At 68.3% G+C, this 94,523-nt stretch carries 91 protein-coding genes and 4 tRNA genes; 62 read left to right on the top strand and 33 right to left on the bottom strand.

The window, feature by feature from the left end; translation table 11 throughout:
• The 3 genes from CUR96_RS05420 to CUR96_RS05410 all read right to left on the bottom strand — a co-directional run.
• Positions 1-697, bottom strand: a 697-nt coding sequence (locus tag CUR96_RS05420) for a biotin/lipoyl-containing protein (protein WP_348639564.1), incomplete at its 3' end; no start/stop codon positions are given.
• Between the two features lie 68 nt (positions 698-765).
• Positions 766-2,139: a dihydrolipoyl dehydrogenase gene (gene lpdA / locus CUR96_RS05415; RefSeq protein WP_102192234.1), complete on the bottom strand. Its 1,374-nt coding sequence runs from the start codon at positions 2,137-2,139 to the stop codon at positions 766-768.
• A gap of 2 nt (positions 2,140-2,141) precedes the next feature.
• Positions 2,142-3,617: a leucyl aminopeptidase gene (locus CUR96_RS05410; RefSeq protein ID WP_102192233.1), complete on the bottom strand. Its 1,476-nt coding sequence runs from the start codon at positions 3,615-3,617 to the stop codon at positions 2,142-2,144.
• Positions 3,618-3,731: 114 nt separating this feature from the next.
• On the opposite strand from CUR96_RS05410, the gene CUR96_RS05405 reads away from it, so the two are divergent.
• The 6 genes from CUR96_RS05405 (at position 3,732) to CUR96_RS05380 (ending at position 9,905) form a co-directional block, all read left to right on the top strand.
• Complete coding sequence (locus CUR96_RS05405) at positions 3,732-4,673, top strand: PAC2 family protein (RefSeq protein ID WP_102192232.1); 942 nt, start codon at positions 3,732-3,734, stop codon at positions 4,671-4,673.
• 167 nt (positions 4,674-4,840) lie between these two features.
• Positions 4,841-6,097: an RNA polymerase sigma factor gene (locus tag CUR96_RS05400; RefSeq protein WP_102192231.1), complete on the top strand. Its 1,257-nt coding sequence runs from the start codon at positions 4,841-4,843 to the stop codon at positions 6,095-6,097.
• Positions 6,097-7,413, top strand: a complete 1,317-nt coding sequence (locus tag CUR96_RS05395; protein ID WP_180968942.1) for a MurT ligase domain-containing protein — start codon at positions 6,097-6,099, stop codon at positions 7,411-7,413. Before CUR96_RS05400 ends, CUR96_RS05395 begins: the two co-directional genes overlap by 1 nt.
• Positions 7,410-8,168 carry a glutamine amidotransferase gene (locus CUR96_RS05390; protein WP_102192229.1) on the top strand — a complete coding sequence of 253 codons (759 nt, stop codon included), beginning with the start codon at positions 7,410-7,412 and terminating at the stop codon, positions 8,166-8,168. Before CUR96_RS05395 ends, CUR96_RS05390 begins: the two co-directional genes overlap by 4 nt.
• A 1-nt stretch (position 8,169) precedes the next feature.
• Positions 8,170-8,868: an alanine racemase gene (locus CUR96_RS05385; protein ID WP_245861086.1), complete on the top strand. Its 699-nt coding sequence runs from the start codon at positions 8,170-8,172 to the stop codon at positions 8,866-8,868.
• Positions 8,865-9,905: an alanine racemase gene (locus tag CUR96_RS05380; protein WP_102192228.1), complete on the top strand. Its 1,041-nt coding sequence runs from the start codon at positions 8,865-8,867 to the stop codon at positions 9,903-9,905. Before CUR96_RS05385 ends, CUR96_RS05380 begins: the two co-directional genes overlap by 4 nt.
• A gap of 4 nt (positions 9,906-9,909) precedes the next feature.
• On the opposite strand, the gene CUR96_RS05375 is transcribed toward CUR96_RS05380, so the two are convergent.
• Positions 9,910-10,128 carry a DUF7455 domain-containing protein gene (locus CUR96_RS05375; protein ID WP_102192227.1) on the bottom strand — a complete coding sequence of 73 codons (219 nt, stop codon included), beginning with the start codon at positions 10,126-10,128 and terminating at the stop codon, positions 9,910-9,912.
• A 183-nt stretch (positions 10,129-10,311) separates the two neighbouring features.
• Here CUR96_RS05375 and CUR96_RS05370 point away from each other — a divergent pair, with 183 nt between their 5' ends.
• Complete coding sequence (locus CUR96_RS05370) at positions 10,312-12,390, top strand: DNA topoisomerase IV subunit B (RefSeq protein ID WP_102192226.1); 2,079 nt, start codon at positions 10,312-10,314, stop codon at positions 12,388-12,390.
• Between the two features lie 12 nt (positions 12,391-12,402).
• On the opposite strand, the gene CUR96_RS05365 is transcribed toward CUR96_RS05370, so the two are convergent.
• The 3 genes from CUR96_RS05365 to CUR96_RS05355 form a co-directional block, all read right to left on the bottom strand.
• Complete coding sequence (locus CUR96_RS05365; RefSeq protein WP_102192225.1) at positions 12,403-13,227, bottom strand: TrmH family RNA methyltransferase; 825 nt, start codon at positions 13,225-13,227, stop codon at positions 12,403-12,405.
• A 66-nt stretch (positions 13,228-13,293) separates the two neighbouring features.
• Entirely contained in the window at positions 13,294-14,127 is an 834-nt protein-coding gene (locus tag CUR96_RS05360; protein WP_102192285.1) for a MerR family transcriptional regulator, read from the bottom strand.
• 84 nt (positions 14,128-14,211) lie between these two features.
• Positions 14,212-15,423 (bottom strand): glycosyltransferase, encoded by a 1,212-nt coding sequence (locus CUR96_RS05355; protein WP_102192224.1) that lies wholly within the window; start codon positions 15,421-15,423, stop codon positions 14,212-14,214.
• A 102-nt stretch (positions 15,424-15,525) separates the two neighbouring features.
• Between CUR96_RS05355 and CUR96_RS05350 the strand changes: the two genes are divergently transcribed.
• Genes CUR96_RS05350 through CUR96_RS05330 form a run of 5 tightly spaced genes read left to right on the top strand, consistent with a single transcriptional unit; the run spans position 15,526 to position 20,481 of the window.
• Entirely contained in the window at positions 15,526-16,521 is a 996-nt protein-coding gene (locus CUR96_RS05350; protein WP_102192223.1) for an NAD-dependent epimerase/dehydratase family protein, read from the top strand.
• Positions 16,518-17,312 carry an MBL fold metallo-hydrolase gene (locus CUR96_RS05345; protein WP_146008123.1) on the top strand — a complete coding sequence of 265 codons (795 nt, stop codon included), beginning with the start codon at positions 16,518-16,520 and terminating at the stop codon, positions 17,310-17,312. Before CUR96_RS05350 ends, CUR96_RS05345 begins: the two co-directional genes overlap by 4 nt.
• Positions 17,312-18,619 (top strand): F390 synthetase-related protein, encoded by a 1,308-nt coding sequence (locus tag CUR96_RS05340; RefSeq protein ID WP_102192221.1) that lies wholly within the window; start codon positions 17,312-17,314, stop codon positions 18,617-18,619. The genes CUR96_RS05345 and CUR96_RS05340 overlap by 1 nt, the downstream gene beginning before the upstream one ends.
• Complete coding sequence (locus CUR96_RS05335; RefSeq protein ID WP_102192220.1) at positions 18,603-19,538, top strand: 3-oxoacyl-ACP synthase III family protein; 936 nt, start codon at positions 18,603-18,605, stop codon at positions 19,536-19,538. Before CUR96_RS05340 ends, CUR96_RS05335 begins: the two co-directional genes overlap by 17 nt.
• 25 nt (positions 19,539-19,563) lie before the next feature.
• Positions 19,564-20,481 carry an arginase family protein gene (locus CUR96_RS05330; protein ID WP_102192219.1) on the top strand — a complete coding sequence of 306 codons (918 nt, stop codon included), beginning with the start codon at positions 19,564-19,566 and terminating at the stop codon, positions 20,479-20,481.
• Here CUR96_RS05330 and CUR96_RS05325 read toward each other — a convergent pair.
• Together CUR96_RS05325 and CUR96_RS05320 are read right to left on the bottom strand one after the other, a co-directional pair.
• Positions 20,478-21,020 carry an AAA family ATPase gene (locus CUR96_RS05325; RefSeq protein WP_102192218.1) on the bottom strand — a complete coding sequence of 181 codons (543 nt, stop codon included), beginning with the start codon at positions 21,018-21,020 and terminating at the stop codon, positions 20,478-20,480. The genes CUR96_RS05330 and CUR96_RS05325 overlap by 4 nt on opposite strands.
• Positions 21,020-23,461, bottom strand: a complete 2,442-nt coding sequence (locus CUR96_RS05320; RefSeq protein ID WP_102192217.1) for a DNA gyrase/topoisomerase IV subunit A — start codon at positions 23,459-23,461, stop codon at positions 21,020-21,022. The genes CUR96_RS05325 and CUR96_RS05320 overlap by 1 nt, the downstream gene beginning before the upstream one ends.
• 45 nt (positions 23,462-23,506) lie before the next feature.
• Here CUR96_RS05320 and CUR96_RS05315 point away from each other — a divergent pair, with 45 nt between their 5' ends.
• A complete protein-coding gene (locus tag CUR96_RS05315; protein ID WP_102192216.1) occupies positions 23,507-24,634 on the top strand; it encodes an alkaline phosphatase family protein in 1,128 nt (375 codons plus the stop codon).
• A gap of 27 nt (positions 24,635-24,661) precedes the next feature.
• Here CUR96_RS05315 and sepH read toward each other — a convergent pair whose 3' ends face one another.
• Positions 24,662-25,723, bottom strand: a complete 1,062-nt coding sequence (gene sepH, locus CUR96_RS05310) for a septation protein SepH (protein ID WP_102192215.1) — start codon at positions 25,721-25,723, stop codon at positions 24,662-24,664.
• A gap of 196 nt (positions 25,724-25,919) precedes the next feature.
• Between sepH and CUR96_RS05305 the strand changes: the two genes are divergently transcribed.
• Complete coding sequence (locus CUR96_RS05305; RefSeq protein ID WP_102192284.1) at positions 25,920-26,213, top strand: DUF4193 domain-containing protein; 294 nt, start codon at positions 25,920-25,922, stop codon at positions 26,211-26,213.
• A gap of 112 nt (positions 26,214-26,325) precedes the next feature.
• Here the strand turns inward: CUR96_RS05305 and CUR96_RS05300 are convergent, their stop codons facing one another.
• Positions 26,326-26,790, bottom strand: coding sequence for a DUF3093 domain-containing protein (locus CUR96_RS05300; protein WP_102192214.1), 465 nt, complete (start codon positions 26,788-26,790; stop codon positions 26,326-26,328).
• 12 nt (positions 26,791-26,802) lie between these two features.
• Between CUR96_RS05300 and dut the strand changes: the two genes are divergently transcribed.
• The 4 genes from dut (at position 26,803) to CUR96_RS05280 (ending at position 31,593) form a co-directional block, all read left to right on the top strand.
• Positions 26,803-27,294 carry a dUTP diphosphatase gene (gene dut / locus CUR96_RS05295; RefSeq protein ID WP_102192213.1) on the top strand — a complete coding sequence of 164 codons (492 nt, stop codon included), beginning with the start codon at positions 26,803-26,805 and terminating at the stop codon, positions 27,292-27,294.
• Positions 27,287-27,874, top strand: coding sequence for a DUF3710 domain-containing protein (locus CUR96_RS05290; RefSeq protein ID WP_102192212.1), 588 nt, complete (start codon positions 27,287-27,289; stop codon positions 27,872-27,874). Before dut ends, CUR96_RS05290 begins: the two co-directional genes overlap by 8 nt.
• Positions 27,871-28,605 (top strand): DUF3159 domain-containing protein, encoded by a 735-nt coding sequence (locus CUR96_RS05285; protein ID WP_102192211.1) that lies wholly within the window; start codon positions 27,871-27,873, stop codon positions 28,603-28,605. The genes CUR96_RS05290 and CUR96_RS05285 overlap by 4 nt, the downstream gene beginning before the upstream one ends.
• Before the next feature lie 153 nt (positions 28,606-28,758).
• Positions 28,759-31,593 carry an aconitate hydratase gene (locus tag CUR96_RS05280; RefSeq protein ID WP_102192210.1) on the top strand — a complete coding sequence of 945 codons (2,835 nt, stop codon included), beginning with the start codon at positions 28,759-28,761 and terminating at the stop codon, positions 31,591-31,593.
• A gap of 75 nt (positions 31,594-31,668) precedes the next feature.
• Here the strand turns inward: CUR96_RS05280 and CUR96_RS05275 are convergent, their stop codons facing one another.
• On the bottom strand, positions 31,669-32,391 hold the full coding sequence (locus tag CUR96_RS05275; protein WP_102192209.1) for a hypothetical protein: 723 nt from the start codon (positions 32,389-32,391) through the stop codon (positions 31,669-31,671).
• A gap of 145 nt (positions 32,392-32,536) precedes the next feature.
• On the opposite strand from CUR96_RS05275, the gene dxs reads away from it, so the two are divergent.
• Positions 32,537-34,477 (top strand): 1-deoxy-D-xylulose-5-phosphate synthase, encoded by a 1,941-nt coding sequence (dxs, locus tag CUR96_RS05270; RefSeq protein WP_102192208.1) that lies wholly within the window; start codon positions 32,537-32,539, stop codon positions 34,475-34,477.
• 6 nt (positions 34,478-34,483) lie between these two features.
• On the opposite strand, the gene CUR96_RS05265 is transcribed toward dxs, so the two are convergent.
• From CUR96_RS05265 to CUR96_RS05230, 8 genes are all read right to left on the bottom strand, one after another.
• Positions 34,484-34,987 (bottom strand): hypothetical protein, encoded by a 504-nt coding sequence (locus tag CUR96_RS05265; RefSeq protein WP_102192207.1) that lies wholly within the window; start codon positions 34,985-34,987, stop codon positions 34,484-34,486.
• The gene (locus CUR96_RS05260) at positions 34,977-35,519 is read right to left on the bottom strand and encodes a hypothetical protein (protein ID WP_102192206.1); all 543 of its coding nucleotides are present in this window, start codon (positions 35,517-35,519) and stop codon (positions 34,977-34,979) included. Before CUR96_RS05260 ends, CUR96_RS05265 begins: the two co-directional genes overlap by 11 nt.
• A gap of 44 nt (positions 35,520-35,563) precedes the next feature.
• Positions 35,564-36,238 (bottom strand): TetR family transcriptional regulator, encoded by a 675-nt coding sequence (locus CUR96_RS05255; RefSeq protein WP_102192205.1) that lies wholly within the window; start codon positions 36,236-36,238, stop codon positions 35,564-35,566.
• 45 nt (positions 36,239-36,283) lie between these two features.
• Positions 36,284-36,979, bottom strand: coding sequence for an SPFH domain-containing protein (locus CUR96_RS05250; protein WP_102192204.1), 696 nt, complete (start codon positions 36,977-36,979; stop codon positions 36,284-36,286).
• A gap of 211 nt (positions 36,980-37,190) precedes the next feature.
• On the bottom strand, positions 37,191-39,335 hold the full coding sequence (locus tag CUR96_RS05245; protein WP_102192283.1) for a 3-hydroxyacyl-CoA dehydrogenase NAD-binding domain-containing protein: 2,145 nt from the start codon (positions 39,333-39,335) through the stop codon (positions 37,191-37,193).
• A gap of 5 nt (positions 39,336-39,340) precedes the next feature.
• Positions 39,341-40,546, bottom strand: a complete 1,206-nt coding sequence (locus CUR96_RS05240) for a thiolase family protein (protein WP_102192203.1) — start codon at positions 40,544-40,546, stop codon at positions 39,341-39,343.
• A gap of 73 nt (positions 40,547-40,619) precedes the next feature.
• The gene (locus tag CUR96_RS05235; protein ID WP_102192202.1) at positions 40,620-41,813 is read right to left on the bottom strand and encodes a ribonuclease D; all 1,194 of its coding nucleotides are present in this window, start codon (positions 41,811-41,813) and stop codon (positions 40,620-40,622) included.
• The gene (locus CUR96_RS05230) at positions 41,806-42,387 is read right to left on the bottom strand and encodes a DUF3000 domain-containing protein (protein ID WP_102192201.1); all 582 of its coding nucleotides are present in this window, start codon (positions 42,385-42,387) and stop codon (positions 41,806-41,808) included. Before CUR96_RS05230 ends, CUR96_RS05235 begins: the two co-directional genes overlap by 8 nt.
• A gap of 25 nt (positions 42,388-42,412) precedes the next feature.
• Here CUR96_RS05230 and CUR96_RS05225 point away from each other — a divergent pair, with 25 nt between their 5' ends.
• On the top strand, positions 42,413-43,567 hold the full coding sequence (locus tag CUR96_RS05225; RefSeq protein ID WP_102192200.1) for an alpha/beta hydrolase: 1,155 nt from the start codon (positions 42,413-42,415) through the stop codon (positions 43,565-43,567).
• Here the strand turns inward: CUR96_RS05225 and CUR96_RS05220 are convergent.
• Together CUR96_RS05220 and CUR96_RS05215 are read right to left on the bottom strand one after the other, a co-directional pair.
• Positions 43,551-43,982, bottom strand: a complete 432-nt coding sequence (locus CUR96_RS05220; protein WP_102192199.1) for a SufE family protein — start codon at positions 43,980-43,982, stop codon at positions 43,551-43,553. The genes CUR96_RS05225 and CUR96_RS05220 overlap by 17 nt on opposite strands.
• A gap of 35 nt (positions 43,983-44,017) precedes the next feature.
• Complete coding sequence (locus tag CUR96_RS05215) at positions 44,018-44,911, bottom strand: sulfurtransferase (RefSeq protein ID WP_102192198.1); 894 nt, start codon at positions 44,909-44,911, stop codon at positions 44,018-44,020.
• A 128-nt stretch (positions 44,912-45,039) separates the two neighbouring features.
• On the opposite strand from CUR96_RS05215, the gene zapE reads away from it, so the two are divergent.
• The 3 genes from zapE (at position 45,040) to CUR96_RS05200 (ending at position 48,038) form a co-directional block, all read left to right on the top strand.
• Positions 45,040-46,095, top strand: coding sequence for a cell division protein ZapE (gene zapE, locus CUR96_RS05210; protein WP_102192197.1), 1,056 nt, complete (start codon positions 45,040-45,042; stop codon positions 46,093-46,095).
• A 114-nt stretch (positions 46,096-46,209) separates the two neighbouring features.
• Complete coding sequence (locus CUR96_RS05205; protein ID WP_102192196.1) at positions 46,210-47,445, top strand: ammonium transporter; 1,236 nt, start codon at positions 46,210-46,212, stop codon at positions 47,443-47,445.
• A 23-nt stretch (positions 47,446-47,468) separates the two neighbouring features.
• On the top strand, positions 47,469-48,038 hold the full coding sequence (locus tag CUR96_RS05200; RefSeq protein WP_102192195.1) for a type II toxin-antitoxin system PemK/MazF family toxin: 570 nt from the start codon (positions 47,469-47,471) through the stop codon (positions 48,036-48,038).
• A 13-nt stretch (positions 48,039-48,051) separates the two neighbouring features.
• Here CUR96_RS05200 and CUR96_RS05195 read toward each other — a convergent pair whose 3' ends face one another.
• Positions 48,052-49,212, bottom strand: coding sequence for a DUF1611 domain-containing protein (locus tag CUR96_RS05195; protein ID WP_102192194.1), 1,161 nt, complete (start codon positions 49,210-49,212; stop codon positions 48,052-48,054).
• Between the two features lie 229 nt (positions 49,213-49,441).
• Between CUR96_RS05195 and CUR96_RS05190 the strand changes: the two genes are divergently transcribed.
• The 4 genes from CUR96_RS05190 (at position 49,442) to CUR96_RS05175 (ending at position 52,804) form a co-directional block, all read left to right on the top strand.
• Positions 49,442-50,497, top strand: a complete 1,056-nt coding sequence (locus CUR96_RS05190; RefSeq protein WP_102192193.1) for an ABC transporter substrate-binding protein — start codon at positions 49,442-49,444, stop codon at positions 50,495-50,497.
• Positions 50,498-50,580: 83 nt separating this feature from the next.
• Positions 50,581-51,567: a FecCD family ABC transporter permease gene (locus tag CUR96_RS05185; RefSeq protein WP_245861090.1), complete on the top strand. Its 987-nt coding sequence runs from the start codon at positions 50,581-50,583 to the stop codon at positions 51,565-51,567.
• Positions 51,564-52,325, top strand: a complete 762-nt coding sequence (locus tag CUR96_RS05180) for an ABC transporter ATP-binding protein (protein ID WP_102192192.1) — start codon at positions 51,564-51,566, stop codon at positions 52,323-52,325. Before CUR96_RS05185 ends, CUR96_RS05180 begins: the two co-directional genes overlap by 4 nt.
• A gap of 92 nt (positions 52,326-52,417) precedes the next feature.
• Complete coding sequence (locus tag CUR96_RS05175) at positions 52,418-52,804, top strand: SPW repeat domain-containing protein (RefSeq protein WP_102192191.1); 387 nt, start codon at positions 52,418-52,420, stop codon at positions 52,802-52,804.
• Between the two features lie 69 nt (positions 52,805-52,873).
• Here the strand turns inward: CUR96_RS05175 and CUR96_RS05170 are convergent, their stop codons facing one another.
• From CUR96_RS05170 to CUR96_RS05160, 3 genes are all read right to left on the bottom strand, one after another.
• Entirely contained in the window at positions 52,874-53,743 is an 870-nt protein-coding gene (locus tag CUR96_RS05170; RefSeq protein ID WP_102192190.1) for an alpha/beta fold hydrolase, read from the bottom strand.
• Positions 53,744-53,782: 39 nt separating this feature from the next.
• Complete coding sequence (locus CUR96_RS05165; RefSeq protein ID WP_245861085.1) at positions 53,783-54,097, bottom strand: GIY-YIG nuclease family protein; 315 nt, start codon at positions 54,095-54,097, stop codon at positions 53,783-53,785.
• A gap of 195 nt (positions 54,098-54,292) precedes the next feature.
• Positions 54,293-54,365 (bottom strand) — tRNA-Val (locus CUR96_RS05160).
• Positions 54,366-54,515: 150 nt separating this feature from the next.
• Between CUR96_RS05160 and CUR96_RS05155 the strand changes: the two genes are divergently transcribed.
• The 10 genes from CUR96_RS05155 to CUR96_RS05115 all read left to right on the top strand — a co-directional run bounded on the left by CUR96_RS05155 (position 54,516) and on the right by CUR96_RS05115 (position 60,154).
• A tRNA-Gly gene (locus CUR96_RS05155) sits at positions 54,516-54,587 on the top strand.
• A 55-nt stretch (positions 54,588-54,642) separates the two neighbouring features.
• Positions 54,643-54,713, top strand: a tRNA-Cys gene (locus CUR96_RS05150).
• 22 nt (positions 54,714-54,735) lie between these two features.
• Positions 54,736-54,810: transfer RNA gene (locus tag CUR96_RS05145), tRNA-Val, on the top strand.
• 145 nt (positions 54,811-54,955) lie between these two features.
• Positions 54,956-55,117, top strand: coding sequence for a hypothetical protein (locus CUR96_RS18560; protein ID WP_180968940.1), 162 nt, complete (start codon positions 54,956-54,958; stop codon positions 55,115-55,117).
• Between the two features lie 34 nt (positions 55,118-55,151).
• Positions 55,152-55,331, top strand: a complete 180-nt coding sequence (locus CUR96_RS05140; RefSeq protein ID WP_102192188.1) for a hypothetical protein — start codon at positions 55,152-55,154, stop codon at positions 55,329-55,331.
• Positions 55,331-55,594 (top strand): hypothetical protein, encoded by a 264-nt coding sequence (locus CUR96_RS05135; protein WP_102192187.1) that lies wholly within the window; start codon positions 55,331-55,333, stop codon positions 55,592-55,594. Before CUR96_RS05140 ends, CUR96_RS05135 begins: the two co-directional genes overlap by 1 nt.
• Complete coding sequence (locus CUR96_RS05130) at positions 55,566-56,645, top strand: FUSC family protein (RefSeq protein ID WP_102192186.1); 1,080 nt, start codon at positions 55,566-55,568, stop codon at positions 56,643-56,645. The genes CUR96_RS05135 and CUR96_RS05130 overlap by 29 nt, the downstream gene beginning before the upstream one ends.
• Positions 56,646-56,742: 97 nt before the next feature.
• Positions 56,743-57,510: a GIN domain-containing protein gene (locus CUR96_RS05125; protein ID WP_102192185.1), complete on the top strand. Its 768-nt coding sequence runs from the start codon at positions 56,743-56,745 to the stop codon at positions 57,508-57,510.
• A 155-nt stretch (positions 57,511-57,665) separates the two neighbouring features.
• Positions 57,666-59,591: a threonine--tRNA ligase gene (gene thrS, locus CUR96_RS05120; protein WP_219721961.1), complete on the top strand. Its 1,926-nt coding sequence runs from the start codon at positions 57,666-57,668 to the stop codon at positions 59,589-59,591.
• Positions 59,588-60,154: an HIT family protein gene (locus tag CUR96_RS05115; RefSeq protein WP_102192183.1), complete on the top strand. Its 567-nt coding sequence runs from the start codon at positions 59,588-59,590 to the stop codon at positions 60,152-60,154. Before thrS ends, CUR96_RS05115 begins: the two co-directional genes overlap by 4 nt.
• Here CUR96_RS05115 and pdxY read toward each other — a convergent pair.
• Together pdxY and CUR96_RS05105 are read right to left on the bottom strand one after the other, a co-directional pair.
• A complete protein-coding gene (gene pdxY, locus CUR96_RS05110; RefSeq protein WP_102192182.1) occupies positions 60,142-60,993 on the bottom strand; it encodes a pyridoxal kinase PdxY in 852 nt (283 codons plus the stop codon). The two genes, CUR96_RS05115 and pdxY, sit on opposite strands and share 13 nt — an antisense overlap.
• Before the next feature lie 35 nt (positions 60,994-61,028).
• A complete protein-coding gene (locus CUR96_RS05105; protein ID WP_102192181.1) occupies positions 61,029-62,336 on the bottom strand; it encodes an aminotransferase class I/II-fold pyridoxal phosphate-dependent enzyme in 1,308 nt (435 codons plus the stop codon).
• A gap of 95 nt (positions 62,337-62,431) precedes the next feature.
• Between CUR96_RS05105 and pdxS the strand changes: the two genes are divergently transcribed.
• Positions 62,432-63,328 carry a pyridoxal 5'-phosphate synthase lyase subunit PdxS gene (pdxS, locus tag CUR96_RS05100; RefSeq protein ID WP_102192180.1) on the top strand — a complete coding sequence of 299 codons (897 nt, stop codon included), beginning with the start codon at positions 62,432-62,434 and terminating at the stop codon, positions 63,326-63,328.
• Positions 63,318-63,923 carry a pyridoxal 5'-phosphate synthase glutaminase subunit PdxT gene (pdxT, locus tag CUR96_RS05095; protein ID WP_102192179.1) on the top strand — a complete coding sequence of 202 codons (606 nt, stop codon included), beginning with the start codon at positions 63,318-63,320 and terminating at the stop codon, positions 63,921-63,923. Before pdxS ends, pdxT begins: the two co-directional genes overlap by 11 nt.
• A 14-nt stretch (positions 63,924-63,937) precedes the next feature.
• On the opposite strand, the gene CUR96_RS05090 is transcribed toward pdxT, so the two are convergent.
• On the bottom strand, positions 63,938-65,302 hold the full coding sequence (locus CUR96_RS05090; RefSeq protein ID WP_102192178.1) for a pyridoxal phosphate-dependent decarboxylase family protein: 1,365 nt from the start codon (positions 65,300-65,302) through the stop codon (positions 63,938-63,940).
• Positions 65,303-65,421: 119 nt separating this feature from the next.
• Here CUR96_RS05090 and CUR96_RS05085 point away from each other — a divergent pair, with 119 nt between their 5' ends.
• The 8 genes from CUR96_RS05085 (at position 65,422) to CUR96_RS05050 (ending at position 74,067) form a co-directional block, all read left to right on the top strand.
• Positions 65,422-66,180, top strand: coding sequence for a YebC/PmpR family DNA-binding transcriptional regulator (locus CUR96_RS05085; protein WP_102192177.1), 759 nt, complete (start codon positions 65,422-65,424; stop codon positions 66,178-66,180).
• Between the two features lie 67 nt (positions 66,181-66,247).
• Positions 66,248-66,832, top strand: a complete 585-nt coding sequence (gene ruvC, locus CUR96_RS05080) for a crossover junction endodeoxyribonuclease RuvC (RefSeq protein ID WP_102192176.1) — start codon at positions 66,248-66,250, stop codon at positions 66,830-66,832.
• Positions 66,833-66,841: 9 nt separating this feature from the next.
• Complete coding sequence (gene ruvA, locus CUR96_RS05075) at positions 66,842-67,462, top strand: Holliday junction branch migration protein RuvA (protein ID WP_102192175.1); 621 nt, start codon at positions 66,842-66,844, stop codon at positions 67,460-67,462.
• The gene (gene ruvB / locus CUR96_RS05070) at positions 67,455-68,483 is read left to right on the top strand and encodes a Holliday junction branch migration DNA helicase RuvB (protein ID WP_102192174.1); all 1,029 of its coding nucleotides are present in this window, start codon (positions 67,455-67,457) and stop codon (positions 68,481-68,483) included. The genes ruvA and ruvB overlap by 8 nt, the downstream gene beginning before the upstream one ends.
• Before the next feature lie 74 nt (positions 68,484-68,557).
• Entirely contained in the window at positions 68,558-68,965 is a 408-nt protein-coding gene (locus CUR96_RS05065; RefSeq protein ID WP_348639563.1) for a preprotein translocase subunit YajC, read from the top strand.
• Between the two features lie 64 nt (positions 68,966-69,029).
• A complete protein-coding gene (gene secD / locus CUR96_RS05060; protein WP_102192172.1) occupies positions 69,030-70,760 on the top strand; it encodes a protein translocase subunit SecD in 1,731 nt (576 codons plus the stop codon).
• Complete coding sequence (secF, locus tag CUR96_RS05055; RefSeq protein WP_102192171.1) at positions 70,760-71,749, top strand: protein translocase subunit SecF; 990 nt, start codon at positions 70,760-70,762, stop codon at positions 71,747-71,749. The genes secD and secF overlap by 1 nt, the downstream gene beginning before the upstream one ends.
• 68 nt (positions 71,750-71,817) lie before the next feature.
• Positions 71,818-74,067, top strand: a complete 2,250-nt coding sequence (locus CUR96_RS05050; RefSeq protein ID WP_102192170.1) for a RelA/SpoT family protein — start codon at positions 71,818-71,820, stop codon at positions 74,065-74,067.
• Here CUR96_RS05050 and CUR96_RS05045 read toward each other — a convergent pair.
• Together CUR96_RS05045 and CUR96_RS05040 are read right to left on the bottom strand one after the other, a co-directional pair.
• Positions 74,054-74,611: a type IV toxin-antitoxin system AbiEi family antitoxin gene (locus CUR96_RS05045; protein ID WP_146008122.1), complete on the bottom strand. Its 558-nt coding sequence runs from the start codon at positions 74,609-74,611 to the stop codon at positions 74,054-74,056. The two genes, CUR96_RS05050 and CUR96_RS05045, sit on opposite strands and share 14 nt — an antisense overlap.
• A gap of 63 nt (positions 74,612-74,674) precedes the next feature.
• A complete protein-coding gene (locus CUR96_RS05040) occupies positions 74,675-76,027 on the bottom strand; it encodes a DUF349 domain-containing protein (protein ID WP_102192168.1) in 1,353 nt (450 codons plus the stop codon).
• A 216-nt stretch (positions 76,028-76,243) separates the two neighbouring features.
• Between CUR96_RS05040 and nirB the strand changes: the two genes are divergently transcribed.
• Genes nirB through CUR96_RS05020 form a run of 4 tightly spaced genes read left to right on the top strand, consistent with a single transcriptional unit; the run spans position 76,244 to position 81,553 of the window.
• The gene (gene nirB, locus CUR96_RS05035) at positions 76,244-78,826 is read left to right on the top strand and encodes a nitrite reductase large subunit NirB (RefSeq protein ID WP_180968939.1); all 2,583 of its coding nucleotides are present in this window, start codon (positions 76,244-76,246) and stop codon (positions 78,824-78,826) included.
• Positions 78,823-79,182 (top strand): nitrite reductase small subunit NirD, encoded by a 360-nt coding sequence (gene nirD, locus CUR96_RS05030; protein WP_102192167.1) that lies wholly within the window; start codon positions 78,823-78,825, stop codon positions 79,180-79,182. The genes nirB and nirD overlap by 4 nt, the downstream gene beginning before the upstream one ends.
• On the top strand, positions 79,179-80,414 hold the full coding sequence (gene cobA / locus CUR96_RS05025; protein ID WP_102192166.1) for a uroporphyrinogen-III C-methyltransferase: 1,236 nt from the start codon (positions 79,179-79,181) through the stop codon (positions 80,412-80,414). Before nirD ends, cobA begins: the two co-directional genes overlap by 4 nt.
• A gap of 26 nt (positions 80,415-80,440) precedes the next feature.
• A complete protein-coding gene (locus CUR96_RS05020) occupies positions 80,441-81,553 on the top strand; it encodes a uroporphyrinogen-III synthase (RefSeq protein ID WP_102192165.1) in 1,113 nt (370 codons plus the stop codon).
• Between the two features lie 75 nt (positions 81,554-81,628).
• Here the strand turns inward: CUR96_RS05020 and CUR96_RS05015 are convergent, their stop codons facing one another.
• Both CUR96_RS05015 and CUR96_RS05010 read right to left on the bottom strand, forming a co-directional pair.
• Entirely contained in the window at positions 81,629-82,558 is a 930-nt protein-coding gene (locus CUR96_RS05015; RefSeq protein ID WP_102192164.1) for a formate/nitrite transporter family protein, read from the bottom strand.
• A gap of 139 nt (positions 82,559-82,697) precedes the next feature.
• Positions 82,698-83,003 carry a hypothetical protein gene (locus CUR96_RS05010; RefSeq protein WP_102192163.1) on the bottom strand — a complete coding sequence of 102 codons (306 nt, stop codon included), beginning with the start codon at positions 83,001-83,003 and terminating at the stop codon, positions 82,698-82,700.
• An 87-nt stretch (positions 83,004-83,090) separates the two neighbouring features.
• Between CUR96_RS05010 and CUR96_RS05005 the strand changes: the two genes are divergently transcribed.
• From CUR96_RS05005 to CUR96_RS04955, 11 genes are all read left to right on the top strand, one after another.
• Complete coding sequence (locus CUR96_RS05005; protein WP_102192162.1) at positions 83,091-84,437, top strand: replication-associated recombination protein A; 1,347 nt, start codon at positions 83,091-83,093, stop codon at positions 84,435-84,437.
• 182 nt (positions 84,438-84,619) lie between these two features.
• Complete coding sequence (gene rpsD, locus CUR96_RS05000) at positions 84,620-85,249, top strand: 30S ribosomal protein S4 (RefSeq protein WP_102192161.1); 630 nt, start codon at positions 84,620-84,622, stop codon at positions 85,247-85,249.
• Between the two features lie 143 nt (positions 85,250-85,392).
• A complete protein-coding gene (locus tag CUR96_RS04995; protein ID WP_102192160.1) occupies positions 85,393-85,581 on the top strand; it encodes a hypothetical protein in 189 nt (62 codons plus the stop codon).
• Positions 85,582-85,638: 57 nt separating this feature from the next.
• On the top strand, positions 85,639-88,299 hold the full coding sequence (gene alaS, locus CUR96_RS04990; protein ID WP_102192159.1) for an alanine--tRNA ligase: 2,661 nt from the start codon (positions 85,639-85,641) through the stop codon (positions 88,297-88,299).
• On the top strand, positions 88,296-88,769 hold the full coding sequence (gene ruvX, locus CUR96_RS04985) for a Holliday junction resolvase RuvX (RefSeq protein WP_102192158.1): 474 nt from the start codon (positions 88,296-88,298) through the stop codon (positions 88,767-88,769). Before alaS ends, ruvX begins: the two co-directional genes overlap by 4 nt.
• A 2-nt stretch (positions 88,770-88,771) precedes the next feature.
• Positions 88,772-90,205, top strand: coding sequence for an endolytic transglycosylase MltG (mltG, locus tag CUR96_RS04980; RefSeq protein ID WP_102192157.1), 1,434 nt, complete (start codon positions 88,772-88,774; stop codon positions 90,203-90,205).
• Positions 90,206-90,209: 4 nt separating this feature from the next.
• The gene (locus tag CUR96_RS04975; RefSeq protein WP_102192156.1) at positions 90,210-91,037 is read left to right on the top strand and encodes a shikimate dehydrogenase; all 828 of its coding nucleotides are present in this window, start codon (positions 90,210-90,212) and stop codon (positions 91,035-91,037) included.
• Positions 91,038-91,084: 47 nt separating this feature from the next.
• The gene (gene aroC, locus CUR96_RS04970; RefSeq protein ID WP_102192155.1) at positions 91,085-92,314 is read left to right on the top strand and encodes a chorismate synthase; all 1,230 of its coding nucleotides are present in this window, start codon (positions 91,085-91,087) and stop codon (positions 92,312-92,314) included.
• On the top strand, positions 92,298-92,816 hold the full coding sequence (locus tag CUR96_RS04965) for a shikimate kinase (protein WP_180968938.1): 519 nt from the start codon (positions 92,298-92,300) through the stop codon (positions 92,814-92,816). The genes aroC and CUR96_RS04965 overlap by 17 nt, the downstream gene beginning before the upstream one ends.
• A complete protein-coding gene (aroB, locus tag CUR96_RS04960) occupies positions 92,813-93,901 on the top strand; it encodes a 3-dehydroquinate synthase (RefSeq protein WP_102192153.1) in 1,089 nt (362 codons plus the stop codon). The genes CUR96_RS04965 and aroB overlap by 4 nt, the downstream gene beginning before the upstream one ends.
• Positions 93,898-94,428 (top strand): GNAT family N-acetyltransferase, encoded by a 531-nt coding sequence (locus CUR96_RS04955; RefSeq protein ID WP_102192152.1) that lies wholly within the window; start codon positions 93,898-93,900, stop codon positions 94,426-94,428. Before aroB ends, CUR96_RS04955 begins: the two co-directional genes overlap by 4 nt.
• Positions 94,429-94,523 lie beyond the last annotated feature (95 nt).

Below are 94,523 nucleotides of genomic sequence, written 5' to 3'. Positions count from 1 at the left end.
CCTCGGCGGCGGGTGCCTCGGGAGCGGCTGCCGGGGCGGCACCCGACCCGACGCGGGCGAGGACGGCGCCGACGGCGACGGTCTCGTCTTCGCCGGCGACGATCTCCTGCAGGACGCCGGCGACCGGCGACGGGATCTCGGTGTCGACCTTGTCGGTCGAGATCTCGAGAAGCGCCTCATCAACGGCGACGGTGTCACCGATCTGCTTGAGCCAGCGAGTGACGGTGCCCTCGGTGACGCTCTCGCCAAGTTCGGGGAGCACGATGTCGGTCGCATCGCCGGCCGGTGCGGCCGGAGCGGCCTCGGCCGGAGCCTCGGCGGCGGGTGCCTCGGCGGCGGGTGCCGGTGCTGCCTCGGCTGCCGGTGCTGCTTCTGCCTCCGGTGCTGCTTCTGCCTCCGGTGCTGCCTCGGCCTGCGGAGCGGCGGCTTCCGGAGCATCCGCTGCCGGTGCTGCACTCGATCCGTCGCCGATACGGGCGAGCAGTGCGCCCACCTCGACGGTCTCGTCCTCGGCGACGAGGATCTCCTCGATCACACCGCTGACGGGCGAGGGGATCTCGGTGTCGACCTTGTCGGTCGAGATCTCGAGCAGGCCTTCGTCCGCCTGCACGGTGTCTCCCACCTGCTTGAGCCAGCGGGTGACCGTACCCTCTGTGACGCTCTCACCGAGAGCGGGGAGGACCACGGATGTGCTCATGACGGAGTCTCCTTCAGGAAGTTGTATGACGCTTGTCTAGCTTAGTGACCTGGTTGGCCTGTTGGTGTTCAGAGGGCGTGCAGCGGTTTGCCCGCCAGGGCGAGGAAGGCCTCGCCCAGTGCCTCGCTCTGCGTGGGGTGCGCGTGGATCAGAGGAGCGATGTCCTCCGGGTGCGCCTCCCAGGCGACGGCGAGCTGGCCCTCGGTGATGAGTTCGCCGACGCGATCGCCGAGCAGGTGAACCCCGAGGATGGGGCCGTCCTTGAGGCGGACGACCTTGACCAGTCCGCCGGTGCCGATGATCTCGCTCTTGCCGTTGCCCGCGAGGTTGTACTCGTACGCGACGACGTTGTCCGCCCCGTGCTCGGCGACCGCGGCCTCCTCGGTGACGCCGACGGAGGCGACCTCCGGGCTCGAGTACGTGACCTTGGGGATCTGCACGTCGGGGATGTTCGCGGGCGAGAGACCGGCGATCCGCTCGGCGACGGCGATGCCCTGCTGGAAGCCGCGGTGGGCGAGCTGCAGGCCGGGAACGATGTCGCCGACGGCCCAGACACCCGGAACGGCGGTGCGGAGATCCTGATCGACGGTGACGAAGCCACGGTCCAGGGTCACGCCGGCCTCTTCGAAGCCGAGGTCGGCCGTCACCGGACCGCGCCCGACGGCGACGAGAAGGTAGTCGGCGGTGAACTCCTTGCCGTCTTCGAGCGCGACGGTGACGGACGACTCGTCCTGCGTGGCGGTCTGGAACCGCTTGCCGAGGGAATACTGGATGCCGCGGCGGCGGAAGGCGCGCTCGAGGCCCTTGCTGAGGGCGATGTCCTCGTTCGGCACCAGGTGCGGCAGCGCCTCGATGATCGTGACCTCGGCTCCGAACGAACGCCACACGCTGGCGAACTCGACGCCGATGACGCCGCCGCCGAGGATGAGGACGCGGTCCGGGATGACATCGAGTGCGAGCGCGTGCTCACTCGTGAGGATGCGGCCGCCGATTTCGAGGCCGGGCAGTGTGCGGCTGTACGAGCCGGTGGCGAGGATCACATCGGTGCCGACGTACACGTCGTCGCCGACGGCGACGCTGCGGTCCGCCTGCAGACGGCCGAGTCCGGGAACGGTGGTGATGCCGCGCGCTTTGACCAGGCCCTCGAGGCCCTTGAACTTCTTCGCGACGATTCCCTCGCGGTAGGCCCGGACGCCCGCCGGGTCGATGCCCTCGAGTGTGGCGGTGATGCCGACGTGCGCGGCATCCCGGATGTGCTCGGCGACCTCTGCCGCGTGCAGGAGCGCCTTGGTGGGGATGCAGCCGCGGTGCAGGCACGTGCCGCCGACCTTGTCCTTCTCGATGAGGGCGACGGTCTTGCCGAGCTCGCTGGCTCGGAGGGCGGCGGCGTAGCCGCCGCTGCCTCCGCCGAGGACGACGATGTCGAAGGTGTGCGTGGTCATGGTCATGCCTCCGTGTGGGATGCTGCTTCGGCGAAGGCGATGATCGATCGGACCATAGCCCCCGTGGGGCCCTTCTCGGTGAAGCCGTACGGTGCTCCGCTGTGTTCGCTGGAGCCCGCGATGTCGAGGTGCACCCACGGGATGCGTGGGGCGTCGTCGTCGGTGGATGTGCGTCCGACGAAGCGGCGCAGGAACAGGCCCGCGTACAGGGCCCCGCCCATGCGGTCGCTCATGTTCACGTTCTGCAGATCGGCGATGGGGGAGTCCATCGCCTCCTCCATGTGTGCGGGCAGCGGCATGTGCCAGGCCGGTTCGTCAGCGGCGTCGGCGGCCGCGAGGAATCGGGCGACGGTCTCGTCGTCGCCGAAGACTCCGGTGAGGCGGTGCCCCAGGGCGGCCACGATGGCTCCGGTGAGCGTCGCGACGTCGATGATGACGTCCGGGTTCTCGCGGCTGGCGGCGACGAGCCCGTCCGCCAGGACCAGCCGGCCCTCGGCATCGGTGTTCAGCACCTCGACGGTCGTGCCGTCGAGGATCCGCACCACGTCACCGGGACGGATGGCCCCGCCCGAGGGCATGTTGTCGGTGATGCCCAGCCATGCGGTCACGCGCACCGGAAGCCCCAGCGCGGCGATCGCGCGCAGCGCGGCGAGACTGGTGGCGGCACCCGCCATGTCGAACTTCATGCCGACCATCGAGGCCGCCGGCTTCAGGGACAGGCCGCCGGTGTCGAACGTGATGCCCTTGCCGACCAGCGCGATGTGCTGGACGGCGTCGGCGGGGGAGTACTCGAGCCGGACCAGGCGAGGCGGGCGCTCCGACCCCTGGGCGACGCTGAGGATGCCGCCGAAGCCCTGGTCCGCGAGCGCCTTCTCGTCGAGGATCTCGACGGTCACGTCGAGGTCTGCCACGCTGTCGGCCGCGCTCTGCGCGAGCTGTGCGGGACTCTGCCATTCGGCGGGGACGAAGACCAGATCCTTCACCAGCGAGACGGCGTCGCCCACCGCATTGGCACGAGCGACGGCCGATTCATCGAGATCGGCGTGCAGGATGACCGCTGCAGCGCGCGGCTTGCCCTTCTCCGCCTTGTAGTTTTCGAAGCGGTAGCCGCCGAGGACGGCGCCTTCAGCCGCAGCATCCGCGAACTCCTCCAGCCCGGGAGCAAGAGCCAGCGAGACGGTCTCGAACCCGGTCAACGAGCGGAATGCCGTTCCGACGGCGTTCCGCACCGCGGCGGCGTTCGGCGTCTTGCCCGCGCCGACGACCGCGAACGGAAGGGTGGTCACGTCCGGCGCGTGCACGCGCACGAACGAAGAGGCGGAACCGGTGAAGCCGATGGCCTCGAGCGGCTCGGCGAGACCGCTGAAGGCGGCGATGGCCTCGGCCGATTCGGAGAGATCGGCGACGACCAGCACTGCGGCATCTGCGGTGCTTCCGGGGAACAAGTCGGGCGTGTGCGAGAGCACGGGAAGCGTCATATCTCCATCCTAGGGATTGCGCACGCCTGGGAGCGCGAGAGGTGGCGGCCGCGTGTTCGCTCTCAGCATGACCGGTCGAGGCCCCGGACGGACGGCGCCTCGTAGCATGGTCCTATGCCCCTTTCCGGAGACCTCTACGAACGTGTCGCGAACGCACCGACTGTGCCGCGCGGACTCCCGCTGGTGATGCTCCTGACCGGGTTCACGGATGCCGGGAGCGCCGTCTCCGGCCTCATCGACCACCTCCGCGAAACGACCTCGCCGCAGCCGATCGTCGTGTTCGACAACGACGTGCTGCTCGACTACCGCGCTCGGCGCCCGGTGATCGTCTTCGAGCAGGACCACCTCACGGAGTTCCGTCCCGCGCGTCTCGAGCTCTCCCTCGCCACCGACGCGCTCGGCCAGCCGTTCCTGCTGCTGGCCGGATACGAGCCGGACTTCGCCTGGAACGCATTCGCGAAGACGATCCTCGATCTGGCCGCCGATCTCGAGGTGTCCGGGCTCAACTGGGTGCACTCCATCGCGATGCCGGTGCCGCACACCCGCCCGATCGGCACGACCGTCAGCGGCAACCGGCGTGAGCTCACGGTCGCGCACTCCGTCTGGCGTCCGCGCACCCAGGTGCCGGCGACCGCGGGCCACCTGCTCGAGTTCCGTTTCGCCGAGCGCGGCGACCGGGCAGTCGGCTTCGTGCTGCTGGTGCCGCACTACCTGGCCGAGACCGAGAATCCGGATGCGGTGATCACCGCCGCCGAGCGCCTGATGGCGGCGACCGGACTCGTGCTGGTCATGGACGACGTGCAGGAGCGCCGCGAGGATTACCTGGCACGCGTCGACGAGCAGGTCCTCGGCAACGACGAGCTGCAGCAGATGGTGCACACCCTAGAGCGGCGCTACGACGCGTACATGGCCGGTCGCAACCCCGATGACGACTCCTACGACGACGGCGGGTTCAGTGAGCGCGATCTGCCGAGTGCGGACGAACTGGCCGCGGAACTCGAGCGGTACCTCGCGACCCGGCCGTTCGGCGACGAGGACAAGCCCGGCCGGAGCTGACCCGATTCCGACGAACTTCGCCGGAATGCGCTCGCTCCGTCTCACGTGTGCGATACTAGGACTCTGACCCGTTGTCAATCGTTCTTTCCGGAGAACGGACTTGACAAGGGTCTTACTAGTGTCCGAAATGTCCCGGGGCGGATCCGCAGCCCCGTGAAAGGCGAAACGTGACTCCTGCCACGACCAACAAATCCCGGACGAAGAAGACCGCTGACGAGCCCGAGCTCGACGCCGCAGCGGAGAAGGCGCCCGAGACGAAGGCCGCCGCCGACAAGCCGGTGGCCCAGACTGCGGCGAAGCGCGCGGCGGCGAAGCGCGCTCCCGTCAAGAAGAAGAAGGCCGACGACATCGTCGAGGACGATGAGGTTCCCGCCGCTGCAGCCAACGACGTCGATGACGACGACGAGGACAGCAAGCCGAAGTTCACCGAGCCGCTGCCCACGGGCGCGATCGTCATCTCGTCGAACGACGATGAAGACGTCCCGGTCTACTCCACCCAGATCACCGGCGCCACCGCCGACCCGGTCAAGGACTACCTGAAGCAGATCGGCAAGGTCGCGCTGCTGAACGCGGCCGAAGAGGTCGAGCTCGCGATGCGCATCGAGGCGGGCCTGTTCGCCGAGGAGAAGCTGTCGACGATGTCGAACGCCGAGCGGACGAGTCAACTCGGACTCGACCTGCAGTGGGTCGCCCGTGACGGCCAGCGCGCCAAGAGCCACCTGCTGGGCGCCAACCTGCGCCTCGTCGTCTCGCTCGCCAAGCGCTACACCGGTCGTGGGATGCAGTTCCTCGACCTCATCCAGGAGGGAAACTTGGGCCTGATCCGTGCGGTCGAGAAGTTCGACTACACCAAGGGCTTCAAGTTCTCCACCTACGCCACCTGGTGGATCCGTCAGGCGATCACCCGCGCCATGGCCGACCAGGCGCGCACCATCCGCATCCCGGTGCACATGGTCGAGGTCATCAACAAGCTCGCACGCGTGCAGCGCCAGATGCTGCAGGACCTCGGTCGCGAACCCACCCCGGAAGAGCTCAGCCGCGAGCTGGACATGACTCCGGAGAAGGTCGTGGAGGTGCAGAAGTACGGCCGCGAGCCGATCTCGCTGCACACCCCGCTCGGCGAAGACGGCGACAGCGAGTTCGGCGACCTCATCGAGGACACCGAGGCCGTGGTTCCCGCAGACGCCGTGGGCTTCACCATGCTGCAGCGTCAGCTCGAGCAGCTGCTCGACTCGCTCTCCGAGCGCGAGGCCGGCGTGATCCGCATGCGCTTCGGCCTGGGCGACGGCCAGCCCAAGACGCTCGACCAGATCGGCGACACGTTCGGGGTCACGCGCGAGCGGATCCGTCAGATCGAGTCGAAGACCATGGCGAAGCTGCGTCACCCGAGCCGCTCGCAGTCGCTTCGGGACTACCTCGAATGATGACGGGCGCACCTCAGGCGCGCTCCGCAGGCATCCGCTACGTCTTCCCGGTTCTGGCCGGGAAGCTGGCTCGATTCGCGACGCGTCTGCGGGGCGGCGGTTCGGCGTTTCCCGGGTATCTGACGAACAAGCTCTCTCCGTCGCTGCTGCCCACCCTGGCTGATCAGTTCCGGTACGGGGTGGTGTTCGTGCTGGGCTCGAACGGCAAGACGACCACCACGCACATGATCAGCGAGGTGCTCCGCGCACACGGCCTGACGGTGTTCACGAACCCGACAGGGGCGAATCTGCCGCAGGGGGTCACGAGCGCGCTGCTGGCCGACGCGACCCTCACCGGCCGCATCCGTGCGGATGTCGCCGTGCTCGAGGTCGACGAGGGCTACGCCGCCGATCTGGCGGATCAGCTGTCACCGGCGGTCATCCTGTCGCTGAACGTGCAGGTGGACCAGCTGTACCGCTTCTACGAGACCGAGCGTGTCGCCGACATGATGCTGGACGCCTCCACGCGGGCATCGGGTCATGTCGTCGTCAATCGCGACGACCCGTATCTCAGCAAGATCGACACGACGTCGATGCGCGGAGAGGTCTCCTTCTTCGGTGTCTCGCCGGAGCTGGTCGCCGCCTCCGCGCACGGTCTCGCCAATGCGGCGGACACCCGCAGCGGCAACACGGGCACGCTGGCGCGTGACGCGTTCGCCGAGGTGCTCAGTGCGCAGGGACGCTCGGTCGCGGTCCGCGTCGGCGATGCGGAAGCGGAGATCACGCTTCCGGCACGCGGACTGCACTACGCGGCGGATGCGGCTGCCGCACTCACCGTCGCGGCACGGGTGCTCGGCTCAGACTTCTCCGCCTCGAAGGCGGCGACCGGGTTCGCCCGGATGGCACCGGCCTATGGGCGCGGCGAGGTCATCCCGCTGCGGCGGGATCCGGCCGGCGAGCAGGTCGAGTTCGTGATGTTCAAGAACGCGCCGAGCCTGCAGATGAACCTCGACGCACTGGACGGATCCCCAGAGCGAGCCCTCATGGCCATCGACGAGGGAACCCCCGACGTCTCCTGGTTGTACGACGTGGACTTCGACGCGCTCCGTCGAGTGGATGTCGTCACCGGTGAGAAGGCCAGCCAGCTCGCGCTGAGTCTCGAGCACGCCGGCGTCGAGATCGGAGTCGTCGAACCCGACATGGAGAAGGCGGTCGCGTTGATGCGCGCGCTGGATCCGGCGCCGTCCGGACGTCAGACGTGGTTCGTCAACTACGAGCTGATGATGATCGGCCGGAAGCTGCTCGGTCACGGAGACCAGGAGGTTGCACGCCGATGAGCGAATCTGTGCGTATCGTCCAGCTCTATCCCGTCGAGCTCGGCATCACCGGTGATCGCGGGAACGTCCGCGCACTGCAGGTGCGTCTGGAACGCGGCGGGGTCGCTGTCGAGGTGCAGCGCGTGGGCACTGGCGACGCGATTCCCGCCGACACGGACATCCTGATCTTCGGCAACGGGCCGCTGTCGGCGATGCGCGGCGTGATCGACGACCTGCGTGATCGTGCCGCCCAGCTGGAGAGCTTCGTCGACGAAGGCGGTTCGCTGCTCGCCGTCGGCGGTTCCGCCGAGCTGCTCAGCGAACGAGTGGAGCCGCTCGAGGGCGATCCCGTCGCCGGCCTCGGGATCTTCCCGTTCACGGTTCAGCGCACGCGCGAGCGCAAGGTGGGATACGTCATCGTCGACACACCGGACGGGCGGGTCATCGGCTTCGAGGATCACGCTTCGCGGTGGTCGCTCGGAAACGGTGCACTGCCGTATGGAACGGTCTCCGCCGGCCGCGGCAGCTTCGAGCATGCCGGCTCGCGCGGTGAGATCGTCCGCCGGGGCCAGGCCTTCGCCACCAACGTGCAGGGGCCGGTGCTGCCGCTGAACCCGCGCTGGACCGATGCCATTCTCACCTCGGTGACGACCCGCCGCGGCATCGAGTGGGCGCCCGGCGCGGCCCATGCGCCGCTGGACGAGCACGCAGACGGCGCGCGCGCCGCGATCGAGCGGCTCGTGCACGGCAAGGACATCAGCTCGATCGGGCTCTGAGGTGACGGGCAGCAGTGCGATTCCGCGGGCGGTGATCTCGCGCTCCGCTCTCACCGCAGCCGCCGCGGCGGCCATGGCGGACGGCGGCAGTGTCGCCGATCTGCGTCGTGACGCCTGGGGGCACGGCATCCTGTCGGTGGCCCATGCCGCCCTCTCAGCCGGCGCGTCGGCCGTCCTCGTCGACTCCGAGGACGAGGCGGATGCGCTCGGAGCGGAGGGCATCAGGGCGACCGTCGATGGCGAGGCCGACATCGACTCCCGCATCCTCTACGGGCTGCCGGATGCGGAGGGGCAGCTGATCACCCGACCGGTGCTGCGGCTTGCCGGACGGGTGCTCTCCACGAAGCGTCTCCTGGCAGGTGAGGCCGTCTCCTACGGCTACACCCACCGCGCCACAGAGGACACGACGGTGGCGCTGGTCTCAGGCGGATACGCGCAGGGGATCGTGCGCGCATTGGGCAACCAGGTGCACGTCGCCGTCGACGGCGAGCAGCGCCCTATCGTCGGGCGGGTCGCGATGGACGTGTGCGTCGTCGATCTCGGTGGTCGCGATGTCGCGGTAGGCACCGAGGCGACCTTCTTCGGAGGACCGGGGTCCGCCGCGCCGGCGCTCGCGCGGTGGGCGGCCGTCACCGGTTTCACCATCGCGGAACTCGTGACCGTGACCGGAACACACGCCGAGCGGGAATGGGAAGCATGAATCGGCCGAGCCTGCAGATCTCCCGTGCGCAGTTCCGCACGAACATCGACGCGGTGGAGCGGCGGATCGCGCCGTCGACGCTGATGCTCGTGATGAAGGACGACGCGTACGGCCACGGCCTGACCTGGGCGGTGGAGGATGCCGCCGATGCCGGCGTCACCTGGTTCGGCGGCTACGACATCGGCACGGCCCTGCGCATCCGCCGTGCTCTCGCCGGCCCGCAGCGGATTCTCGCGTGGGCGACCTCGACCGATGATGAAGTCTCCGAGGCGCTGCTGCACGATATTGATCTGGGCATCGGCACGCATGGGTACCTGCGACGGGTGATCGCTGTCGCAGGATCGCTCGGACAGCGGGCGCGCGCGCACCTGAAGATCGACACGGGGTTGCGTCGCAACGGTGTCCTCCCGGCGGAGTGGAGTGCTTTCGTCGCCGAAGCCCGCGCGGCGGAGGACGCGGGGTCGCTGGAACTAGTCGGCGTGTGGAGCCACCTCGCGGAGGCCAGCGACGCGGAGGACGACGACGCTCAGCAGGTCTTCCTCGCCGGAGTCGAGGCGGTTCGCCGCGCCGGCGGAGCACCGGAACTCCTGCACCTGACCGCATCCGCCGCCTCGTGGTGGCGCCCTGAGCTGCGTGGCTCTCTGTCGCGGATCGGGGCGTTCTGCTACGGCATCCGCTCGGCGGACGGGCCCGAACTCGAGGGGATCCGCCCGATCGCGACCCTGACCGCCTCAGTGATACGAACTGATGACGACGGCGATGCCGTTCTCTCGATCGGCAGTTTCGACGGCGTGCCGTCGACCCTCGCGGGGATCGAGGTCGGCACTCCTGCCGGCCCGCGCGTGCTGCGGCGCATCGATGCGACGACCTCGGTCGTCGCGGGGTGGGCGGGCGCGCAGCCGGGGGACCGGGTCAGCGTGTTCGGTCCTGGAGATCAGGGAGAGCAGAGCGCGACGACGCTCGCAGAGCGGATCGGCACCGTCGGCGAGGAGATCCTCACCCGGCTGACGCCGCGGGTGCGGCGCACGGTCATCTGACGGATCAGACCGCGTCGATCAGGCGAGCGGTCTCGTCGTGCCAGCTCGTGGCGATGCTGCGAAGCTTCTCTTCGTACTTGCGGCCGTGGTGGGCGCAGAAGAGCAGTTCGGAGCCGTTGACCTCGGCTGCGATGTACGCCTGAGCGCCGCATGAATCGCAGCGATCCATCGCGGTCAGGCGGAACTCGATGACGGAGGCCTCACGTTCGGTCGTAGCGTTCATCTCGGTGCCTCCTCGGGTATGGGTATTCATTGCTTGAATGTGCTCAATACAACCACGCCACGGCTGTACACATGCCCGGATCACGGCGTGTTTCGCTCAGCGCGTACGGCATCCGGCACGGCTGCATCACGGTGGGGAGTGTCTGCAGGGCTGGAGGGCGCGTCGAGAATAGAATCGTTGATTGTGACCGCCGAGTATTCCGCCCATCATCTCCAGGTGCTCGAAGGGCTCGAAGCGGTCCGCAAGCGTCCCGGTATGTATATCGGCTCGAACGGCTCGCCCGGGCTCATGCACTGCCTGTGGGAGATCATCGACAACGCCGTGGACGAGGCCGTCGACGGCAACGGCGACCGCATTGTGATCATCCTGCATGCCGACGGCAGCGTCGAGGTGCACGACCGCGGCCGCGGCATCCCCGTCGACGTCGAACCCCGAACCGGTCTCAGCGGCGTCGAGGTGGTCTTCACCAAGCTGCATGCCGGCGGCAAGTTCGGAGGCGGCTCCTATGCCGCATCCGGTGGATTGCACGGTGTCGGCGCCTCCGTCGTGAACGCGCTCTCGGAGCGACTCGACGTCGAGGTCGACCGTGGCGGCAAGACCTACGCGATGTCGTTCCACCGCGGTGAGCCCGGCAACTTCAAGGATTCGGGCGAGAAGCGCCCGGATGCACCGTTCTCGCCGTTCGAGGACAAGAGCGAACTGCGGATCGCCGGCAAGGCGGCCAGGGGAGTCACCGGAACGCGCGTGCGCTACTGGGCCGACCGGCAGATCTTCACGAAGGATGCGGCATTCCAGCTCACCGATCTCGAGACGCGCGCCCGTCAGACCGCGTTCCTCGTGCCAGGACTCGAGATCGTCATCAAGGATGAGCGCGGTGAGGAGCCGAACGAGAAGTCGTACCGCTACGACGGCGGCATCGCGGAATTCGTCGAGTACCTGGCCACGGACGCACCGGTCACCGACACCTGGCGCATCCAGGGCGAAGGCTCCTTCAAGGAGACCGTTCCGGTCCTGCAGGCCGACGGGCACATGATCGCCACCGAGGTCGAGCGTGTATGCGCGGTCGACATCGCCCTGCGCTGGGGGACGGGCTACGACACCACGTTCCGATCCTTCGTCAACATCATCGCCACGCCCAAGGGCGGCACGCACCAGCAGGGCTTCGAGCAGGAGCTTCTGAAGGTGCTGCGGACGCAGGTCGAGCAGAACGCGCGCCGGCTCAAGGTCGGCAACGACAAGCTCGAGAAGGATGACATCCTCGCCGGCCTCACCGCCGTGCTCACCGTGAATGTTCCCGAACCTCAGTTCGAGGGCCAGACCAAGGAGATCCTCGGTACTCCGGCTGTCCGTCAGATCGTCGCGCAGGTCGTCCGCAAGGAGCTGGGCGAGCGGTTCAGCTCGACGAAGCGCGACGACAAGAGCCAGGCGACGCAGCTGCTCGACAAGATCGTCGCCGAGATGAAAGCCCGCGTCTCGGCCCGCGCGCACAAGGAGACGCAGCGCCGCAAGAACGCGCTCGAGTCGTCAACACTGCCCACGAAGCTCGTCGATTGCCGCACGAACGAGGTCGACCGCAGCGAGCTCTTCATCGTCGAGGGCGACTCGGCACTGGGAACGGCCAAGAACGCCCGCAACAGCGAGTTCCAGGCGCTGCTGCCGATCCGAGGCAAGATCCTCAACGTGCAGAAGGCCTCGGTCGGAGACATGCTCAACAACACCGAGTGCGCCTCGATCATCCAGGTGATCGGCGCGGGCTCGGGGCGCAGCTTCGACATCAGCGCCGCGCGCTATGGCAAGGTCATCCTGATGAGCGACGCCGACGTCGACGGCGCGCACATCCGCACGCTGCTGCTCACGCTGTTCTTCCGCTACATGCGGCCGCTCATCGAGGACGGGCGCGTGTACGCGGCTGTCCCGCCGCTGCACCGCGTGATCGTGATAAATCCCGGATCCAAGCCGAACGAGACGATCTACACGTACAGCGAGCAGGAGATGCACGCGCTGCTGGCGAAGCTGCGCAAGTCGGGCAAGCGCTGGCATGAGCCGATCCAGCGCTACAAGGGCCTCGGCGAAATGGACGCGGAGCAGTTGGCGAACACGACGATGGACCGCGGCGGCCGTCTGCTGCGCCGGGTGCGCATGGAGGATGCCGAGGCCGCAGGGCGCGTGTTCGAGTTGCTCATGGGCAACGAAGTCGCCCCACGGCGCGAATTCATCATCGACTCGTCCGACCGACTCTCCCGCGAGGCCATCGACGCCTGATCTGGGCGGCAGTCAGCGACTCCGGTGCTCGTACAGGGCGATTGCCGCTGCCACCGAGACATTCAGAGACTCGGCGTCCTCGGTCATCGGGATGGCGTATCGCTTCGTTGTGACCGTGTCGAACTCGGCAGAGACGCCTGCACGTTCGCTCCCGAGGACGATGGCGACGCGGCCCGGGAGGGTGCGGACCCGGCTCAGCGGTTCCGTGGCGTCTGCCGAGAGCGTCACCACGGCGATGCCCTCCTGCTTGAGGAAGGCCTCGCATTGCGCGTGGCTCGCGATGACGACCGGAGTGGCGAACACCAGACCCCGGCTGGCCCGAACGAGGCGGCGATCCAGCGTCGAGAGCAGGCCGCTGCCGATCAGTACGACTCCGGCCGCGCCGAGTGCACAGGCCGTGCGCGTGATGGCGCCGATGTTCCCGACGAGCTGTACGCCGTCGAGCACGATGACATCGCCCTCGGCGCCGCTCAGGTCGCGGAGAACTGGTGGCTTCGGTGCATGCGCGAGGGCGAAGAACCTCGTGCGCCTCTCCTTTCCGAACAGCGCGCGGGCAGCGGCGTCGGTGACGATGTACACGGGCACGTCACCGAGGTGCGCGAGCGAAGGGAAACCCTCGCCGATCGTCGACTCCGTGACGTACAGGCTCTCCAGCTCGATCCCGCATCTGATCGCCTGCGCGATGTTCTCCTCGTCATCGATGACGAACATCGTCGGCCGTCGAGACCGGCTGCGCAACACGTCCGCGATCCGTCTGAGGCGCGGATGACCGGCCCTGTCCAGGGTCTCCACTTCTGCCGATCCGCGTCGGTCTCTCGTGATCGTCGTCTCTGCCATGACCGTCAGCCTGCGCCCTGACGCGACGTGAGGGTCAAGCCCGCGCGTCGAGGAGCGCGCAGCAGATCATTCCCAGACGGCGTTCTCCGGGTCGACGCCATGACGGCTGGCGTTGGCGTCGATCACGGCCTTGAGCCAGGCGGCGAATCCGGGACTGACGGCGTCGAAGCGGGTCAGGAACCGGGGATCCTGCACGTAGTGCTGAGCGATGCACACATGCATGGAATGACTGCAGGAGAACAGCCGACCGATCATCGCGCGGTGCTGTTCGGCGAGGGCGTTCGCGGTGTCGCTGCCAGGTGCCAGCCCCGAGTCCTTCGCCTCAGCGAGCGCCGCGTAAAGCGCCAGGCCCTCGTCATGGATGCGCCCGCGCTCGATGTCGGAGAGCATCGCGGCGTTCTCTGCGAACTCGCTCCACTGCTCGGAGTCGCCCCAGCGTTCGTGCGCTTCATCGGCCCAGTCCGCACGCCATCCGCGGCCGAAGATCTCCGCCTGCTGACGGGCCGAGAGTCCGGACCCCGACTCACGAGAGGCCAGAATCCGGCTCACACTGTCCGCCATTCGTCGCAGGCCGGCGATGCGTTCCTCGAGGAGTTCTCTCTGCCGGGCGAGCTGTGCGGTCTCGTCGACGGTGGGGTCATCGAGAAGCGCGGCGATCCGGGTCAGGCTGAAGCCGAGCTCACGGTAGATGAGCACCCGGTGGATGCGCGCGACGTCGGCCTCGGAGTAGGTGCGGTAGCCGGCGATGGTCCGATCGTGGGGGCTGACGAGCCCGATCGAGTCCCAATGGTGCAGCGTCCGGACGCTCACCCCGACGAGCGCGGCGACCTCGCCGACGCCGAACTGCTCCGAGGGCGCCGGAGGCTCAGCCGTCGCGGAGGATCGAAGCCATGGGGTCATCGACTCGGGTGCGTTCACATTCGATCGGGAATCCACATTCCTCTCCGTACTCTTCACCGTCGACTCGTCCAACCATTCTCCCAGTCAGCGACCGACGGCTGCTTCGTAGACCGCGAGCAGCGCGCCGAGATGTGCGTTCTGGGCGACCGCCGGCCGATGTGCGATCGCGGCGCCGCTCATCTCGCGGATGAGCCCGGGGGACTCGCGCAGCCGCGACAGCGCGGAGACGAGACCCGCGGCATCCGGGGTGTCGCAGACGAGGTGTCCGCGCTCCGGGAGCATCTCGGCCAGGTCGGGATCGGCCACGACCACCGGAAGCCCGGAGGCGATCGCCTCGAGCAGAACCATCGGCTGATTGTCGAAATCGAGTGAGCTCGACACCAGCACGTGGGCGTCGCGCATCGCCTGGATCACCTGGGCCTGCGGGACAGCGCCATGCACGGTGAGACGGCCGGAGGGCAAGGCTTCCACCCGCTCCGTAACCGCAGCACGTGCGATCCCGTCGCCGAAGATGCTCGCGGTGATGCCGCGCACCTGCGCGACCGCGTCGACGAACACCTCCGGTCGCTTCTCCGGTGACACCCGCCCGCACCACATCACCCGCAGCGCCTCGCCGGGCTCGACGGAGCGGGGCACCGGATCGCCGACCGCCGCCAGCACGGAGTCCTCCAGCCCGTTGGAGATCACGGTCACCGGAGTCGACACGCCCTGCTCGAGCAGCTTCTGGGCGAAGTGCCCCGACGGCACGATCACCTGGTGCGCATGGTTGGCCTGGCTCACCATCAGTCGCCACATCCGCCGGGCCGTCCTGGTGCGCGCGTACGGGGCGTCCGGCTTGATCTGCACGTTGCGGTGGCTGAGCAGCCGTCGGTGCATGCCGGCCAACAGCACCGTCGTGATCGCCGGAGCGGGGAGCACGGAACGGGTGTACACGTCGATGCGGCCGTGCATGGTCTGCACGATCGGGATGCCGAGATCTTTCGCGGCGCGGAACCCGGCGAGCGCCGCGAACATCTCGGAGTGCACGTGCACCACCTCGATGCGGCGCGTCCGCAGCTCTTGACGAATGAGATGTGAGGCCGCAGATGGGGTCCATGTGAACGGATATCCGTCAGGCGCGAACCCGCGGGCCGTCGGCAGGCCCACAACGGAAGGGTCGGAACTCGGCGATGTGAGCGGCGAGAACACGGTCACCTCGTGGCCGTCCTGCTCCAGCGCCTCCTTGTGCGCCTTGATCACCGTCTGCACACCACCCAGAGTCGGAAGGTAGTAGTCGGTGATCATGGCGATGCGCACCAGATCACCCTACGGGTCACCACGTCGTCTGCACCCCACGCCGGGGGCGGGGCGCGCGCAGGCATGCGCGGCCGCGTGTGAACCGTGCCCTAGCATCGGAGCATGTCGGCGCCCGCATCCCGTGTGCTCGTGACGGGGGCCAGCGGTTTCCTCGGCGGGTACGTCGTGCGCGATCTGCGCGCCCATGGGCACGAAGTCCTCGCCGCCGGGCGCAATGCGGACGCCCTTGCCGCCGTCGCCGCACCAGAGCATCGGATCGTCGGAGACCTCGCATCGCTCACGCGAGTACGACGAGAGGTGGACGCGGTCATCCACTGCGCGGCTCTCTCCGCGCCGTGGGGACGGTGGCGGGCCTTCCAGGAGGCGAACGTCGACGGCACCGCGCACGTCGTGGAGTTCGCGCGACGCAACGGCGTTCGCCGGATCGTGCACGTGTCGTCACCGAGCGTGTACTCCGCGGCCAGGGACCGGCTGAACATCCGCGAAGACGATGTCGACACCGGAAACCGCCTCAACGGCTACATCCGCTCCAAGATAGCCGCCGAAGCACTGCTGCAACGTGCGCTCCATGACGGCGATGTCGCGGAGCTGATCATCATCCGACCCCGCGGTCTGATCGGCGTCGGCGACCCGAGTCTTCTGCCACGGCTGCTGGATGTGCACCGCCGCGTCGGCGTGCCGCTGTTCGACGGCGGCGACAATCTCATCGACGTCACCGCCGTCGAGAACGTCGCGATGGCGCTGCGGCTCGCCCTGACGGCGGGGGATGCCGCCGGCGGCGTGTACAACATCAGCAACGACGAGCCCCGCCCGTTCCGCGACCTGCTCGGGGCGCTGCTGCACCTGCTCGGGGAGACCCCGAGGATGCGGCCGATGAACCGCCGTGCGGCGTGGCTTCTGGCGACGACGCTCGAGGGCGTGTGCAGGGCGATCCCCGGTCAGCCGGAGCCGCCTCTCACCCGGTACACCCTGAGCACCATCGCCTTTTCGCAGACGCTCGACCTGACGCGCGCGAAGACGGAGCTCGGCTACCGGCCGGAGGTCGCGCTGGACGATGCGCTCCGTCGCGTCGCCGCACATCTGCGGGTGGCGGCGTGAGCGGCCGGCTTCGTCACTACGCGTGCGGCAGCACCACGCACGATGCCGCTCGGATGTTCCGCGGCGCTCCGCCCGGCATCCGCACCTTCCCCTCCGGAGCGTTCCTCTACGACGGCGACGATGGCCGTCGTGTGCTCTTCGACACCGGTTACGCGACCGGTCGCTGGGACACCGGCTGGCGTGGTGTCGCTTACCGACGGCTGCTCCCGCCGCGGGTGACCGACGACGACGACATCGCGGAGCGCCTCCGTGCGGACGACGTGGATCCGGCATCCGTCACCCATGTCGTGCTCTCGCACCTGCACCCCGATCACGTCGGCGGTGTCCATCGGTTCCCGCAGGCGAACCTCGTCCTCACGGCGGGGCACCTGCGCACCCTCGCCTCGCCGCGCCTTCGTGCCGGCGTCCTGCCCGGGCTGCTGCCCGAGGGGTTCCCCGGGGACGCGCGCATCCTCGGCGACGACGAGTTCGTTCCTCGCACCACGGCAGGTGTCGATCTGCGCGCAGTCGACCTGTTCGGCGACGGGTCGTACCTGGTGGTCGACCTGCCAGGTCATGCCGACGGTCATGTCGGCGCCCTCGTCGAGGGGAAGGTGCTGCTCGCGGGCGACGGGGCGTGGGGGAGAGACCTCCTCGATGCGGCACCGCGGATGAAGGCTCTGCCCCGCGCGGTGCAGCACGATTACGAGACCTATCGGCGAACGGGAGAGGTCCTCACACGGCTTGCCGCCGCGGGGATCCGTGTCGTCTGCAGCCACGATGCAGTGGATGACCGTGAGCTGCTGAGCTGATGTCGAACCTCCGGATCGTCGCCGAGTTCGCCGCCGTGCGGTGGTTCCGGCCGTTGCGCACCCGCGGCGCCGTCGAGCGACGACAACGCCGGCTGCTCCGGCGGCACCTGCGCTTCCTCCGGCGGCACTCCGCCTATTTCCGTGATCTCATCCCCGTGCGTGGAGGCGTCCTCGCCGACCTGCCGTACATGGACAAGAGCGTGATGATGGGGCGCTTCGACGCGATCAACACCGTGGGGGCGCACCGCGATGAGGCTCTGGAACTCGCGATCGCCAACGAGCGCTCCCGGGATTTCGACGCGGACCTCGGAACGAACTCGGTCGGACTCTCCAGCGGCACCAGTGGTCACCGTGGACTGTTCGTCGTGAGCAGCGCCGAGCGGGACGCCTGGGTCGGCACGGTCCTCGCGCGCACGCTGCCGCGCGGGCGACTTCTCGGCCACCGCATCGCGCTGTTCCTGCGCGCGGACAACACGCTGTACGAATCGGTCGGTTCGAGGGCGGTGTCGTTCTCCTACTTCGACGTGCATGCCGACATGACGGCGAACATCGCGCGTCTGCAGGAGTACCGCCCGACCATCCTGGTCGCCCCGCCCTCCGTGCTGCGCCTCATCGCCCGCGCCGCCGACGTAGGACGCCTCGACGCGCGGCCGGAGAAGGTCTACGGGGTCGCCGAGGTGCTCGAGATCGCGGACTCCCATCGCATCCAGTCGTCGCTGGGACAGCCGATGCTGCATCAGCTGTATCAGTGCACGGAAGGGTTCCTCGCGCACACGTGCGAAGAAGGCGTCCTGCACCTGAACGAGGACAACATCATCGTGGAGCGCGAGTCGCTCGGCGAAGGGCGTTTCACGCCGATCGTCACCGACCTCCGGCGCCGTGCGCAGCCGATCGTGCGATACCGGCTCGGCGACGTCCTCAAGGAACGCGCCGAGGCGTGCGCGTGCGGGAGCGCGCTGACTCCGATCGAACGGATCGAGGGCCGCCAGGACGACACGCTCGCGTTCCGCACCGCAGCAGGTCTGACGGTGCCGGTCTTCGCGGACGTCGTCACCCGTGCGCTGCTGTACGCGGAAGGTTTCGACGAGTACCGCGTCGCGCAGACGGGCGACATGCGCCTCGAAGTGTCGCTCGATGTCCTCGACGACCATGCGCGGCAGAGCGTGACCGACGAACTGCATGCGCTGGCCGACCGACTGGGATGCGTTCGACCGGAGGTCGTCTTCACGGCGTACCGGCACGACCCATCGGTGAAGCTGCGCCGAGTGACGCGGACCTGGAGGAGAACCGATGACGAGAAGCTGTGAGATCGCGGGCTGGGGCACGGTGCTCCCGGAGCGAGTCGTGCGGTTCGGAGATCAGGTGCGCTACCGGATCGAGGACGGCGTCTCACATCTGGACATGCTCGCCAGGGCGTGCGAACGGGCGCTGGAGAGCGCCGGCATCAGTGCGGACGACGTCGATCTGGTCCTCGGCGCCTCGGCTGCCGGCATCCAGCCGATTCCCTGCACGGCGGCGCTCGTGCTCGAGCGGCTGACCCTGACCGGATACGCGGCGGCCTTCGACGTGAACTCCACCTGCACGAGTTTCATCACCGCGCTCGATGTCGCCTCCCGCTATCTCGACGCCGGCGACTACGAGACGATCCTCGTGGTCTCCGGCGACGTCGGAACCCGGTTCCTGAACCCGGAGCAACCCGAGAGCTTCGAACTGTTCAGCGACGCCGCGGCGGCCGTGGTGCTCCGTCGCTCCGACGACCCCGGCCGGGGCGTCATCGGCAGCCTGCAGCAGACCTGGCCTGCGTATGCGCACGACACCGAGATCCGCGGCGGGCTGTCGCGTTCCCCGGCACAGGCGTTCGCAGTCGCCGATCCGGCCGACTATCTCTTCGACATGAACGGCCGGCGCGCCCTCCTGGGCATGATGCGGGTGCTTCCCGCGTTCTTCGAGCGCTTCCATCAGCGGATCGGCCTGTCCCACGACGACGTAGCGCTGTGGATCCCGCACCAGGCGTCCGCCGCTCTCGGTCCCATGCTCGATCGTCTCGGGATCCCCGCAGACCGCCGCGTCGACGAGGTGATGACTTACGGGAACATGGTGTCGGCGTCGGTGCCGTTCATGCTCGCGAGGGCGCTGGATGCCGGCAGGGTGAGCCGGGGCGACACCGTCGTGCTGTGCGGCACGGCCGCCGGGCTCACCGCCAACGTGCTCGCGCTGCGTCTCTGAGCGCCCAGGCTGCGATGATGGTGCGATGATCGCGCTCGTCTCCGCACCGTCGAACCTCGGGTTGCAACCGCCGGTCGTGGGAGCGGTCCCCGGCGCGGCGAAGGCGCCGGAGGCCCTCCGCGAAGCCGGTCTGCACGAGGTCTTCCACGCTCGGGGCGCCGTCGACGGCGGCGTCATCCTCCCCGGACGATATGTCGACGATGCCCGCCGACGCGAGGGGACGGTGCGCAACCAGGATGCGTTCGTCGATCACGCCCGGCGCCTCGCGCACCGACTGGTCAGGCTGCGCAACGCCGGAGATTCTCCCCTCGTGCTCGGCGGCGATTGCAGCATCGTGCTCGCGGCCGGACTCGCCTCCCGGGTCACCGGCGGTGGTGGCCTCGTGCACGTCGACGGCCACACCGACTTCCGGCACCCCGGCAACAGCGCGGCCATCGGTGCGCTGGCCGGCGAGGACCTCGCGGCAGCCATCGGTCGGCACATCCCCGAGGTCGCCGATATCGACGGCCTGGGGCCGTACTTTTCCGCTGCGGCGACGGCGCACGTCGGATGCCGCTACGACGACCCGCACCTGGCCGAGGTCAGCGAGAGCATCGGACTCACCATCCCCGCCGATCAGATCATCCTGCACGGGTCGTCGCGGGCAGCTGCACGGATCCTGGCGACAGACGGGCTCGATCGCGGCTTCTGGCTGCAGGTGGATGTCGATGTGTTGGATCCGATCCACATGCCGGCCGTCGACAGCCCGCATTCCGGCGGCGTGTCTCCGGAGGAACTCACCGCGTTCCTCGAGCTCGTCGCTCCGCGCGCCTGGGGCGCCTCCATCACCGTCTTCGATCCCGACCTCGACCCGGACGGCACTCACGCCCGTACGGTCGCCGGGATCGTCGCGCAGGGTCTGGCGCATCTCGGCGAGGATTCCGCCGCGCCGGATGCTGTCTAAGCGGGCCTTCGAGCGGCCGGATGCAGAGCATCCGACCACCCCTGCCGGATGGCCGTCACCGTCTCATCGAGCGACCAGTCGCTGGTATCGAGGCGCAGGCCGGGAGAGTCCCACGCGTCCTGATCGGCGCGCAGATGCGACCAGAGGTCCGCGACGTGCTTGTGTCGACCTGCATCTCGGGCGGAGATCACCTCCGGTGAGGCAGTCAGCAGGAAGAAACGCAGCTCGGTTGCCAGGTCCGCGAGATACGCGTCCAGAAGGCCGGGCCAGAGCACGACGTCGGAGATGACGACGTCGAAATCCGCCGCGGCGAAGTTCCGGGCGAGGGCCATGATGTTGTGACGCCGCAACGCGAGCTGCCGCTCGGACTCATCGCCCGGATCATCACCGGGCAGAACGAGCCCCGAGACGATGAAGCTCTCCCCGATGTCATCCGTGTCGAGGTGGACACCACGCTGGAACGTCGAAGCCAGCGTTCGTGCCACGGTCGTCTTCCCGACGCCGGGAAGACCCGAGACGAGCGTGACGGAGCCGGTCATCAGATCAGGGTGCGGCCGATGGAGCCGATGACCGCATCGACCGGCTGGCCCGACGCATCGCGACGTGCACCGGACTCCGGCAGCTTGCGCACGGCTCCGGTCGGGTCGACGGCCTGCGCCGGAGCGGGACCGACCCACGCGACGCTCAGGCGATCCTCGCCCTTCAGGAAGGAGTGCGCACGCACTCCGCCGGTCGCCCGTCCCTTGGCGGGGTACTCGGTGAAGGGCGTGACCTTCGCACGTCCCGCATCAGTGCCGGGGAGGATGCTCTCGGCACCGGAGACGGTGGCGACGACGGCGTCGGTGTCGGCCGGCACGGCGCTGAAGAACAGCACGGATGCTCCGGCGCCGAGCTTGATCCCCGCCATACCGCCCGCCGCCGCACCCTGCGGACGCACGGCCGAGGCCGAGAAACGCAGCAGCTGGGCATCGGTCGTCACGAAGACGAGTTCGGAGTCGTCGGGCGCTTCGGCCGCGCCGACGACCGCGTCGCCCGGCTTCATGCCGATGACCTCGAGGTCGGGGCGGACCGGGAGGGTCGTCGGGACGATGCGCTTCACCGTGCCCTGCGCGGTGCCCAGTGCGATCGGGACGTCGCTGTCGAAACGGACGAAGGCGAGGATGCGCTCCGCGCGATTCGTGATGCCGAGGTAGTCGCGCAGCGGTGTGCCCGCGGCGAGCTGCACCGAGCTCGCCGGAACCGACGGCAGGTCGACGGGGGAGAAGCGCACGATGCGACCGGTGCTGGTGAGAGCTCCGATCTCGGCGCGCACCGTCGCCTCGATGGTCGTCAGGATCGCATCGTGCTTGCTGCGCCGGGCCGGAACAGTCAGTTCCTGCCCTTCGGCGAGGTCCACGCGCACGGCTCGGCCCGTCGTCGAGAGCACGAGCACGGTCGGTGCGTCGGCGATCTGCAGGTCGACGGCGCCCTTGGTCGCGCGCGGCTTCGGAGGAGCCGCGTTCATCAGCAGCGTGCGCCGCGGCGTCCCGTAGGCGTCGGCCGCGGCATCCAGTTCCTTCGCGACGACGGCCCGCAGCAGCACCGGGCTGGCGAGCAGCTCCTGAAGGGTCGCGATCTCGGCCTTGAGCGCGTCGCGCTCGGCCTCCAGCTCGATGCGGGAGAACCTCGTCAGCCGTCGCAGGCGCAGTTCGAGGATGTACTCGGCCTGAAGCTCGCTGAGGTCGAACACCTCGCGCAGGCGCATGCGCGCCTGCTCCGAGTCGTCGGAGGAGCGGATGACCTGGATGACCTCGTCGATGTCGAGGATCGCGATGAGCAGTCCCTCGACCAGGTGCAGTCGCTCCTCACGGCGTGCCAGACGGTAGCGGCTGCGGCGCGTGATGACCTCGAGGCGGTGCGCGACGTAGACGCGCAGCATCTCCTTGAGGCCGAGGGTGCGGGGCTGCCCGTCGACGAGGGCGACGTTGTTGATGCTGAAGGAATCCTCCAGCGGAGTCAGCCGGTACAGCTGCTCCAGCACCGCGTTCGGATCGAAACCGGTCTTGATCCCGATCGCGACGCGCAGGCCGTGATTGCGATCGGTGAGGTCGGTGACGTCGCTGATGCCTTGCAGCTTCTTCGCCTGCACGGCATCGCGGATCTTCTCGATCAGCCGCTCGGGCCCGACCATGTACGGGAGCTCGGAGACGATGATGCCGGTGCGGCGAGGCCCGAGAGGCTCGACCGAGACCTTGCCGCGCACCTTGAAGGCGCCGCGCCCGGTCGTATATGCGTCTTTGACGCCGTCCAGTCCCATGACCACGGCGCCCGAGGGGAAGTCCGGGCCGGGGACGAACTCCATGAGTTCTTCGGTGGTGGCATCCGGGTTCTCGAGCAGGTGCGTCGCGGCCGCGACGACCTCTATGAGATTGTGCGGGGCCATGTTCGTCGCCATGCCGACGGCGATGCCGCTGGCACCGTTCACCAGAAGGTTCGGGAATGCGGCCGGCAGTACCGCCGGCTGCTGGAACTGGCCGTCGTAGTTCGGGACGAAGTCCACGACGTCCTCGTCGAGGTTCTCGGTCAGCGCGAGCGCGGCGGGAGCGAGACGCACCTCGGTGTAGCGCGCGGCCGCCGGGCCGTCGTCGAGGGAGCCGAAGTTGCCATGTCCGTCGATCAGCGGAACGCGCAGCGCGAAGTCCTGCGAGAGGCGTACCAGCGCGTCGTAGATCGCGGTGTCGCCGTGCGGGTGCAGCTTTCCCATCACCTCGCCGACGACGCGGGCGCTCTTCACGTGTCCGCGATCGGGACGCAGGCCCATCTCGGCCATCTGATACAGGATGCGGCGCTGCACCGGCTTGAGCCCGTCGCGCGCGTCAGGGAGCGCACGCGAGTAGATGACCGAATACGCGTACTCGAGGAACGAGCCCTGCATCTCGCTGGACAGTTCGATGTCCTGGATGCGTTCTTCTACGGGCTCGGGCGGCGGGGTCTTCGGCATGTACTTCCTGAGGGCGTGCGGATGGCCTGTGTCAGACTGGCTCGGATGTCCCTCATGCTACCGCCCGGCCCGTCGTCAGCCCGGAGCGTCGTCGGGGTGGCGGATGACCTGTTCGCCTCGCTCCGCGGCGAGTCCCTCACACTGCCGAGCACGACCTCCGTCGTGCTCGTGCTCGTCGACGGTCTGGGCACGATCAACCTGCGCGCTCATGCGGGGCACGCCCGCACCCTCACCGCAAGCATGGCGAAGAAGGATGTCGCGCGCTCGGTATTCCCGACGACGACGGCAGCGGCTCTGACCAGCATCCTCACCGGCGTGTGGCCGGGGCAGCACGGCCTCGTCGGGTACCGCGTGCTCGACCCCGCGCGCGATGTGCTGGTGAACCAGCTGACCGGGTGGGAGTCCGAGGGCATCGACCCCGAGATCTGGCAGGCCGCCCCGACCATCTTCGAGCAGGCGCTGATCGCGGGCCGCGAGAGCTTCGCGGTCGGCGTCGCCGCCTACGCGAACAGCGGGTTCACCCGGGCGACGCTGCGCGGGGCGCAGTTCGTCGCCGCCGCCACGCCTGCCGACCGCGTCGCCACAGCCTACGATCTCGCCGAACGGCATCCGGGGTCGCTCGTCTACTGCTACCTCCCGGAGGTCGACAAGGCCGGCCACAAGCACGGCGTCGCTTCCGGCGAGTGGGTGTCCGCAATCGAGGACATCGACTCCGCGTTGTCGACACGGGTGCCGTCCGGCGTCGGGGTGCTCGTCACCTCGGACCACGGCATGGTCGATGTCCCCGCGCACCGTCAGGTGGTGCTGGACGAGACCGGAGGTCGCCTCGACGGCGTGCGTCATATCGGCGGGGAGCCTCGGATGCTGCACGTCTACCTCGAGCCGGATGCCGACGCGGCAGGCATCCTCGCTCGTTGGCGCGGCGACCTGGAGGGCATGGCGGACGTGCTGTCAGGCGCAGAGGCGATCGCGGCGGGCCTGTTCGGGCCGGTGGTGACGGACGCCGCGACCGCGCGCATCGGCGACATGCTGGTGGTGGCGCGTGCCGCGTGGGCGGTGTACGACGGCACGGCCGCCGATCAGCGCGGCCGTGCAATGATCGGTCAGCACGGGGCACTCACTCCGGAGGAGCAGAGCGTGCCGCTGATCCGCTTGGGAGCCCTCGCGCGGTGACGAGCACGGAGTTGCGTTCGTCGGCGCTCACTCGTCGGTGCGCGCTCCGAACACGATCTCATCCCAGGAGGGCATCGCGTTGCGTCGTCGTCGGCGGCTGGCATTGTCGGCGGGCGGCTCGGCCGCCGGAGTGGTGTCGGGGCCCTGGTCGCGCGTTTCTGGGTCCTGTTCGAACGCGTCGAACAGCGCGATCGGACTGGAGCCGCGCTCCGGTGCGTCGTGCTCGCCGTCATCGGCATCGACCAGGGGAGCGGTCTCGCGCTGACCGCGCCGGCGGCGCAGCGCCTCGAGCAGGTCGGCCGTCTCCGGGTTGGTCGTCTGCGTCTCAGGTGCGCGGTTGATGGCGGCCGCCTGGGCTGCGGCATTCGAACGCTGCGGCGGTGCGACGTCGTCGGCTTCGATGTCAGCGGTCGGTGCAGGGAGCAGCCGGGGTCCGAAGGCACCGGAATCGAAGCGGCTGTCGTCCTTGTAGGGCGACGCGGGGCGATCGGCCTCCACCGCACGCAGGCGGGGGATCAGGCCCTCTGGGAGCGACCCCTGGCGTGAGAGCTGCGTGGCGTCGGCGTTGAGCGGCGCCAGCGCGCTGCGGCGCGGGTCGAAGCTCCAGCGAGCATCATGCTCGACGTCACTCGCGGAGAACTCCAGCTTCACGATCCAGCCGGATTCGTCCTTCCAGCTGGCCCAGCGCTCCGAGGTGGCGGAGACTTCGGCCAGCTTCGCGCGGATGGCGACGCCGAAGGTCGGCTGCGCGTCCGGTTCGACCTCGCTGCCGATGAGCACCGGCACTGCGAGGGCCTGGTCGATGATGTGCTCGCGCTCTGCGAGTACCGGGCTCTCGAAGCGTGCGACGTCCTCGAGGCTGATACCGAGGAGCTCGGAGACCTCTGCGGCGGTGAGACCGGCGCGGATCTGCGCCTGGATGTCGCGGGGGCTGGCCGCGAGGCGCTGAGCTGCGGGTTCGGTCTGCCGGGTGGCACGACGGATCTCCCGGTGCAGAACGTCGTCGATGGAGAGCGCGAAGCGCTCGCCCGACTCGGTCGCGAGCACGAGGACTCCTGCTTCGGTGCCGACGATGGTGACGTTTTCCATGCGAATGCCCCTCTGATGGGTGTGGATTCATGGTGTCACGCGTCACCCCCTTGAGCCGGGAATACCCTGGGCGTGCCGTGAGTTTGGTCTGTCGCACGCCACGGCATTTGCTTATTGCTCCTGGGTCGTGCAAACTATGGCCGCCGATCCCTGCGGCACACCACCCACTCGCACCATGAAAGTGGAGATCTACAGCATGGCCACCGATTACGACGCTCCGCGCAAGAGTGAAGACGACTCCGAGTCGATCGAAGCCCTCAAGGAGCGTGTGCCGGACAAGCTCTCCGGCTCCACCGGCGACGAAGACGCCGACAACCCGTCGAGCTTCGACCTTCCCGGCGCCGACCTTTCCGACCTCGACCTCGACGTCGTCGTGCTGCCAGCGCAGCAGGACGAGTTCACCTGCATGAGCTGTTTCCTGGTGAAGCACCGCTCGCAGCTGGACCACGAGGACGCTTCTGGACCGATCTGCAAGGAGTGCGCTGCCTGAGCGCTGCTCCGCGATATCACGCGCCTCTGACCGCAAGGTCGGGGGCGCGTTTGTCGTTCCCCCTCGGCGGAGTGCCGGAGCCTGCCGAAGGGCGGGACGCCGGGCTCGGCCGTCAGGCGCGGGCAGCGCGGATGGCGGCGGCCAGGCGATCCGGTGTCCGTGTCGAGATCGTCCAGGCGGCGACCGGGTCATCCGGGTCGGTGTTCGGGACCACCACGATGCCGTCGATCCCTCCGCGGATGAGATGCCAGCCGTTCGCCGGAAGCCCTGGTCCGCGCGCGTGCCGTGCCTCTTCGCCCGTCAGGGCGACCGGTTCGCCCAGGTGCCGTGAGTCGATGTGCGCACGGCCGGCGCGGAGTGTGGTCCCCTCCACGCGGATGACGGGTGTCATCGCGATGAAGGCCACGACGAGGATGGCGGAGACGACGCAGCCGATCACCAGTGCGAACGTGGATCCGACCGGCACGAAGATCAGCGAGACCATGGGGCCGGCGAGGGCGACGGTGGCGAGCAGACGCAGGCTCGGTGCCAGCCGCTCCCGGTATTCCGGACGTGCGTCTGTGCGGGGGTTCTGCATTAGCCTCATGGGGTGACCGATTCCGTTGATCTCCCCATTATCGCCCCTGTCCTGGGGGGCGAAGTCGTGATGCCCGGATACGCGCACCCCGGTGACGCCGGCGCTGACCTGGTGGCGGCCGAGGCCGTCCACCTCGCCCCGGGCGAGCGGGCGCTGGTCCCGACCGGGCTGCGAATCGCGCTGCCCGAGGGATACGCGGCATTCGTGGTCCCGCGCAGCGGACTCGCCGCGAAGCACGGGATCTCCATCGTGAACTCGCCGGGCACCGTCGATGCGGGCTACCGCGGCGAGATCAAAGTGAGCCTGATCAACACCGACATCCGAAGCGCGTACGATGTGGCGGTCGGCGACCGAATCGCACAGCTGATCGTGATGCCGGTGGCGCGCGCCGTGTTCCTCCCGGTCGACGAGCTTCCGGACAGCGTTCGCGGCCATGGCGGCTTCGGATCCACCGGTTACCAGGCAGGACACAACCACACCCCAGCAGGGCAGGGCAATGACTGACAACACCCCCCACACTCAGAAGTCGGCACCGGTCAACCGGGCCACCGACGGGCCGTTCGATGACTCGGAGGCCAACCCGGTCCGCCCGTACATCGATCTCGGCGGCATCAAGATCCTCCCGCGGGAGGGACTGAACCTGCGCCTCGAGGTCGAGGAGCAGACCAAGCGCATCGTGGCGGTCGGACTCGACTACGCCGACTCGTCGCTCCAGGTGCAGCCTTTCGCCGCACCGCGCTCGGGCGGCCTCTGGGATGAGACCCGCGTGCAGCTGCGTGACCAGGTCCGCACGCAGGGCGGCCGAGTTGAGGAGCGCGACGGTCCGCTCGGCAAGGAGCTTCTCGCCGAGGTCCCCGCGCCGGCGAGCGAGGGATCCGGACTCCGGCTCGCCCGGTTCATCGGCATCGACGGTCCGCGATGGTTCCTCCGGGGCGTCATCGGCGGAGCTGCGGCATCCGATCCCGAAGCCGCCGAGAAGGTCGAGGATCTGTTCCGCTCGATCGTCGTCGTGCGCGGCGGCTCGCCGATGCCTCCGCGCGACCTCATTCCGCTGAAGATGCCGGCGACGCCAGGTTCCGCGTGAGCACACCCGAGCCGGGAGCCGAGCGGGAGCCGAGCGTCTCGGAGGCCTTCGGAGCTGCTCTCGGCGGCGCGGCACGGCGTGCAGGACTCGACCCCGCCGACAGCTCGTCCACGCACAAGGTCGTCTGGTCGGCGATGGGCGGCTGGCGGGGCATTCTCGAATCCGTGCTGCCCAGCCTCGCATTCGTCGTTCTCTTCACCGTCAAGCCGGAACCGCTGATCCTGGCGCTCGGCGTATCGGTCGGCATCGCCGCACTGTTCACCGTCGTGAGGCTGCTGCAGAAGTCGCCGCCTTCGGCCGCGATCGGCGGACTCGTCGCCGCGGGTGCTGCTGCGGGCCTTGCGCTGTGGACGGGACGCGGGGAGGACAACTTCGTCCCCGGGTTCATCACCAACTCGGTGTACGGCTCCATCCTGCTCGTCTCTGCGCTGATCGGCTGGTCGCTGATCGGTCTCGCCGTCGGGTTCCTCATGGGGGAGGGTACGGCGTGGCGGGGCGATCGTCGAAAGCGCCGGGCGTTCTTCTGGCTCGGCATCGCCTGGGCGGCTCTGTTCTTCGCACGCCTCGGCGTGCAGCTGCCGCTCTACTTCGCCGGTGACGTCACGGCCCTCGGCACGCTGAAGCTCATCATGGGGCTACCGCTCTTCGCGCCGATGATCGCCGTCACCTGGCTCGTGGTGCGGGCGCTCTACCCGCGCACGCCGTCGGAGGACAGCACCGCTGGAGCGTGATAGATTTATCTTGACGTCAAGATAAATTTCGAGCTTCTGCCGAGAGGCGGCAAGGCGCAGACTGGTTAGGTCCGCCTTGCTAGCCCCCGGACCACAGAGGCGAGCAAGATGGAGTCGCCTGCCGCTCCCATCCGATCAGAAGGAGACGCACTCGTGTCGACGGTGAACAGCTTCGGTGCCAAGAGCACCCTGACGGTCGGCAGCACCGACTACGAGATCTTCCGCATCGACACGGTGCCCGGTTTCGACAAGCTCCCCTTCAGCCTCAAGGTCCTCCTCGAGAACCTGCTTCGCACCGAAGACGGTGCGAACGTGACCAAGGCGCAGATCGAGGCCCTGGGTGCGTGGGATGCCGCTGCCGAGCCGAGCACCGAGATCCAGTTCACGCCGGCCCGCGTGGTCATGCAGGACTTCACCGGTGTGCCCTGCATCGTCGACCTCGCCACCATGCGCGAGGCCGTCACCGCCCTCGGCGGTGACGCGAACAGGATCAACCCGCTCTCGCCCGCCGAGATGGTCATCGACCACTCCGTGATCGCCGACCTCTTCGGCAGCGAGAACGCCCTGGAACGCAACGTCGAGATCGAGTACGAGCGCAACGGCGAGCGCTACCAGTTCCTGCGCTGGGGCCAGACGGCGTTCAGCGACTTCAAGGTGGTCCCGCCCGGCACCGGCATCGTCCACCAGGTGAACATCGAGCACCTGGCCAAGGTCATCTACGACCGCGACGTCAACGGCGTCCTGCGTGCCTACCCCGACACCTGCGTCGGCACGGACTCGCACACGACGATGGTCAACGGCCTCGGTGTGCTGGGCTGGGGCGTCGGCGGCATCGAGGCCGAGGCCGCGATGCTGGGCCAGCCCGTGTCGATGCTCATCCCGCGGGTCGTGGGCTTCAAGCTCTCGGGCGAGATCCCGGCCGGCGTCACCGCGACCGACGTCGTCCTCACCATCACCGACCTGCTGCGCAAGCACGGTGTCGTCGGCAAGTTCGTCGAGTTCTACGGCGAGGGCGTGGCATCGGTCCCGCTCGCGAACCGCGCCACGATCGGCAACATGAGCCCCGAGTTCGGCTCCACGGCTGCGATCTTCCCGATCGATGACGTCACGCTCGACTACCTGCGCCTCACGGGCCGCAGTGATGAGGCCGTCGCGCTCGTCGAGGCGTACGCCAAGGAGCAGAAGCTCTGGCACGACGCCGCGCACGAGCCGACGTTCAGCGAGTACCTCGAGCTCGACCTCGGCACCGTCGTGCCGTCGATCGCCGGCCCGAAGCGCCCGCAGGACCGCATCCTCCTCTCCGACGCGAAGGCGCAGTTCGAGAAGGACATCCTCGGATACGCGACGCCCTCGACCTCGGACGACATGGTCGATCTCGAGTCGAAGCACTCCTTCCCTGCATCCGACCCCGGCAATGCGCCCGGCGACGAGCACGAGCACACGCGTCCGGTGCACATCAACAGCGGCGCTCCTGCGGCGTCGTCGAACCCGGTCCCGGTGACCACGCCTTCGGGTGAGAAGTACATCCTCGACAACGGCGCCGTCACGCTCGCCGCGATCACCTCGTGCACGAACACCTCGAACCCGTCGGTGATGATCGCCGCCGGACTCGTCGCGCGGAAGGCTCTCGAAAAGGGCCTGAAGCAGAAGCCGTGGGTGAAGACCACGCTCGGCCCCGGGTCGAAGGTCGTCACGGACTACTACGAGAAGTCCGGTCTCGACAAGGACCTCGAGGGTCTCGGCTTCTACACCGTCGGCTACGGCTGCACGATCTGCATCGGAAACTCCGGTCCGCTGATCGAGGAGGTGTCCGAGGCGATCAACTCCCACGACCTCGCCGTCACCGCCGTGCTCTCCGGCAACCGCAACTTCGAAGGTCGCATCAGCCCCGACGTGAAGATGAACTACCTGGCCAGCCCGCCACTGGTCATCGCGTACGCGCTGGCCGGTTCCATGCACTTCGACTTCGAGAACGACGCGCTCGGCAAGGGCACCGACGGGGAGGACGTGTTCCTGCGGGACATCTGGCCGACCCCGGACGAGGTGCAGAGCCTCGTCGACTCGTCGATCTCCCGTGAGCAGTTCATCAAGCAGTACTCCACCGTGTTCGAGGGTGACGAGCGCTGGAAGAGCCTGCCGACGCCGGATGACGCGATCTTCCAGTGGGATGAGAACTCCACCTACGTGCGCAAGGCGCCGTACTTCGATGGCATGACGATGGAACTCACCCCGGTGCGCGACATCCAGGGCGCACGTGTGATGGCGACGCTCGGCGACTCGGTCACCACCGACCACATCTCGCCCGCCGGCAACATCAAGGCCGGAACCCCGGCAGCGGAGTACCTCACCGCCCACGGCGTCGACCGCAAGGACTTTAACTCCTTCGGCTCGCGCCGTGGCAACCACGAGGTGATGATCCGCGGGACGTTCGCGAACATCCGCCTGAAGAACCTCATGGTCTCGGCGGTCAACGACGGCCAGGTCGTCGAAGGCGGCTTCACGCGCGACTTCACGAAGCCGGGCGGACCGCAGTCGTACATCTACGACGCCTGCATGAACTACGCCGAGCAGGGCACCCCGCTCGTCGTCTTCGGCGGCAAGGAGTACGGTTCCGGGTCGTCGCGCGACTGGGCGGCCAAGGGCACCAGCCTGCTGGGCGTCAAGGCGGTCATCACCGAGAGCTTCGAGCGCATCCACCGGTCCAACCTCATCGGCATGGGCGTGGTCCCGCTGCAGTTCCCGGCTGGAGAGAGCTGGGAGTCGCTCGGCCTCGACGGCACCGAGATCGTCTCGATCGCAGGTCTCGAGGAGCTCAACTCCGGTGTGACTCCGAAGACCGTGCGTGTCACGGCCACCCCGAGCGAGAACTCGCCCGAGGGCAAGCAGACGATCGAGTTCGATGCGGTCGTCCGCATCGACACCCCCGGCGAGGCGGACTACTACCGCAACGGCGGCATCCTGCAGTACGTGCTGCGTTCGCTGGTGTAGTTCTCCACTCAGCGAAGGCGCCCCGTCCGGCTTCGGCCTGACGGGGCGCCTTCTTTTCTGGGCGCGCCTGTGGTGCTACGAGAACATCTGCTGGAGCACGTCGATGTCGCCGGTGTCGAGTGCCTGTGCGATGACGTCGATGAGCGCCTGATCGGTGAACATGCCGGACAACTCATCCGCCCAGATCGCGCGCATGGCGTCGACATCTCCCGCGTCAGCTGCCCAAGCCATCTCCTCGATCGCGTACTGGTAGGGGATCTGACGGAACCCGGCGGGTGCGTCGACAGGGTTGTAGTACGGTACCCACAGAACGTCGGGGTCGCGGTCGAACCGCAGCAGCTGATCGGGATGGATCGTTCGCGTGTGGTTCAGTGTCGCGATCGACCCCGCGTCCTCGATGCAGAGCCGCTCGGCAATCGCGTACGGTGCGTCGCCCGGCGCGACGGTGTAGGACACGACGTTGCCTTCGTCGTCGAGGCCCACGACGCCCGCGGCGAGGTCGCGTGCACCCCGATCCACCAGCGTCCCGGTCACTTTCGCGCTCATGCCGCCAACGTGGATCCGGGCCGAGTTGGAGCAGGCGTCGTCGGGCGCGGTCGCGGGCATATCGACTGCCGCGGCGGTAGGGACCGGTCTGGATTCGGCCGTGTGATTCTGCGTGTCCGGCGACCGAACAGGTGACGGCGCCCATGAGGTCAGTTCGGTGGCCACCGATGCGACGGTCGGCGCCGCGAGCGCGACAAGGCCCGCGACGACGAGGCCGGAGACGGCGACGCTGATCTTCTGGGTGCGGTTCATCGCCACGAGCTTGGCATAGGTCGCCCGGAATACACCAGGGATGCGCCGACCTCCTCTCCGGGGATTCTCGGGGAGCCGCGATAGGATCGAAGGGCTCCCATCCGCCGGATCCGGCGGTTGGCACGACGCCTGTGAGGAGGTGCAGATGCCCATTCTTCCGAGCATCTCAGGACCGCGGGATCTGGACGCGCTCTCCGCTGAGGAACTGGTGGAGCTGGCGGCCGAGATCCGCGCTTTTCTCGTCGAGAACGTGTCGCGGACGGGCGGACACCTCGGCCCGAACCTCGGTGTCGTCGAGCTGACCATCGCCCTGCACCGGGTGTTCTCCTCGCCGGACGACCCCTTCGTGTTCGACACGGGGCATCAGTCGTACGTGCACAAGCTGCTCACCGGGCGTCAGGATTTCTCCGACCTGCGTGTGCGCGGTGGCCTCGCCGGTTACCCGCAGCGCAGCGAGAGCCCCCACGACGTGGTCGAGTCCTCGCACGCCTCGAGTTCGCTCAGCTGGGCCGACGGCATCTCGCGCGCTCTGACCGCCACCGGTCGCTCAGACCGGCATGTCGTCGCGATGGTCGGCGATGGTGCCCTTACCGGTGGGATGACCTGGGAGGCGCTGAACAACATCTCCGATGACAACGACCGCAATCTCGTCATCGTGGTGAACGACAACGGCCGCTCGTACGCGCCGACGATCGGCGGCATGTCGCGGTACCTGAACCGGGTGCGCACGGCGGCCGCGTACAAGGATCTTCATCGCAAGTCGGATCGTCTGTTCCGTGCCTTCGGCCCGGTCGGACGCGCGATGTTCCGGGGTCTCCGCGGTGGAACGCACGGTTTCCTCTCCCGCTTCACGAACAACGAGGCGCTGTATTCCAATCTCGACATCAAGTATCTCGGGCCGGTGGATGGGCACGACATGAGCGCGCTGCTGGAGACGCTCGAACTGGCGAAGTCCTACGGCGCTCCCGTGATCGTGCACGCGATCACCGAGAAGGGCCGCGGGTACCAGCCTGCGCGCGACGACGAGGCAGACCAGTTCCATGCCGTCGGGCGCATAGACCCCACCACGGGCGAGACGCTGTCCACCGGCGGCCAGGGCTGGACGGATGTCTTCTCCGACGCCCTCGTCGATGCGGGTCAGCGCGACCCGAAGATCATCGCGATGACGGCTGCGATGCTGCGGCCGACCGGGCTGGCTCCCTTCGCCGAGCGCTTCCCCGATCGGGTGTACGACGTGGGCATCGCCGAACAGCACGCCGTGGCATCCGCTGCCGGACTCGCCTACGGCGGCCTCCATCCCGTCGTCGCGGTCTACGCGACGTTCATGGGCCGGGCGTTCGATCAGGTGCTGATGGACGTCGCGCTGCACCGCGCGGGCGTCACCTTCGTGCTCGATCGTGCCGGCGTCACGGGTCCGGATGGTCCGAGCCACCACGGCATGTGGGACCTCGCGATGCTGCAGATCGTCCCGAACATCCGCATCGCCGCCCCGCGTGACGGAGCGCGTCTGCGCGAGGCGCTGGACGAGGCCGTCACCATCGACGATGGGCCGACGGTCATCCGCTTCCCGAAGGGCGAGGTCGCGGCGGAGCTTCCCGCGATCGAGCGTCTCGATGACGGCGTCGATGTGCTCGCCCGTGGTGAGTCCGAGGACGTCCTGCTGGTCGGCATAGGTCCCTTCGCCGCGCTGGCGATGGACGTCGCCGCGCGGCTGCGTGCACAGGGCATCGGTGCGACCGTCATCGATCCGCGCTGGGCGATCCCCGTGCAGCAATCCGTGGTGACGCTGGCAGAACGGCATCGTCTGGTGATCACGCTCGAGGACGGCATCCGCGTCGGAGGCATCGGCACGCGCGTGCGGCAGGTGCTCCGTGAATCGGGCATCGACACCGCCGTCGACGAGCTGGGTCTTCCGGACCAGTTCCTCGATCACGCGACGCGGGAACAGATTCTCGCGGATGCCGGACTCACGGCCTCGAAGATCGCACAGGACGTCGTCTCCCAGGTGCTCGGCACCCGGATTCCCGTCGCGCGCAACGCCGGCGAGACCGGGGCCATCGACCTCCCGCTGCACGAACGGCGCTGAGCGAGCTCAGCGCGCAGGGAACATTTCCTTCCCGGCCTGCCAGACGGTCCAGGCCCAACCGCCGCCGACCGACACTGCGCACGCCCCCATGACGGCGACGGCGAAGGGTTGGCCGAGCACGTCGATCCCGTAGCCCGCGCTGGGCAGAGTGACGAGCGCCATCACCGCGATTCCGGTGAAGGCGCCGAGCGCTGAGAACGCAACGATGTGGATCAGTATCCGGTCGATTGCAGAGAGCATGCGGCCGAGCGCCCACGCCACGGGAGCTCCCGCGAGCACGGCTAGACCGGCGATGATGCCGCCCACGGGGATACCGAAGAGCAGATAGAGCGTGATCATGGACAGCGGCGGCCCCCACGGGTAGCCGGACTCAGCGACGGCGGTGAGCACGAGGGCGATGACGAGGATGCCCATGAAGATCACCCAGGCCGCCCTGGCCCCTCGCCAGAATTCACGTCGGGTGAACTCGAAGCGCCGGTTCGGGCGATGCTGCAGAGGGTCAGAGTTCATCGGTTCGAGAGACGGCGGCATCCTCGAACTCCGCATCCCGGTCTGCCGCTGAGCGTCTGCGCCTCGCCCATCCGCGATCCTCGCGAAGCGCGCTGCGGGCGGTGAGCCACCAGCCCGCCGGCACGGCGACGAAGGCGGAACCGGCTACGATCCAGCCGACCGAGTTCTCGATCACGCCGCCGGGGAAGAGCAGGGATACGGCCCACATGGCGGCGGCACCGATGACGATCCCGAACGCCGAATACACGAGAAGGTGGATACCGAGTGCGGCCACCCTGCGCAGTGCACGTCCCAGCAACCAGGCCACCGGCATACCGAGCGCCATCGCCAGCAACGAGATGACGCCGCCGATGATCCCGGCGAACAAGCCGATCCCCAGCGCGGTTCCGATGAGGGAGCCCCAGCCCGATGTTGGAGCACTCTGAAATCCACTCCCGATGAACATGATGATCAGGCCACCCAGCATGAGCCCCATGAAGATTCCCCAGGCGGAGAACGCGCCGCGCGCCAGCTCGTCGCGAGTGAATGCCATCGGCTCCTCCGCGGTGCGGGGTGAGGGGAGCGGCCGGTCCTCGCTCATGAGCGCACCTCTGCGACCAGGGTGAGAAGCTCGCGAGCTGTCTGGTGCAGCCCTGGCATCCGCAGGAACGGCAGTGAGACCGCAAGAAGACGAAGGCCGGCATCGAGCATCCGCGTCGTCTTCTCGTGTCCGGTCGAACCGTCGTAGGTCCAGCGCAGCACCAGACCGAGGTACGCGACGAACAGCGCCTCCGGCAGTAGGTCTGCGACATCGGCGGGAATGCGGTGCTGTGCCCCGCTGACGGCTTCGCGTAAGAGCGACACCGTCATCTCGCGGGCCGGGCCCGAGTCCGCCGAGAGCGGATTGATGGGGGAGTCCGGCGCGATCATGGCGCTCAGGAATCCGGGGGCGCTGCTCTGATACGGAGCCAGCGTCTCAAGACCCGTCTCGAAGACGATGCGCAGCCGGTCCACCAGCCCGCGCTCATCGGCGAGCAGGGGGACTGCAACGGCCGCGTGTTGGCGCTGCACCCGCTCGTAGAGGTCCTGCACGAGATGGTTCTTCGACGGGAAGTAGTAGTAGGCGTTCCCGACGGAGACGCCGGCCCGCTCAGCGATCAACCTCATCGTGGTGTCGGCGTAGCCGCGCTCGACGAAGGAGGCGATCGCGGCCTCGCTGATGCGGGCTCTCGTCCTGGCGCTCTTGGTGTCCGAGATCTCAGTTTCGAACATGTTCAAAACTGTACACCCACGAGAGGGCGAGCAAGAAGTGCCGGGTCAGTTCAGGGCATGCAGTGACGCGATCGCCTGGGCTCCGCGGTCGCTGTCGCGCATGGCGGTCGACAGCAGGTATCCGTCGGTCAGCGCGTCGCCGGTGACCATGACTCGGACCAGCTCGACTCCGCACGCACGTCGCACCTCCTCGGCGCTGGCAGCGATGACCCGGGTGTTGATCTCGTCGTTGTGGGGGAGATCCACCTCATCGAGCGTTCTTATGACGTCTCTGAGAGCGGCGCCGACGATGTTCGATGCGCGCTCCTTCACGTTGACGACGTCGAGCTCGAAGACGCGCAGATCGCGTCCGGTGGGGATCGGCCGCCATTCGAACGACGCATGAACCCGGAACTGCCGTCCGGTCGCGCCGCTCATCTCGCGTGCCGGGAGGTCGGTCGCCCGGCACCGCACGTCGATGAGGCGGTACCAGTAGAAGAGCGGGAACGCCCCGTGCGAGCCCGGGTCGAGAACAACGACCTCGCCGACGGCACCGCCGCGGTTCGTAGGGCGACGCTGCGGCCGGTTGCGGATGATGGGCTTGCCGTTGCGAGTGCGGATCGCCGCCCACCCCTCGTCGACGGTCACGATGAAGATCTTCAGGAGCGCCGGAACGACCAGCAGAATCGTGAGGATCGCGGTGCCGGTCTTGAAGAGCCCCGACATTCCCTTGCCACCCAGCATCGAGAGGAGCATGTCCATGACACCACTGTGCCCCGTCTTCGGGTGCCGAAGCGGCATCTGAGTGCGCCACGCAGCGGAGTTCACACGCTGTTCGTTCGGCGTTCCCCGGTGCGCCGCACGGTGGAAACACCCCGGCGCGGAACCACGGGGATGCAGGCGCGGCCGGCGGTCCCGGATGCGGAAGCGGGGCCGCTCCCGAAGGAACGGCCCCGCCGAGTGCATCCGATGGTCAGCGGCGATCGATACCACGGATCTGCGGCGTGTGGAACGAGTCGCCGAAGGCCCGCTCCGACGCGCCTTCGCGGTCGAGGTACGGCGATGCGCCGCCGTCGATGAACGGCCAGCCGGCTCCGAGGATCAGGCACAGGTCGATGTCCTCGACCTCGGGCACGACGCCCTCGTCGAGCATGAGCTTGATCTCGGTCGCCAGGCCATCCTGCACGCGCTGCAGGATCGTCGCTGCCGACGCGGGGGACTTGCCCACGGCCGGCTTGATGACCTTCTCCGCCTGCTTCGTCCAGCCCGTCACGCGACCGCCCCTGTCCTTCTCGACGACCGCATCGAGTTCGGCGAGAGCGTGGAAGTTCTCGTTCGCGTAGAAGCGATCCGGGAACGCCTGCACCATGGTGTCCTGCACGTGGGCCGCGACCTTCCAGCCGACGAGGTCGATGAGCTGGAACGGGCCCATCGGCAGGCCAAGGGGCGCGAACGCCTTCTCGACATCGGCGACCGGCGTGCCCTCGTAGACGGCGCGCGCGGCTTCGCCCATGACCTTGGCGAGCAGACGGTTCACCACGAAGCCGGGAGCATCCGCAGTGAGCACGGCGTTCTTGCCGAGGTTCTTCGCCACGACGAAGGCAGTCGCGAGCGCTGCCTCCGACGTCGTCGGCGTCTTCACGACCTCGATCAGGGGCATCACCGCGACCGGGTTGAAGAAGTGGAAGCCGACCAGGCGCTCCGGGTGGGCGAGCTTCGAGCCGATCTCCTCGACCGACAGCGACGAGGTGTTCGTCGCGAGGATGGCGTCTTCGGCGACGATCTTCTCGATCTCACCGAACACCTGCTGCTTGACGCCGACCTCCTCGAACACCGCCTCGATGACGAAATCACAGTCTGCGTACAGGCTCTTGTCGGTCGTGCCGGTGACCAGAGCGCGCAGCTTGTTGGCCGAGTCGGCATCCAGACGCCTCTTGGCCTCGAGCTTGCCGATCTCCTCGTGGATGTACGCCACGCCCTTGTCGACGCGGGCCTGGTCGAGGTCGGTGATCAGGACGGGCACCTGCAGCTTGCGGACGAACAGCAGCGCGAACTGGCTCGCCATGAGGCCTGCTCCGATGATGCCGACCTTGGTGACCTTCTTCGCGAGCTCCTTCGGCGGGGCACCCACGGGCCGCTTCGCGCGCTTCTGCACGAGGTCGAAGGCGTACATGGATGCCGCGAACTGATCGCCGGCGACGAGATCGGCGAGCGCCTCGTCTTCCCGGGCGAACCCGTCCGCCTTGGTGCCGCTCCTCGCCTTGTCGAGCAGGTCGAGCGCGACGTACGGAGACTTCGGAACCGTGCCGATCTTCGACTCCAGCATGCCGCGGGCCATCTTGATCGCGATCGGCCACTTGGTCAGACGCTCGATCTTGCCCGGCTCGTTCCTGCGCTCGACCTTCTTGCCTGCGAGGACGGTGTCCGCCCAGGAGAGCGAGTTCTCGAGATAGTTCGCGGCGGGGAAGATCGCATCGACGACCCCGAGATCGAACGCCTGCTGCGGCTTGAGCATCCGGTTCTGCTTGAGCGGGTTCGAGATGACGACCTCGAGGGCGTTCTCGATGCCGATCAGGTTCGGCAGCAGGTACGCGCCTCCCCAGCCGGGGATGATTCCGAGGAAGACCTCGGGCAGCGCGATCGCCGCAGCGGATGCATCCACCGTGCGATATGTCGAGTTGAGCGCGATCTCCAGGCCGCCGCCGAGCGCCAGCCCGTTCACGAAGGCGAACGAAGGGACACCCAGCTCCGAGAGCTTGCCCAGCACCTTATGACCCAGCTGCGCGATCAGGCGCGCGTTGTCGCGCGAGCCGACCTTGCTGATGTCGGACAGGTCGGCGCCGGCGGCGAGGATGTACTGCTTGCCCGTGATGCCGACCGCCTGGATCTCACCGGCGGCCGCGCGTGCCTTGAGCGCGTCGAGCGTCGCTCCCAGCTCGGTGAGCGTCGCAGGACCCAGCGTGTTCGGGCGGGTGTGGTCGCGACCGTTGTCGAGGGTGATCAGGGCGAGCACCTTGCCCGATGCGAGACGGACGTCGCGCACGGGCGAGTGCGTGATGACCTCTCCCTCGGTGAGGGCGTTGATGGGGGAGAAGTCGATCTCTTCGTAGTTCGTCATCACGACTACTTCCTCTTCTTGCCGTCGTAGTGCGGGTTCTCCCAGATGACGCTGCCGCCCTGGCCGAGTCCGACGCACATCGCGGTCAGGCCGTAGCGCACGTCCGGGCGCTCGGCGAACTGCGCGGCGAGCTGGATCATCAGACGGACGCCGGATGCCGCGAGCGGGTGCCCGAGCGCGATCGCTCCGCCCCACTGGTTGACCCGGGGGTCGTCATCGGCGATGCCGAAGTGGTCGAGCAGCGAGATCACCTGGATCGCGAACGCCTCGTTGAGCTCGAAGAGACCGATGTCCGAGATCTCGAGTCCGGCCTTCTTCAGAGCCTTCTCTGTGGAGGGGATCGGGCCGATGCCCATGATCTCCGGCTGGACGCCCGCGAAGGCGAACGAGACCATGCGCATCTTCGGCGCGAGACCGAACTCCTTCACGGCGCCACCGCCGGCGAGCAGCGACATGGTCGCCCCGTCGGTGAGAGGCGACGAAGTGCCCGCGGTGACGCGACCGTGCGGACGGAACGGCGTCTTCAGTGCGGCGAGGTCGTCCATCGTCGTCTGCGGACGGCGCCCCTCGTCCTCGGTGGCGAGGCCCCAGGCGCCGTCGGCGCCCTTCGTCGCGATGGAGACGAGGTCCGGCTGGATCTTCCCGGCATCGTATGCCGCCTGCACCTTGTGCTGGCTGAGCATTCCGAAGCGGTCCGAACGCTCCTTCGTGAGGTGGGGGAAGCGGTCGAAGATGCGCTCAGCGGTGACGCCCATGTTGAGCGCACCGGGATCGACCATCTTCTCCGCGACGAAACGCGGGTTCGGGTCGGCGTTGCCGCCGATGGGGTGGTGGCCCATGTGCTCGACACCGCCGGCGAGGGCGAAGTCGTACATGCCGACACCGATCGATGCGCCCATGGTGGTGACGCTCGTCATGGCGCCGGCGCACATCCGCTCGATGGCGAGCCCGGGGACGGTCTGCGGGAGCCCGGCGAGAAGGGCCACCGAGCGTCCGAGCGTGAGGCCCTGGTCTCCGGTCTGCGAGGTCGCAGCGATCGCCACATCATCGATGCGGTCGGCCGGAACGGCCTTGTTCCGCTCCAACAGGCCGATGGTCGCCTTGACGGCGAGGTCATCTGCGCGGGTGTTCCAGTACATGCCTTTTTCGCCGGCGCGCCCGAAGGGCGTGCGCATTCCATCGACGAAGAAGACGTCCGAGATCTCGGCCACTCTGCCTCCAAGTTTGTGCGGAAGCCTCAGTCTATGGAGGCCGCAAAACCGGGAGGAATCGCTTGGGTCGAACCTACGAAGCGGGTGTGTCGGCGTCCTCGGCGGGTTGCGCAGCATCTACAAAGGCAGCCGCGATCTTCTGTGCAGTCTGTTCAACCTGCCAGGGGCGGGCGCCGAGCGCCGTGAGCGCTTCGCCGATCTCTTCGGCTTCTGTTCCCGGCGGTTCCCAGGCCACCCTGCGGAGGAATTCCGGAGTGAGGAGATTCTCGGTGGGCATCCCGAGTTCCTCCGCGACCGCCTCGACGACGGGCCGCGCGGCCTTCAGCCGAGCGTCGGCCTCCGGATTGCGATCCGCCCAGGCGCGTGGTGGCGGCAGAGCATCGCTGGGCACCCGTTCGCGAGGGAGTTCGGTCGTCTCCCGGCCGGTCTGGATGGCCTGCCACCAGCGGTCGAGCTGCGATCGGCTGGCTCGCCCCTGGAAATCCTTGAGGGCGGCGAGGGCCTGCTTGCTCTGCGGGTTCGCCATCACGGCCGCGACGAGAGAACGATCGGGTACGAGGCGCCCGGGGGAGACATCCTGATCCTGCGCGAACGTCTCGCGGGCGGTCCAGAGCTCCCGGGCGACGGCGAGGTTGCGTGCTCCACGCACCTGATGCAGGCCACTGAGGCGCCGCCAGGGGTCCTCCCGTGGCGGCTTCGGCAGTCGCGTGAGCGTCGCCGCGAACTCCTCGGCGGCGAACGCCGTCTTGCTCTGCTCCTCGAGTTCCGCTGCGAGGGCGTCGCGGACATCGATCAGATGCAGCACGTCGAGTGCGGCGTACTCGAGCCAGGCGGCGGGCAGCGGCCTCGTCGACCAGTCCGCGGCCGAATGCTCCTTCTTCAGCGTGATTCCGAGGGTGGTCTCGACGACGGCGGCGAGACCGACGCGCTCGTGGCCGAGCAGCCGGGCCGCGAGCTCGGTGTCGAAGATGGATGCGGGGGACAGCTCGAGTTCCCGCAGCGAGGGGAGGTCCTGGCTGGCAGCATGGAAGACCCATTCCTCGTCGCCGATCGCCTCCTGCAACGGGGCGAAGTCGCCGAGCGGCGGCGGATCGAACAGGAAGACGCCCGCGTCACGGCGGAAGACCTGCACCAGATATGCGCGCTGCGAGTATCGGAAACCCGAGGCGCGCTCCACGTCGACGGCGACCGGACCGGTGCCGGCGGCGAGCACCGCGCAGGCCGCGCGGAACTCTCCGGCATCCGTGATCACGGAGTAGTCAGTCACGTGCAGCCTTTCGCGCGCCGATCACGGCGATGTCCTCGGAACCGGGCGGAAGCCCCGCCAGCATCCCGACAAGCTCAGCCCATGCTTCGACGTGCGGTCGGAACGGGCCATCCGGTGTCCAGGACGCCCTCAATTCTATCTGTGCGCCGTCGCCTTCGACCGCGAGCCCGCCGAAACCCTTGGAGAGGGTCTTGGTGGAGGTTCCGGATGCCGAGTGGTAGACCGCATCCCTCGATTCGAGCGCATCGACCAGCCATGACCAGGTGACATCGGCAAGCAGCGGGTCGGTGCCGATCTCGGTCTCCAGCGGAGCCTGCGCGAACGTGACGATGCGCCAGGCGCCGCCCCATGCCCCCGGCTCGTCCGGATCGTGCAGCAGGACGAAGCGTCCGGTGCCGTACACCGATTCACCGTCACCGCCCGGCCGCACGTCGGCGGCGAGCGCGATCGCGAACGGCGCGAGCCCTTGAGGGGTGGCGATCTCACGCACCGTGATGTCCGCACGGAAGGCGGTCTCACGCAGTTCGGTCGTCGCCGCTTCGAAAAGGGCCCCGGCATCGGGATGTGCGGTCACAGCGACAGGCTAGAGTCAGGAAGCGATGAAGAGTCTCAGGCACGCCGTTGCGCTCCTTGTCCCCGCACTGCTCGCGCTCGGGACGGCGCTGGCGTTCATCGTGTTCGGCGTCGCGCGGCGCGTGGTCACTCCATCCCGCCGCGCACCCGACACCGCGATCCTCGCCGTCGACACCGGCGCGCAGACGATCGAGCTCGCCCGCACCCCCGACACCGAACTTCCCGGCCGCTACGGTCTCTTCACGACAGGGACGTACGGGTATGTGAAGCTCGGTGCCGTCCTCAGCACCGATGAGACCACCGTGCGTCGCAAGCTGCTCACCCAGATCGAGTCCGGCGCCCGCGTCGACCGCGAAGCGGGATTCAGCGGGTGGTACTACGCGTCGCCGAGCGAGTTGCACCTGCGCTGGGAGAGCGTCCTCATCGGTTCACTGGCCGGTCCTTGTCCGGCCTGGTTCTTCCCGGCGACCTCATCGACGTGGGTGATCCAGGTGCACGGACGGGGTGTCACCCGCGCCGAATGCCTGCGTGCCGTTCCGGTGCTGCACGCCCTCGGCTTGCCGAATCTCGTGGTCTCGTACCGGAACGACGGCGAGGCCCCGCGCAGTCGAGGTGGCTCCTATGCTCTCGGCGCCGCCGAATGGCGCGACGTGGATGCGGCGATCGCCTACGCGCTGCGACATGGCGCCGAGCGCGTGCTGCTGATGGGCTGGTCGATGGGCGGCGCCGTGTCGCTGCAGGCGGCGGTCAACTCCGGCAATCGTGATCGCATCGCCGGTCTCATCCTGGACTCACCCGTGATCGACTGGCGGACCGTGCTGCGGTTCCAGGCGAGGGAGGCGGGGATGCGCGCGCCCCTGCCCGACCTCGCGATGAGTGCGCTCTCGGTTCCGCTGACCGCGCGGTTGAGCGGTGCGGAGGAGGCGATCCCGTTCGACCGCCTCGACATGGTCGCCCGCGCCGAGGAACTCACCATGCCGATCCTGATCCTGCACAGCGATGACGACGGCTTCGTGCCGTCCGATGCCTCGCACGCGCTCCAGGAGGCGCGGCCGGACCTCGTCACGATGCCGCACTTCTCGGTCGCCCGGCACACGAAGCTGTGGAACTACGACCAGGTGAGCTGGACGAAGGCGATCACGGACTGGGTCACCGCTCAGGGATTCAGCGCTTCTGCCTGACCTGATTCTTCGCGCGCAGGAGCATCCCGGTCATGCCGCCGATCCGCAGCGGTGAGACGGCCTTCGTGAGCCCGATCGACTGCGGGTAGTCGTCAGGGATCGCGAGCACCTCGTCGGCCGTGAGACCGGTGAGTCCCTGTACCAGGATGCTGGCGAAGCCGCGCGTCGTGGGCGCCTCGGGCGGTGCCGTCGCATGCATGGTCACGACGTCGTCGGCGACTTCCACGTAGATGTACACGGGGGACTGGCACTCCGCGACGCGCTCATACATCTCCGGATGCTGCGCGACCTCGTCCGAGACGGGAGGGAGCTCGTCGGAGAACTCGAGCAGCAGCAGCAGCCGATCAGCCTCCGGGGTCTCCAGGAAGGCGTCGCGGATCTCGGCGAGGGAGTCAGGAACGGCGGTGGTGCTCATCCCTGACATTCTCCCACGTGCGGCGCGTCAGATGCTCAGACCGAGCCGGGCTCGGTTCCGGTGACGATCGGCACGCGCACCGCGCTGCCCCACTCGGTCCACGAGCCGTCGTAGTTGCGGACGTTCTCGAAACCGAGGAGGTGCTTGAGCACGAACCAGGTGTGGCTCGAGCGCTCACCGATGCGGCAGTATGCCACCACGTCGTCGCCGTCCTGCAGTCCGGCGCGGTCGCGGTAGATGGCGTCGAGCTCGGACCGGTTCTTGAATCCGCCATCCTCGGCCACGGCCTTCGCCCACGGCACGCTCTGCGCGGTGGGGATGTGGCCGGCGCGCAGCGCGCCCTCGTCGGGGTAGGCCGGGGCGGTCGTGCGCTCACCGCTGTACTCCTCGGGGGAGCGCACGTCGATCAGCGGATTGCCGATGTGCGCGAGGACGTCATCCTTGTAGGCGCGGATGACCGAATCGTCGCGCTCGACGACGGGGTAGTCGGTCGCTGCCGGTGCGGGCGTCTCCCTCGTGAGGTCGCGTCCCTCGGCGATCCAGCGGTCGCGTCCGCCGTCGAGCAGCCGCACATCCTGGTGGCCGAAGAGCGAGAACACCCAGAGCGCGTACGCGGCCCACCAGTTGTTCTTGTCGCCGTAGATGACCACGGTGTCGTCGCGCGAGATGCCCTTGCGGCTGAGGAGCGCCGCGAAACCTGCGCCGTCGACGTAGTCACGCACGACAGGATCGTTGAGTTCGGTGTGCCAGTCGACTTTGACCGCACCGGGGATGTGCCCGGTCTCGTAGAGGAGTACGTCCTCGTCGGACTCCACCACCACGAGCCCCGGGGTTCCGAGCCGCTCCGCGAGCCATTCCGTGGTCACCAGGCGGCCCGGTTCCGCGTACTCGGCGAACTTGTCTGACGTCGTATCGAACTCGATGGCCACGGGGTCTCCTCAGGGTGGGCGAGAGATGGTGCGGATTGCGACGGCGTAAGGTTGGAGCCGCCCCTCCGACGATAGATCCCCGCGGTGCGCCCTGCGCCCGATTCGTAAGACTTCGACACAGGAAACGAATGACCGAGACGACGAGCCGCCCAGGCACCGTGCACCTGATCGAGCGCCAGCCGACCGTCACCGGTCCCGAGATGCTGGCGAGCCTGGTGCCGCCACCGCAGTTCGACACCGCGACGTTCGACAGCTACCGCGCCGACCCCGCGTACCCCTCGCAGGAGGAGGCGAAGGAGACGCTCTCACGCTTCGCCGGCCGCGGCGCCCCCGCCAAGCGAGGCGGGTTCTTCAGCCGGGCCAAGAAGGAGCCGGAGGTGAAGCCGGGCGTCTATCTCGACGGCGGTTTCGGCGTCGGCAAGACACATCTTCTCGCATCGATCTATCACGCGATGCCGGCCCGCCGGAAGTACTTCGGCTCGTTCATCGAGTACACGGCGCTGGTGGGGGCTCTCGGCTACAAGAACACGGTCGATCTGCTCAAGGGCGCCGACTTGATCTGCATCGACGAGTTCGAGCTCGACGACCCGGGCGACACGATGGTGATGACGCGGCTGCTGGGCGAGCTCGTTCCCACCGGCACGCGGCTGGCTGCAACCTCGAACACCCCGCCCAACGCGCTCGGTGAGGGGCGCTTCGCCGCGCAGGACTTCCTCCGCGAGATCCACGCCATGTCCGACAGCTTCCAGACGCTGCGTATCGACGGTGTGGACTTCCGCCAGCGCGCGCTCGACGGGCACGCGGTGGTCAGCGACGAGGAGCGGTACACCCGTGCGGTGGAGGATGCCGCGGCATCCGGAACCGCATCCGACGACGTCTTCGGCGACGTCATCCGCCACCTGGCCCGCGTGCATCCTTCCCGCTACCTGCGCGTGATCGACGGGCTCGACCTCGTCGGCCTGCGCGACGTGCATGTGCTCACCGACCAGTCCGAGGCACTGCGCTTCGTGGCGTTCGTGGATCGCGTGTACGACGCGCAGATCCCCATCGTCGCGACCGGCGTCAGCCTGGACCAGGTGTTCGCAGAGGAGATGCTCGGAGGTGGATACCGCAAGAAGTACCTGCGCGCCATCTCCCGCCTCAACGCACTGACGCATTCTGCGCAGGAAGCCAGCACCGCGTAACACGAAGTTCACACGACAGGCTCGGGCGTAACGCCCCCGAAACATGTCTCGTCCATTCCGGTAATCGAGCGTCGCCACACTGAAGCTCTCAGTTACCCGAATGTGAGGTTTGACATGGATGCACCCGGCAACATCTCCTGGGCGATCACCGCGACCGCCCTTGTCCTGCTGATGACGCCCGGCGTGGCCTTCTTCTACGGCGGCCTGGTCAAGGCCAAGAGCGTCGTCAGCATGATGATGATGAGCTTCGGTTCGATCGGACTCGTGGCGGTGCTCTGGGTGCTCTTCGGCTTCTCGATGAGCGCGGTCGAGAGCCCCGGCCAGTTCGCGGGCAACCCCTTCGCCGACTTCGGATTGAACGGCCTCGCCACCGGAGACGGATCCAACGTCGCCCTCATCGGCGTCGCCTACGGCGCCACCTTCGCGATCATCACGGTCGCCCTGATCTCGGGCGCCATCGCGGACCGCGCGCGCTTCGGCCCCTGGCTGATCTACGCCGGCGTGTTCGCCACCCTCGGCTACTTCCCGGTCGCCGCATGGGTCTGGGGCGGCGGCTGGATCATGAACCTCGGCAACACACTGTTCGGTGAGGACAGCGGCATCGCCGTGATCGACTACGCCGGTGGAACCGCCGTCCACATCAACGCCGGCGCTGCCGCACTGGCGTTGGCGCTCGTCCTCGGCAAGCGGATCGGTTTCCAGAAGGGCATCCTCAAGCCGCACAACGTTCCGCTGACGCTGCTGGGCGCAGCTCTGCTCTGGTTCGGCTGGTTCGGATTCAACGCCGGTGCGGAATGGCTCTCCGAGGACATGGGCAAGGTCGGCCTGATCGGCATCAACACGCTGGGCGCCACAGCGGCTGCGATTCTCGGCTGGATCCTGATCGAGCGCATCAAGGACGGCAAGGCCACCTCGGTCGGCGCCGCATCCGGTGCGGTCGCCGGTCTCGTCGCGATCACCCCCGCCTGCGCCAACCTCAGCCCCGGCTGGGCGCTGCTGCTCGGCGCCCTCTCCGGCATCGCCTGCGCCCTGGCCGTCGAGCTGAAGTTCCGCCTCGGCTTCGACGACTCGCTCGACGTCGTCGGCATCCACCTCGTCGGTGGCCTTCTCGGCACGCTGTACCTGGGCTTCTTCGCCACCGGGCAGGGACTGTTCACCGGCGGCGACCTGCGACTGCTCGCGGTGCAGGCCATCGCGGCCGGCGGAGTGCTTCTGTACTCGTTCGTCGTCTCCTTCATCATCGGCTTCGCGATCGAGAAGACGATCGGCTTCCGCGTCACGAACGAGGACGAGATCGCCGGCGTCGACCTGGTCGTGCACGGCGAAGAGGGCTACGCCCTCGCGGAGTAGTGAGCTGCGGCTAGGGTGGCCGGGTGACTTCCTCGAAGAGCATCCTGGCCACCCTCGCCGAGATCCTGCTCAAGGCCCTGCGGTCGGACCGGCCGTCTCAGACCCCCGTGCGTCCGAGACGGCCGGACGCGCGTCTGCGGCCTCCTGGCGAGGAGGAGGCGGATCACGGGCGCGACGCTGGCATCGCGACGACGCGGGTGGACCCGGATGTCGTCCGCGATCTTCGGATCGGCTATTCGCCCGACCAGGACGGCGCGCCGGACGCCGGTGAGATCGTCTGGACCTGGGTGCCCTACGAGGAGAACGACGGCCGTGGCAAGGATCGTCCGGTGCTGATCATCGGCCGCGCCTCGGCCGACCGGGTGTACGCCGTCCGTATGACGAGCCGGTCGCATGACGGCGACCGCGACTACCTGCCGATCGGTTCCGGCTCCTGGGACTCGCAGGGCCGGGAATCGTGGATCGACATCGAGCAGCTGTACCTCGTCCACGAAGACGGCCTGCGCCGTGAGGCCGCCGTGCTCGACCAGCGCCGCTACGGGCGTGTGGCCACCGCGCTCAGCGATCGTTACGGGTGGCGCGCGGAGCAGTAGCGGCGCCGCGCTCTCAGCTGCGTGTGGCCAGCGGCCTGTTCGCGAGCTGCGGGAACGCCAGCAGGACCATCTCGACGAGGTCGTCCAGTGGCCGGGTCAGCGGGTCGGTGGCGGGAAGGCCCAGTTCGAGCTCGATGTCGTCGATGGCTCCGCCGATCTCGTCGGTGGTCATGCCCTCGTGGTTGACGGTGATGCCGATGACCTTCGTGTCGGCGAATGCCTCGATCAGGGCGACCTCGCTGGCGACGGTGGGCATCTTCACCATCGGGAAGTCGCCGAGCATGCGGCGCTTCGGCGCGTGCTGGACGATGACGCCGGCAGGCTGGCTTCCGCGCAGGATATGGGCAGAGGTGATGTAGGCGGGATGACTGAGCGCGCCCTGGCCCTCGACGATGATGATGTCGGGGTCTTCACCCTCGAATGCGGCGACGACCTGGTTCTCGACTTCGCCCGAGCAGTACTGCGGGACGAGGGCATCGAGGGCGACGCCGTACTTGCCGCCCTGGATGATGGTCGTCTGACCTGTCCCGACCATCACGGCATGGATGCCGCGTGCGCTCAGCGCCTGCACCAGCAGGGTGGATGTGGTGCGCTTGCCGATCGCGCCGTCGGTGCCGAGCACCGCGATGCGCGGGCACGTGACGTCGAAGATCCGGCCGGAGAACAGGTGAAGCTCGCTCATGCTGCGCGGCCGGCGGACGTCGGTGATCGTGACGCCGGCCAGCAGCGCCGCCGCGGCGAACTCGGCGTCGTCGTTCAGGAACTCATGCAGCCCGTTGATGATGTGCATTCCTCGGGCGATCCCGTCGAGAAGGACGACACGCTGCGCGGCCGAGAGGAGGCCGTCGGCCGGCGCGACGCCGCAGATCAGGTAGTCGGGTACGCGGTCGGCGTGCACCACGGACTGCGCGAGATTCGCGAGGACCGGGATGCCGTTGGGGGTGCCGTCGAGGAACATGCCCGCGTCGGCGCCCGCGTGGGTGCTGTCGATCACGCTGAGGATGTCGTACTTCTCGGAGTGGCGGACGAGGCCGTTCGCGGTCTTGCCGTCCTGCTCGCCGAACTGGCCTTCGCAGTACACGACCGCGGTGGAACCGACGGGGAGGACGGCTTCGGCGGCGTGAAGGCCGGCGATCAGGAGGTCGCTGGAACGGTCGGGGGTTTGGACGGTCATCGGGTTCCTCAACGGTCGCACAGAGGAGGCGACAAGAAACGGAGGGCCGTTGAAAGCTGTCGGTCGACGAGAAGTCTTCCCTGATGATCGGCAAAATGCCGATGACTGCACCGTAGCAGTCGCATATCCGCGGGGGCTGTGAAGACCGGCCCCGATTTGAGACGGGAAGTAGATAAGGCTAACCTAAGTCGACCAGATTTCGCCCCGAGAATCCGAGGAAGTCCGCCTGATGCGTACGATCCAGACGCGCCTGGCGCTTCTTTCCCTTGCCACTGTCTCCGCTCTCGCCCTGAGCGGGTGCGGAGCATCCGAGGTCATCGAGGTGGCGGCGCCTGACGCCGAGAGCGCCGGTGGTACGGCGTACCCGCTGACCGTCGACAACTGCGGTCGAGAGGTCATCATCGAGAGCGCTCCGCAGCGCGTCGCGTCGCTCGATCAGAACTCCACCGAGATCCTGCTGTCCCTCGGTCTCGAGGACCGGATCGTCGGCACGGCCTCTTGGACGGACCCGGTGCTGCCGAGCCTGGCTGCCGTGAACGAGCAGGTGCCCCGCCTGGCTGACAACGCTCCCACGTATGAGGTTCTGCTGGGTGCCGATCCCGACTTCGTGACAGCATCGTTCGGCCGTCACTACAAGGACGAGGGCGGGGTCGTCTCCCGGGATCGCCTCGCCGAGACCGGGATCGCCTCGTACCTGTCGCCGACCGATTGCGAGGGCGGGGTGAGCATCAACGGCGGCGGGTCCCGCACGGAGCAACTGAGCGTCGACGCTCTCTACCAGGAGATCCGCGATCTGGCGACGATCTTCGACGTGCAGGACCGTGGTGAAGAGCTCGTCGCCGACCTCGAGGAGCGCACCGAGACCGCGCTGGAGGGGGTCGACCTCGACGGCGCCACCGTGGCGTTCTGGTTCGCCGACACGAAGACGCCCTACATGGCCGGCGGGTTCGGATCCGCCTCGATGCTCGCCTCGATGACGGGGATGGAGAACGCCTTCGCCGACGAGGACGACGACTGGGTCGCCTCGGGCTGGGAGTCCGTCGTCGACCGTTCACCGCAGATCCTCGTCCTGGGGGATCTGCAGCGCGACCGCTTCCCGGGCGATCGCCTTGACGACAAGATCGACTTCCTGAAGAGCGACGCCCTCACGAGCACCATGAGGGCGGTGCAGGACGAGTGCTTCATCGCTCTGCACGGCGCCGAGATGAACCCCTCGATCCGATACGTCGACGGCCTGGAGAAGATCCAGCAGTGGGTGCAGAGCGCGGGCGACTGCGTCCGGTGAACCGCCGCTTCCCGACGCCCATGACCGACAGCCGGGCCGAACCGACACGCCGATCCGGCGGCATCGTCACGCTGTTGATCGTGATGTCCGGCATCGCGATCTTCGTGGTGTCCCTCGGCGTCGCCGTCACGCTCGGGTCGGCTGACGTGTCGCTCGTGAACGTCCGCGACATCGTCTCGAATCATCTCGGCCTCACTGACATCCCGGTGCGCGCCTCCGAGGACGCGATCGTCTGGCAGGAGCGCCTCCCACGGGCCTTGGTCGCCGCGGCATGCGGGATCGGGCTCGGTGTCTGCGGCGTGATCCTCCAGTCGCTCCTGCGCAACCCGCTCGCGGACCCGTTCATCCTCGGCGTCTCGTCCGGAGCGTCGACCGGCGCCGTCGTCGTGGGCGTGCTCGGTCTGGGCGGGAGTGCGCTCGGCCTCCCCGGCGGCGCGTTCGTGGGCGCACTGGTCGCATTCGGCTTCGTGCTCCTGCTCGGCCGGTTCTCGAGCGGAGGAGACACCGCCATCGTGCTCGCGGGCGTCGCCGGCACGCAGCTCTTCTCGGCCCTCACCTCTCTGGTCATCTTCGCCGTGGCGGATTCCGACGAGACGAGGGGCATCATGTTCTGGCTGCTCGGTTCGCTGGAGGGGATGCGGTGGGATGACGTTCTCCTGACCGCATCCGTGTCCCTCATCGGGGCCGTCGTGGCGCTCGGGTACACCCGCTCGCTGGATGCCTTCGCGTTCGGCGAGGATGTCGCGGCCTCGCTGGGGATCCACGTCACTCGCACCCGCGTCGTCCTGCTCGTGCTGACCGCGCTGCTGACGGCCGCCCTGGTCAGCGTCGCCGGCGCCATCGGCTTCGTCGGCCTCGTGCTGCCCCATGCGGCGCGGTTGCTCTTCGGGCAGCGTCACTCCCGGATCATCCCGGCGACGGCGGTGCTCGGCGCGATCTTCATGGTCTGGGTGGATGCCGGCTCGCGCGTCGTCTTCGCACCATCGCCGCTCCCGGTCGGCGTCGGAACGGCGATCGTCGGGGTGCCGATCTTCGTGCTGCTTCTCGTGCGGAAGCGGGCGCGCTCATGACCCTGCACGCGACGGATGTCTCGTGGAAGCGCGGCGATGCGCTGGTCGTCGACGGCGTCACCCTGCACCCCGTGCAGGGGCAGACCGTCGGACTGCTCGGACCCAACGGCTCGGGGAAGTCCTCGCTGCTGCGGCTGCTCCACGGGTTCGCCCGCCCCGACCGGGGACTCATCACGCTCGACGGCCACGACCTCAAGACGGTCCGTCGCCGGGACATCGCGACGAAAGTCGCTGCCGTGACCCAGCACGCGGACACCGATGCCGACATCACCGTCTACGACGTGGTCCGGCTCGGACGCACGCCCTACCGCGGCGCGTTCGGTGCCGGTTCCCCGCGCGACGACGAGGTGATCCGGCAGGCCCTGCATCAGGTCGGCCTGCAGGGCCGGGAGGAACGTCTGTGGCACTCCTTGTCCGGGGGAGAGCGGCAACGGGCGCACATCGCCAGGGCGCTCGCCCAGGAGCCGCACGAGCTCCTGCTCGATGAGCCGACGAACCACCTCGACATCCGCCACCAGCTCGAACTGCTCAGGCTGGTGACGAGCCTTCCCGTGACGACGGTGATCGCCATGCACGATCTGAACCTGGCGGCGATGTTCTGCGATGCGCTGCTCGTGCTCGACGGAGGCAGGATCGTGGCGGCCGGAGCGCCCGCCGACGTCCTCACCGTCGAACTGATCCACGACGTCTACGGAGTGGACGCGAGGGTCGCCGTCGACCCGACGTCGGGCATCCCGCACATCGCTTTCATCGCCTGAGCTTGCGTCGACCCGGGTGATCCAATCCGATTCGCTCTGTGCGACGAACCTTCTGTGAGCCGCTTTCCGCGGCCGCATCCGAAGGAGGAGTCATGCGTTTCATCCCGACCAAGGTCCACGGCATTCTCGATTACATCGTCGGCGTCGCCCTCATCGCGGCTCCCTGGGTGTTCGGCTTCGCGTCCGTCGGCGGAGCGGCCGTCGTCATCCCGATCGTCCTGGGCGTCGGACTCATCGTCTACAGCCTGTTCACTAAGTACGAGTGGGGACCGTTCGGCTTCATCCCGATGCCGGTGCACCTCGTCTTCGACGTCGCCGCGAGCCTGTTCCTCGCGCTGTCTCCGTGGCTGTTCGGCTTCTCCACCGAGGCGCCGAACGTCTGGCTGCCGCACGTCGTCGTCGGCGCGGCCGTCATCGTCGTCGTACTGTTCTCACAGCCTCAGCCGGCGGGTTCACGCGTTCGGGTCGCGACGGCCTGACGATCGACCTCCCCGGGACCCCTGGGTCCCGGGGAGTTCCATCTGTCGGCGGTCGGGACGCGGGCTCTCCTACGCGGAGATGAAGTCCATGAGAGCTCGAGCGAGTTCGACGGGTGCTTCCTCGGCGATGTGATGTCCGCTGTCGATGCTGAAGCCGGAGACGCGGTCTGCCCAGCCCCGCCAGATCTTCAGCGGATCACCATGCAACTGCTCGAGGTCATCGCGCGCCGACCAGAGGATCAGCGTGGGCATGTGCAGCCTGCGGCCCGCCGCACGATCCGCTTCCTCGTGCGCGAGGTCGATCGTGAGCCCTGCTCGATAGTCCTCGAGCATCGCGCGGACCACGGCGGGATCCTCGATCGCGCGCGTGAGCTCGGCGTGATTCTCTTCCCCCATCGTCCGGGGGTCAGCCTTCGGGAGATACCAGGCGGCAGGATCTGCATTGATCACTCGTTCGGGGATGTCCGGTTGGGCGAAGAAGAACCAATGCCACCACGCGGTCGCGAACCGAGCGTCCGTGCGGTGGACGTGTTCACTGAGCGGCAGACAGTCCATGAGGATGAGCCGCTCCGCGGCCTCAGGGTGATCGAGCGCGAGACGGAGAGCGACATAGCTTCCGCGATCATGGCCTGCGACGTGAAGCCGGACGTATCCGAGGTGGCGTGCGACGGCGAGCATGTCGGAAGCGACGGCACGCTTGGAATGGGCCGAATGATCGGGCGACGGAAGCGGTCCGGTCGAGCGACCGTACCCGCGGAGATCGGGACAGATCACGGCGTATCCCTTGTCTCTCAGCATCGGCGCCACCCGATGCCAGGTCGCCGAGGTGCGCGGATGACCGTGCAGCAGCATGATCGGGGGCCCGTTCCCGGCGCAATGGCGGACGACGATCCGTGCGTCTCCGGTATCGACCTCGCTCGTCTCGAACCCCTCGAACATGTCTCGACTATGTCAGCCGGGGGAGTACGTGGGAATGGATCATGACCGGAGTGTCTCGCTGAACCAGCGCGCGTAGAGCGACCAGGGGTCGCCGCTCGCGCGAAGTGTGGCGATGTGTGCGCGCAGCTCCTCGGTGAGCGTGAACCACTCGCCTCCCTCTCGAATGCCGGCGAACTCCCGATGTCGCTGCTGTTCGACACGGCGTCCGCCGCGTTCGAAGGCGAGCAGCTCCTCGTGCCGGATGCTCGCCAGGCGCTGACGCGGACGCCGGCTCGTTCCGATCTTCACCCTGCGGTCGTACCGGATGTAGTACACGACCTCGATGACCGGGAGGGGGAGGTCGTAGTCGGGCACGTCGCCGTATCGCCAGCCGCATGTCGCACACACCCAGACGTCGCCGATGCGTGCCCCGGTCTGGTTGGAACAAACGAAGCAGGGTCCGGGAAGTCGGCCATCGGTCACCACCAGGCAGATGGTACGCCGGGGTGGTGACACCTCGCGCAGCAATGGAAAGAACCCCCGATTTCGATGATCTCGGGGGTTCTGCGGTGGGCGATACCGGACTCGAACCGATGACCTCTTCCGTGTGAAGGAAGCGCGCTACCAACTGCGCCAATCGCCCAGACCTGCGGGGTACGAGAACCGATATTACCCGACTCGAAGTCGTGCCGCTGACCACTCTGGGAGACACGCGCGAGATCCGCGTTCGGTTTGGCCTTGTGGCGATCTTCGGCTAATGTTTCATGAGTGCCCGGGTCGACCGGGAACAAATGCGGATGTAGCGCAGTGGTAGCGCATCACCTTGCCAAGGTGAGGGTCGCGAGTTCGAATCTCGTCATCCGCTCGAGTGCAGTGAGTTTCTCTTGGAAGCTCGAAGCACGTGGGGTCAATCCACACACGGTGGCGTGGCCGAGCGGCTAGGCACCGGCCTGCAAAGCCGTTTACACGGGTTCGAATCCCGTCGCCACCTCACAAATGAATAGCCCGAACGGGCGCGATTGGCGCAGCGGTAGCGCGCTTCCCTGACACGGAAGAGGTCACTGGTTCGATCCCAGTATCGCGCACCACCTCGAAACCCCCGGCTCCGGTCGGGGGTTTTTCGTTGCGCCCTCGGGCCGCGGGTTCGCGTATCTCGGCCCCGATGTCAAGGGGCCCGCGCTTTCTCGTCTCCTGGTGGAGAGTGCTCCCAGAGCATCGTGAGAGAGGACGAACATGTCGGACCCGCACGCGACCCCAGAGGATCAGCGCCCCATCATCCCGCGGGACACCGTTCCGCGGCAGGAGAGCGACGACCCGATCCACGAGGATCCGTCCGAGCCCGCCGCTGATGGCCGTGATGAGGACGAATCCATCGATGTCGAGGACCTGCCGTGAGCCCTCGACGCTCTGACGACCTGAGGAGGAGATCATGATCTTCAACTACATACTTTTCCTGGTGCTGTTCATCGGAGGCATGGTGCTTCTGGGCATCGCTCACGAGCTGCCGACCATGCAGGCGCCGGTCTTCGTCGCCGGGATCCTGGCGATCAGCCTGGCGATGGCGTCCGCGATGCACGCGCCGTCCACGTCGACCCGCCGGAATCCGTGATGAACAAGGACGGGAACAGGATGTCGCATCCGCCGACGACGTCGGATGCGGCGCAGCCGTTGCTGCCCGAGGAAGAGGACGTCGTCGAGGGCGAGTCGCCGACCGAAGCCGTGCCCGCCGGCGGTGCCGGGGCGGACTCGGGTGCTGCCGACGTCGTGCGCGTCGACCCGGACGACGAAGCGTCGATCCCAGACATTTCGACGCACAACAAGGAACCCGGCGTCGGAACACGCGATGCGCGCCATCACGGCCGGGACGCCTGAGGCGGTCCGAGGCGAGCGGTTGATCCTCGCGGCGAAGGCTGCGATCGCTGCATCCATCGCCTGGTTGCTTGCACCGTACGTGCCATTCGCCGCCAGCGAGTACTCCTACTACGCGCCGCTCGGTGTGCTCATCAGCATGCACCCGACGGTGGTCGGCTCTGCCCGCGCCGGCGCGCAATCCCTCGCCGGTCTCGGAATCGGCATCCTGTTGGGACTGGGGGCACTGTCACTGGTCCGCGTGGGAGTGCCGGCGGTCGTGGGGATCGCGGCGGTCATCGCCATCGGCATCGTCCTCGGGGGAATCCGCCGGCTGGGAGCAGGGCGCGATTGGGTCGCGATCGCGGGCCTGTTCGTGCTCCTTCTCGGCGGCCGGGATGCGGATGAATTCTCGCTGTCGTATCTGATGACGACGGCGTTCGGCGTGGTCATCGGCATTCTGATGAACCTCATCGTCATCCCGCCACTGTTCCTCGGCAGAGCGTCAGATCAACTCACTGCCCTGAGGAACGCCGTATCCGACGTGCTGCGCGACGTCGCCGGGGCGCTCGAGAACGGCGAGATCGACGGCGAGGCATTCCGCGACTCTGCAGATCGGTTGGCCTCGCTGCTGGCGCAGACGAAGGACGAGGTACGCGTCGCCGAGGAGAGCAGTAGGGCGAACCCGAGAAGCCGCGGGCGAAGCGCCGACAGACAGCTGAACGCGCGCCGGCTTCTCGCGCTGGAACGCACGACGCGAGCGACGATCGACCTTGCCGACATGCTCGTTCGTGCGCGGGATGAAGGCCCGGCAGCGGACCGCGCGATCGCGCACTCCCTTGCCGAGGCGGCGCGAGCGAGCGCAGACGTGGTCGCCGCCCCCGCCGGAGACGAGGCGGTCGGTGAACGGCTCGCCGCCGCCGGAGATGCGCTCGACCGCTCCGTTCAGGAGCTAGATCGGCTCGCGGCTCCAGCCGGTGCTCCCGCCTATTCGCGTGCCTACGCCTACGCGGCGGCGGTCAGCGTGCGGCGGATCGTGGATGCCTCGCACGAGTTCGTGTACTCCTCAGAATGACGCCCACCCGGCCGCGGGGGAGCTCATACCCGGGTACGGGTGCACATCACCACCGCGGTAGCTGTCGTGGGCCCTGCCTCGAAAATAGGCTGAAGCCATGCGACCACGACTTCTCGCCCTGTCCGCAGTCTTCCTCCTCGCCGGTGCGGCGCTGAGCGGTTGCGCCTCGCTCGACGCGGGACCGAAGACCACCCAGCAGCGCACGATCACGGACGTCGACTCCGTTGAGCTCGAAACGGGCGGCAGCCTGCGAGTCACGCTCGGCGAAGCTCCCTCTCTGACGATCACGGCGGGGGAGAAAGTCATCGATCTTCTGACTGCGGATGTCGACGCCGGGGTTCTCCGGCTCGCGACCGAGCGCGAGCCGCTCTCGTACGCCGGCGAGATCCGCTACGACCTCACGGTGACGTCGCTCACCTCGCTGACGGTACTCGGCTCCGGTGATGCGGAGGCCGACTTCACGGGAGCCGTCGATCCCACCATCGTCGTGAAGGGATCGGGGAGCATCGATGCGTCGGGGATCGACGCCCAGACCCTTGATCTCACCGTCGACGGATCCGGCTCGATCACGGTCGCCGATGCCGTCACCGCTGATCTGACCATGCGTCTGGACGGTTCCGGCGGCGTCAGCATCGACGGGAGCGCGTCGGACCAGGACATCGAGCTGCGTGGTTCCGGTGACTACGACGCTCCCGACCTCGAGAGCGCCGATGCCAAGATCGTCCTTCAAGGTTCGGCCATGGCCGACATGCAGGTCTCCGGCACTCTGGATGCCGTGATCGACGGCAGCGGCGAGATCGCGTACAGCGGCGACCCACATGTCACGAAGAAGATCTCGGGTTCGGGGGATCTGATTCAGCGCTGACCTCTCCCGCATGCCTCGGAAGCGCATGCGCGACGGTCTGGACGGCGTGGTCATGCGAGTAACCTGGGTAGCGACCCAGATGGAGAGTTTCTGTGCCTGAAAACGCCCGGCCGAATGACGGCTTCGCCCTGTTCACTGACCGAAACGTCGTCGCGATGCGCGTCAACGGCGATCTCAAGGATCTCGCCACGACCGTGACCGACACCGACGAGGTCGAGCCGGTCACGATCGACAGCCCCGACGGCCTGAACATCCTCCGCCACTCAGCGGCGCATGTGCTCGCGCAGGCGGTGCAGCGGATCCACCCGCAGGCGAACCTCGGCATCGGCCCGCCGATCACCGACGGCTTCTACTACGACTTCGGCGTCGAGCAGCCGTTCACGCCCGAAGACCTCAAGGCCATCACCAAGGAGATGCAGCGCATCGTCCGTGAGGGCCAGCGCTTCGTCCGTCGTGTCGTCACCGACGACGAGGCGCGTGCCGAACTCGCCGACGAGCCGTTCAAGCTCGAGCTGATCGGGCTCAAGGGCGGCAAGGAAGCGGCGGAGGGTGCATCCGTCGAGGTCGGCGCGGGCGAACTCACCATCTACGACAACACGACGCGCGACGGCGAGGTGGTCTGGAAGGACCTCTGCCGCGGTCCGCACCTGCCCAGCACCCGCATGATCGGCAACGGCTGGGACCTCACCCGCATCGCCGCCGCCTACTGGCGCGGCAGCGAGAAGAACCCGCAGCTGCAGCGCATCTACGGCACCGCGTGGCCGTCGAAGGACGAACTGCGCGAGTACCAGCACCGCCTGGAGGAAGCCGCGAAGCGCGACCACCGACGCCTGGGCAAAGAGCTCGACCTGTTCTCCTTCCCGGAGGAGATCGGCTCGGGCCTCAGCGTCTGGCACCCGCGCGGCGGCATGATCCGCGGCGAGATGGAGCAGCACGCCCGCAAGCGCCACATCGAGGGCGGCTACACCTACGTGTACACGCCGCACATCTCGAAGGAAGACCTCTTCCTCACCTCGAACCACCTCATCACCTACAAGGAGGGCATGTTCCCCCCGATCGTCATGGACGAGGAGCGCGACGAGAACGGCGAGATCACCAAGCAGGGCCAGGACTACTACCTGAAGCCCATGAACTGCCCGATGCACATCCTGATCTACAAGGAGCGTGCGCGCAGCTACCGCGACCTGCCCCTGCGCTTCGCGGAGAACGGCACTGTCTACCGCAACGAGCTCTCCGGCGCCCTGCACGGCCTCACCCGCGTGCGCGGCTTCACTCAGGACGACTCGCACCTCTTCGTCACCCCGGATCAGCTGGAGGGCGAGGTCGCCAAGGTCCTCGAGTTCATCCTGTCGATGCTCCGCGACTTCGGCCTGACCGACTTCGAGCTGGAGCTCTCGATGAAGGACGACGAGAAGTCGAAGTGGATCGGCTCGGACGAGTTCTGGGAGTCGTCGACGGATGCTCTGCGACGCGTCGCCGTGGCATCCGGTCTGAAACTCACCGAGGTCCCCGGCGAGGCCGCCTTCTACGGCCCCAAGATCGATCTCAAGACGCGCGACGCCATCGGCCGCGTGTGGCAGCTCTCGACGGTTCAGGTCGATCCGAACCTGCCGGAGCGCTTCGACCTCGAGTTCATGGACAAGGACGGTCACAAGAAGCGTCCGATCATGATCCACCGTGCGCTGTTCGGATCGATCGAGCGTTTCTTCGCCATCCTGCTCGAGCACTATGCCGGCGACTTCCCGGTGTGGCTCTCACCCCTGCAGGTGGTCGGCATCCCGATCGCCGACGACTACGCCGACTACCTCGGTGACGTCATCACCACCCTGCGATCCCACGGCGTTCGCGCGGAGCTCGACGTCTCCGACGACCGGATGCAGAAGAAGATCCGCACGCACACCACGGGCAAGGTCCCGCTGCTGCTGATCGCGGGGGAGCAGGACCGGAATGCCGGCACCGTCTCGTTCCGCTACCGCGACGGCACCCAGGAGAACGGCGTGCCGATCGCGGATGCCGTGAACCGCATCCGTGCCGCCATCGATGCGCACACGCTCGTGCAGACAGCAGGAGATCTGGCGTGACCGACGCACCGGAGCAGCAGTCGCTGGAGGATTCCGCACACCTCGCGGGTGTGCCGGATGAGTTCCAGCGGCTGTGGACCCCGCACCGGATGGCGTACATCCAGGCGGGTCCGGAGCCGCTGCGCGAGGAGTGCCCGTTCTGCGAGGCGCCGAAGCACGACGACATCGACCGTCTCATCGTCGCCCGCGGCCAGACGGCCTACGTGCTGCTGAACCTGTTCCCGTACAACTCGGGTCATCTGCTCGTCTGCCCGTACCGGCATGTCGCGACGTACGACCAGGCGACGCCGGAAGAGGTCGCCGAGATCGGCGCGCTGACGCAGACCGCGATGCGGGTGCTCGCCCAGGTGTCGCGCTGCGACGGATTCAACCTCGGCATGAACCAGGGTGCGGTCGCCGGAGCCGGTGTCGACGCGCACCTGCACCAGCACGTGGTGCCGCGATGGACGTCGGACGCGAACTTCTTCCCGATCATCGCGAAGACCAAGGCACTGCCCCAGCTGCTCGGCGACGTGCGGCACGCGGTGGCCGCGGCCTGGCCGAAGCAACGTCAGCGCACCTGACGGGCGGTGAACTGGAGGCGCGGGTTCGCGTAGAACTCCTGCGCCTCGACGAGCTGCAGCTCCCGCTCGCCCGACTCGAGCGTCGCCTTCAGCAGGTCGTAGACGCTGGATGCCGTGCGCTCGAGCGCCGTCTGCGCGCTGCCGGTCTGCACGTAGTGCGCCGTGAACAGCGCTGCTGTGACGTCGCCTGACCCGTTCGCCTTCATCGGCAGATGCGGCGTCTGCACGATCCACGCGCCGTGATCGTCGACGGCGAGCATCTCGATCGTGCCCTCTTCGCGATCGGGGCGCTCGACGCTCGTGACGAGGACCGTGCGCGGCCCCATCGCCCGCGCGAGGTCGGCGGAGGCGAGGGTGGATTCGAGCGTGTCCGGGTCGGTCTCGGTGAGGAAGCCGAGCTCGAACTGGTTCGGCGTGATGATGTCGGCGACGGGAACGACCCGCTCCCGCAGCAGCACAGGGATGGCCGGGGCGACGAAGCATCCGGACTTCGCATTGCCCATCACCGGATCGCACGCGTACACGGCATCCGGGTTCGCGGCCTTGACGCGCGCGACGGCGTCGATGATCACGTCGCCGATGCCCTCGCCGCCCTGGTACCCGGAGAGCACGGCATCGATCTGTCCGAAGACCCCGCGCTCCTCGATGCCGGTGATGACCTCGCGGACGTCGTCCGGTGCGATCAGCGGGCCGCGCCAGGCGCCGTAGCCGGTGTGGTTCGAGAAGTTCACCGTGTATACGGGCAGTACTTCCACGCCGATGCGCTGCAGCGGGAACACAGCGGCCGAATTGCCGACGTGGCCGTAGGCGACGGCCGACTGGATGGAGAGGATCTTCATCCCTCGATCCTGCCACCAGATGGCGTCTGCTCCGGTCAGCGGATCGCCGCCGCCAGGTCGGCCACGAGCGTCTCCGCGTCGTCGTCGGACAGGTCATGCACGGTCAGCCGGATGTGGCGTGACGGTTCTGCGCGGTCGTCGAGGGCGAAGTCGTCGCCGGTGCGCACCAGCCAGCCGCGGCGCATGAGGCGCTCCGACACGAGCCTCGCCGGCTGCGGAAGCTCGACCCAGAGGCTCAGGCCGTCCATGGAAGGGACGCGGAGGCCGAGCGCACGCAACCGTTCGGCGAAGGCCTCGTTGCGTTCGGCGTAGTGGCGGCCGGCGGTGGCGATGCGCGCGGTGACGTCGGCATCCGTGACCTGTGCCAGGGTGAGCCGCTGCAGCAGGTGACTCACCCAGGTCGTGCCCGGGCTCAGTCGCATCGCCAGCCGCTCGGCCGTCTCGGGGTCTGTCCCGGCGACCGCGAGGCACATGTCGGGGCCGAGGAATTTCGACACCGACCGCACGAGTGCGTACCGGCGATGACCTGGGCCGATCAGGGACTCGTAGGGGCGCTGGGACAGCATCGAGAAGTGGTCGTCCTCGATGATGAGCACGTAGGGGTGATCCGCGAGCACTGCCCGCAGGTCGGCGGCGCGCTGTGCGGACAGGCTGGCGCCCGTCGGGTTCTGGGCTCGCGGGGTGCAGATCACCGCACGGATGCCGGCATCCAGCGCGTTCCGCAGTCCGTCGACGGTCATCCCCTCGTCATCCACGGGGACCGCGACCGCGCGGTAGCCGCCGAGGCGCACGGTGTGGATGCTCGCGAGGAAGCAGGGATCCTCGAGCGCCACGGCGTCGTCGCGCATCAGCGCCTGGGCGAGAAGGCGTTCGACCGCATCCACCGCACCACTGGTGATGGTGATCCGGAAGTCGGCCTCGCCGAGGTCGGACGCCACCCAGTTCCGTGCCCAGGTCTCGAGCGCACTGTCGATGACGGGCTCGCCGTAGAGCACGGGGCGTCCGGCGACCGTTGCCAGGGCGGGGGAGGGATCGGGGATGAGCCGGGCATCCGGGTTGCCGGTGCCGACATCGCGCAGCACGGTGTCGGCGGCGTAGCCCTCCTGGGCGACGGTATCGACGCCGGCGATCACCGTGCCGGCGCGCCCGCGGGAGATCACGAGCCCCGCCTGGGCCAGCTGCCGGTATGCGGCGACGGCGGTGTTGCGGTTCACTCCGAGTGTCGCCGCGAGCTCGCGGACCGGCGGCAGCGGACTGCCCGGACGCAGCGCACCGCGTTCCCTCAGTCCGCGCACGCTGGCGGCGATGTCGGCCGCGGTCGAGCCCGTGATCTCGTGGTCCATGTCACCCCTCGTCATCCCGAGTCTAGATTGTCCGAAGCGGTGCTATCTTTTGACATAGATCAAACCACTTCATTGGTTCACCCGAGAGGACCGCAATGACTGACACTGCTCCGACCACCGGATCCGCACGCGTGAAGCGCGGCCTCGCCGAGATGCTCAAGGGCGGCGTCATCATGGACGTCGTCACCGCCGATCAGGCCAAGATCGCCGAGGATGCCGGCGCCGTCGCCGTCATGGCTCTCGAGCGTGTGCCCGCCGACATCCGTGCCCAGGGCGGCGTCTCCCGCATGAGCGACCCCGACATGATCGACAGCATCATCGATGCCGTCTCGATCCCGGTGATGGCCAAGGCCCGCATCGGCCACTTCGTCGAGGCGCAGGTGCTGCAGGAGCTCGGCGTCGACTACATCGACGAGTCCGAGGTGCTGTCGCCCGCCGACTACGTCAACCACATCGACAAGTTCGGCTTCACCGTGCCGTTCGTCTGCGGCGCCACCAACCTCGGCGAGGCCCTGCGCCGCATCAACGAGGGCGCGGCGATGATCCGCTCCAAGGGCGAGGCCGGCACCGGCGACGTCTCCGAGGCCACCAAGCACATCCGCAAGATCAAGAGCGAGATCAACGTGCTCCGCTCGATGACCAAGGACGAGCTGTTCGTCGCAGCGAAGGAGCTGCAGGCGCCGTACGACCTCGTCGCCGAGATCGCCGAGACCGGACAGCTTCCCGTCGTGCTCTTCGTCGCGGGCGGCGTCGCCACCCCGGCGGACGCGGCGATGATGATGCAGCTGGGAGCCGACGGCGTGTTCGTCGGCTCGGGCATCTTCAAGTCGGGCAACCCGGCCGAGCGTGCGAAGGCGATCGTCAAGGCGACCACGTTCTTCGACGACGCCAAGATCGTCGCCGAGGTCTCCCGCGGACTCGGCGAGGCGATGGTCGGCATCAACGTGACCGACCTTCCGGCACCGCACCGCCTGTCCGAGCGTGGCTGGTAACCCGAAAGCCCCTCTGGTCGGAGTTCTGGCGCTGCAGGGCGACGTGCGCGAGCACGCCGCCCTGCTCACCGGACTCGGCGCCGAGGTGCGCCTCGTCCGCCGGCCCGAGGAGCTAGCGGCCGTCGACGGGCTGGTCATCCCCGGCGGGGAGTCGAGCGTCATCGACAAGCTCTCCCGGATGTTCGGAATGCAGGAGCCGATCCGAGCCGCGATCGCTGCGGGGATGCCGATGCTGGGCACCTGCGCCGGGCTCATCATGCTCGCGGACCGGCTCGTGGACGCGATCGACGGTCAGGAATCCTTCGGGGGGCTCGACGTCACCGTGCGCCGGAACGCGTTCGGGCGACAGGTCGAGTCGTTCGAGGCGGATCTCGATGTGCCGGCGATCGGTGCCGCTCCGGTGAAGGTCGCCTTCATCCGCGGTCCCGTCGTCGAGGCGGTGGGCCCCGGAGCCGAGGTGCTCGCTGCGCTGCCGGACGGACGTGTCGTCGCCGTGGAGCAAGGAAACCTGCTCGGACTCAGCTTCCATCCCGAGATCACTGGGGAGTCGCGTTTCCACGAGCGCTTCCTGGATCGGGTCGCATCCCGCAGCTGATCCGTCTGGTCGTCTCAGCCTTCGACGAGTTTCCGGAATGCCGCGATCGTGCGGTCGATGTCGTCGTCCGTCGTCGCCCAGGACGACATGGAGCAGCGGAGCGTCGCCCGCCCGCGCCACTCGGCGCCGGTCACCGCCGCCGTCCCCTCGGCGAGGATGGCGTCCCCCAGAGCCCGGGTGGCGGCATCGGAGGCCAGGCAGAACATCACCTGGGTGTAGTCGACGTCGTTGATGATCTCGATGCCGTCGACGGACGCGAGACCCGCAGCCATCCGGACGGCGTTCGAGTGCAGTCGGTCGATGAGCCGGGCGACTCCGACGCGTCCGAGGGAGCGCAATGCCGCCCAGGCCGGCACTCCTCGTGCGCGACGTGACAGCTCCGGTGTGACGTCCCAGGGGTCGAGACCCGAGTAGATGAGGTAATCGCCGCCGGTGCGGAAGGCCGCGATCGAATCGGCCGGGTCGCGGACGATCGCCATGCCGCAGTCGTAGGGGACGTTGAGTGTCTTGTGGGCATCCGTGGCCCAGGAATCCGCCTCCTCCATCCCGCGTGTCAGGCGGCGAAGCGAGTCGGACGCCGCAGCCCACAGTCCGAAGGCGCCGTCCACGTGCACCCAGGCTCCGTGGCGCCGCGCGAGCGGTATGAGGGCGCGGAAGTCGTCGAATGCGCCGGTGTGCACTTCTCCGGCCTGGAGGCAGACGATCAGAGGGCCATCGACTCCTGCGAGCGCTGCCTCCAGCGCATCCGCCCGCATTCTTCCCTGCTCATCGGAGTCGACGATCGTGGTCTCGGAGCGTCCGATCCCGAGGAATCGGGCGGCGCGATCGATCGAGCCGTGCCGATCCGCCCCGACGACGAACGTCACCGGGGGCGCGTTTCGCAGCCCGCGTTCGGCGAGATCCCATCCCGCACGCCTCAGCACGGCATTGCGGGCGGTGGCGAGGCAGGTGAAGTTCGCGAGCTGCCCGCCGGTGACGAAGCCGACGCTCGCTGATGCGGGGAGCCCGAGCAGGTCGAGCATCCACTGCCCGGCGACCCGCTCCATCGCGACCGTCGTCGGGGTCAGCGTCGACGAACCGGAGTTCTGGTCCCAGGCGGACACGAGCCAGTCCGCGGCGAGGGCGGCCGGCTGGGTGGCGCCGATCACGAACCCGAAGAACCGCCCGCCGGGGATGGCCACGAGTCCCGGGTCCGCTCCGCGTGCCATCTCGTCGATGACGGATGCAGGATCGGCGCCCTCGTCGGCGAGATCACCGCCGAACGTCGCCATCATGTCGTCCAGGCTCGCGCGCGGCCACACCGGCCGGTCATCCAGAGTCCGAAGGAACTCCGCTGCATGCCGGTGAGCGGCGTCGAGAGCACGCTCCCGATCGTCCATGCGCGAAGTCTTCCACTCCGCCCCTCGCCGGACAAGGACTTCCGGTGCGAGAGGCGGCCGTTCTATAGAATGGTCGACGCCCTGCGTTACAGGCGGGGCGGGACGACGAGCGGAGAACTATGTCCGGGCATTCCAAGTGGGCGACGACCAAGCACAAGAAGGCGATCATCGACTCGCGCCGTGCGAAGTCGTGGGCGAAGCTCATCAAGAACATCGAGGTCGCGGCGAAGCTCGGCGGAGCCGACCTTCAGGGCAACCCGACGCTGTTCGACGCCATCCTCAAGGCGAAGAAGACCTCCGTCCCGAAGGACAACATCGACCGCGCGGTCAAGCGCGGCGCCGGCATCGGCGGCGAGTCCGTCGAGTACCTGTCGATCATGTACGAAGGCTACGGACCCAACGGCGTCGCCCTCATGATCGAGTGTCTGACCGACAACAAGAACCGTGCAGCAGCCGAGGTGCGCACCGCACTCAGCCGCAACGGCGGCAACCTCGCCGACCCGGGCAGCGTGGCGTACAACTTCACGCGCAAGGGCGTCATCGTGGTCGGCTCGGAGAACACCACCGAGGATGACCTGATGATGGCGGTCCTCGAGGCGGGCGCCGAAGAGGTCGAGCCGCACGGCGACGGCTTCGCGGTCATCACCGAGGCGTCCGACCTGGTCGCCGTCCGCACCGCGCTGCAGGAAGCGGGCATCGAGTACGAGTCGGCCGACGTCGAGTTCGTGCCGAACCTCAAGGTCGAGGTCGACGCCGACACCGCGCGCAAGATCTTCCGGCTGATCGACGCGCTCGAAGACAGCGACGACGTGCAGAACGTGTTCAGCAACTTCGATCTGACCGCCGAGGTGCAGGCCGAGCTCGAGAACGACGAGTAGCCTTCGACGGGTTCAGGGACCCAGCGTGGCTGCGCTCGATCTCCTTCACCGCGCATAGCCTGGGGGAGTGACCTCCTCCTCGCTGCGCGTGCTCGGCATCGACCCCGGCCTCACCCGGTGCGGTGTCGGCGTCGTCGACGTCGACCGGACACGGCGGGGCACGCTGGTGCATGTCGGCGTGATCCGATCATCACCGGACGCGCCGATCGGTGAGCGTCTCGCGATCATCGCAGCGGGGATCCGCGAGGTCATCGCGGCGCATGAGCCGGATGCGGTGGCCGTGGAACGTGTCTTCGCCCAGCAGAACACCCACACGGTGATGGGCACAGCCCAGGCGAGCGGAGTGGCGCTCCTCCTGGCCGCCGAGGCGGGGCTTCCCGCGGCGACGCACACGCCCAGCGAGGTCAAGGCTGCTGTGACCGGCTACGGTTCCGCCGACAAGCGCCAGGTGCAGGCGATGATCGCCCGCATCCTGCGCCTCGACGCCCCGCCGCAGCCGCCTGACGCCGCGGACGCCCTCGCGATCGCCCTGTGCCATGCGTGGCGGCGGGGGAGCAGCGCGGGTTCGGAGCAGGGCGTGCTCACTCCCGCCCAGCGCGCCTGGGCCGACGCGGAGCGTGTCGCTCGAACATATCTACGATCCACGCCATAGGCTGAAGCAATGATCTCCTCGCTGCACGGTGTCGTCCTGCACACGACACCCGATCAGGTCGTCCTCGATGTCGGCGGCGTCGGATTCGCCGTGGCGGTGCCCGGCGATGTCGCGCACACCGCGAACATCGGGGAGCGCCTGCTCCTGCACACGAGCCTCATCGTCCGCGAGGACGCCCTGTCGCTCTTCGGGTTCGCCGATCGGAGCGAACTGGAGGTCTTCGGACTGCTCATCGGCGTCACCGGCGTCGGGCCGAAGTCCGCGCTCGGTGTGCTCTCGCATCTGACGGTCGATCAGATCGCCGAGGCGGTCACCGCCGAAGACGACGCGCCATTCCGCCGCGTCTCCGGCATCGGGCCGAAGACGGCCAAGCTCATCGTCCTGCAGCTCGCGGGCAAGGTGCGGTCGATCGGCACCGCCTCGAAGCCGGTCGCGGTGGGTCCGGCCGACGTCGCCACCCAGGTGGCGGCAGCGCTCGTCGGACTCGGCTGGTCGGAGAAGGTCGCGACGGAAGCGGCGACGCAGACGGTCGCGGATGCGACGGAGGCTGAACGCGGCTCCGTCGCCGCGCTGCTCCGGCGCACGCTCGCCCTGCTCGGGCCTGCACAGGGGGGTCAGAAGCGTGGCTGACGCCCGCGAAGCAGCGGAGCCGGTCGACGAGGTCGAACTGGCGATCGAAGGCGCCCTGCGTCCGACCAGTCTCGGCGAGTTCGTCGGCCAGCAGAAGGTGCGCGGTCAGCTGGAACTGCTGCTCGAGGCGGCGCGCATGCAGAGCCGCACCGCCGATCACATCCTGCTCGCCGGGCCTCCAGGTCTCGGCAAGACCACGCTCGCGATGATCATCGCGCACGAGAGCCAGCGTCCGCTGCGACTCTCCAGCGGACCGGCGATCCAGCACGCCGGAGACCTCGCGGCGCTGCTGTCGAGCCTCGTCCCCGGCGAGGTGCTCTTCATCGACGAGATCCACCGGATGGCGCGTTCCGCCGAGGAGATGCTCTATCTCGCGATGGAGGACTTCCGCATCGACATCATGGTCGGCAAGGGCGCGGGTGCGACCAGCATCCCGCTCGAACTGTCGCCGTTCACCCTGGTCGGCGCGACCACCCGATCCGGTCTGCTGCCGAACCCGCTGCGTGACCGCTTCGGGTTCACCGGCCATCTCGAGTTCTACGACGAGCCGGAGCTCGAACGGGTGATCGCCCGTTCGTCGGCGGTGCTCGGCGTGGAACTGCCCTCGGATTCGCTGTCAGAGATCGCCCGCCGCTCGCGCGGCACGCCCCGTATCGCCAATCGGCTGCTGCGCCGGGTGCGCGACTACGCCCTCGTGCACGGCAAGGGCGCGGAGGCCTCGCTCGGCGACGTACGGGCCGCTCTCGAGCTCTACGACGTCGACTCGATCGGCCTCGACCGCCTCGACCGGGCGGTTCTGGAAGCTCTGGTGCGCCGCTTCCGCGGTGGACCGGTGGGACTCAGCACGCTCGCGGTCGCGGTCGGCGAGGAGGGCGAGACGGTCGAGAGCGTCGTCGAGCCGTATCTCGTCCGGATCGGATTCCTCGGACGCACGCCGCGGGGACGGATCGCCATGCCGGAGGCGTACGCGCACCTCGGCGTGCCCCATCCGGACGGGGCGCTGCGCCTCGATGACCTATAATCGCTGAAGACTTCCCCCCGATACCCCTTGTGCGCCCAAAGGCTGGCGCGTGCACCTGAGAAAGGCGCTTCTCCATGCCCATGGAATTCCTCCTCTTCGGCCTTCTTGCCGTCCTCCTCGTCTTCATGATCTTCAACACGCGCAAGCGCACGAAGCAGATGAAGGCCGAGCAGGAGGAGAAGGCCACCAAGACCGTTCCCGGCGTGAAGGTGCTCCTTCAGGGCGGCATCTTCGGCACGATCGTCGCGTACGACCCCGAGGACCTCGACACTCCCGCACTGGTGGAGATCGCTCCCGGCACTGTCATCGAGGTGCACAGCCAGGCCATCCTCCGGATCGTCGAGCCCAAGGACGCCCTCGTCGAGGATGCAGAAGCAGACGTCGACGGCGATGACGTCGTCGAGGACGCGACGGCGTCGGATGCCGAGACGGTCGAAGAGACCCGCGCCCGCCTGGACAACGACTCCGACGACAAGAAGTAGTCCCGGCGCCGCGCTCGGCCCGCTCCCGCATCGCACAACCGGCTACTCAGAAAGCTGAACTCACGTGGCTTCATCCTCTCCGGTCCGTCACGCCTGGCGGGTCCTCCTCGGCCTGCTTCTCGTGACGGCGGCCCTCTTCGGCGTCAACGCGCTCGGCGTGTACGGGTTCCAGAAGAGCTCCTGGACACCTGAACTGGCGCTGGACCTGCAGGGCGGCACGCAGATCGTCCTGGGAGCCGCCACCGGAGACGGTTCGGCCCCCACGCAGGAGCAGATGGATCAGGCCGCGTCGATCATCCGGCAGCGCGTCGACGCCGCCGGTGTCGCCGAGGCCGACATCACCACCGAGGGCGGACGCAACATCGTCGTCCAGATCCCCGGGGTCGCGGACGAGCAGACCCGTGAGCGCATCCAGGCCGCGGCCCAGCTCGAGTTCCGGGCGGTGATCGCCACGAACCAGGCCACGAACGAGTTCGTCGGCGAAGACGGCAACAGCACGCCGTACCCGACTCCCGACCCGTCGCTCAACGCCGTTCCGACGCCGGAGCCCACGGACGCGAGCGATCTGGCATGGGCCACGCCGAAGCTGACCGCCGAGTTCCTCGCCTACGACTGCGCCAACCCGACCGGGGACCCGGCCAACGCGCCGGAGGATCAGCCGCTCATCACCTGCGACGACACCGGCCAGTTCAAGTACATCCTCGGCCCGGTCGAACTGACCGGCGACGTCATCGAAGACGCGACCAGCGGACGCGCACCCGACTCCGGCGCCTGGATCGTGCAGCTGACGATGGACGGCAAGGGCACCGAGGCATTCGGCAAGGTCAGCCAGCGTCTCAACGAGAACCGGATCGCCGGCCTCTCGCCGCGTGACCAGTTCGCGTTCGTGCTCGACGGCGCGGTCATCTCCGCTCCGCGGATGAACGGCCTCATCCAGGACGGCCGCCCCAGCATCTCGGGCAGCTTCACGCAGGAGACCTCCAAAACCCTCGCCGATCAGCTCAAGTACGGCGCCCTGCCCCTGAGCTTCACGGTGGAGAGCTCCGACACGATCTCGGCGACGCTCGGCACCCAGCAGCTGCAGATCGGTCTGATCGCCGGCCTCATCGGGCTCGCACTCGTCGCGATCTACTCGCTGATCAGCTACCGGGCGCTCGGCACGGTGATCATCGCGTCCATCGCCGTGATGGCGGTGCTCACCTACGTGATCATCTGCATCCTCGCGTGGCGACTCGGCTTCCGGCTCTCGCTCGCCGGTGTCGCCGGCCTCATCGTGTCGATCGGCTTCACGGCCGACTCGTTCATCGTGTACTTCGAACGCATCCGTGACGAGCTCCGCGACGGCAAGTCGATCACGTCGGCGGTCGAAGACGGATGGGGCCGTGCCAAGCGCACGATCTACATCTCGAAGTCGATCAACATCCTCGCCGCCGTCGTGCTGTACATCCTGGCGGACGCCACGGTGAAGGGCTTCGCGTTCACGCTCGGCCTCACCACCCTGATCGACGTCTTCATCTTCGTGATCTTCACCCACCCGGTGATGCAGCTGCTCGCACGCACCAGTTTCTTCGGCGGCGGCCATCGCCTGTCGGGTCTCGACCCGGAAGCGCTGGGCTCCGTGTACCGCACTCGCTCGCAGTACCGCGAGGTGACCACCACGGCCGCCGGCCGCGCTGCCAAGAACGCCCGCTCCCGTGGCGAGGCGGAGCGGCGGCAGACGATCGCCGAACGCAAACGCGCCGATGCCCTCGCCGGCGACAGAACCTCGAGCTCCGGAAATGAGGGAGACGCCTGATGGCTTCCATGAGTGAGTTCGGCAACAACCTGTATTCGGGGAAGACTTCCTTCCCCTTCGTCGGCAGGCGGCGGCTGTGGTTCATCATCGCGATCGTGCTCGTCGCCGGCGCCGCCCTCGTGCCGGTGTTCCGCCCGATCCAGTTCTCGATCGAGTTCACCGGCGGATCGCAGTTCACCGTCGTCGCGCCGGAGAGCACCGATCAGGAGCTGGCCACCGATGCCGTCCGTTCCGTGTCGCCTGAGGCCACCACCAAGGTCGTCATCGTCGGCGGCGCCGACATCCGCGTGCAGACCGACCAGATGAGCGCGGAGGAGACGCAGCAGGTCGCGAACGCCCTCGCCGGTGCCTACAAGGTGGAGGCCGAGAGCGTCACCTCATCCTTCATCGGTCCCGCCTGGGGCGAGAACGTCACCCGGCAGTCGCTCTGGGGTCTTGCGATCTTCCTCGCCCTGACCTTCCTGATCCTCGCGATCTACTTCCGCACCTGGAAGATGTCGGCTGCGGCCATCATCGGCCTGCTCGACGTGCTCGTCATCACGGTCGGCGTGTACGCGCTGGCGGGCTTCGAGATCTCGCCGGCCGCGGTGATCGGATTCCTGACGATCCTCGCGTACTCGCTGTACGACACCACGGTCGTGTTCGACAAGATCCGCGAGAACACGACGGAGGACGGTGAGAACAGCTCCCGCACTTTCGGCGAGTCTGTCAACCTGGCCGTCAACCAGACGCTGATCCGATCGATCAACACGTCGGTCGTCGCCGCCCTCCCGGTCGGCGCGATCCTCTTCATCGGCGCGTTCTGGCTGGGAGCAGAGACCCTCACCGACATCTCGCTGTCGATCTTCGTCGGCATCATCGTCGCCACCTACTCGACGCTGTTCGTCGCGGCCCCGCTGTACTCGCTGTTCCGTGAGAAGGAGCCGCAGCTCGCCGAGCGCGACGCACGGATCCTCGACGCGCGGAGCCGTGCCACGGTCGGCGCCTAGAAGTGCTTTCGCCTGCGGGGCTGAGGCCCCGCAGGCGCGCGTAAGATTGTCTGACCCGGAGGTGATGGATGGCGGAGGCGAACCCGTCGGCGCAGGGCTCTAGTCTGCGACGACTCGTGCCCCGCATCTTCTCGCGCGCCTCCCGCGTCAACGACCTCGACAATCTGATCAGGACCGTCAGGGCGAACCACCCGCGCGGTGACTTCTCGGTGATCGAACGCGCGTACGCCGTCGCCAAGGAGAAGCACAGCGGCCAGCTGCGGCAGAGCGGCGAGCCGTACATCACGCATCCGCTGGCCGTGGCTCAGATCCTCGCCGAACTGGGCCTCGGTCCACGCGCGGTCGCCGCCGCCCTCCTGCACGACACGGTCGAGGACACCGGCTACGCGCTCACCGATCTCACCGCCGAGTTCGGCGACGAGGTCGCGATGCTCGTCGACGGCGTCACCAAGCTCGACAAGGTCAAGTACGGCGAGAGCGCCCAGGCCGAGACGGTGCGCAAGATGATCGTAGCGATGTCGAAGGACATCAGGGTGCTGCTGATCAAGCTCGCCGATCGGCTGCACAACGCGCGCACCTGGGGCTTCGTCCCCCCGGAGAAGGCGGCCAAGAAAGCCAAGGAGACGCTCGAGATCTACGCGCCCCTGGCGAATCGACTCGGTATCCAGGCCATCAAGTCCGAACTCGAGGACCTCTCCTTCGCGGTTCTGCATCCGAAGATCTACAACGAGATCCACAGTCTCATCGCGCAGCGCACACCGCAGCGCGAGCAGTATCTCCAGAAGGTCGTCGAGGAGATCGACGAGGATCTCCGTGACCTCCGCATCCGCGGCAAGGTCGTCGGCCGGCCGAAGCAGCTGTACTCGGTGTACCAGAAGATGGTCGTGCGAGGCCGCGAGTTCGACGACATCTACGACCTCATCGGCATCCGCGTGCTGGTCGGCTCCGTGCGGGACTGCTACGCCGTCCTCGGTGCGATCCACGCCCGCTGGACCCCGCTTCCCGGGCGGTTCAAGGACTACATCGCCACGCCGAAGTTCAATCTCTACCAGTCGCTGCACACGACGGTGATCGGCCCTGGGGGACGGACGGTGGAGATCCAGATCCGCACCAACGAGATGCATCACCAGGCCGAGTACGGCGTCGCCGCGCACTGGATGTACAAGGAGCGGATGAACGGCGGCAAGACCGAGGTCCGCGCATCCGATGCGGACATGGCCTGGCTGGCGCACATCTCCGACTGGCAGGCGGAGACCGCTGACCCCGGTGAGTTCCTCGAGTCGCTGCGCTTCGAGATCGGCGCGAAAGAGGTCTACGTCTTCACGCCGAAGGGACGCGTCATCGGCCTGCCCGCGAACGCGAGTCCCGTCGACTTCGCCTATGCCGTGCACACCGAGATCGGTCACCGCACCATGGGTGCGAAGGTCAACGGCCGCCTCGTGCCGCTGGAGTCCGAGCTGAAGAGCGGCGACGTCGTCGAGGTCTTCACATCGAAGAACCCGGATGCCGGCCCCAGCCAGGACTGGCTGGGCTTCGTCAAGAGCACCAGGGCGCGCAACAAGATCCGCGGCTGGTTCACCAAGGAACGGCGCGAGGAGGCGATCGAGCAGGGCAAGGAGGCCATCGCCCGAGCGATGCGCCGGCAGAACCTGCCTCTGCAGCGCCTGATGAGCCAGGACTCCTTCGCGGAGGTCGCCCAGCAGCTGCACTACGAAGACGTCTCGGCGCTGTACGCCGCTGTCGGCGAGGGCCACGTCTCCACCCAGTCCGTGCTCGAGAAGGTCACCGCGCTGGTGGCCGACAACGACACCGCCACTGGGGCGATCGATCTCCCGGGCAGCGTCCCCACTCGGGAGCCGCGCGCCGGCGACTCGGGCATCCTCGTCCGCGGGGCCGCCGACATCCTGGTGAAGCTCGCGAAGTGCTGCACCCCGGTTCCCGGCGACCCGATCGTCGGCTTCGTGACCCGTGGCAGCGGTGTATCGGTGCACCGCGCCGACTGCGTGAATGTGAAGGCGCTCAGCGGCGAGCAGGACCGCTTCGTCGAGGTCTCCTGGGCCCCGACGACGAAGAGCGTGTTCCGCGTGCACATCCAGGTCGAGGCGCTGGACCGATCGGGTCTTCTCTCCGATGTCACGCGCGTGCTGAGCGAGCATCACGTGAACATCCTGTCCGCGACGGTCTCGACGACGGACGAGCGTCTTGCGATCAGCCGCTTCGTCTTCGAGATGGGCGACGCGGTGCACCTCGACCGTGTGCTCAACGCGGTCCGCCGCATCGACGCGGTCTACGACGTCTACCGCGTCACCACGTCGTAGGCGCCCTCTCCTGCTGCGCCAGCCAGCTCAGGGCTGCGCGGGTGCCCGGTACCCGGTTGAGGGCCCGCAGCTCCTCCGCCGCGGCGACGACGAGTGCGGGGGAGACATCGGCGAGTGCCGTCGCCCAGGCGGCGAACGCAGGTTCGCGATGGATGCCGAGCGCGAGGTCGATCATGGTGCGCAACGGCGCCGACACCGCCATCCCGCCGATCTGCACGACATCGTCGGCTGCGAGTGGCGAATCGTGGAAGACCAGTCGGGCGCTCACCGAGGCACGCAGGCGCCGGTCGACGGCGCGGCGAGCGTGATGGGGTGCGGGCGGACGGTCTCCCGCACCGTGGATCCAGGCGGCGGAAGGGCCGGACGCCGCCATCCCCGGCTGGATCAGCGAGCGGAGGCCCGCGGCCCTGGCCTCGGGCCCCTCGACGACATCCGCCGGGATGTAACCCTCGCCGATCTCGACGACGTGGCCGTCGAGCCGTGCCGCGCTCAGTTCCGGCTGCATGAGCCGGTCACCGGGTAGATAGAAGAGCGCGGGGTGCATCACGCCAGTGTGGCGCAGCGCACCCCGCGCGGGGATCTTCCGCAGAGGATCTGTGGATAAGGGTCAGGAACCGAGGGCGTTGAGCCAGGCGCGACGTGCCTCCAGAGCATCCGCCGCTTCCTTGATGGCCTTCTTGTCGCCGGCCTTCTCCGCCGCAGCGAGCTCGTTCTCGAGCTTCTCGATCGCCTCGAGGAGCTGCGAGCTCATGTCGTTCGCGCGCGCGGTGGTCGTCGGGTTGTTCTTCTTCCAGTCGACGTCCTCACGGGCCTTGAGAGCCTGCTCGATCACGCGCAGCCGGTCGTCCAGGGCGCGCTCCTTCTCGCGGGGGAAGATCCGTCCGCCGTCGTCCCACTGGCGCTGGATGCGGGTGAGCAGGGCGCGAGCACGCTTGATGTTCGGCTCGTCGGCGACCGCCTTCGCCTCTTCGAGGAGCGCCTCGCGCTCTTCGATCCGCGGGGCGGACTCGGCTTCCTCGGCTGCAGCCTGCTCGCTGCGCGCGGCGTAGAGAGCGTCACCTGCTGCCTTGAACTTCGCCCACAGCGCGTCGTCGACCTTGCGTCCGGCGCGGCCCGCCGCCTTCCACTCGTCGAGGAGCGTGCGGTAGGAGGGGATGCCGTCGACGCCGCGCGGGGCCAGAGCCTCGGCGCGCTCGACGAGGCGGGCCTTCACGTCACGGGCGGCCTTGTGCGTGTCGTCGAGTTCGGAGTAGAACGCGCGGCGCTGCTTGTCGACCACGGCACGAGCGTCGCGGAAACGCTTCCAGAGCTGCTGGGAGATGCCCTTGGACAGACGCGGTCCGTTCTGCTGCTGGGCCTGCCAGGTGTCGAACAGCTCGCCGAGTTCGGCGGTGACCTGCTTCCACTGCACCTTGGTGAGGTCGCGCGCGGCGATCTCCTCGGCGCGCTCCACGAGGGCGGTGCGCTCGGCCACGGCCTGGTCGACGAGCTCCTTCGCCTGCTGCGCCTCCTGGGCCGTCGCCTCCGACAGCGACGAGGTCAGTGCGTTCAGCCGGTCGCGCAGCGAGGCGAGGTCGCCCACGGCCGCGGCGTCGGTCGCCTCGTCGAGGAGGTGACCGGCCTGCTTCACCAGGTCGCCGGCGGATGCGCCGCCGGCCTTGTGGCGCTGCTCGAGCGTGTGCACCTTGAACGCGATGTCGTCGAACTTGCGCACGAAGTAGGCGAGAGCCTCCTCCGGCGTGCCGTCCGGGTACTGTCCCACGACGCGCCAGGCGTCGCCCTCGCGCACTTCGACGGTGCCGTCCTCCGCGACTCTGCCCCATTGGGCTGCACCGCTGGTGGCGGGTGCGGTCGGCGCCACCGGGGCGACGGCCGCCGGTGTCGGGATCTTCCGCGGCAGGGGAGCAGCCGGGGGAGCAGGAACGGGTGGAGTCGGCTTCGAAGGCTCGTTGGCAGACACAGTGATTCTCCTTGCGCGGTCAGCCCGCGGGAGGCGGAAAGGACGAGGTTCAGCCTAGTACGTGACGACTCCGCGAGCAGGGCCCGCGTGTTCACACGACCGTCACCGGATTGTGAGGAGATCGTTCGACGGCCGAAACACAGTTCGTCACGTCCGGGAAACACCGCGCTCCTATCGTCGCCAGCACGACATATCCCCCGGTCGACAGGAGCGATGATGAACGACACCGCGAGCACGCAGCAGGAGATCCTGGTCGTGGGAGCCGGAATGGTGGCTCACCGCTTCGTGGAGAGCCTGCTCACCCGCACGGATGCGCTGTTGCGGGTGACCGTCGTGGGCGACGAAGGACGGCATCCCTACGACCGGGTCGGACTGACCGGCTTCTTCTCCGGAGCATCCGCGGAGGATCTGGTGCTGGATCGCGCCGTTTTCGACGACCCGCGGGTCCGCCTCATCCCGGACGACCGGGTCACGCGCATCGATCGGGCCGCGAAGACGGTCTCGACCAAGGCGCGGCGCACGCTCAGCTACGACTCCCTGGTGCTCGCGACCGGGTCGTACGCGGCGAGGGTCGCGGTGGACGGTGCCGATCTTCCCGGATGCTTCGTGTATCGGACGCTGGACGATGTGCAGGCTCTGCGCGACTTCGTCCAGAAGCGGGAGCGGATGCTGGGCCGCCCGCTGCGCGGCGCCGTGATCGGCGGCGGCCTGCTCGGCCTCGAGGCCGCCGGCGCGCTGCAGGGGATGGACGTCGACGCGACCGTCGTGCAGTACTCGGATCGGCTGATGTCCAACCAGCTGGATGCGGCCGGAGCCGGCATGCTGCGCCGCCTGCTCGAAGCACGCGGCATCTCGGTGCGCACCGAGGCGCGCACGACGCGCCTCGACCCGGACGACTCCGGAGCGGTCACCGCGCTCGAGTTCCAGGACGGATCCTTCCACCGCGCCGACGTCGTGGTGTTCACGGTCGGTGTGCGGCCGCGCGATGAACTCGCGCGCGGCGCGGAACTGGCGGTGCACCCGCGTGGCGGCGTCGTCATCGACGAGCGCTGCTCGACCTCCGATGCGCACATCCTCGCGATCGGCGAGGTCGCGAACTACGAGGGGCGCTGCGTCGGTCTCGTCGCCCCCGGCTACGCGATGGCCGAGGTCGCGGCGACCCGGCTGCTCGGCGGGGAGGCGACCTTCCCCGGTTACGACGAGTCGGCGAAGCTCAAGCTCTCCGGTGTCGACGTGGCGAGCTTCGGGGACGCGATGGCCACCACGCCGAACGCGCTCGACGTCGTCTATGCCGACCCGGTCGCCGGCGTGTACAAGAAGCTCGTGCTCTCCGACGACGCGCAGACGCTGCTCGGCGGCATCCTGGTCGGCGATGCCGCGGCCTACGGCTCACTGCGTCCTCTCGTCGGAGCCCGGCTGGGTGCGGACCCTGCTGCCTATCTGCTGCCCGAGGGCGGTGTCGAAGCGCCCGGCGGTGAGCTGCCCGACGAGGCGGTCGTCTGCTCGTGCTCCAACGTGACCGCCGGCCGCATCCGTCAGGCCGTGCACGAGGAGGGCTGCGCCGACGCGGCAGCGGTCAAGGGGTGCACGAAGGCCGGCGCCACGTGCGGCTCCTGCGTGCTGATGGTGAAGAAGGTCGTCGGACAAGAGCTCACCAAGCTCGGCCAGACCGTGTCGAACGCGCTCTGCGAGCACTTCGAGATGTCCCGGCGCCAGCTGTTCGACGCCGTGCGGGTCGCCCAGCTCACCACCTTCAGCTCGATCGTCGAGCGCTTCGGCCACGGCCGTGGCTGCGACATCTGCAAGCCGGCCATCGCCAGCATCCTGGCCGTGCTCGTCGGCGCCCACGTGCTCGAGGGCGAGAACGCCACGCTGCAGGACACGAACGACCACGTCATGGCCAACATGCAGAAGGACGGCACCTACTCGGTGGTGCCCCGGATGCCGGGCGGCGAGGTGACCCCGGACGGCCTGCTCGCGATCGGGCAGATCGCCAAGGACTTCGCGCTGTACACGAAGATCACCGGCGGACAGCGCATCGACATGTTCGGTGCCCGGATCGAGCAGCTTCCCGCGATCTGGGGCCGGCTGGTCGACGCGGGCTTCGAATCCGGCCATGCCTACGGGAAGTCCCTGCGCACGGTGAAGTCGTGCGTCGGATCGACCTGGTGCCGGTTCGGGGTGCTGGACTCGGTGGGGATGGCCGTCCGGCTGGAGCTGCGGTACCGCGGGCTGCGGGCACCGCACAAGCTGAAGGTCGGAGTGTCGGGCTGCGCCAGGGAGTGCGCCGAGGCGCGCTCGAAGGACGTCGGCGTCATCGCGACCGAGACGGGCTGGAACATGTACGTCGGCGGCAACGGCGGCTTCTCGCCCCGGCACGCCGAGCTGCTCGCCACCGATCTCGACGACGAGGGCCTGATCCGCGCGATCGACCGCTTCTTCATGTACTACATCCGCACGGCCGACCGCCTGCAGCGCACCGCCCCCTGGTGCGAGGAGCTGGACGGCGGACTCGACGGCCTGAAGGCGGTCATCTTCGACGACAGCCTCGGCATCTGCGCCGATCTCGACGAGGCGATGGCTGGGCACGTCGACCGCTACGAGGACGAGTGGGCGGCGACCCTCCGCGACCCGGCGAAGCTCGAGCGCTTCCGTTCCTTCGTCAACGCCGGGGACACCCCCGATCCTTCGCTCGCCTACGTGGCCGAGCGCGGACAGATCCGCCCGGCGACGAACGAGGAGCGCCGCACCGGCGGCGTCCTCATCGCAGGCACCGCACTGGAGGTCAGACGAGGATGAGCACGGTGATCGATGTGACAATGGTACGAGTATGCACGCTCAACGATCTCGAGGTGGAACGGGGCCGCGCCGCCCTCATCGACGGCGACCAGGTGGCGCTCTTCCTGCTGCCGGACGGCACGGTGCACGCCGTGGACAACCTCGACCCGTACAGCGGTGCGAACGTGATCTCACGGGGCATCGTCGGCACCAGGGGAGAGGCGCCGACGGTCGCCTCGCCGCTGCACAAGCAGGTGTTCGACCTGCGCACCGGTATCTGTCTCGAGACGCAGGGCAAGCCGGATGCCGCGCTGCGCGTGTGGGGCGTCCAGGTGATCGACGGTGCGGTGCACGTGGAGACGAAGGCGCGGCCATGACGACGATGCTCGGTCTGTCCCTGCGCGGCCGGGAGGTGCTGATGGTCGGCGGAGGATCGGTGACGGCTCGTCGGCTGCGCCGTTTCCTCGCCGACGGCGCTCTGGTTCGCGTCGTCGCACCGGAACTGGCGGAGGAGACGCGCGAGCTCGTCGCAGAGCACGCCGTCACCTGGCACCAGCGACGCTTCCGCCGCGGCGATGTCACCGGTGCGTGGATCGTGCACACCGCGACCGGTGACCAGGAGGTCGACCGCACCGTGGCCGCCCAGTGCGAGCGCCGGCGCGTCATCTGCATCGATGCCTCCGACGGCACCATCGGCTCGGCACGCCTCACTGCTCAGGCATCGTCCGGCGACGTCGTGATCGGTGTGACCGGCGAGCTCGGCGTCGACCCCCGCCGTTCCATGGAGATCCGCGACGCCGTCGCGGATCTGCTCACCTCGGGCCGGCTGCCGGTGCGACGCCACCGCCGAGGTCTGCTCGGACGCGTCGACCTGATCGGCGGCGGGCCGGGCCCGGCTGACCTGATGACCGTCCGCGCGCGGAGGCTTCTCGCCGAAGCGGATGTCGTTGTGGCGGACCGCCTGGGACCGGCAACAGAACTGCGTGCCGAACTCGGTCCCGGCGTGCTCGTGATCGATGTAGGCAAGAGCCCGGGGAACCATCCGGTGCCCCAGCACGAGATCAATGCGTTGCTCGTCGAGCATGCGCGGGCCGGGAAGCGCGTGGTCCGCCTGAAAGGCGGAGATCCGTTCGTCCTCGGCCGCGGTGGCGAAGAGGTCCTCGCCTGCGTGGCCGCCGGCGTTCCGGTGGATGTGACTCCCGGCGTGAGCAGCGCGATCTCCGTTCCTCAGTCGGCAGGCATCCCCGTGACGCACCGGGGTGTCGCCTCCGCTCTGCACGTCGTGAACGGCCAGGGCGAGATCGCTGATGCGACTCTCGCTGCGATGAAGGACGACTCCGTCACCACCGTCGTGCTGATGGGCGTCGCCGCGCTCCCGCGCATCACCGCCGCAGCGCTGGCACACGGCATCCCCGCCGAGCAGCCGGTGGCGATCGTCGAGAACGGACACAGCGCCGCTCAGCGTACGATCCGGAGCACGCTCGAGCACGTCGTCGCCGACGCTCATGCCGCTCAGGTGCAGAACCCCGCAGTGATCGTCTTCGGCGGCGTCGCCGCGGCCGGACTGCTGCTGCCGGTCACCGGACTGTTCGCCGAGAGCACCGCGTGACAGAGCCACGGGGCACGGAACCGCGGGTGCTCGACGCCGCACTCGCCGGGTGCACCATCATCGTCGCGGCCGACAGACGCTCGGCTGATCTCGCCACGGCTCTCGAGCGTCGCGGAGCGCAGGTGCACCGCGCCCCGGCGCTGAGCATCGTCCCGAACGCGGATGACGCGGAGCTCATGCGGCGCACCGAGCAGCTGATGGCATCCCCTCCCGACATCGTGGTCGTCACGACGGGTGTCGGCTTCCGCGGCTGGATGGATGCGGCGCACGAGCACGGTTTCGATGAGCGTCTGGATGCGGCCCTGGCGGGTGCCCAGTTCATCGCGCGCGGCCCGAAGGCGCACGGAGCGATCCAGCAGGCCGGATTCACCGCCGACTGGGTCGCGGAGTCCGAGACCTCAGCCGAGGTGGGGGAGTATCTGCTCGCCTCGGACATCAGCGGGAAGCGGATCGTCGTGCAGCATCACGGCGCCGGGTCCGACGGGCTCGACGACCTCCTCGCGGATGCCGGCGCCGATGTGGTCAGCGTCACCGTGTACCGGTGGGGCCCGCCGCCCGATCCCGCGGTCGTCCGGCGTTCCGCTCTGCAAGCCGGTGCGGGCGAAGCCGACGCCGTGCTGTTCACCTCCGCCCCCGGCGCGGCATCCTGGATCGCCGTAGCGGAAGAGGCGGGGGTGCTCGACGACATCCGCCGCCGAGCAGCGACGGGAAGACTGCTGCTCGCATCCGTCGGCCCCATCACAGCGGGTCCATTGCACGCCGCCGATCTGCAGACATCGATCGCGGACCGCGGACGTCTCGGATCGCTCGCGCGCTGCGTGATCGCGCACTTCGGCGGGGGACATGCTCCGTCGCTGCAGACTGATGCCGGTCGTCTGGAGGTGCGCAGCGGTGGCGTCTTGATCGACGGACGCTTTCTGCCGCTCTCGCGCAGCGCCGCGGGACTCATCGAGGCCCTGTTCATCGCCGGCGGGCGGGTGCTCTCGCGCGCCGAGATCGGGCGTGTGCTTCCCGGCGGCGACCGCAACAGCCATGCCGTTGAAGTGGCGGTGGCGCGTCTGCGTGAATCGCTGGGCGGAGCGGACCTCGTGCAGACCGTGGTCAAGCGGGGCTATCGCCTCGCGGTCACCGAGTACTGAAGCGCACTCGTCGCGACCGACCGTGACGACGACAGGGCCCGGCGAGAGAAGATCTCGCCGGGCCCTGATCCGCGTTCAGCCGGCGTGGACCGGTTCGGCGTCACGGTCAGCGGGGGCCGTCTGCTTCGGCATCGGCTCCTGTCCAGACGCATCCTGCACGTCGGAGACCTGTGCGGTCGGGACGCCCGCGCCAGCCGCACGCTTCCTGCGCGTCGCGGGGCGTCCGTGCGTGAGGTACAGGGGGAGCCCGACGAACAGCAGGCCGCCGACGAGGTTGCCGACCACGGTGGGGATCTCGTTCCAGATCAGGTAGTCCATGATCGTGAAGTCGGCGCCGAGGAGCAGTCCCGACGGGAACAGGAACATGTTCACGATCGAGTGCTCGAAGCCCATGTAGAAGAAGAGCATGATCGGCATCCACATGGCCACGATCTTCCCGAGCACGTTGTCGGAGATCATCGCCATGACCACACCCGTGGACACCAGCCAGTTGCACAGCACTCCGCGGATGAACAGCGTGAGCATGCCCGCTGCGCCGTGATCGGCGTAGCCGACCGTCCGGCCGTGGCCGATCTCGCCGATCGCGAGTCCGACGGCGCTGGGCTCGGTGGAGAAGCCGTACGTGAAGTACACCGCCATCAGGACGGCGACCATGAAGGCGCCGCCGAAGTTGCCCAGGAAGACCAGTCCCCAGTTGCGGAACATCCCGCCGACCGTCGCCCCTGGGCGCTTGTCTAGCAGGGCCAGCGGGGTGAGCGTGAACACGCCGGTGAGGAGGTCGTATCCGAGCAGGTAGAGCATCACGAAGCCGACCGGGAAGAGCAGCGCACCCAGGAGCGGCTGACCGGTGTTGACCGACACCGTGACCGCGAAGGCGGCGGCGATCGTGAGCAGAGCAGCGCCCATGAACGAGCGGATCAGCGTGTCGCGGGTCGACATCTGCAGCTTGTAGGCGCCGGCGTCGACCATGCGGGTGACGAGTTCCGCGGGTTTGACGTAGGACATGGGAGACCTCCACAGGGACAGAGAGCCACGATTCGGCTGCGCTCAGCCTGACTCAGCGGCGTTTCCCGGAAGGACCCGGCGCGTTACGCGCATGAAGCGATTCGCTCACAACAGCCTGGACGCCGTGTGAGTAGGAGACCTACGGGGCCGGGGTCTCCGCGGGCGTATCGGAGGGGATCGGCACGGGTGTCTGCTCCGGCGTCGCGCTCGGCGACGGGGTGCTGCTCTGCGTCGGCTCGGGCTCGGGGGCGGTGATCTGGGCGTGCACGACCTGGCTGGCGATCACGGCCGCGATGAGGACTCCGCCGGCGACACCGGCCACGACGTTGTCCCGCACCCGACGGCGCTGCTGACCCCGGTGCCACTCGCTGCGAGCCGCGTACAGGCGAGCGCGTTCCGCCTCGGTGCGTGCCCGCTGATCGTTCTTCGAACCACGTCCGGCCATGCCGCTCCCGCCTCTCCCTGCGCCCCGGCGGGCGCCGCATGTGAGCCTACCGCCGCCAACGTCTCACGCCCGCATTAGCCTGGGGGGATGACTTCCGCCGCCGCGCTGCTCTCCGGGCAGACACCGCTCGCCGTGCGGATGCGGCCGGTGGCGCTCTCCGAGGTCGCCGGCCAGCAGCATCTGCTGCGCGCCGGATCCCCGATCGTGGCGCTGGCAGATCCCGATGCGACGTCGCCCGGCGCGGTCTCCATCATCCTGTGGGGTCCGCCCGGCACCGGCAAGACGACACTGGCACAGGCCATCGCCCGATCCTCCGGCCGGCGCTTCGTGGAGCTCTCCGCTATCACGGCAGGGGTGAAGGATGTCCGCGAGGTGATGCAGGAGGCGATCACGCAGCGCGATCTCTACGGCCAGACGACGATCCTCTTCCTCGACGAGATCCACCGGTTCACGAAGGCGCAGCAGGATGCTCTGCTGCCAGGCGTCGAGAACGGCTGGGTCATCCTGATCGCCGCCACCACAGAGAACCCCTCCTTCTCGGTGATCTCGCCGCTGCTGTCGCGTTCGCTGCTGCTCACGCTGCACGCGCTCACCGATGACGACATCGGGGTGCTCGTCGATCGCGCGGTGACCGACCCGCGCGGACTGAACGGCGCTGTCGTGCTCTCCGATGAGGCGCGAAGCGCGCTCATCCGCCTGGCTTCGGGAGACGCGCGGCGCGCCCTCACCGGTCTCGAAGCCGGTGCGGCGGTCGCGCTGTCCCACGGCGCCGATGAAGACGACGACTCCGCCTCGCTGCCCGAGGTCACCGCCGACGACGTCGCGCAGGCGGTGGATCGCGCTCTGCTGCGCTACGACCGGCAGGGCGACGAGCACTACGACGTCATCAGCGCGTTCATCAAGTCCATCCGCGGGTCCGATCCGGATGCCGCGCTGCACTATCTCGCCAGGATGATCGAGGCCGGCGAGGACCCTCGTTTCATCGCCCGTCGCCTCGTCATCTCGGCGTCGGAAGACGTCGGCCTCGCCGATCCGCAGGGACTCGTCATCGCCGTGGCGGCCGCCGACGCGGTCGCCTTCATCGGCATGCCCGAGGGTCGCATCCCGTTGGCCGAGGCGACGGTCTACCTCGCCACCACGGCGAAGTCGAACGCGGCGTACAAGGGGATCGACGCGGCGATCGCCGACATCCGCTCCGGAGGCTTCGGCCGGGTGCCGGTGCACCTGCGCGACGGGCACTACCCGGGGGCGAAGCGGCTCGGGCACGGCAAGGGATACGTGTACTCGCACGACAGCGAGTACGGCGTCGTTCCGCAGCAGTACCTTCCAGATGAGCTCGACGGACGCCGTTACTACGAGCCCAAGGAGCTCGGTGCCGAGCGCGACATCTCTGCCCGGCTCGAGAAGATCCGCCGGATCCTGGGCGACCGCTGATCCTCTGCCGGGGAGACCTCCTCGGATCTGTTAGACTTGATCGGCTCGAAACACAGTTTTCGGGCATCCCCTCGCTCTCACTCACCTTCCTCCGTGCCCCGGCGTGCACATGGAAGGGCCGGCGGGGGAGATACGTCCGTGAGTCGTGAAAGACGCGACCACGTCATCGGAAGGAAAACTTCGTGACCACGAAGTCCCAGGACCGCCGCAAGGTCCGCCTGTCCCGCGCGCTCGGCATCGCGCTCACCCCGAAGGCAGCCCGCTACCTCGAGAAGCGTCCCTACGCTCCGGGCGAGCACGGCCGCACCAAGCGCAAGGCTGACAGCGACTACGCCGTCCGTCTGCGTGAGAAGCAGCGTCTGCGCGAGCAGTACGGCATCCGCGAGAAGCAGATGCGCAACACCTTCAACGAGGCGCGCCGTCAGGACGGCCTGACCGGTGAGAACCTGGTCGAGCTGCTCGAGATGCGTCTCGACGCCCTCGTCGTGCGTTCGGGCTTCGCCCGCACCACCGCGCAGGCTCGCCAGCTCGTCGTGCACCGTCACATCCTCGTCGACGGCCAGCTCGTCGACCGCCCGTCGTTCCGCGTGAAGCCGGGTCAGCTCATCCACGTCAAGGCCAAGAGCGAGGGCACCGAGCCCTTCCAGGTGGCAGCAGCCGGCGGTCACGCCGAGGTTCTGCCCCCGGTTCCGGGCTACCTCGAGGTCGAGCTCGACAAGCTCCAGGCACGCCTGGTCCGTCGTCCGAAGCGCGCTGAGGTCCCCGTGACCTGCGAAGTGCAGCTCGTCGTCGAGTACTACGCGGCTCGCTGATCCGAGACGGGCTCCCTGAGCCTGTCGAAGGGCAGCAACCCAGAAGTAAAGGCAAGAGGCGTCGGGGCAACCCGACGCCTCTTGTCGTTTCCGCTTACGATGGAGGCACCGCGTCTCCGCGGACCAAGGGCAAGGATGACGACATGAAGACTGTGCTGTGGTTCCTCATCGGTGTGATCGGCGGGTTCGTCGCCGCCCACTTCATGGACAAGGACCCGCGCGGCCACGACATCCTCGCCGACGTGGACGCTCGGATCAACGAGTTCACCGGCATCCTCGGCGACGCGTACCGCGAGCAGCAGGCGCGCCTGACGGAGCCCGGAAACAACTGATCCAGCGCGCACTCGCGCGACCTCTTCACCCCTTCACGCAAGGACCTCACTACCTCCATGAATACTGCGGAGATCGCGCAGCGCTATCTCGATTTCTTCGAGAAGAACGACCACGTCATCGTCCCCTCGGCCTCCCTCGTCAGCGACGACCCCTCGCTGCTGTTCACGGTCGCCGGAATGGTGCCGTTCATCCCGTACCTCACCGGGGTGGTGCCCGCGCCGCACCCGCGGATCGCCGACGTGCAGAAGTGCATCCGCACGAACGACATCGAAGAGGTCGGCAAGACGGCGCGTCACGGCACCTTCTTCCAGATGATGGGCAACTGGTCGTTCGGCGACTACTTCAAAGAGGGCGCGATCCGCTACGCCTGGGAACTGCTCACCAGCGCCGAATCCGACGGCGGCTACGGGTTCGATGAGAAGGATCTCTGGGTCACGGTCTATGAGACCGACGACGAGGCCGAGGCGATCTGGCGCGACATCATCGGCCTGAAGCCCGAGCGCATCCAGCGGCTCGGCCGGGCCGACAACTACTGGAACACCGGACAGCCCGGTCCCGGCGGTCCCGACTCGGAGATCTTCTTCGACCGAGGACCCTCCTACGGCAAGGACGGCGGCCCCGCGGCCGACGACTCGCGGTTCCTGGAGATCTGGAACCTCGTGTTCATGCAGGACTTCATCGAGAACGTCCGCGGCAAGACTGAGTTCGACATCGTGGGGGAGCTGCCCCAGAAGAATATCGACACCGGCATGGGCCTGGAGCGCGTCGCGTTCCTCAAGCAGGGCGTCGAGAACATGTACGAGACCGATCAGGTGCGTCCGGTCCTGGACCGCGCCGTCGAACTCTCCGGCCGACGTTACGGCGCCGTGCACGAGGACGACGTGCGCTTCCGCGTGATCGCCGACCATGTCCGCTCCTCTCTCATGCTGCTTTCCGACGGCGTCCGTCCGTCCAACGAGGGCCGCGGCTACATCCTGCGGCGTCTGATGCGCCGCACGGTCCGCGCGATGAAGCTGCTCGGCGTCGACGAGCCGACCTTCCCCGAGCTGTTCACCGCGTCGCGGGATGCGATGAAGACGGCGTACCCCGTGCTCGAGAAGGACTGGTCGACGCTGTCGGCATCGGCCTTCGCCGAGGAGGAGACGTTCCGCCGCACCCTCGCACAGGGCTCGACCATCCTCGATCTCGCGCTCGACGACACGAAGAAGGGCGGCGGGGCGACGCTCAGCGGCCCGGAGGCATTCCTTCTCCACGACACGTACGGGTTCCCCATCGACCTGACCCTCGAGGTCGCGGAGGAAGCCGGGCTCTCCGTCGACCGCGCCGCGTTCGACTCGCTCATGCTCGAGCAGCGCACCCGCGCCAAGGAGGACGCCCGCAACCGGAAACGGCAACTGGCCGACGTGTCCGTCTACCGCGAGCTCCGCGCACTCGGCGAGACCGGATTCGACGGCTACACCGAGCTCGAGGTCGAGTCCCGCATCCTCGGCATCCTCGTCGACGGCCAGCCCGTCCGCACGGCGGTCGAAGGCCAGATCGCCGAGGTCGTGCTGTCCGAGACCACTCTGTACGCCGAGTCCGGTGGCCAGGTCGCCGACAAGGGAACCATCGTGGGTGCGGGCTTCGTGCTCGACGTCCTCGACGTCCAGCGACCCGTCGCCGGCCTGATCAGCCACACGATCGAGGTGGCCAGCGGCAGCGTCTCGGTCGACGACGCCGCGACCACGGTCGTGGATGCCGCGAACCGGCGCGCCGCGCGGCAGGCGCACTCCGCCACGCACCTCGTGCACGCGGCTCTCCGCGACACGCTCGGCCCGACCGCGACCCAGTCCGGTTCGCTGAACCGTGCCGGCTACATGCGGTTCGATTTCGCCTGGTCTCAGGCGCTGTCGGCAGACACGCGCACCGAGATCGAGGAGATCACGAACCGCGCGGTGCAGGACGCGCTCGAGGTCACCACGCGCATCATGTCGCTCGACGAGGCGAAGGAAGCCGGCGCCATGGCGCTGTTCGGCGAGAAGTACGGCGACCGCGTGCGGATGGTCGACATCGGCGGTCCCTGGTCGCGCGAACTGTGCGCGGGCACCCACGTGAACACCAGCGCCGAGATCGGCATCGTCAGCGTCGTCGGAGAATCCTCGGTGGGCGCATCCAACCGCCGTATCGAGGCTCTGGTCGGTCAGGACGCGTTCCGCGAACTGGCCGCAGAGCGGGCGCTCGTCTCTCAACTCACCAGCGCCCTGAAGACGCCGCGCGACCAGCTCTCGGAGCGCATCGCGGACCTTGCGGCGAACCTGAAGGCGGCCGAGAAGCGCATCGCCCAGTTCGAGGCGAAGGAACGCGCCGGTCAGATTCCGGCGATCGCCGATTCCGCAGTGCGGGTCGGAGCGCACCGGGTGGCCGCTCTGTCGCTCGGCGAGATCGCCTCGGCGGACGACGTCCGAGAGCTCGCTCTCGGCGCGCGCGAGCGCCTTGGGGCGGATGCTTCGGTCGTGGCGCTCGGCGGGATCGTGTCCGGCCGACCGGTCGTGGTGGTCGCCACGAACGACGCCGCCCGGGCTGCCGGCGCCAAGGCCGGAGCGCTCGCGAAGCGCGCGGCCGGTGTGCTCGGCGGCGGTGGCGGAGGTCGCGATGACGTCGCTCAGGGCGGTGGCACCGACGCTGCGGCACTGCCGGCGGCGCTGGAGGCCATCAGCCAGGAGCTTCGCGGCGCGTGAGCGCGTTCCGACGGGGCGTCCGACTCGGAATCGATGTCGGCAAGGCCCGCATCGGCGTCGCCCGCTGCGATCCGGACGGCATGCTCGCCTTTCCGGTCGAGACGGTGCCTCGTACAGAGGCATCCCTGGATCGGATCGTCGAGATCGCGGCCGAGTTCGAACCGATCGAGTTCATCGTCGGCCTTCCCGTGAACATGCAGGGCGTCGACACCCTCTCGACGGCCGATGCGCGGACTTTCGCCGCCGACCTGCAGGCGCGCACGGGAATCCCGGTGCGCCTGGTCGACGAGCGGCTCAGCACGGTGACCGCGCACGCGGCGCTGCGTTCTTCGGGCAGAACTCAGAAGAACTCTCGTAGCATTGTGGATCAGGTCGCCGCCGTGGTTCTTCTGCAGCAGGCGATCGACACGGAGAAGAGCACCGGAAACCCGGCCGGTGCGGCCGTCCCGTCTGACGAGGAGTCCGTCTGAAAATGCCCGAACGCGAGAGTGGTTCCCCCCGGCATGATCCGGATGCCCGCCTGGGCGCCCTGTTCGAGAATCTTCCGGAGCCGACCAGGCAGCTGCCGACGGTCGACAACACCGCTCCTGCGCCCGGATCACGGCGGGCCGCCCGCGAGGCCGCAGAGCCGCCGCAGACTTCGCCGACCCCGCCTCCGGTCGCGGCTGACGTCTTCCGTTCCGCTGACCCTTCTCCGGCCGCCGTCTCCTCGGCCGCGGCCGACCCGTTCGCCGCAGCAGCGGGGGAAACGGCCGTCGCGCCGGAGAAGAACGGCGGTCGTCTCGAGGACCTTTTCGAGACGCACCACGACGACGTCGATTCGCATCGTCCCCCCCAGAAGAAGCGGCGTCGCGGCTGCCTGATCGCGCTGATCATCGTCTTCGCGATCCTGGGCGGCATCGCGGCCGGCGGTGTCTGGGTCTGGAACACCTATGGAGAGAAGATCAGCGACGCCATGGGCTGGGGCGAGCCGAAGGACTGGGAGCCGGGCCTCGCGACCGGCGAGGTCTTCGTGACGATCCGTGAAGGAGACACCGGTGGCCCGGTGTCGACCGCCCTCTTCGAGGCCGGTGTCACCAAGACCGACGAGGTCTTCTACGACTACCTTGTCGAGGAGGCCATCGCGGTCACGTTCTACCCCGGTGTGTACAAGCTTCAGGAGAAGATGACGGCGGAGGCCGCACTGGCGGCACTCCAGGACGAGTCCAACAAGCTGGAGAACACCGTCGGGATGTCGGAGGGCGGCACGATCGCCGCCGCTCTTCCGGGTATGGCCGACACGCTCGGCATCCCGCTTGAGGAGTTCCAGGCCGCTGTCGCCGACCCCTCCGCGTACGGAGTGGCCGCGCCGACACTCGAAGGCTGGCTGTTCCCGGCCGTCTACACGTTCGATCCCGAGGTCACTGCGACCCAGGTGATCCAGCGGATGGTCGATCGCACCCGCGAGTCGCTGGAGGCCGCCGGTGTACCAGAGGCCGATGCCCAGCGCGTCCTCACGATCGCCTCGATCATCCAGCGCGAAGGTCGCACGGCCGACTTCGCCAAAGTGTCGCGTGTGATCCAGAACCGGCTCGACGACGGCATGAAGCTCCAGATGGACTCGACCGCCCAATACGGTTACGGCTCGCTGCACGAGGGGGTCGTCTCCAGCTCCCAGGAGGCACTCGAGGATCCGAACGAGTGGAACACCTATGTGCACGAGGGGCTGCCTGCGACGCCGATCGCGAGCCCGAGCGACGCGGCCATCGCGGCGGCCATGCACCCCGAAGACGGCCCGTGGCTCTACTTCGTCACGATCAACCTGAACACCGGCGAGACCCAGTTCTCCGAGACCTACGCGGAGCACCAGCAGGGGATCGAGAAATGGCAGACGTGGTGCAAGGCCAACCCCGACTCGGGTTGCTGACACGATGAGTCGGCGTCGGCTCGCTGTCTGGGGCGATCCGATCGCTCATTCGAAGTCGCCCGCGCTGCACGCCGCGGCGTATGAGATTCTCGGACTCGACTGGGAGTACGGTCGCCGCCAGGTGTCCGGCGACGGCTTCGCCGAGGCCCTGGGCGCTCTGGACGAATCGTGGCTCGGTCTTTCCCTGACGATGCCGCTCAAGGAGCAGGCGTTCCGCGCCTCGGCGACCCGGGACCGGCACGCCGAGATGACCGGAGCCGTCAACACGCTTCTCCTCGGCGAGGAGCCCGCGGGGTTCAACACCGATGTCGGCGGCATCATCGACGCCCTGGCCGATGGCGGCATCACCGAGGTGAGAACTGCGCGCATCCTGGGGGCCGGCGCGACCGCGGCCTCGGCGCTGGTCGCTGTGGCGGAGCTGGGCGCCGTCCGGGTGGATGTGCGCGCTCGGCGTCCCGAGCGCGCGGCTGGTCTCATCGACCTGGGCGCGGGTCTCGGGATCCGCGTCGAGGCCGGCCCGCTCGATGAAGCGGCGGAGGATGCCGTCGACATCACGGTCGCAACGCTTCCCAGCGGCACGGTGCTCTCGGGCGAGCCCGCTGGTCGCCTCGCCGGCGCCGGGGGAGCACTCTTCGATGCCGCCTATGCGCCGTGGCCGTCAGCGCTGGCGACAGCGTGGGGAGACGGCGTCGTGGTATCCGGACTCGGGATGCTGCTGCACCAGGCGGTACGGCAGATCCGCATCTTCGTGGCCGGAGACCCGGCCCATGTGCTGCCGGACGAAGCAGCGGTTGTCGCGGCGATGCGCGCCATGATCGTCCCCGGTCGCTGAACGACACGCGGACAGCACCCGGTCGGATGGCATGGGAGACTAGAGCAATGCTCCGCGTGCTCACGGCCGGCGAATCCCACGGCCCAGAACTCATTGCCGTCATGGAGGGTCTGCCCTCCGGCGTTCCGGTGTCTTCCGAGGCGATCCAGGCCGACCTCGAGCGCCGCAAGCTCGGCTACGGCCGCGGCTCACGCATGAAGTTCGAGCAGGACGAGCTCACGATCTCCGGTGGTGTCCGCCACGGCAAGACCTTGGGCAGCCCGATCGCCCTCCGCATCGGCAACACCGAATGGCCGAAGTGGATCGAGGTCATGAACCCCGAGCCCGTCGAGCTCACCGACAAGTCCCGTGGCCGCAGCGCTCCGCTGACGCGGCCGCGCCCGGGTCATGCGGATCTCGTTGGCATGCAGAAGTACGACTTCGACGAGGCGCGCCCGATCCTCGAGCGCGCGAGCGCCAGGGAGACGGCGGCGCGCGTCGCGCTGGGCGCCGTCGCCCGCTCGTTCCTCGGGGAGCTCGGCATCCGCCTCGTCAGTCACACGCTCTCGATCGGCCCCGTTCAGGTTCCGGCGGGATCCCCGCTTCCGGCCCCGGACGACGTCGATGCCCTCGACGCCGATCCGCTGCGCTGCTTCGACGCGGCCACCTCGGCACTGATGGTGGCCGAGGTCGATGACGCCAAGAAGGAGGGCGACACCCTCGGCGGCATCGTCGAGGTGCTCGCCTACGGACTGCCGCCCGGGCTCGGCTCGCACGTGCACTGGGATCGTCGCCTCGACGGCCGGCTCGCTCAGGCGCTCATGAGCATCCAGGCCATCAAGGGGGTCGAGGTCGGCGACGGCTTCGAAACCTCGCGGCGACGCGGCTCCGCTGCGCACGACGAGCTGTTCGCCACGACCGACGGGATCACCCGCGGCTCCGACCGGGCAGGCGGCACCGAAGGCGGGATGTCGACCGGCACCGTGCTGCGAGTGCGCGCCGCGATGAAGCCGATCGCCACCGTTCCGCATTCGCTGCGCACCATCGATGTCGCGACCGGTGAAGACGCGACCGCGCACCACCAGCGCTCCGACGTGTGCGCCGTGCCCGCCGCGGGAGTCGTCGCGGAGGCGATGGTCGCGATCGAGCTGGCGAACGCCGTGCTGGAGAAGTTCGGCGGAGACAGCATCCGAGAGACTCGACGCAACCGCGACGGCTACCTGGCCGGCATTCCGGCGGAACTGCGCACCGCGCCGGCCTCCGAGGCGGCGCTCATCGCGCATGATGAGCGAGGCTGAGCAGCTCACGCTGGTCCTCGTCGGCCCGATGGCTGCGGGCAAGACCAGCATCGGCAGACGGGTCGCGCGGCGCTTGGACGTGCCGTTCATCGACACCGACAAGCGGATCGCCCGCGAACACGGTCCGATTCCTGCGATCTTCGAAGAGCACGGCGAACCGCACTTCCGCCAGCTCGAACGAGCCGCAGTGGCTGCGGCCCTCGAAGAGGGCGGGGTCATATCGCTGGGCGGCGGTGCAGTGACCGACGCCGGGACCAGGGAGCTTCTGCTCCCGCATCCCGTCGCGTTCCTCACCGTGTCGCCCGAAGCGGTGGCCGACCGGATCCGTGGCGGGGGCAGACCACTGCTCGCGGGAGATGACCCGTTGGAGAGCTGGACGAGGATCTTCGAGGAGCGACGCGGCTGGTACGACGAGGTGGCGACCAGGATGTTCGACACCTCTCGCCGCCCGATGCAGCGCGTCGCCGACGAGATCGTGACATGGAGGAGAGAGCTGCGATGAGTACGACGACCATCAGCGTCACCGGGAACGACCCTTACGACATCACGATCGGACGCGGCATCCTCGACCGCGTGTCGGCGGCGCTCGCGCCGACCGTGCGGAAGATCCTCGTCGTGCATCCGCCGACGCTCGGCGCGCGTGCCGCAGAGCTCAGGGATCGACTGCTCGCCGATACCGAGAACGGCCAGCGCGACGTGCTGCTCGCCGAGATCCCCGATGCCGAGCAGGGCAAGCGCATCGAGGTCGCGGCGTTCTGCTGGCAGGTCATGGGGCAGTCCGACTTCACCCGTACCGATGCGGTCGTCGGCTTCGGCGGGGGAGCGGTGACCGATCTTGCGGGTTTCGTCGCCGCGACCTGGCTGCGCGGTGTGCAGCTCATCCAGGTGCCGACGACGGTGCTGGGGCTCGTGGACGCGTCGATCGGAGGCAAGACCGGGGTCAACACCGCGGAGGGGAAGAACCTCGTCGGTGCCTTCTGGGCTCCCCGTGCCGTGATCGGCGATCTCGATGAGCTCGCCAGCCTCAGTGAGAACGAGGCGACCGCCGGCTTCGCAGAGGTGGTCAAGGCCGGATTCATCTGGGCGCCGGAGATCCTCGACATCGTCGAGGCCGATCCTCGGCGTGCCGTCGACCCCACCACGGACGAGTTCCGCCGCGCGATCGAGCTGGCCGTCGACATGAAGGCGAGGGTGGTGTCCGAGGACTTCCGGGAGGCGGGCCAGCGCGAGATCCTCAACTACGGCCACACGCTCGGCCACGCCATCGAGCACGCCGAGCGCTATCGGTGGCGTCACGGGGCTGCGGTCTCCGTGGGGATGCTGTACGCCGCCGAGCTGTCGCGGCTCGCGGGACGTCTCCCCGACGAGGCTGCGAACCGTCACCGCACTGTTCTGGAGTCGCTCGGACTGCCGACGTCGTACCGGGTCGGCGCATGGAAGCAGCTCCTCGCGACGATGCAGCGCGACAAGAAGAGCCGGGGCGGCATGCTGCGCTTCATCCTGCTCGACGACATCGCCAAGCCCACGGTGCTGCAGGCGCCGGACGAGTCCCTGATGTTCGCCGCGTATCAGGAGATCGGTGCGTGAACATCGCCGTCCGCCGAATCCGCGCTGACGACTGGGCGCGGGTGCGTGACCTGCGGTTGGACGCGGTGAGGGATCCTGATGCCGCGATCGCCTTCCTGCGTTCGTTCGAGACAGAGGCCGCGCATCCGGACGAGTTCTGGCAGCAGCGCGCCGCGCTCGGTTCCGCCGGCGACGCGGTGGCGCAGTTCATCGCGGAGGCGGCCGGGGAGTGGATCGGCACTGTCACGGTCATCCGCTGGGAGCTGGGCGCGTCCGACCATCATGATCGCGAGGTCACCGAACCTCGAGGTGATGTGGTGGGCGTCTACGTCCGTCCTGGCCAGCGCGGGGCAGGGATCGTCGACGCGTTGCTGAACGCGGCGGCGGATTGGGCGAGCACTCTCGGCGACGGGGCGCTGACGCTCGACGTGCACGTGGACAACGCTCGTGCGCAGGCCGCGTATCGACGCGCCGGTTTCGTCGACACCGGCCTGCGTTTCACCGGCGCGATCGGCCCGGAGCTGGAGATGCGGCGCGCGCTCGTGTGATTCGGTTCGAGACGCTTTCTTCTTCGACATCGTTGCGTCGGTCACCCTCATATGGCTACCGTGAGGGCGTCTGCGATCGCGTGACGAGAATCGGA

Origin of the sequence: Microbacterium aurantiacum, assembly GCF_002872075.1 — a bacterium.
In the GTDB taxonomy this organism is placed as follows: Bacteria; Actinomycetota; Actinomycetes; order Actinomycetales; family Microbacteriaceae; genus Microbacterium; species Microbacterium aurantiacum_A.
The sequence above is the reverse complement of the archived record's forward strand: the minus strand, read 5'-3'. Positions and strand labels throughout refer to the sequence as shown.

Excerpts from the sequence above, each read along its gene's own strand:
- lpdA (WP_102192234.1), bottom strand. The coding sequence starts at position 2,139 with ATGACCACGCACACCTTCGACATCGTCGTCCTCGGCGGAGGCAGCGGC.
- CUR96_RS05410 (WP_102192233.1), bottom strand. The coding sequence starts at position 3,617 with ATGACGCTTCCCGTGCTCTCGCACACGCCCGACTTGTTCCCCGGAAGC.
- CUR96_RS05405 (WP_102192232.1), top strand. The coding sequence starts at position 3,732 with ATGCCCCTTTCCGGAGACCTCTACGAACGTGTCGCGAACGCACCGACT.
- CUR96_RS05395 (WP_180968942.1), top strand. The coding sequence starts at position 6,097 with ATGACGGGCGCACCTCAGGCGCGCTCCGCAGGCATCCGCTACGTCTTC.
- CUR96_RS05390 (WP_102192229.1), top strand. The coding sequence starts at position 7,410 with ATGAGCGAATCTGTGCGTATCGTCCAGCTCTATCCCGTCGAGCTCGGC.
- CUR96_RS05380 (WP_102192228.1), top strand. The coding sequence starts at position 8,865 with ATGAATCGGCCGAGCCTGCAGATCTCCCGTGCGCAGTTCCGCACGAAC.
- CUR96_RS05375 (WP_102192227.1), bottom strand. The coding sequence starts at position 10,128 with ATGAACGCTACGACCGAACGTGAGGCCTCCGTCATCGAGTTCCGCCTG.
- CUR96_RS05365 (WP_102192225.1), bottom strand. The coding sequence starts at position 13,227 with ATGGCAGAGACGACGATCACGAGAGACCGACGCGGATCGGCAGAAGTG.
- CUR96_RS05360 (WP_102192285.1), bottom strand. The coding sequence starts at position 14,127 with ATGACCCCATGGCTTCGATCCTCCGCGACGGCTGAGCCTCCGGCGCCC.
- CUR96_RS05350 (WP_102192223.1), top strand. The coding sequence starts at position 15,526 with ATGTCGGCGCCCGCATCCCGTGTGCTCGTGACGGGGGCCAGCGGTTTC.
- CUR96_RS05340 (WP_102192221.1), top strand. The coding sequence starts at position 17,312 with ATGTCGAACCTCCGGATCGTCGCCGAGTTCGCCGCCGTGCGGTGGTTC.
- CUR96_RS05335 (WP_102192220.1), top strand. The coding sequence starts at position 18,603 with ATGACGAGAAGCTGTGAGATCGCGGGCTGGGGCACGGTGCTCCCGGAG.
- CUR96_RS05330 (WP_102192219.1), top strand. The coding sequence starts at position 19,564 with ATGATCGCGCTCGTCTCCGCACCGTCGAACCTCGGGTTGCAACCGCCG.
- CUR96_RS05325 (WP_102192218.1), bottom strand. The coding sequence starts at position 21,020 with ATGACCGGCTCCGTCACGCTCGTCTCGGGTCTTCCCGGCGTCGGGAAG.
- CUR96_RS05320 (WP_102192217.1), bottom strand. The coding sequence starts at position 23,461 with ATGCCGAAGACCCCGCCGCCCGAGCCCGTAGAAGAACGCATCCAGGAC.
- CUR96_RS05315 (WP_102192216.1), top strand. The coding sequence starts at position 23,507 with ATGTCCCTCATGCTACCGCCCGGCCCGTCGTCAGCCCGGAGCGTCGTC.
- sepH (WP_102192215.1), bottom strand. The coding sequence starts at position 25,723 with ATGGAAAACGTCACCATCGTCGGCACCGAAGCAGGAGTCCTCGTGCTC.
- CUR96_RS05305 (WP_102192284.1), top strand. The coding sequence starts at position 25,920 with ATGGCCACCGATTACGACGCTCCGCGCAAGAGTGAAGACGACTCCGAG.
- CUR96_RS05300 (WP_102192214.1), bottom strand. The coding sequence starts at position 26,790 with ATGCAGAACCCCCGCACAGACGCACGTCCGGAATACCGGGAGCGGCTG.
- CUR96_RS05290 (WP_102192212.1), top strand. The coding sequence starts at position 27,287 with ATGACTGACAACACCCCCCACACTCAGAAGTCGGCACCGGTCAACCGG.
- CUR96_RS05275 (WP_102192209.1), bottom strand. The coding sequence starts at position 32,391 with ATGAACCGCACCCAGAAGATCAGCGTCGCCGTCTCCGGCCTCGTCGTC.
- dxs (WP_102192208.1), top strand. The coding sequence starts at position 32,537 with ATGCCCATTCTTCCGAGCATCTCAGGACCGCGGGATCTGGACGCGCTC.
- CUR96_RS05265 (WP_102192207.1), bottom strand. The coding sequence starts at position 34,987 with ATGAACTCTGACCCTCTGCAGCATCGCCCGAACCGGCGCTTCGAGTTC.
- CUR96_RS05260 (WP_102192206.1), bottom strand. The coding sequence starts at position 35,519 with ATGGCATTCACTCGCGACGAGCTGGCGCGCGGCGCGTTCTCCGCCTGG.
- CUR96_RS05255 (WP_102192205.1), bottom strand. The coding sequence starts at position 36,238 with ATGTTCGAAACTGAGATCTCGGACACCAAGAGCGCCAGGACGAGAGCC.
- CUR96_RS05250 (WP_102192204.1), bottom strand. The coding sequence starts at position 36,979 with ATGGACATGCTCCTCTCGATGCTGGGTGGCAAGGGAATGTCGGGGCTC.
- CUR96_RS05245 (WP_102192283.1), bottom strand. The coding sequence starts at position 39,335 with ATGACGAACTACGAAGAGATCGACTTCTCCCCCATCAACGCCCTCACC.
- CUR96_RS05225 (WP_102192200.1), top strand. The coding sequence starts at position 42,413 with ATGAAGAGTCTCAGGCACGCCGTTGCGCTCCTTGTCCCCGCACTGCTC.
- CUR96_RS05220 (WP_102192199.1), bottom strand. The coding sequence starts at position 43,982 with ATGAGCACCACCGCCGTTCCTGACTCCCTCGCCGAGATCCGCGACGCC.
- zapE (WP_102192197.1), top strand. The coding sequence starts at position 45,040 with ATGACCGAGACGACGAGCCGCCCAGGCACCGTGCACCTGATCGAGCGC.
- CUR96_RS05205 (WP_102192196.1), top strand. The coding sequence starts at position 46,210 with ATGGATGCACCCGGCAACATCTCCTGGGCGATCACCGCGACCGCCCTT.
- CUR96_RS05195 (WP_102192194.1), bottom strand. The coding sequence starts at position 49,212 with ATGACCGTCCAAACCCCCGACCGTTCCAGCGACCTCCTGATCGCCGGC.
- CUR96_RS05190 (WP_102192193.1), top strand. The coding sequence starts at position 49,442 with ATGCGTACGATCCAGACGCGCCTGGCGCTTCTTTCCCTTGCCACTGTC.
- CUR96_RS05185 (WP_245861090.1), top strand. The coding sequence starts at position 50,581 with ATGTCCGGCATCGCGATCTTCGTGGTGTCCCTCGGCGTCGCCGTCACG.
- CUR96_RS05180 (WP_102192192.1), top strand. The coding sequence starts at position 51,564 with ATGACCCTGCACGCGACGGATGTCTCGTGGAAGCGCGGCGATGCGCTG.
- CUR96_RS05175 (WP_102192191.1), top strand. The coding sequence starts at position 52,418 with ATGCGTTTCATCCCGACCAAGGTCCACGGCATTCTCGATTACATCGTC.
- CUR96_RS05170 (WP_102192190.1), bottom strand. The coding sequence starts at position 53,743 with ATGTTCGAGGGGTTCGAGACGAGCGAGGTCGATACCGGAGACGCACGG.
- CUR96_RS18560 (WP_180968940.1), top strand. The coding sequence starts at position 54,956 with ATGTCGGACCCGCACGCGACCCCAGAGGATCAGCGCCCCATCATCCCG.
- CUR96_RS05140 (WP_102192188.1), top strand. The coding sequence starts at position 55,152 with ATGATCTTCAACTACATACTTTTCCTGGTGCTGTTCATCGGAGGCATG.
- CUR96_RS05135 (WP_102192187.1), top strand. The coding sequence starts at position 55,331 with ATGAACAAGGACGGGAACAGGATGTCGCATCCGCCGACGACGTCGGAT.
- CUR96_RS05130 (WP_102192186.1), top strand. The coding sequence starts at position 55,566 with ATGCGCGCCATCACGGCCGGGACGCCTGAGGCGGTCCGAGGCGAGCGG.
- CUR96_RS05125 (WP_102192185.1), top strand. The coding sequence starts at position 56,743 with ATGCGACCACGACTTCTCGCCCTGTCCGCAGTCTTCCTCCTCGCCGGT.
- thrS (WP_219721961.1), top strand. The coding sequence starts at position 57,666 with ATGCGCGTCAACGGCGATCTCAAGGATCTCGCCACGACCGTGACCGAC.
- pdxY (WP_102192182.1), bottom strand. The coding sequence starts at position 60,993 with ATGAAGATCCTCTCCATCCAGTCGGCCGTCGCCTACGGCCACGTCGGC.
- CUR96_RS05105 (WP_102192181.1), bottom strand. The coding sequence starts at position 62,336 with ATGGACCACGAGATCACGGGCTCGACCGCGGCCGACATCGCCGCCAGC.
- pdxS (WP_102192180.1), top strand. The coding sequence starts at position 62,432 with ATGACTGACACTGCTCCGACCACCGGATCCGCACGCGTGAAGCGCGGC.
- CUR96_RS05090 (WP_102192178.1), bottom strand. The coding sequence starts at position 65,302 with ATGGACGATCGGGAGCGTGCTCTCGACGCCGCTCACCGGCATGCAGCG.
- CUR96_RS05085 (WP_102192177.1), top strand. The coding sequence starts at position 65,422 with ATGTCCGGGCATTCCAAGTGGGCGACGACCAAGCACAAGAAGGCGATC.
- ruvA (WP_102192175.1), top strand. The coding sequence starts at position 66,842 with ATGATCTCCTCGCTGCACGGTGTCGTCCTGCACACGACACCCGATCAG.
- CUR96_RS05065 (WP_348639563.1), top strand. The coding sequence starts at position 68,558 with ATGCCCATGGAATTCCTCCTCTTCGGCCTTCTTGCCGTCCTCCTCGTC.
- secF (WP_102192171.1), top strand. The coding sequence starts at position 70,760 with ATGGCTTCCATGAGTGAGTTCGGCAACAACCTGTATTCGGGGAAGACT.
- CUR96_RS05050 (WP_102192170.1), top strand. The coding sequence starts at position 71,818 with ATGGCGGAGGCGAACCCGTCGGCGCAGGGCTCTAGTCTGCGACGACTC.
- CUR96_RS05045 (WP_146008122.1), bottom strand. The coding sequence starts at position 74,611 with ATGCACCCCGCGCTCTTCTATCTACCCGGTGACCGGCTCATGCAGCCG.
- nirB (WP_180968939.1), top strand. The coding sequence starts at position 76,244 with ATGAACGACACCGCGAGCACGCAGCAGGAGATCCTGGTCGTGGGAGCC.
- nirD (WP_102192167.1), top strand. The coding sequence starts at position 78,823 with ATGAGCACGGTGATCGATGTGACAATGGTACGAGTATGCACGCTCAAC.
- cobA (WP_102192166.1), top strand. The coding sequence starts at position 79,179 with ATGACGACGATGCTCGGTCTGTCCCTGCGCGGCCGGGAGGTGCTGATG.
- CUR96_RS05015 (WP_102192164.1), bottom strand. The coding sequence starts at position 82,558 with ATGTCCTACGTCAAACCCGCGGAACTCGTCACCCGCATGGTCGACGCC.
- CUR96_RS05010 (WP_102192163.1), bottom strand. The coding sequence starts at position 83,003 with ATGGCCGGACGTGGTTCGAAGAACGATCAGCGGGCACGCACCGAGGCG.
- CUR96_RS05005 (WP_102192162.1), top strand. The coding sequence starts at position 83,091 with ATGACTTCCGCCGCCGCGCTGCTCTCCGGGCAGACACCGCTCGCCGTG.
- CUR96_RS04995 (WP_102192160.1), top strand. The coding sequence starts at position 85,393 with ATGAAGACTGTGCTGTGGTTCCTCATCGGTGTGATCGGCGGGTTCGTC.
- alaS (WP_102192159.1), top strand. The coding sequence starts at position 85,639 with ATGAATACTGCGGAGATCGCGCAGCGCTATCTCGATTTCTTCGAGAAG.
- mltG (WP_102192157.1), top strand. The coding sequence starts at position 88,772 with ATGCCCGAACGCGAGAGTGGTTCCCCCCGGCATGATCCGGATGCCCGC.
- CUR96_RS04975 (WP_102192156.1), top strand. The coding sequence starts at position 90,210 with ATGAGTCGGCGTCGGCTCGCTGTCTGGGGCGATCCGATCGCTCATTCG.
- aroC (WP_102192155.1), top strand. The coding sequence starts at position 91,085 with ATGCTCCGCGTGCTCACGGCCGGCGAATCCCACGGCCCAGAACTCATT.
- CUR96_RS04965 (WP_180968938.1), top strand. The coding sequence starts at position 92,298 with ATGATGAGCGAGGCTGAGCAGCTCACGCTGGTCCTCGTCGGCCCGATG.
- aroB (WP_102192153.1), top strand. The coding sequence starts at position 92,813 with ATGAGTACGACGACCATCAGCGTCACCGGGAACGACCCTTACGACATC.